Source organism: Natrononativus sp. DTA114, from assembly GCF_059736515.1.
The window spans coordinates 1325999-1437576 of the sequence record NZ_JCASSN010000001.1; the positions used below are offsets into that span (position 1 = coordinate 1325999).

At 66.3% G+C, this 111578-nt stretch carries 108 protein-coding genes, 3 tRNA genes and 1 other RNA gene (2 of these 112 running past the window's edge); 65 read left to right on the plus strand and 47 right to left on the minus strand.

From position 1 onward, the window contains the following. The 3 genes from AC6I6S_RS06825 to AC6I6S_RS06835 all read left to right on the plus strand — a co-directional run. Positions 1 to 353: the 3' portion of an SOS response-associated peptidase gene (locus AC6I6S_RS06825; RefSeq protein ID WP_497948984.1), read on the plus strand. The gene continues 340 nt to the left of window position 1, outside the view; the window shows 353 of its 693 coding nt (coding positions 341-693); its start codon lies off the left edge, out of view; its stop codon occupies positions 351 to 353. A 219-nt stretch (positions 354 to 572) separates the two neighbouring features. After that, positions 573 to 2225, plus strand: a complete 1653-nt coding sequence (thsB, locus tag AC6I6S_RS06830; RefSeq protein WP_497949306.1) for a thermosome subunit beta — start codon at positions 573 to 575, stop codon at positions 2223 to 2225. Positions 2226 to 2771: 546 nt separating this feature from the next. Then, a complete protein-coding gene (locus AC6I6S_RS06835) occupies positions 2772 to 4712 on the plus strand; it encodes an ABC transporter ATP-binding protein (RefSeq protein WP_497948985.1) in 1941 nt (646 codons plus the stop codon). 15 nt (positions 4713 to 4727) lie between these two features. On the opposite strand, the gene lrp is transcribed toward AC6I6S_RS06835, so the two are convergent. Then, positions 4728 to 5186, minus strand: coding sequence for an HTH-type transcriptional regulator Lrp (gene lrp, locus AC6I6S_RS06840; RefSeq protein WP_497948986.1), 459 nt, complete (start codon positions 5184 to 5186; stop codon positions 4728 to 4730). Positions 5187 to 5311: 125 nt separating this feature from the next. Here lrp and glnA point away from each other — a divergent pair, with 125 nt between their 5' ends. Then, positions 5312 to 6667, plus strand: a complete 1356-nt coding sequence (glnA, locus tag AC6I6S_RS06845) for a type I glutamate--ammonia ligase (RefSeq protein WP_497948987.1) — start codon at positions 5312 to 5314, stop codon at positions 6665 to 6667. Positions 6668 to 6796: 129 nt separating this feature from the next. On the opposite strand, the gene AC6I6S_RS06850 is transcribed toward glnA, so the two are convergent. Together AC6I6S_RS06850 and AC6I6S_RS06855 are read right to left on the minus strand one after the other, a co-directional pair. Next, positions 6797 to 7687: a phosphatase PAP2 family protein gene (locus AC6I6S_RS06850; protein WP_497948988.1), complete on the minus strand. Its 891-nt coding sequence runs from the start codon at positions 7685 to 7687 to the stop codon at positions 6797 to 6799. A 55-nt stretch (positions 7688 to 7742) separates the two neighbouring features. Next, a complete protein-coding gene (locus tag AC6I6S_RS06855) occupies positions 7743 to 9050 on the minus strand; it encodes a YihY/virulence factor BrkB family protein (RefSeq protein WP_497948989.1) in 1308 nt (435 codons plus the stop codon). Positions 9051 to 9138: 88 nt separating this feature from the next. On the opposite strand from AC6I6S_RS06855, the gene AC6I6S_RS06860 reads away from it, so the two are divergent. Then, a complete protein-coding gene (locus AC6I6S_RS06860; RefSeq protein ID WP_497948990.1) occupies positions 9139 to 9351 on the plus strand; it encodes a hypothetical protein in 213 nt (70 codons plus the stop codon). 20 nt (positions 9352 to 9371) lie between these two features. Here the strand turns inward: AC6I6S_RS06860 and AC6I6S_RS06865 are convergent, their stop codons facing one another. Next, positions 9372 to 10490, minus strand: coding sequence for a tRNA (guanine(26)-N(2))-dimethyltransferase (locus AC6I6S_RS06865; protein ID WP_497948991.1), 1119 nt, complete (start codon positions 10488 to 10490; stop codon positions 9372 to 9374). An 85-nt stretch (positions 10491 to 10575) separates the two neighbouring features. Here AC6I6S_RS06865 and AC6I6S_RS06870 point away from each other — a divergent pair, with 85 nt between their 5' ends. Further along, entirely contained in the window at positions 10576 to 10932 is a 357-nt protein-coding gene (locus tag AC6I6S_RS06870; protein WP_497948992.1) for a hypothetical protein, read from the plus strand. A gap of 204 nt (positions 10933 to 11136) precedes the next feature. Then, positions 11137 to 12261, plus strand: a complete 1125-nt coding sequence (locus AC6I6S_RS06875; protein WP_497948993.1) for a succinylglutamate desuccinylase/aspartoacylase family protein — start codon at positions 11137 to 11139, stop codon at positions 12259 to 12261. Between the two features lie 214 nt (positions 12262 to 12475). On the opposite strand, the gene AC6I6S_RS06880 is transcribed toward AC6I6S_RS06875, so the two are convergent. Both AC6I6S_RS06880 and hisH read right to left on the minus strand, forming a co-directional pair. Beyond that, complete coding sequence (locus AC6I6S_RS06880) at positions 12476 to 12625, minus strand: hypothetical protein (protein WP_497948994.1); 150 nt, start codon at positions 12623 to 12625, stop codon at positions 12476 to 12478. Between the two features lie 131 nt (positions 12626 to 12756). Beyond that, positions 12757 to 13467, minus strand: coding sequence for an imidazole glycerol phosphate synthase subunit HisH (gene hisH / locus AC6I6S_RS06885; RefSeq protein WP_497948995.1), 711 nt, complete (start codon positions 13465 to 13467; stop codon positions 12757 to 12759). 251 nt (positions 13468 to 13718) lie between these two features. On the opposite strand from hisH, the gene phnD reads away from it, so the two are divergent. The 3 genes from phnD (at position 13719) to AC6I6S_RS06900 (ending at position 16604) form a co-directional block, all read left to right on the plus strand. Then, the gene (gene phnD / locus AC6I6S_RS06890) at positions 13719 to 14759 is read left to right on the plus strand and encodes a phosphate/phosphite/phosphonate ABC transporter substrate-binding protein (RefSeq protein WP_497948996.1); all 1041 of its coding nucleotides are present in this window, start codon (positions 13719 to 13721) and stop codon (positions 14757 to 14759) included. 64 nt (positions 14760 to 14823) lie between these two features. Further along, positions 14824 to 15627: a phosphonate ABC transporter ATP-binding protein gene (gene phnC, locus AC6I6S_RS06895; protein WP_497948997.1), complete on the plus strand. Its 804-nt coding sequence runs from the start codon at positions 14824 to 14826 to the stop codon at positions 15625 to 15627. Then, positions 15624 to 16604: a PhnE/PtxC family ABC transporter permease gene (locus AC6I6S_RS06900; protein WP_497948998.1), complete on the plus strand. Its 981-nt coding sequence runs from the start codon at positions 15624 to 15626 to the stop codon at positions 16602 to 16604. The genes phnC and AC6I6S_RS06900 overlap by 4 nt, the downstream gene beginning before the upstream one ends. Here the strand turns inward: AC6I6S_RS06900 and AC6I6S_RS06905 are convergent. The 3 genes from AC6I6S_RS06905 to AC6I6S_RS06915 are packed head-to-tail and all read right to left on the minus strand — an operon-like array spanning position 16601 to position 18040. Beyond that, a complete protein-coding gene (locus AC6I6S_RS06905) occupies positions 16601 to 17227 on the minus strand; it encodes a uracil-DNA glycosylase (protein ID WP_497948999.1) in 627 nt (208 codons plus the stop codon). The two genes, AC6I6S_RS06900 and AC6I6S_RS06905, sit on opposite strands and share 4 nt — an antisense overlap. Before the next feature lie 59 nt (positions 17228 to 17286). Further along, complete coding sequence (locus tag AC6I6S_RS06910) at positions 17287 to 17856, minus strand: endonuclease dU (RefSeq protein ID WP_497949000.1); 570 nt, start codon at positions 17854 to 17856, stop codon at positions 17287 to 17289. 4 nt (positions 17857 to 17860) lie between these two features. Next, the gene (locus AC6I6S_RS06915) at positions 17861 to 18040 is read right to left on the minus strand and encodes a DUF5786 family protein (RefSeq protein ID WP_497949001.1); all 180 of its coding nucleotides are present in this window, start codon (positions 18038 to 18040) and stop codon (positions 17861 to 17863) included. Between the two features lie 109 nt (positions 18041 to 18149). On the opposite strand from AC6I6S_RS06915, the gene AC6I6S_RS06920 reads away from it, so the two are divergent. Beyond that, positions 18150 to 18764: an MBL fold metallo-hydrolase gene (locus AC6I6S_RS06920; RefSeq protein WP_497949002.1), complete on the plus strand. Its 615-nt coding sequence runs from the start codon at positions 18150 to 18152 to the stop codon at positions 18762 to 18764. A gap of 59 nt (positions 18765 to 18823) precedes the next feature. Here AC6I6S_RS06920 and AC6I6S_RS06925 read toward each other — a convergent pair whose 3' ends face one another. Beyond that, positions 18824 to 18973 (minus strand): 50S ribosomal protein L40e, encoded by a 150-nt coding sequence (locus AC6I6S_RS06925; RefSeq protein WP_497949003.1) that lies wholly within the window; start codon positions 18971 to 18973, stop codon positions 18824 to 18826. A gap of 197 nt (positions 18974 to 19170) precedes the next feature. On the opposite strand from AC6I6S_RS06925, the gene AC6I6S_RS06930 reads away from it, so the two are divergent. Next, the gene (locus AC6I6S_RS06930) at positions 19171 to 19494 is read left to right on the plus strand and encodes a hypothetical protein (RefSeq protein WP_497949004.1); all 324 of its coding nucleotides are present in this window, start codon (positions 19171 to 19173) and stop codon (positions 19492 to 19494) included. 64 nt (positions 19495 to 19558) lie between these two features. On the opposite strand, the gene AC6I6S_RS06935 is transcribed toward AC6I6S_RS06930, so the two are convergent. The 3 genes from AC6I6S_RS06935 to AC6I6S_RS06945 all read right to left on the minus strand — a co-directional run bounded on the left by AC6I6S_RS06935 (position 19559) and on the right by AC6I6S_RS06945 (position 23376). Then, positions 19559 to 20059, minus strand: a complete 501-nt coding sequence (locus AC6I6S_RS06935; protein ID WP_497949005.1) for a DUF367 family protein — start codon at positions 20057 to 20059, stop codon at positions 19559 to 19561. A gap of 336 nt (positions 20060 to 20395) precedes the next feature. After that, a complete protein-coding gene (locus AC6I6S_RS06940; protein WP_497949006.1) occupies positions 20396 to 21352 on the minus strand; it encodes a DsbA family protein in 957 nt (318 codons plus the stop codon). A gap of 239 nt (positions 21353 to 21591) precedes the next feature. After that, positions 21592 to 23376, minus strand: a complete 1785-nt coding sequence (locus AC6I6S_RS06945; RefSeq protein ID WP_497949007.1) for a Rieske 2Fe-2S domain-containing protein — start codon at positions 23374 to 23376, stop codon at positions 21592 to 21594. 118 nt (positions 23377 to 23494) lie between these two features. Here AC6I6S_RS06945 and AC6I6S_RS06950 point away from each other — a divergent pair, with 118 nt between their 5' ends. Then, positions 23495 to 23854 (plus strand): nuclear transport factor 2 family protein, encoded by a 360-nt coding sequence (locus AC6I6S_RS06950; protein WP_497949008.1) that lies wholly within the window; start codon positions 23495 to 23497, stop codon positions 23852 to 23854. A gap of 33 nt (positions 23855 to 23887) precedes the next feature. Here the strand turns inward: AC6I6S_RS06950 and AC6I6S_RS06955 are convergent, their stop codons facing one another. From AC6I6S_RS06955 to AC6I6S_RS06980, 6 genes are all read right to left on the minus strand, one after another. Further along, positions 23888 to 25036: an MBL fold metallo-hydrolase gene (locus AC6I6S_RS06955; RefSeq protein WP_497949009.1), complete on the minus strand. Its 1149-nt coding sequence runs from the start codon at positions 25034 to 25036 to the stop codon at positions 23888 to 23890. Positions 25037 to 25117: 81 nt separating this feature from the next. Beyond that, positions 25118 to 25834 carry an Ig-like domain-containing protein gene (locus AC6I6S_RS06960; protein ID WP_497949010.1) on the minus strand — a complete coding sequence of 239 codons (717 nt, stop codon included), beginning with the start codon at positions 25832 to 25834 and terminating at the stop codon, positions 25118 to 25120. 66 nt (positions 25835 to 25900) lie between these two features. Beyond that, entirely contained in the window at positions 25901 to 27280 is a 1380-nt protein-coding gene (serS, locus tag AC6I6S_RS06965; protein ID WP_497949011.1) for a serine--tRNA ligase, read from the minus strand. 74 nt (positions 27281 to 27354) lie between these two features. After that, on the minus strand, positions 27355 to 28359 hold the full coding sequence (locus tag AC6I6S_RS06970; protein ID WP_497949012.1) for an ion channel: 1005 nt from the start codon (positions 28357 to 28359) through the stop codon (positions 27355 to 27357). Between the two features lie 323 nt (positions 28360 to 28682). Further along, on the minus strand, positions 28683 to 29048 hold the full coding sequence (locus AC6I6S_RS06975) for a fluoride efflux transporter FluC (protein WP_497949013.1): 366 nt from the start codon (positions 29046 to 29048) through the stop codon (positions 28683 to 28685). Continuing rightward, positions 29045 to 29434, minus strand: a complete 390-nt coding sequence (locus AC6I6S_RS06980) for a fluoride efflux transporter FluC (protein ID WP_497949014.1) — start codon at positions 29432 to 29434, stop codon at positions 29045 to 29047. The genes AC6I6S_RS06975 and AC6I6S_RS06980 overlap by 4 nt, the downstream gene beginning before the upstream one ends. A gap of 245 nt (positions 29435 to 29679) precedes the next feature. Between AC6I6S_RS06980 and AC6I6S_RS06985 the strand changes: the two genes are divergently transcribed. Further along, positions 29680 to 30582 (plus strand): cation diffusion facilitator family transporter, encoded by a 903-nt coding sequence (locus AC6I6S_RS06985; RefSeq protein ID WP_497949015.1) that lies wholly within the window; start codon positions 29680 to 29682, stop codon positions 30580 to 30582. A gap of 33 nt (positions 30583 to 30615) precedes the next feature. Further along, complete coding sequence (locus AC6I6S_RS06990; protein WP_497949016.1) at positions 30616 to 31029, plus strand: hypothetical protein; 414 nt, start codon at positions 30616 to 30618, stop codon at positions 31027 to 31029. 9 nt (positions 31030 to 31038) lie between these two features. On the opposite strand, the gene AC6I6S_RS06995 is transcribed toward AC6I6S_RS06990, so the two are convergent. Further along, positions 31039 to 31698: a helix-turn-helix domain-containing protein gene (locus AC6I6S_RS06995; RefSeq protein WP_497949017.1), complete on the minus strand. Its 660-nt coding sequence runs from the start codon at positions 31696 to 31698 to the stop codon at positions 31039 to 31041. 143 nt (positions 31699 to 31841) lie between these two features. Here AC6I6S_RS06995 and AC6I6S_RS07000 point away from each other — a divergent pair, with 143 nt between their 5' ends. Then, on the plus strand, positions 31842 to 32771 hold the full coding sequence (locus tag AC6I6S_RS07000; RefSeq protein WP_497949018.1) for an MBL fold metallo-hydrolase: 930 nt from the start codon (positions 31842 to 31844) through the stop codon (positions 32769 to 32771). A gap of 9 nt (positions 32772 to 32780) precedes the next feature. Here the strand turns inward: AC6I6S_RS07000 and AC6I6S_RS07005 are convergent, their stop codons facing one another. Beyond that, complete coding sequence (locus tag AC6I6S_RS07005) at positions 32781 to 33254, minus strand: hypothetical protein (RefSeq protein ID WP_497949019.1); 474 nt, start codon at positions 33252 to 33254, stop codon at positions 32781 to 32783. Between the two features lie 135 nt (positions 33255 to 33389). On the opposite strand from AC6I6S_RS07005, the gene AC6I6S_RS07010 reads away from it, so the two are divergent. The 5 genes from AC6I6S_RS07010 (at position 33390) to AC6I6S_RS07030 (ending at position 41382) form a co-directional block, all read left to right on the plus strand. Next, the gene (locus AC6I6S_RS07010) at positions 33390 to 34169 is read left to right on the plus strand and encodes an SDR family oxidoreductase (protein ID WP_497949020.1); all 780 of its coding nucleotides are present in this window, start codon (positions 33390 to 33392) and stop codon (positions 34167 to 34169) included. A 120-nt stretch (positions 34170 to 34289) separates the two neighbouring features. Continuing rightward, a complete protein-coding gene (locus AC6I6S_RS07015; RefSeq protein ID WP_497949021.1) occupies positions 34290 to 36236 on the plus strand; it encodes an AMP-dependent synthetase/ligase in 1947 nt (648 codons plus the stop codon). A 144-nt stretch (positions 36237 to 36380) separates the two neighbouring features. Next, a complete protein-coding gene (locus AC6I6S_RS07020) occupies positions 36381 to 38342 on the plus strand; it encodes an AMP-dependent synthetase/ligase (protein WP_497949022.1) in 1962 nt (653 codons plus the stop codon). Between the two features lie 81 nt (positions 38343 to 38423). Then, positions 38424 to 40187, plus strand: a complete 1764-nt coding sequence (locus AC6I6S_RS07025; protein ID WP_497949023.1) for an asparagine synthase-related protein — start codon at positions 38424 to 38426, stop codon at positions 40185 to 40187. Positions 40188 to 40242: 55 nt separating this feature from the next. Then, the gene (locus tag AC6I6S_RS07030; protein ID WP_497949024.1) at positions 40243 to 41382 is read left to right on the plus strand and encodes a thiamine ABC transporter substrate-binding protein; all 1140 of its coding nucleotides are present in this window, start codon (positions 40243 to 40245) and stop codon (positions 41380 to 41382) included. Positions 41383 to 41454: 72 nt separating this feature from the next. On the opposite strand, the gene AC6I6S_RS07035 is transcribed toward AC6I6S_RS07030, so the two are convergent. Continuing rightward, a complete protein-coding gene (locus tag AC6I6S_RS07035) occupies positions 41455 to 41769 on the minus strand; it encodes a thiamine-binding protein (protein WP_497949025.1) in 315 nt (104 codons plus the stop codon). 105 nt (positions 41770 to 41874) lie between these two features. Here AC6I6S_RS07035 and AC6I6S_RS07040 point away from each other — a divergent pair, with 105 nt between their 5' ends. The 4 genes from AC6I6S_RS07040 to AC6I6S_RS07055 all read left to right on the plus strand — a co-directional run bounded on the left by AC6I6S_RS07040 (position 41875) and on the right by AC6I6S_RS07055 (position 47087). Further along, entirely contained in the window at positions 41875 to 43734 is a 1860-nt protein-coding gene (locus AC6I6S_RS07040; RefSeq protein WP_497949026.1) for an ABC transporter permease, read from the plus strand. Positions 43735 to 43801: 67 nt separating this feature from the next. Beyond that, positions 43802 to 44881, plus strand: coding sequence for an ABC transporter ATP-binding protein (locus AC6I6S_RS07045; RefSeq protein ID WP_497949307.1), 1080 nt, complete (start codon positions 43802 to 43804; stop codon positions 44879 to 44881). 73 nt (positions 44882 to 44954) lie between these two features. Then, positions 44955 to 45983: a hypothetical protein gene (locus tag AC6I6S_RS07050; RefSeq protein WP_497949027.1), complete on the plus strand. Its 1029-nt coding sequence runs from the start codon at positions 44955 to 44957 to the stop codon at positions 45981 to 45983. Between the two features lie 75 nt (positions 45984 to 46058). After that, a complete protein-coding gene (locus AC6I6S_RS07055) occupies positions 46059 to 47087 on the plus strand; it encodes a hypothetical protein (RefSeq protein ID WP_497949028.1) in 1029 nt (342 codons plus the stop codon). Positions 47088 to 47153: 66 nt separating this feature from the next. Here AC6I6S_RS07055 and AC6I6S_RS07060 read toward each other — a convergent pair whose 3' ends face one another. The 3 genes from AC6I6S_RS07060 to AC6I6S_RS07070 form a co-directional block, all read right to left on the minus strand. Continuing rightward, a complete protein-coding gene (locus tag AC6I6S_RS07060) occupies positions 47154 to 47726 on the minus strand; it encodes a magnesium transporter (RefSeq protein ID WP_497949308.1) in 573 nt (190 codons plus the stop codon). 38 nt (positions 47727 to 47764) lie between these two features. Next, positions 47765 to 48337: a magnesium transporter gene (locus tag AC6I6S_RS07065; protein WP_497949029.1), complete on the minus strand. Its 573-nt coding sequence runs from the start codon at positions 48335 to 48337 to the stop codon at positions 47765 to 47767. A 191-nt stretch (positions 48338 to 48528) separates the two neighbouring features. Next, positions 48529 to 49113 carry a DUF2391 family protein gene (locus AC6I6S_RS07070; protein WP_497949030.1) on the minus strand — a complete coding sequence of 195 codons (585 nt, stop codon included), beginning with the start codon at positions 49111 to 49113 and terminating at the stop codon, positions 48529 to 48531. Positions 49114 to 49232: 119 nt separating this feature from the next. Between AC6I6S_RS07070 and AC6I6S_RS07075 the strand changes: the two genes are divergently transcribed. Further along, a complete protein-coding gene (locus tag AC6I6S_RS07075) occupies positions 49233 to 50924 on the plus strand; it encodes an aldehyde ferredoxin oxidoreductase family protein (RefSeq protein ID WP_497949031.1) in 1692 nt (563 codons plus the stop codon). A gap of 142 nt (positions 50925 to 51066) precedes the next feature. Here AC6I6S_RS07075 and AC6I6S_RS07080 read toward each other — a convergent pair whose 3' ends face one another. The 4 genes from AC6I6S_RS07080 to AC6I6S_RS07095 all read right to left on the minus strand — a co-directional run bounded on the left by AC6I6S_RS07080 (position 51067) and on the right by AC6I6S_RS07095 (position 54267). Continuing rightward, the gene (locus tag AC6I6S_RS07080; RefSeq protein ID WP_497949032.1) at positions 51067 to 51456 is read right to left on the minus strand and encodes a hypothetical protein; all 390 of its coding nucleotides are present in this window, start codon (positions 51454 to 51456) and stop codon (positions 51067 to 51069) included. A gap of 58 nt (positions 51457 to 51514) precedes the next feature. Continuing rightward, a complete protein-coding gene (locus tag AC6I6S_RS07085) occupies positions 51515 to 53122 on the minus strand; it encodes a hypothetical protein (protein ID WP_497949033.1) in 1608 nt (535 codons plus the stop codon). Further along, entirely contained in the window at positions 53119 to 53892 is a 774-nt protein-coding gene (locus AC6I6S_RS07090; RefSeq protein WP_497949034.1) for an ABC transporter ATP-binding protein, read from the minus strand. The genes AC6I6S_RS07085 and AC6I6S_RS07090 overlap by 4 nt, the downstream gene beginning before the upstream one ends. 90 nt (positions 53893 to 53982) lie before the next feature. Further along, complete coding sequence (locus tag AC6I6S_RS07095) at positions 53983 to 54267, minus strand: hypothetical protein (RefSeq protein WP_497949035.1); 285 nt, start codon at positions 54265 to 54267, stop codon at positions 53983 to 53985. Between the two features lie 117 nt (positions 54268 to 54384). Here AC6I6S_RS07095 and AC6I6S_RS07100 point away from each other — a divergent pair, with 117 nt between their 5' ends. Beyond that, complete coding sequence (locus tag AC6I6S_RS07100) at positions 54385 to 55548, plus strand: ComEC/Rec2 family competence protein (RefSeq protein ID WP_497949309.1); 1164 nt, start codon at positions 54385 to 54387, stop codon at positions 55546 to 55548. Then, entirely contained in the window at positions 55548 to 55823 is a 276-nt protein-coding gene (locus tag AC6I6S_RS07105) for a DUF3006 family protein (RefSeq protein WP_497949036.1), read from the plus strand. Before AC6I6S_RS07100 ends, AC6I6S_RS07105 begins: the two co-directional genes overlap by 1 nt. A gap of 120 nt (positions 55824 to 55943) precedes the next feature. Here AC6I6S_RS07105 and AC6I6S_RS07110 read toward each other — a convergent pair whose 3' ends face one another. Continuing rightward, positions 55944 to 60068 carry a S8 family serine peptidase gene (locus AC6I6S_RS07110; RefSeq protein ID WP_497949037.1) on the minus strand — a complete coding sequence of 1375 codons (4125 nt, stop codon included), beginning with the start codon at positions 60066 to 60068 and terminating at the stop codon, positions 55944 to 55946. A 718-nt stretch (positions 60069 to 60786) separates the two neighbouring features. Then, on the minus strand, positions 60787 to 61923 hold the full coding sequence (locus tag AC6I6S_RS07115; protein ID WP_497949038.1) for a thiolase family protein: 1137 nt from the start codon (positions 61921 to 61923) through the stop codon (positions 60787 to 60789). Between the two features lie 113 nt (positions 61924 to 62036). Between AC6I6S_RS07115 and AC6I6S_RS07120 the strand changes: the two genes are divergently transcribed. Both AC6I6S_RS07120 and AC6I6S_RS07125 read left to right on the plus strand, forming a co-directional pair. Beyond that, the gene (locus AC6I6S_RS07120; protein ID WP_497949039.1) at positions 62037 to 62741 is read left to right on the plus strand and encodes a DUF5806 family protein; all 705 of its coding nucleotides are present in this window, start codon (positions 62037 to 62039) and stop codon (positions 62739 to 62741) included. Between the two features lie 103 nt (positions 62742 to 62844). Further along, on the plus strand, positions 62845 to 63759 hold the full coding sequence (locus tag AC6I6S_RS07125) for an FkbM family methyltransferase (RefSeq protein WP_497949040.1): 915 nt from the start codon (positions 62845 to 62847) through the stop codon (positions 63757 to 63759). An 84-nt stretch (positions 63760 to 63843) separates the two neighbouring features. On the opposite strand, the gene AC6I6S_RS07130 is transcribed toward AC6I6S_RS07125, so the two are convergent. Next, positions 63844 to 64395: a DUF7529 family protein gene (locus tag AC6I6S_RS07130; protein WP_497949041.1), complete on the minus strand. Its 552-nt coding sequence runs from the start codon at positions 64393 to 64395 to the stop codon at positions 63844 to 63846. 112 nt (positions 64396 to 64507) lie between these two features. Then, entirely contained in the window at positions 64508 to 65206 is a 699-nt protein-coding gene (locus AC6I6S_RS07135; RefSeq protein ID WP_497949042.1) for a lipoate--protein ligase family protein, read from the minus strand. Between the two features lie 616 nt (positions 65207 to 65822). Here AC6I6S_RS07135 and AC6I6S_RS07140 point away from each other — a divergent pair. From AC6I6S_RS07140 to AC6I6S_RS07150, 3 genes are all read left to right on the plus strand, one after another. Next, positions 65823 to 66680 carry a DUF8155 domain-containing protein gene (locus tag AC6I6S_RS07140; RefSeq protein WP_497949043.1) on the plus strand — a complete coding sequence of 286 codons (858 nt, stop codon included), beginning with the start codon at positions 65823 to 65825 and terminating at the stop codon, positions 66678 to 66680. Between the two features lie 103 nt (positions 66681 to 66783). Beyond that, positions 66784 to 67446, plus strand: coding sequence for a helix-turn-helix domain-containing protein (locus tag AC6I6S_RS07145; RefSeq protein WP_497949044.1), 663 nt, complete (start codon positions 66784 to 66786; stop codon positions 67444 to 67446). Positions 67447 to 67522: 76 nt separating this feature from the next. Beyond that, positions 67523 to 67690, plus strand: a complete 168-nt coding sequence (locus tag AC6I6S_RS07150; protein WP_497949045.1) for a hypothetical protein — start codon at positions 67523 to 67525, stop codon at positions 67688 to 67690. A gap of 159 nt (positions 67691 to 67849) precedes the next feature. Here AC6I6S_RS07150 and AC6I6S_RS07155 read toward each other — a convergent pair whose 3' ends face one another. From AC6I6S_RS07155 to AC6I6S_RS07165, 3 genes are all read right to left on the minus strand, one after another. After that, a complete protein-coding gene (locus AC6I6S_RS07155; RefSeq protein WP_497949046.1) occupies positions 67850 to 68104 on the minus strand; it encodes a Sec-independent protein translocase subunit TatA/TatB in 255 nt (84 codons plus the stop codon). 130 nt (positions 68105 to 68234) lie between these two features. Next, complete coding sequence (locus AC6I6S_RS07160) at positions 68235 to 70121, minus strand: S9 family peptidase (protein ID WP_497949047.1); 1887 nt, start codon at positions 70119 to 70121, stop codon at positions 68235 to 68237. A gap of 95 nt (positions 70122 to 70216) precedes the next feature. After that, the gene (locus AC6I6S_RS07165) at positions 70217 to 70660 is read right to left on the minus strand and encodes a DUF4385 domain-containing protein (protein ID WP_497949310.1); all 444 of its coding nucleotides are present in this window, start codon (positions 70658 to 70660) and stop codon (positions 70217 to 70219) included. A 132-nt stretch (positions 70661 to 70792) separates the two neighbouring features. Between AC6I6S_RS07165 and AC6I6S_RS07170 the strand changes: the two genes are divergently transcribed. The 3 genes from AC6I6S_RS07170 (at position 70793) to AC6I6S_RS07180 (ending at position 72280) form a co-directional block, all read left to right on the plus strand. Then, entirely contained in the window at positions 70793 to 71260 is a 468-nt protein-coding gene (locus AC6I6S_RS07170; protein ID WP_497949048.1) for a PaaI family thioesterase, read from the plus strand. Between the two features lie 67 nt (positions 71261 to 71327). Next, positions 71328 to 71828: a VOC family protein gene (locus AC6I6S_RS07175; RefSeq protein ID WP_497949049.1), complete on the plus strand. Its 501-nt coding sequence runs from the start codon at positions 71328 to 71330 to the stop codon at positions 71826 to 71828. Between the two features lie 107 nt (positions 71829 to 71935). Then, the gene (locus AC6I6S_RS07180; RefSeq protein ID WP_497949050.1) at positions 71936 to 72280 is read left to right on the plus strand and encodes a cupin domain-containing protein; all 345 of its coding nucleotides are present in this window, start codon (positions 71936 to 71938) and stop codon (positions 72278 to 72280) included. A 142-nt stretch (positions 72281 to 72422) separates the two neighbouring features. Here the strand turns inward: AC6I6S_RS07180 and AC6I6S_RS07185 are convergent, their stop codons facing one another. Together AC6I6S_RS07185 and AC6I6S_RS07190 are read right to left on the minus strand one after the other, a co-directional pair. After that, positions 72423 to 73127, minus strand: a complete 705-nt coding sequence (locus tag AC6I6S_RS07185; RefSeq protein WP_497949051.1) for an SDR family oxidoreductase — start codon at positions 73125 to 73127, stop codon at positions 72423 to 72425. 220 nt (positions 73128 to 73347) lie between these two features. Beyond that, on the minus strand, positions 73348 to 73929 hold the full coding sequence (locus tag AC6I6S_RS07190; RefSeq protein WP_497949052.1) for a cysteine hydrolase family protein: 582 nt from the start codon (positions 73927 to 73929) through the stop codon (positions 73348 to 73350). A 140-nt stretch (positions 73930 to 74069) separates the two neighbouring features. Here AC6I6S_RS07190 and AC6I6S_RS07195 point away from each other — a divergent pair, with 140 nt between their 5' ends. The 4 genes from AC6I6S_RS07195 to AC6I6S_RS07210 are packed head-to-tail and all read left to right on the plus strand — an operon-like array spanning position 74070 to position 80123. Next, the gene (locus AC6I6S_RS07195) at positions 74070 to 75710 is read left to right on the plus strand and encodes an Hvo_1808 family surface protein (protein WP_497949053.1); all 1641 of its coding nucleotides are present in this window, start codon (positions 74070 to 74072) and stop codon (positions 75708 to 75710) included. 57 nt (positions 75711 to 75767) lie between these two features. After that, the gene (locus AC6I6S_RS07200; protein WP_497949054.1) at positions 75768 to 77408 is read left to right on the plus strand and encodes an Hvo_1808 family surface protein; all 1641 of its coding nucleotides are present in this window, start codon (positions 75768 to 75770) and stop codon (positions 77406 to 77408) included. Between the two features lie 39 nt (positions 77409 to 77447). Further along, the gene (locus AC6I6S_RS07205; protein ID WP_497949055.1) at positions 77448 to 78914 is read left to right on the plus strand and encodes an Hvo_1808 family surface protein; all 1467 of its coding nucleotides are present in this window, start codon (positions 77448 to 77450) and stop codon (positions 78912 to 78914) included. Positions 78915 to 78962: 48 nt separating this feature from the next. Further along, the gene (locus tag AC6I6S_RS07210) at positions 78963 to 80123 is read left to right on the plus strand and encodes a nicotinate phosphoribosyltransferase (RefSeq protein WP_497949056.1); all 1161 of its coding nucleotides are present in this window, start codon (positions 78963 to 78965) and stop codon (positions 80121 to 80123) included. A 332-nt stretch (positions 80124 to 80455) separates the two neighbouring features. Here AC6I6S_RS07210 and AC6I6S_RS07215 read toward each other — a convergent pair whose 3' ends face one another. Continuing rightward, positions 80456 to 81058 carry a TIGR00296 family protein gene (locus AC6I6S_RS07215; RefSeq protein ID WP_497949057.1) on the minus strand — a complete coding sequence of 201 codons (603 nt, stop codon included), beginning with the start codon at positions 81056 to 81058 and terminating at the stop codon, positions 80456 to 80458. 92 nt (positions 81059 to 81150) lie between these two features. On the opposite strand from AC6I6S_RS07215, the gene rnpB reads away from it, so the two are divergent. Beyond that, positions 81151 to 81621, plus strand: an RNA gene (gene rnpB, locus AC6I6S_RS07220) — RNase P RNA component. A 214-nt stretch (positions 81622 to 81835) separates the two neighbouring features. Further along, positions 81836 to 82102 (plus strand): helix-turn-helix transcriptional regulator, encoded by a 267-nt coding sequence (locus tag AC6I6S_RS07225; RefSeq protein WP_497949058.1) that lies wholly within the window; start codon positions 81836 to 81838, stop codon positions 82100 to 82102. A 102-nt stretch (positions 82103 to 82204) separates the two neighbouring features. Here AC6I6S_RS07225 and AC6I6S_RS07230 read toward each other — a convergent pair. Continuing rightward, positions 82205 to 82277 (minus strand) — tRNA-Arg (locus AC6I6S_RS07230). A 167-nt stretch (positions 82278 to 82444) separates the two neighbouring features. Here AC6I6S_RS07230 and AC6I6S_RS07235 point away from each other — a divergent pair. The 4 genes from AC6I6S_RS07235 to AC6I6S_RS07250 all read left to right on the plus strand — a co-directional run bounded on the left by AC6I6S_RS07235 (position 82445) and on the right by AC6I6S_RS07250 (position 86224). Continuing rightward, positions 82445 to 83077, plus strand: a complete 633-nt coding sequence (locus AC6I6S_RS07235; RefSeq protein WP_497949059.1) for a hypothetical protein — start codon at positions 82445 to 82447, stop codon at positions 83075 to 83077. Positions 83078 to 83269: 192 nt separating this feature from the next. Next, positions 83270 to 84712: a single-stranded DNA binding protein gene (locus tag AC6I6S_RS07240; RefSeq protein WP_497949061.1), complete on the plus strand. Its 1443-nt coding sequence runs from the start codon at positions 83270 to 83272 to the stop codon at positions 84710 to 84712. Positions 84713 to 84777: 65 nt separating this feature from the next. Next, a complete protein-coding gene (locus AC6I6S_RS07245) occupies positions 84778 to 85209 on the plus strand; it encodes a histone (protein WP_497949062.1) in 432 nt (143 codons plus the stop codon). Positions 85210 to 85213: 4 nt separating this feature from the next. Continuing rightward, on the plus strand, positions 85214 to 86224 hold the full coding sequence (locus tag AC6I6S_RS07250) for a histone deacetylase family protein (protein WP_497949064.1): 1011 nt from the start codon (positions 85214 to 85216) through the stop codon (positions 86222 to 86224). Positions 86225 to 86268: 44 nt separating this feature from the next. On the opposite strand, the gene cca is transcribed toward AC6I6S_RS07250, so the two are convergent. Next, positions 86269 to 87645, minus strand: a complete 1377-nt coding sequence (cca, locus tag AC6I6S_RS07255) for a CCA tRNA nucleotidyltransferase (RefSeq protein ID WP_497949065.1) — start codon at positions 87643 to 87645, stop codon at positions 86269 to 86271. Between the two features lie 127 nt (positions 87646 to 87772). Between cca and AC6I6S_RS07260 the strand changes: the two genes are divergently transcribed. The 3 genes from AC6I6S_RS07260 (at position 87773) to AC6I6S_RS07270 (ending at position 90198) form a co-directional block, all read left to right on the plus strand. After that, positions 87773 to 87845 (plus strand) — tRNA-Asn (locus AC6I6S_RS07260). 188 nt (positions 87846 to 88033) lie between these two features. Continuing rightward, a complete protein-coding gene (locus AC6I6S_RS07265; RefSeq protein WP_497949066.1) occupies positions 88034 to 88960 on the plus strand; it encodes a hypothetical protein in 927 nt (308 codons plus the stop codon). A 62-nt stretch (positions 88961 to 89022) separates the two neighbouring features. Then, positions 89023 to 90198 carry a Gfo/Idh/MocA family protein gene (locus AC6I6S_RS07270; RefSeq protein WP_497949068.1) on the plus strand — a complete coding sequence of 392 codons (1176 nt, stop codon included), beginning with the start codon at positions 89023 to 89025 and terminating at the stop codon, positions 90196 to 90198. 1 nt (position 90199) lies between these two features. Here AC6I6S_RS07270 and AC6I6S_RS07275 read toward each other — a convergent pair whose 3' ends face one another. Continuing rightward, positions 90200 to 91039, minus strand: a complete 840-nt coding sequence (locus AC6I6S_RS07275; RefSeq protein ID WP_497949069.1) for a hypothetical protein — start codon at positions 91037 to 91039, stop codon at positions 90200 to 90202. A gap of 208 nt (positions 91040 to 91247) precedes the next feature. Here AC6I6S_RS07275 and AC6I6S_RS07280 point away from each other — a divergent pair, with 208 nt between their 5' ends. Continuing rightward, entirely contained in the window at positions 91248 to 92663 is a 1416-nt protein-coding gene (locus tag AC6I6S_RS07280; RefSeq protein ID WP_497949070.1) for a hypothetical protein, read from the plus strand. Here AC6I6S_RS07280 and AC6I6S_RS07285 read toward each other — a convergent pair. Beyond that, the gene (locus AC6I6S_RS07285) at positions 92660 to 93898 is read right to left on the minus strand and encodes a glycosyltransferase family 61 protein (protein ID WP_497949072.1); all 1239 of its coding nucleotides are present in this window, start codon (positions 93896 to 93898) and stop codon (positions 92660 to 92662) included. The two genes, AC6I6S_RS07280 and AC6I6S_RS07285, sit on opposite strands and share 4 nt — an antisense overlap. A gap of 43 nt (positions 93899 to 93941) precedes the next feature. Continuing rightward, positions 93942 to 94937 carry a glycosyltransferase gene (locus AC6I6S_RS07290; RefSeq protein WP_497949074.1) on the minus strand — a complete coding sequence of 332 codons (996 nt, stop codon included), beginning with the start codon at positions 94935 to 94937 and terminating at the stop codon, positions 93942 to 93944. A 97-nt stretch (positions 94938 to 95034) separates the two neighbouring features. Between AC6I6S_RS07290 and AC6I6S_RS07295 the strand changes: the two genes are divergently transcribed. From AC6I6S_RS07295 to AC6I6S_RS07320, 6 genes are all read left to right on the plus strand, one after another. Next, complete coding sequence (locus tag AC6I6S_RS07295) at positions 95035 to 96000, plus strand: glycosyltransferase family 2 protein (RefSeq protein WP_497949075.1); 966 nt, start codon at positions 95035 to 95037, stop codon at positions 95998 to 96000. Continuing rightward, complete coding sequence (locus AC6I6S_RS07300) at positions 95997 to 96752, plus strand: polysaccharide deacetylase family protein (RefSeq protein WP_497949076.1); 756 nt, start codon at positions 95997 to 95999, stop codon at positions 96750 to 96752. The genes AC6I6S_RS07295 and AC6I6S_RS07300 overlap by 4 nt, the downstream gene beginning before the upstream one ends. A 72-nt stretch (positions 96753 to 96824) precedes the next feature. Beyond that, positions 96825 to 97586, plus strand: coding sequence for a phosphocholine cytidylyltransferase family protein (locus tag AC6I6S_RS07305; protein WP_497949078.1), 762 nt, complete (start codon positions 96825 to 96827; stop codon positions 97584 to 97586). Beyond that, a complete protein-coding gene (locus AC6I6S_RS07310) occupies positions 97583 to 98788 on the plus strand; it encodes a CDP-glycerol glycerophosphotransferase family protein (RefSeq protein ID WP_497949079.1) in 1206 nt (401 codons plus the stop codon). Before AC6I6S_RS07305 ends, AC6I6S_RS07310 begins: the two co-directional genes overlap by 4 nt. A 113-nt stretch (positions 98789 to 98901) precedes the next feature. After that, positions 98902 to 100851: a copper resistance CopC/CopD family protein gene (locus AC6I6S_RS07315; RefSeq protein ID WP_497949080.1), complete on the plus strand. Its 1950-nt coding sequence runs from the start codon at positions 98902 to 98904 to the stop codon at positions 100849 to 100851. A 96-nt stretch (positions 100852 to 100947) separates the two neighbouring features. Then, the gene (locus AC6I6S_RS07320; protein ID WP_497949082.1) at positions 100948 to 102183 is read left to right on the plus strand and encodes a YncE family protein; all 1236 of its coding nucleotides are present in this window, start codon (positions 100948 to 100950) and stop codon (positions 102181 to 102183) included. Here the strand turns inward: AC6I6S_RS07320 and AC6I6S_RS07325 are convergent. Further along, the gene (locus AC6I6S_RS07325) at positions 102168 to 102617 is read right to left on the minus strand and encodes a CopG family ribbon-helix-helix protein (protein ID WP_497949083.1); all 450 of its coding nucleotides are present in this window, start codon (positions 102615 to 102617) and stop codon (positions 102168 to 102170) included. The two genes, AC6I6S_RS07320 and AC6I6S_RS07325, sit on opposite strands and share 16 nt — an antisense overlap. A gap of 103 nt (positions 102618 to 102720) precedes the next feature. Between AC6I6S_RS07325 and AC6I6S_RS07330 the strand changes: the two genes are divergently transcribed. The 5 genes from AC6I6S_RS07330 to AC6I6S_RS07350 all read left to right on the plus strand — a co-directional run bounded on the left by AC6I6S_RS07330 (position 102721) and on the right by AC6I6S_RS07350 (position 106344). Continuing rightward, positions 102721 to 103929: a CobW family GTP-binding protein gene (locus tag AC6I6S_RS07330; RefSeq protein WP_497949084.1), complete on the plus strand. Its 1209-nt coding sequence runs from the start codon at positions 102721 to 102723 to the stop codon at positions 103927 to 103929. A 3-nt stretch (positions 103930 to 103932) separates the two neighbouring features. Continuing rightward, positions 103933 to 105243 carry a CobW family GTP-binding protein gene (locus tag AC6I6S_RS07335; protein WP_497949085.1) on the plus strand — a complete coding sequence of 437 codons (1311 nt, stop codon included), beginning with the start codon at positions 103933 to 103935 and terminating at the stop codon, positions 105241 to 105243. Positions 105244 to 105331: 88 nt separating this feature from the next. Next, a complete protein-coding gene (locus AC6I6S_RS07340) occupies positions 105332 to 105922 on the plus strand; it encodes a MogA/MoaB family molybdenum cofactor biosynthesis protein (RefSeq protein ID WP_497949087.1) in 591 nt (196 codons plus the stop codon). 142 nt (positions 105923 to 106064) lie between these two features. Further along, complete coding sequence (locus AC6I6S_RS07345; RefSeq protein ID WP_497949088.1) at positions 106065 to 106193, plus strand: hypothetical protein; 129 nt, start codon at positions 106065 to 106067, stop codon at positions 106191 to 106193. Between the two features lie 76 nt (positions 106194 to 106269). Further along, positions 106270 to 106344 (plus strand) — tRNA-Ile (locus AC6I6S_RS07350). A 480-nt stretch (positions 106345 to 106824) separates the two neighbouring features. Here AC6I6S_RS07350 and AC6I6S_RS07355 read toward each other — a convergent pair. Together AC6I6S_RS07355 and AC6I6S_RS07360 are read right to left on the minus strand one after the other, a co-directional pair. Further along, on the minus strand, positions 106825 to 107412 hold the full coding sequence (locus tag AC6I6S_RS07355) for a DsrE/DsrF/DrsH-like family protein (RefSeq protein ID WP_497949090.1): 588 nt from the start codon (positions 107410 to 107412) through the stop codon (positions 106825 to 106827). A 6-nt stretch (positions 107413 to 107418) separates the two neighbouring features. Further along, a complete protein-coding gene (locus AC6I6S_RS07360) occupies positions 107419 to 107664 on the minus strand; it encodes a sulfurtransferase TusA family protein (RefSeq protein WP_497949091.1) in 246 nt (81 codons plus the stop codon). A 241-nt stretch (positions 107665 to 107905) separates the two neighbouring features. Here AC6I6S_RS07360 and AC6I6S_RS07365 point away from each other — a divergent pair, with 241 nt between their 5' ends. From AC6I6S_RS07365 to AC6I6S_RS07380, 4 genes are all read left to right on the plus strand, one after another. Beyond that, on the plus strand, positions 107906 to 109099 hold the full coding sequence (locus AC6I6S_RS07365; protein WP_497949311.1) for an MBL fold metallo-hydrolase: 1194 nt from the start codon (positions 107906 to 107908) through the stop codon (positions 109097 to 109099). 17 nt (positions 109100 to 109116) lie between these two features. After that, positions 109117 to 109674 carry a YeeE/YedE family protein gene (locus tag AC6I6S_RS07370; protein ID WP_497949093.1) on the plus strand — a complete coding sequence of 186 codons (558 nt, stop codon included), beginning with the start codon at positions 109117 to 109119 and terminating at the stop codon, positions 109672 to 109674. Position 109675: 1 nt separating this feature from the next. Continuing rightward, positions 109676 to 110137: a YeeE/YedE family protein gene (locus AC6I6S_RS07375; protein WP_497949094.1), complete on the plus strand. Its 462-nt coding sequence runs from the start codon at positions 109676 to 109678 to the stop codon at positions 110135 to 110137. Positions 110138 to 111224: 1087 nt separating this feature from the next. Further along, positions 111225 to 111578 carry the 5' portion of a DUF1428 domain-containing protein gene (locus AC6I6S_RS07380; RefSeq protein WP_497949095.1) on the plus strand. 27 nt of this gene lie beyond the right edge of the window, so 354 of the gene's 381 nt are visible here — the first part of the coding sequence; its start codon is at positions 111225 to 111227; its stop codon lies beyond the right edge, outside the window.

Consider the following 111578-nt stretch of genomic DNA (forward strand, 5'->3'; position numbering starts at 1 on the left):
CCTTCGAGGACGACCGGCCGTACGCGATGGCCGGACTCTGGGAGCGGTGGGAACGGGAGACGACCCAGACGGGCCTCGACGCGTTCGGTGCTGGCGGGGAAGGGGGTGAGAACACCGTCCTCGAGACCGTAACGGTCGTTACGACCGAGCCGAACGAACTGGTCGCCGACCTCCACGACCGGATGGCGGTGATCCTCGACCCCAAGCGCGAACGGGAGTGGCTCGAGGGAAGCGAGGCGAGCGACCTGCTCGAGCCGTACTCGGCCGACGAGATGCGAGCGTATCCGGTGTCGACGGCTGTCAACGGTCCGGCACGGGACGGCCCGTCGCTGATCGAACCGATCGAATCGTGAGAGTTAGCAGTCGGGAGGCGTATATAAATGCTGGCGATGCGACCGGTAACGACTCGAGCGGGCAGTACGGTAACGAGCCGCACGCGTAACGGCGTACCCGCATCCCTTCATGCGGTTTCTCGAGCTTGTCTGGAGCGAATCTCGGAGTATGCGAGAATCGAATACCACCACACTTATGTAGAAGGACAATCATAGAATCGGCTGACTATGAGTCAGCGAATGCAACAGGGGCAGCCGATGATCGTTATGAGCGAGGACTCCCAGCGCGTCAAGGACCGCGACGCGCAGGACTACAACATCAGCGCCGCTCGCGCGGTCGCTGAGGCCGTTCGCTCGACGCTCGGTCCGAAGGGGATGGACAAGATGCTCGTCGACTCGATGGGATCGGTCACCATCACCAACGACGGCGTAACCATCCTCAAGGAGATGGACATCGACAACCCGACGGCCGAGATGATCATCGAGGTCGCCGAGACCCAGGAGGACGAGGCCGGCGACGGCACCACGACCGCCGTCGCCATCGCGGGCGAACTCCTCAAGAACGCCGAGGACCTCCTCGAGCAGGACATTCACCCGACGGCCATCATCAAGGGCTTCCACATGGCCGCAGAGCAGGCCCGCGAGGAGATCGACGACATCGCGACCGAGATCGACACCACGGACGAGGACCTGCTGAAGAAGACCGCCGAGACATCGATGACCGGCAAGGGCGCCGAGGTCAACAAGGAGCACCTCGCCCAGCTCATCGTCGACGCGGTCTCCGGCGTCACCGTCGAGACCGACGAGGGCGAGAACGTCGTCGACCTCGAGTTCCTCAACATCGAGACCCAGACCGGCCGCGCCGTCGGCGAGTCCGAACTGCTCGAGGGTGGTATCATCGACAAGGACCCGGTCCACGACGACATGCCCACCGAGGCCGAGGACGCCTCCATCCTGCTGCTGAACGACCCGATCGAGGTCGAGGAGACCGACGTCGACACCGAGGTCTCCGTCACGGACCCCGACCAGCTCCAGAAGTTCCTCGACCGCGAGGAACAACAGCTCAAGGAGAAGGTCCAGCGCATCGCCGACCTCGACGTCGACGTCGTCTTCTGCCAGAAGGGTATCGACGACCTCGCCCAGCACTACCTCGCCAAGGAGGGCATTCTGGCGACCCGTCGCTCGAAGAAGTCCGACCTCGAGTTCCTCTCGGAGGTCGTCGGCGCCTCGATCGTCTCCGACCTCGAGAGCGCGACCGAGGACGACCTCGGCTTCGGCACGATCACCCGCGACGAGGAGGACGGTCACTTCTACGTCGAGGGCGAGGACGCCCACGGCGTCACGCTCCTGCTCCGCGGCTCGACCGAGCACGTCGTCGACGAACTCGAACGTGGCGTCAACGACGCGCTCGACGTCGTCGCCCAGACCGTCTCCGACGGCCGCGTGCTGGCCGGCGGCGGCGCGATCGAGGTCGAACTCGCCTCGCGCCTGCGTGACTACGCCGACAGCGTCTCCGGCCGCGAACAGCTGGCCGTCGAGGCCTTCGCGGACTCCCTCGAGCTCGTCCCGCGCGTGCTCGCCGAGAACGCCGGTCTCGACTCCATCGACACGCTGGTCGACCTGCGGGCGGCCCACGAGGACGGCCAGGTCCGAGCCGGCCTGAACGTCTTCTCGAACGACATCGAGGACACCTTCGAAGCGGGCGTCGTCGAGCCGGCTCACGCCAAAGAACAGGCCGTGACCAGTGCGTCGGAAGCCGCGAACCTCGTGCTCAAGATCGACGACATCATCTCCGCCGGCGATCTGTCGACTGACAAAGGCGACGACGAGGGCGGTGCACCCGGTGCCGGCGGCATGGGCGGCGGCATGGGTGGCATGGGCGGCATGATGTAAAGCTAAATTTTGCTCTGCGGGCGCGGCGAAGCCGCGCCCTCGGCAAAATTTAGTACAAAAACCTCCTCCTTCCGTTCGGCGTGCTACGCACGCCTTACATCAGTCGTCGGTCCGAGCGCGGCGCACGCGCCGCGCTCGGTGAACTACATTCACACAAACCGGTACGCCGTCGCGCGATTTTCGTACCCCGAGTTCTAAAATCGTCTCTCGGAGTAAACGGTGTCACGCAGGTTTTCTGTCACTATTGAGATCGGGGACGCGGAAATCAAATTTCGTCCTTATCCATTTGAGGATTGGATAGTACACGAATCAGTCCTAAATAGTCCGACTTCAGCGGTCTATACACACTAAATCCCTTGTACTGAGAATGAGTTTCACAATTAAGATAAAATAAACAAATGAAGTCACTGTTTACTGGTGCGGACTCAAGACGCTCGTTGCACGCACGGCGTTCGATAGCGGTGCCGTTGACAGCGGCCGCTACTAGCCATCCGGCTCCGTGAAAATCGGACAGCATTTACGTTCCGAAACAGTAGCGACCTGCCAGTGAGTGCCACAGACGACGAAACGCCGTTCGATGCCTATCGAGAGCACGTCGACCGCCCGCTAACGAGGCTGTTCCGCGAGTACGGTCCCGGCAGGCTGCACTGGTTTTCGATCGCCATGGCCGCGAACTTCATCGCCCAGATGTCCTCGCTCGTGCCGCCGCTGATCCTCGGGGCGGCTATCGACGCCATCTTCACCGAGGGCGGTGATGGGTATAGCCTCCCGGTGGTTCCCGACGCCTGGCTGCCGGCGACGGAGATGGCCCAGTTCTGGTTCTCCGTGAGCGCCATCGCGGGGGCGTTCGTTCTCGTCGGTGTCTTCACCTGGATCTACGGCGTCTCGGGCAACCTGTTCGCCCACGACGTGATGCACACCGTCCGCGTCGACTGCTTCCGGAAGATGCAGGACCTCGACATGACGTTCTTCGACGACAAGCAGACCGGCGAGGTCATGGCGGTGCTGAACAACGACACCCAGAACCTCGAGATGTTCCTGGACAACGCGCTCATCAATTCGGTTCGGCTGCTCGTGATGGTCGGCGGGATCACGGCGATCCTGTTTCTCATCAACTGGCAGCTCGCGTTCGTCACGCTCGTCGCGGTCCCGGTCATGTTCGCCTTCACCTACTGGTTCATGGTCACCGTCGAGCCCCGCTACGTCCGCCAGCGGTCCGCAGTGGGTTGGCTCAACACCCGCCTCGAGAACAGCCTCTCGGGGATGAACCTGACGAAGACGACCAGCAGCGAGGAGTACGAGGTCGGCCGAGTGCGCAAGGCCTCCAAGCGGCTGTTCGACGACACGATGGCCGTGCTCAAGCTCTCCTACATCTACCGGCCAGGGATGGAACTACTGGCGGGGATCGCCTTCGCGGCGACGTTCCTCGTCGGCGGCTGGTGGATCGCCACCGGCACCGCGCCGGGACCGATGACTGGCACGCTGCAGGTCGGCGAGTTCGTCACCTTCCTCTTTCTGACCCAGTTCATCGTCTCGCCGCTCGCGGAGGTGTCGAACATCGTCGACCAGTACGAGAACGCCAAGGCCTCGAGCGAGCGCGTCTTCGGGCTGATGGACATTCCGATCTACGTCACCGACCCCGAGGAACCGGGGGAACTCGAGCCCGTGACCGGCCGGGTCGAGTACAACGACGTCTCCTTCAGCTACACCGCAGACGAGCGCCGGGCGGTCGGCGACGAAGCGGACGGTCAGGAGGAAGTCGTCGTCGAAGAGCTCTCGTTCGTCGCCGAACCCGGAGATACCGTCGCACTGGTCGGTCCGACGGGCGCCGGCAAGTCGACGGTGCTCAAACTCCTGTTGCGGCTGTACGACGTCAGCGACGGGGAGATACGGGTCGACGGCCACGACATCCGTGACGTGCGCCTCGCCGACCTCCGCGACGCGGTCGGCTACGTGAGCCAGGAGACGTTCCTCTTCGACGGAACGATCGCCGACAACATCCGCTACGGTCACTTCGAGGCGAGCGACGAGGCCGTTCGCGAGGCCGCCGAGGCCGCCCAGGCCCACGAGTTCATCGAAGACCTCGAGAGCGGGTACGAAACCCGCGTCGGCGAGCGCGGCGTCAAACTCTCGGGCGGCCAGCGCCAGCGGATTGCCCTCGCCCGGACCGTCCTCCAGGACCCCGAGATCCTGATTCTGGACGAGGCGACCAGCGCCGTCGATACGAAAACCGAACTGCTGATCCAGCGGTCGATCGACCGCCTCACCGAGGATCGGACGACGCTCGCGATCGCCCACCGGCTCTCGACGGTGAAGGACGCCGACACCATCCTCGTCCTCGAGGGCGGCCGGATCGTCGAGCGCGGCAGCCACGAGGAGCTACTCGAGCGCGGCGGTCGCTACGCGACGCTGTGGGGGGTCCAGGCCGGCGACGTCGACGAGGCGCTCGACGCGCTCGCGGATGGCGGCGGCGAGTACACCTCGTAGAGAGGTCGAAAAGGGTTAGTCTTCGATCTCGAGTTCGAACTGTTCGTTCTCGGTAACCGAATTCAACACGACGCTCGTATTCGACTCCTTGATGTCCGGATCGGTGAGTAGCGCCTTGATCTGGTCGTTCATCCCGTCGGTGTCTTCGAACTTCCCGATGGCGATGACGTCGTAATCGCCGGTGACCTCGTAGACGCTCGTCATCTGACGGTGATCGCGCAGCGTGTCCGTGATCTCGGGGAGGGCGTTTCCTTCGACTTTGAGCTGGATGACCGCGGTCACGTCGTAGCCGAGGGCGTCGTAGTCGACCCGCGGCGTGTAGCCGTTGATAACGCCCTCCTCCTCGAGGTCCGAGAGGTGGTTCGAAATGGTCGTCACGGAGACGTCGAGTTCCTCCGCCAGACTTCGCAGACTCGCCCGGCCGTCGCCGAGGAGTGCATTCACCAACTTTGCATCAAGATTTTCGTACGTCATCACGTTCACCCACTCACCCCACCCATTAGAACTTTACGAATATCCACTTTCAGACGAGGAGCGAAAGGTTTGCTCAGAACAGCAGGATTTTAGTAGTAGAGGTAGTTGGGTAGACCGACCAGAAGATGACAAGCGGAAATCTGACTGCGGTCGAACAATCGGTGCTGGACGAGATCGACGAGAAGGGAGTGGACTTCCTCCGACTTCAGTTTACGGACATCCTGGGGACGGTAAAGAACGTCTCGGTTCCCGCTCGGCAGGCCGAGAAGGCCTTCACCGAAGGGATCTACTTCGACGGCTCCTCGATCGAGGGCTTCGTCCGGATCCAGGAGTCGGACATGCGTCTCAAACCCGATCCCGACACGTTCGCGGTGTTGCCGTGGCGGGACAACGAGGAGAGTGCCGCCGCCCGGATGATCTGTGACGTGATCAACACCTCGACCGGCGAGCCGTTCGAGGGCGACCCCCGGTACGTCCTCAAGCAGGCCTTAGAGCGCGCTAACGAGATGGGATACACCATCAACGCCGCGCCGGAACCCGAGTTCTTCCTGTTCGAGGAGGACGAGGAGGGTCGCGCGACGACCGAAACTAACGACGCCGGCGGCTACTTCGACCTCGCGCCGAAGGACCTCGCACAGGACGTCCGCCGGGACATCATCTACGGGCTCGAGGACATGGGCTTCGAGGTCGAGGCCAGCCACCACGAGGTCGCCGAGGGCCAACACGAGATCAACTTCGAGTACGACGACGCGCTCACGACGGCGGACAACGTCGGCACGTTCCGCACGGTCGTCCGCGCCATCGCCGCCCAGCACGGCTATCACGCGACGTTCATGCCCAAGCCGATCGCTCGCATCAACGGCTCCGGAATGCACACCCACATCTCGCTGTTCACCGAGGACGGCGAGAACGCCTTCCACGACGGCGACGACGAGTTCAATCTGAGCGGCGAGGCGAAGTCGTTCCTCGCGGGGATTCTGGAACACGCCCCCGCGATCACGGCCATCGCGAACCCGACCGTCAACAGCTACAAGCGTCTCGTCCCCGGCTACGAGGCGCCCGTCTACGTGGCGTGGTCCGACCGCAACCGGTCGGCGCTGATCCGCCGGCCCGCCGCCCGCGTCCCCGCGGCCTCCCGGATCGAACTGCGCTCGCCCGATCCCTCCTGTAACCCCTACCTCGCGCTCGCGGTGATGATCCACGCCGGCCTCGATGGCATGGAGGAGGGGCTCGAGGCACCGGACCCCGTCCGGGAGAACATCTACGAGTTCGACGGGGAGAAACGCGAGGAGTACGGCATCGAAACCCTGCCCGCGAACCTGGGCGAGGCCGTCGACGCCCTGGAGGAGGACGAGGCGATGTACAGCGCCCTCGGCCCCCACATCGGGCCGAAGTTCGTCGAGGCCAAGCGCCAGGAGTTCGAGGAGTACATCGTCGAAGTCTCCGAGTGGGAGCTCGATCGCTACCTCGAGACGTTCTAACGGCGTCGCAATCCGGTACGCACGTTCTTTCGTCGCGACAGACAGCCGAGAGCGGCGGCTACAGCCACCGGGTCACGGCTGCAGTCACCGGATGACGAAGTGATGACGGATCCCGAAGCGAGGGAGCGGTTACTCCGTGTTCGCACTCGAAGCGAGAGAAACGGTTTCGAACCGCCACGGAACCCCGATGACGAGAACGCCGACGAGGACGCCGGTCGCCAACCAGGGGAGCGCTGTCGGGCCGACGACGGCCAGGGGAGCGGCCAGTGCGAGGAGCCCACCCCCGAGAACCGACCGGTTCACGTTTCCGAACGGTTCTCGAGTCGCCGACGCGTACCGCCAGCCCGCCAGCGCGCCGAGCGAGGCGCCGACGAGGACGGCCGCATCCGGCCGGCCGGCGGTGAGAACCGCGAGGATCGATAATCCTGCCGCGAGTGCGAGCACGGTGGCGGTTTCCGTCTCTCGGCCGCTCGAGGCGACCCGCCGTCGGAGCGCCAGCACGGCTGCGAGGTAGACGATCCCAGCGGCCGCGCCGACGACGACGTCGGCAGCGTAGTGGAGGCCGACGGCGATCCGCGAGAAACTCACGAGGGCGACCATAACGGCGGCGGCGACGAACCGCATCCGGCGGGTTCCGACGTCGGTCTCGAGAGCGACCATCCCCCAGAGGACGACGGCGGCGAGCGCGTGGCCGCTCGGGAAGCTCTCGGTCGTGACCTTCACCGCCGGGGCGTAGACGAGGGCGACGACGGCCGGTAGCTCCGCGGGCGCGATTGCCGGACCGACGCCGGGGCGAGTGACGGCGAACAGCCCCTTCAACCCGGCCATGATAGCGTAACAGCCGATGACGGTTCCGAGCCACGGGCCGAACCGGCGGCGGTCGACGAACCAGTATGCCAGGACGACCGTCGGGAGCACGACCCAGACGCTCCCGAGATACGAGAGAAAGGCGAACACGAACGCCGTCCACTCCGGGAAGCTATCGCGGACGGCTTCGACGTGTGCTGGATCGAACCACATCGACCGGTCGGTACACTGTCAGAGCGGGTAGAACTGTCGGTTCGGCGGGGGGTGATCAGGACCGCCGCTCGCTGATCACGTTTCTGATGCGACCCGGAACCCCAAGCACCGATAGCCCAGCACCGAACAGCACCATCAGCACGTAGACGCCGAGCGTCGAGGTCCAGACGACGAACATCGCGAGAATGGCCCAGCCGCCGCTGAGGAAGTAAAACGCCGCGATGGCCATCGCGGTGCCGTACAGCAAGACGAGATAGGGGCCCCAGCCGTGGGCGTGGCCGGAGCGAGCCCGACTGCGAACGTAGCGCTTGAGTTCGGCCTCGAGCGACTCCTTCTGAACCGTCCGGCGCTCGACGTCGTCCTCGAACTCCTCGAGGCGGTCTCGAAGCCGCTCGATCTCCTCGCGGAGCGCTTCCGGGTCCCGGGCACGGTCGGCGGTCCGGGCGCTCACGCGGCCACCCGTTCCGGAAGCGGTTTCCGTCTCGGTGTCGCGTTCCGTCACCCCGTCGTCAGCCCCCGTGGCGTCGTCGGTCATCGCTTCTGTCGAAAACTGTCGCGGGCCGGGACTTTGTACCTGCCGGTCCGCGTCACGGCCGGCGAGCACCGCGTTGAGGACCGCCCCGAAGACGACGAGGATCGCCGCAATGTAGAGCCAGGCCAGGACGAGCAACACCGCACCCAGCGCGCCGTAAAACGCGTAGTCGCCGGCGACCGTGGCGTAGACGGTGAACAGCCGGGTGAGCGCGAGCCAGCCGATCGCCGATACGACCGTCCCCGGCATCGCCTCCCGGAGGCCGACGTTTGCGTCGGGAAAAATCACGTACAGCGGGAGAAACGCGACGATCAACCCGAGCAAAACTAACAGCGGCCCGACGACGCTGAGGCCGACGACCGGCACGAACACGACCGCGAACTCGAGGACGGCGAGGGCGACCAGTCCGGCCGTGATCGCGAGCGCGACGATCAGCGCGTCCCAGAACGTCCCGACGAGCGACTTCGTCGCGACGGTTCCGTACACCTCCGAGAACGCCCGGTCGAGTCCGCGAAGCACGCGACTGCCACCCCAGAGCAGCCCCAGCGCACCGACGACGGTCGCGCTTCGCTGACCAGTCTCGTCCGCGATGGAGTTTACCAGCAGTTGCTGTGCACTCGGCGTGAGAACGTCGCTGGCGGCCGCAGAGACCCGCAGCGCCAGTGCGTCACCGCCGATCGAGCCGGCGATACCCAGCGCGAGTAACATCAGGGGCACCAGCGAGACGAACGCGTAGTAGGCGACCCCCGCCGCGAGCAGCGTCAGCTGTTCGGTCCGCGCGAGGGTGACCGCGCGCCGGCCGAGTTCGAATCCCTCCGTTCGGTCGATCACACCATCCGCTACGGGACCGGTGCCTAAATATCACAGACGGAACGGGGAGTGACGGGTGTATATGAGGTCCCAGAAAGAACGGTCGTCCATGACAGCGCCACAGTGTCCGGACTGTCGCCTCGAGATGGAGCCGACGACCGTTCGATCGAACGGCGGATTCACGCTCACGGTCGATGCGGGTCCCCGCGAGGGCGTGCTCGGCAAACTCGGCGTCGGCGACACGGTGGAACTCGAGGCCGTTTGCTGTCCAGACTGCGGGCTCGTCCGGCTGTACGCGCCGCTCGAGGACGCCGAAATCTGATCGGAAACAGGAAGGGTGATTCAGTCGGTGAGACTGTCGGCCGTCGCCGCCCGGATTTCGCCGACTGTCGCGTCCGTCTTGAACGTCGTGCCGCTGTAGTGGGCTCGAGAAGCGGCGTAGCCCGCCTCCCGAAGATCCGCGAGAAAGTCGTCCATCGCGTTCGCCGGCAGCCCCCACTCCTTGCACAGCCGGTGCTGGTCGTAGTGGGTCGGCTGCTCGAGTTCGCTCGCGACCGTCTCGAGCAGCGCCCGCCCCTTTTTCGCGGTGCCGAACTCGTCGGGAACCCGGTCGCGAACCGCCTCGACGAACGCGGGCTCGCAGGTCGATCCCAGCCAGACCGGCCCCGCCTCGAGCAGCCGCTCGCCCCCGCAGTTCGGACACGTCTCGAGGGGGTCGGCGATCAGCCCCTCGTGGTGCTCGCGGTAGAGGCAGTCCTCGCAGTGAGAGAGATAGCCGAGTTGCTCGAGGGCGGCGTCGGCGGCCGTCGGCTTGCGCTCGAGTTCGAGGTAGGTCCGGACGTAGTGGCTGCTCGCGTGGGTCAGCAGGGGCGTAACGCCGACGTCGAAGCGGGCACCGCTTCGAGCGAGCGCCGACAGCAGGATTCGGACGCCCATCTCGGGGTGGTAGTCGGTGTTCCGCGGGACGGCACCGTAGGATCGCACCCCGCTGTTGAAGTGCGCCCCGCAGAGGGGGGCGGTGTCCGTCGCGGTGACACAGAGCAGGTTCCGACAGCGAGCGAAGGCGGCGTCGGCAAAGGGCATCGGCGTCCCGAAGGGGTCGAGGTCGACCACGTCGTAGGCACTCCGGTGGAGTTCGACGTTCGCGTCCGCGTGGCGAACGTCGGCCTCGAGGTCGTTTCGCTCGAGGTTCTTGCGGGCGAGGTCGACCGCTGCCTCGTCGCGATCACAGCAGGTCACATCCCAACCGTCCGCGGCTGCGCGGATTCCACGAATCCCGCTCGCGGTCATCGCGTCGAGATACGACTCGGCGTAGGGGTTGCGCTCCTCGTAGGCTCGCAGCGTCACGATCGTCAGATCGCGGTTCAACTCCTGGCGTGGGTTGTAGAACACCGACGCCTCGACGCCCTGGGTCGACTCGGCGGGCACCTCGAGGTTGACGCCGCCCTCCGTAACGCGCATACGATCACTCGCGCGGGAACTGCGAAAAGCGCCACGGTCCGCGGACAACCAAACCGACTTTACAGTTCGGTACAGAGTACGGATCGTGCCCGAAACGAACCCCGTCGAGCGGTGGGAGGCCCGACTCGAGGAGACGGGCGAACTCACGCCCGAGATCGTCGGCCGCATCTCCCGCCTGCACGGCGACCGCGGGGTTCGCGCCATCGAGGCCGTCGCCGAGGGCCGCGTGAAGGTCTACCGCGACTTTACGATCGTCGTCGGCTACGACGACGAGTACGTCGTCGAGGGGCGGGGTTGTACCTGCAAGGACAGCGAGTACAACCTCGATTCGGACGATCCGACGGACCTCTGCTGGCACGCCCTGGCGGTCGCCATCGCCCGCCGGGTCGGCCACGTCGACTACCACGACATGTGGTACTCGGAAGTCCGGGAGTTTCTGTAACGTTCTCTGGACAGCGTTCGTCGATTGGTCGACCTCGAAAGACGCGGCTACCACGCGTTCACGGGATCCTATCGAGTCGGTTCTAGCAGAGACAACGGCTAACAACCAGGTTCACGTGTTTCTCACCACAGTATTAATAAATAGGACAACTCACGTCGGGATTTTGCTATTACTAATCGATGTGACAGTAGCAGAAGAGTATGCATGCCGACTCATCAGACAACTCGACGCGGCTTCATCGAGCTAACGGGCGTCGCGACATTCGCCGGCGTCGTCAGTACCACGACGGCCGCCCAGGACGCGCAACGAGACTCCACCACCATCATGGAGGGAACCGAGTACGAAACGGAGGTGTTCGTGATCGACGCCTCCACGAGCGGGCCGACCGTGATGGTCGTCGGTGGGCTACACGGGGACGAAGCGAGCGGCGCAATCGCCGCGGAGAACCTTCTCGGGTGGACCCCGGACTCCGGTCGCCTCGTCGTGATTCCACGAGCGAACGAACCCGCACTCGCGGACGGAACCCGTGGCGGTCCCGCAGAGTCCGATCTGAACCGGCAGTTCCCCGTCGGAGACGAACCACCCACCGAAATCGCGCGTGCAATCTGGGACGTCGTCGAGGAGCACCAGCCGGATACACTCCTCGATCTGCACAGTTCATGGGGCATCTACGGGGTCGACGAAGGCACCTACGGGCAGATGATCTTCTATTCGACGGAGAACGACGAGGGAACCCGTGCAGACGCGGCCGTGGCACACCTGAACGAGAACTACGTCCCCGATTCGATGCCCGAGCACGACTTCGGCACCCAGGCGCTCCAGTACACGCCCGGAATGCTCGTCACCAAAGCCGCGAGTGAGCTTGGAGCGCACTCGTTCCTGTTCGAAGTCACGCGGCGAGAGCTCGACCTCGAGACCCAGACCACGTGGACGGAGGCGGGCGCACTCCAGCTCGTCGAATCGGCGGAACGCCGCGAGGACGATCCTGACGAAGACGACCCGGATGAGGACGACCGTGACGACGGCGAGGACGGTCCCGACGACAGAGATGAAGACGACGAGGACGCCGTCGTTGCTCGCATCGAGTTCGAACCGAGAGACATCGATCCGAAGAAGGGTGCCTGTCTCCGTTTCGACGGCTCGTCCTCGAGCGCCCCGACCGAAATCGAGTGCTACGAGTGGGACACGACGGGCGACGGAGAGTTCGATACGACCGGCGTGTGTATGCGAACCAGACTGAGCCTCGAGGAGCCAAGCACCGTGGCGCTTCGGATCACCGACCGGAACGGATCCACCGCCACCGAGACCGCCACGTTTCGGCCGGAGTGAGCAAGTAACTCGATCGACACCATTGTTTGCGCGAGAGTAGAGAGGCCACGACCCCCCGTCATCCGCTCGACGGGAGGGCTACGAGAGAACTCATCAGCCGGCGCTGAGTCGAGCCGTCCACACGTATAAAGCGCCGGGTAGCTGTTCGGCTATCGACAGAACCCGATGCACCGAGCGCGAGAGTTATCGCAGCGGCTCGAACTCGAGCCCGGAGTCAGGCCTCGAGTTCGCCCTCGTACTCCCGCGTGCCCCGCGAGCGGTGTCGCCACCAGGTTCGGCTGTAGACGGCGAAACCGATCAGCCCGACGACGACGAAGTAGAGGTAGATGCCGAGTTCGACGTAGATGGGAACCGGATCGAGCATTGCTATGTAATAATCGTTACCCATAATAAAACTGCGCCTACACAATAACATAGTTAATATCCTAATTATGTATACCGTGAGACACGACGGTGCGTGTTAACTGACCGCTAGGAGCTGACTGTCACTCGAGCCTACTCGTCGGCGCAAATTTCGACGAAGTTACGCAGGATCTGCAGGCCGGTCTCCCCGCTCTTCTCGGGGTGGAACTGGGTTCCGAAGACGGTTCCATCGTCGTTCGCGACGATCGACGGGAAGGGGCGGCCGTACTCCGTGCTCGCCACGGTCGCGTTCTCGTCGTCCGGAACGGCGTAGTAAGAGTGGACGAAGTAGGCGTACTGCCCGTCGACGGAGCCGCCGGCCGACTCGTCGCTTCGATCCGTCTCCGAGGCGTCCTCGAGGCCGGTGACGAGGGGGTGGTCCCGTTCGACCGAGAGTTCGTTCCAGCCCATGTGGGGTACCTTCTGGCCTTCCGCAAAGCGGACGTTGGTGCCGGGGATCAGATCCAGCCCCTCGACGGCGGATTCCCCCTCGTTTTCGCCCTCCTCGCTGGTTGTCAGGAGCATCTGCATTCCGAGACAGATGCCGAACAGCGGTTGGCCGCGCTCGGCGACCGCGAGGAGGTCCTCCCGGAGCGGTTCGGCGTTCTCGACCCCCTCGCGGAACGCGCCGACGCCGGGCAGGACGACGCCGTCGGCCGCGGCGAACGCTTCGGGGTCGTCGGTGATCTCGACCGCGGCACCCGCACGCTCGAGACCGCGGGTGACGCTTCTGAGGTTCCCGAGGCCGTAATCGACGACGACCACGGAGGCGAGCGTCGACTCGACAGGAGACAGCTGGCTCATACACGCTCTCGGTGGGCGACCGGCAAGTTCGTTTCCGTTCGTGTCCGTCTCACCGCCACCGGGTACGAACGCCCCGTAATGTATCCCGCCGCACGTATCAGCTCAGGTACCACTCCAGTCTGCGTGGGTTATTTTGTTGCCGTTCGTCGAAAAACAATGTCGAGAAGAGTGCCAACGTATCACAATAGAGAGGACCGTGAACCGATTAGGAAGGTTTATCATGGTCTTCAAGAATTCTAAACTGATTCGCAATGGTGGACCGACGTACGTTTCTACAGTCGACAGGCGCAATCGGTACTGCAACGCTCGCTGGACTCGCTGGCTGTCTCGGCGATGGCGACGACGACGACGATACCGGTGGTAACGGTGACGACGCGGGCAACGGTGACGATGCCGGAAACGGTGACGATGCCGGCAACGGTGAGGAGGAGGGTCGCCAACTCGACGGCGAACTCGAGTTTATCATGTCGCCGAGTGACCCGCAGGAGACGATGGACGCCCAGTACGCACCCGTCGCCGACCACCTCTCCGAGGAACTCGACGTCGACGCCTCGACGACGTACGCACGCGACTACAGCGCTGTGATCTCCGCACTCGGTAGCGGGACCGCAGACGTCGGCGAGATGGGGCCGTTCGCGGCCGCGCTCGGCGTTCGCTCCGAGGAAGTCGAGATCATCCTTCAGCGCTACGCCTTCGGTGGCTGGGACTACCCGTCGGTCATCGTCACCCGTGAAGACACCGACATCGAGTCCATCGAGGACCTCGAAGGGGCGGAGATCGCCTTCGCCGACCGCCTGAGCGCGAGCGGCGCACTGTTCCCGCTGCACATGCTCATGGAGGAGGGACTCGACGTCGGCGATCTGCCGCGCGACGGCAGCGGCGCCGACTTCGAGGCGTCGTTCTCGGATCACGCCGCCGCGATTCAGCAACTCGAGTCCGGCACCGCCGATGCGGCGGCGGTCGGCATGTTCGCAGCCGTCGTCGACGGAGACGAGGAACGCGAGGAGTACCTCGACGGGATCGAACTCGTCGAGAAGGTCGAAGGCATTCCGCGCGCGCCGATCGCAGTCAGCCCCGACCTGGCTCAGGAAGAGAAAGATGCGATCCAGCAGGCGCTCATCGACGCACCCGAAGAGATGTACTGGGGCGAAAGCGGTGAGGAGGGCACCGACGACGACCTCTGGTTCAGCGACGTTCGGGAGGCCAGCGCCGAGGACTACGAGATGGTCGTCGACGTCGCTCGAGATCTCGGCATCGAAGCCGAGTTACTCGACGAAGACCTCGACGACTGAGACAGTCGTCGCTAGCCGAACAAATCGTCAATCGTAAACCACCGCGTTCATAGTTTCACACAGGATGCCGGCAGTTTCACTGAACAACGTAACCAAGATATACGGCGAGGACACCGTCGCTCTCGACGACGTCGATGTGACGATCCCCGCCGGCGAGTTCGTCGTCGTGCTCGGTCCGTCCGGAGCGGGGAAATCGACGCTCCTTCGCGTACTGAACGGGCTGACCGCGCCGACGGAAGGGTCGGTCACGATCGGTGATGAGACCATCACCGGAAAACGCGAAGACGTCGGAATGGTCTTTCAGATGCACTATCTTATCGAGAGCATGAGCGCCTACCGGAACGCGCTGACCGGCTCGCTCTCGCGGGCGAACCTGCTCGAGAGCCTGTTCACGATGTACGACCGCGAGGACAAACGAACCGCACTCGAGGCGCTCCAGACTGTCGGGCTGCTCGAAGAGGCGGATCAGCGCGCCGGCTCGATGAGCGGCGGACAAAAACAGCGCGTCGGCATCGCTCGTGCACTCGTCCAGAACCCGAATCTCCTGCTCGCGGACGAGCCCGTCGCCAGCCTCGATCCGAAGGCGGCCAAAGACGTCATGGGCTACATGAAACAGGCCTCTCGTGAGCGTGAGTTAACGACGATCGCGAGCCTCCACCAGGTGAACATCGCTCGCGAGTTCGGCGACCGATTTATCGGCGTCCGCGACGGTCGCGTCGTCTTCGACGGCACGAGCGAAGAGCTCACGATGGACGTCGTCGACGAACTCTACTACGGGGAAGGGGGGCGAAACGGGACCGAGGCCGGTGGCGAGGCGAACGACTCCCAACCTGGCTCCGCGAGCGTCGACGGGGTGACCGACGCGTGAGCACCGACGTCGACCAAAAACTCGACGAACTCGAACGTCAGCTGGCGATCCGGCGAGCACTGACCGCCGGCGCGCTCGTCCTGGTACTGCTTCTCACCTACGTCGGCGCCCGATTCATCGGCGTCGACGTCGGCGAGCTCAGAGGTCAGTTCGGCATCTGGTGGTCGTACACGAGCGAGTACTTCACGCCGAACTTCGTCGACTTCACCGCCTACTCCAACGACGAGGGTCTCACCGGCTGGGACGGGCTGTTCATGAGCCTGCTGAACCCGGGGTCGATCGTCGAGAGCCTGGTCGAGCAAGACGGGATCGTCGGCATGTCGCTGATGACCGTCGCCATCGGGTTCACCGGGACCGTTATCGGCTTCCCGTTCGCGCTGATGTTCGGAATCCTCGGCTCCGAACGGGTCGTTCCGTTCCCGTTTAACTTCATCTTCCGGGGCGTGATGAGCACGATCCGAGCGATTCCCGCACTCGTCTGGATCCTGATCTACGTCCCGCTGACGGGGATCGCACCGACGGGTGCGCTGCTCGCGGTCGCGACCGACACCGTCGGGAACCTCGGCCGACTGTTTACCGACGAACTCGAGGAGATCAACGACGGCCCGATCGAGGCGATCGGTTCGACGGGGGCGACGAAGCCCCAGGTCGTCACCTTCGGGATGCTGAGCCAGGTGTCGACGTCGTTCGTCGCCTGGACCCTGTACATCCTCGAGATCAACGTTCGAATCGCGATCAGCCTGGGCGTCGTCGGCGCCGGCGGGATCGGAACCTACCTCTACGACCAGACGACGTTCCGGCAGTTCAGCCAGGTCGCCGCGGGAATCATCATGGTGATCTTCATCGTCCTGACGGTGGAGATGGTTTCCTCGCGGATCCGCGCCCGGTTGCGGCCGAGCGAGCACGAGGCGAAGGGCTTTCTCGAGTCGTTGCGGGATCTCGGCGACATGAACAAGTGGGTCGGCGGGAAGAACTAGTCGAACTCCCCGAGCCGCGACTGGCCGGCACCGTTTTCGTCGTCGTTCGTCACGCCCGCGAGCGACGCGGCCTCCCGAAGCGTTTCCTCGAGCGTTTCCTCCTGGCTCCGGTCGTACAGCGTCGCCGCGGGGTGGAGACAGATCAGCACCCGTCGTGACGTGTCGTCGATCCGCACCTCCTCGACGGTGCCCGCTTCTTTCGTCACCGCGACCGACCGCCCCAGCAGGTGTTCGGTCGGCACCTTCCCGAGCGTGACGATCACGTCGGGGTCAACCAGGTCGATTTCGCGTTCGAGCCAGCCCCGGCAGTTCTCGAGTTCCGTCTTGTTCGGATCGCGGTTCTCCGGCGGGCGACACCGTACGCAGTTGGTGATCCGGACCGCCTCGCGCTCGAGACCGACCACCCGGAGGTGGTCGTCGAGCACCGAGCCGCTGCGGCCGACGAACGGCTCACCCTCCCGATCCTCGTTCGCACCCGGCCCCTCGCCGACGAACAGCACGTCGGCGTCCTCGGGACCGGTTCCGTTGACGATCCGACTCCGCGAGTCGACGAGTGCCGGACAGCGGGTACAGGCGGTGACACAGAGCCCGTCCATCTCGTCCTCGGCGTCTGTCTCGTCCATACCCGTGGCTCAGACGGACAGCTACTACCTCTTTCGGGTCTCGGCCGGTCGGGTCGGTCTTACCCGTCGGTTCCGGTGCCGTAGCGGTACTCGTCACCAGCTCGCGCCGCCAGTCGCGCCACCCGAAGCGGTTCCGGTCGCCCGCCCTCCGGCGTGAACGCCCCGATGACCGCTTCGGCCTCCTCGGCCTCGAGGCCGACTGCCCTGACGTACAGCCGTTCGCCGTCGAGCCGTCGCTCGCGGCGCGGCGGCAGCGCCCGGTAGCGCTCGAGACGCTCCTCGAGGGCGGCCCCCGAAAACGCCTCCCGGATCCCGTCCTCGAGACCGTCGCTCGCCTCGAACGTTACTGCAAGTACCGGTCGGTCTGCGGCCTCGTGGATCGCGGTCAGATCGAGGACGTTGTACCACGCCGGGGCGACGGCACCCAGGAGGACGTAGCGGATATCCGGGCGGTCGAGACGGGCGATGAGATCGATAACCGCGGCTGTCGCGTCGGTGCCACCGACCGTACACGAAGAAAACGAGAATCCGTCGACGATGCGGTCTGCACGGACGACGGCCCCCGCGAGGGTGCTCGTGTCCCCGCGGTAGGACTCCGCGATCCCCAGTGCCCTGACGCCGGGTTTCATCCCGTCAGGACTCGGAGTCGTCTTTGATCTCCTGGAGTCGGTTGATCAGTTCGTCGCTCGAGGCGCCGTTCTCGAACTCGACGGAGCCGATGTGTGCGTGCTCTTCGGACTGAACGGCGTCGTCGTCGTCAAAATCGGCGTCGATGTCTTGCTGTTCGGATTCGTCGTAGCTTCCGAATCCCATACGGGACCACGTAGGGGCGTTGGAGGCAAAAAAGTACGGTCTATCAGCTCAGGTGAATTATGCCCGGGTGGGCGCCAGCGTTTTATCGGCGGGCGGTGAGCGAAAAGTCATGAACCCCGTGCACCACGTGACCGAAAACGCGGAGACGTTCACCTGTAACGCCTATCTCGTAGAGGGCGAGCGAACGACGCTCGTCGACGCCGGCTCGATGGAGGGTGTCGTCGACGAGATCCGCAACCACGTCGACGATCTCGACGCGATCGTTCTCACACATCAGCACGGCGATCACGTCGCCCAGCTCGAGGCCGTCTGCGAGGCGTTCGGCCCCGACGTCTACGCCTACGCGGACCATCCGGAGCGAACGCACGCCCTCGAGGACGGTGACACCGTCGAGGTCGGTGACGAGACGTTCGAGGTGGTGTACACGCCCGGCCACGCCGACGACCACGTCTCGTTCGTCTCCGAGTCGGCGCTGTTCAGCGGGGATGTCGTGGTCCACGACGACGGCGCCTTCGAGGGCGGCAGCTTCGGCCGAACGGATATGGCGGGCCAATCGCGCGAAACGCTCATCGAGAGCATCGAACGCCTGCTCGAGCGCTTCCCCGACTCCGTCGAACACATGTACTCCGGTCACGGGGAGGTGTTCCACGGGGACGTCCGTGAGATCGTGGAGACGGCGCTCGAGCGGGCGGAGCGCCGCGAGCCGAAGTATCCGGACGAGTGAGCCGGGCGCTCGAGCGAGCCGGGTGACACGCCGCAGGTCGACAGAAAGAAACCGCGGAATCAGGCCGCGCGGGCTTCCTTCGCCTTGGGGCGAAGCTTCTTGTAGCCGCACTTGCGGCAGCGTTTCGCTTCCTTGGAGTTGCGAGCGTTACAGCGCATGCAGATCATCCGTTCGAGGGTCCGCTTCTCGGCGGCGTCGAAACTGGCCATACCGCTCGTTACGCGCTGGCGCATTTAACCGCTGTGGTCCGTCCGCCCGTCGAAACGGGGGGCGCCGCTACCGGCACCCGGGCCGAGGCGGACGGTCGGACGAAAAATCGCGGATGATGGCCCATCTTGGGCGGTCTCGAGCACGCAGAGCGGTACGGAGACGAAGTCCCTATGTAGCCGAGGTTTGAGACGGAGGTATGGAGTTCGATCGGGAGCAGTACCTGTGGTTTGCCCTAGCCGCGTCCGCGTTCGGGCTCGCTCTTGGGGGATACGTCGTCGCAGGCAGTAACGTCGCCGCGCTGTTCCCGCTCGCCGTCGGGTCGGGACTGCTCGTCGTCGCATTTCGACCGACCGCGTTCGGAGACGTGATGGTCCGGGTGGGCATCCTCTCGCTTCTCATCGCCGGCCTACTGACCCTCGGCGAGGCCAGTCCGCTCGTCGTCGGCGTGCTCGCCCTTGTCGGAATCGGCGGCGTGATCGTTGGCCGCCAATCACAGCGACGACCGACAGCCGAGTTGTAGAGTCCGAGCGACCGACGACGCACCGGTTGAGAACGGTCTTTCGTCGACCGGGAGAAGCGGCAGCTCACTCGTCGGCCAGGTAGTCCTCCTGGACGGCGACGACCTCGCTCGAGTCCGCACACGCCGCGTAGCGACGGAGCGGTTCCTCGTTGAGGGTGAGAAAGGTGTCGCCCCAGCGGAACGGCTCGAGCAGGCTTTCCGCCCGCTCCTGTTCGTCGAAAATACACAGCGCCGCCGCGAGCGCTTCGACGGTGGTCAACCGGAACGGCCGGCCGTAGTTGACCGGGTTCGCGGCGACCAGGAAGGGGAGCGCCCGGTGCTCGCCCGGCATGGAGAAGGCGGCCTCCTCGGCGGACTCCCACGAGCAGTCGAGGGCGACGAGCGTTCCGAGGGCGGCCTCGGTATCGGCGGGCGACAGCGCCCGGTCGGCGTGGGGGTTGAGCACGACCCCGTACGGAACCTGACGCATCGATCGGTGGAGGATCGCCTTGTCGAAGCGTTCGAGACGGCGAGCCGTGCACTTGTCGGGGTCGTCGTCGCCTTCGTAGTAGACGTGACACTCCACAGCGGAGGGTAGCTATCGGGTACGAAAAGCGCCGCGGTTTCCGGGTCGCGCTGCTCACGCGACGGGCTCTCCAGAATGCGAGCGACCGTTCGACGGTATCGATCCCGGTGAACGACGCCTCGAGGGACCTCGAACACTGGGACTCCGGGACATTCGCCGCCGCTCCAGAGGCGTCACTCGAGGAACGTGATCGCGCAAGAATCGAAACGGCGGTATTCCCCTTCGCCGTCGTCGACACTCCAGTGAACGATCGTGCTATCGGCGACGAGTGTTTTCGACACCCGTCAACGGTAGCTGCTGTACTACGAGACGAGTCGGTACGGCGGTCGTGGCGGGTTAGACCGGGCAGTTCGGAGCGCCGTCGTCCTCGTCTTCTTCCTCCGAGTCGTCCTCTTCCGGCTCCTCGGGTTCCGGTTCCGGCTCGGGCTCCGGTTCAGGCTCTTCGGATTCCTCCTCTTCCTCGGAGTCATCCTCTTCCGGTTCCTCGGGCTCCGGTTCTGGCTCGGGCTCGTCGGATTCTTCCTCTTCCTCGGAGTCGTCCTCTTCCGGCTCCTCGGGTTCCGGTTCCGGCTCTGGTTCTGGTTCCGGCTCTGGTTCTGGTTCCGGCTCCGGCGCGTCGTCGACCTGGTCGTCGAGCCAGGTGCGCGTCGTCTGGATGTTCCAGTGGGGTGCGATCAGGTCGCCACCTAGCGCGAGTCGGGGTATCTGGGAGACGCCGACGTCGAGTGCGGTTCCGGCGGCGCGATCGACCGTACTGTCGTACTGGCCGTTGCTGGCGCGGTCGGCGGCCGTTCCGACGTTCGAGACGCCGACATTTCTCGCGATTCCCGCCATCTCGTCGTACGTCACGTAACCGCCCGGGGCGACGTCGAACGCCGCACCGAAGTACTCCCAGTAGCTCTGTGGATCGACGTCCCAGACACCGAGTCCGAACGCGGCCATTCGCGGGTCGCTGCCCGAGATGTAGTACGTCGAGGTACTCCCTGGCTGGTACGCGAGGTTCGCGAACTCGATGTTGAGCTGCCCCGTCCTGACGTACTCGTCGACGATCGTCTCGAGTTCTCCGAACACGAACGCTTGCGTGATCGGACACTTGATGTTGCCGTAGACGGTCGCGGTCGGGTTGTCGCTGTCGGTCCCCATGGTCGGCCGGTTCCGTGCCCCTGCGTCGTCGGGAACCGGTACGTTCGCAAACGTCGACTGGCCCTGTCCCTGTGCAATCCCTGCAAGACCCAGAAGCGAAGCGCTTCCGGCTGCCGTGAGCCACTCACGGCGCGTCAGATTTGTTCGCATGCAATTCCGCCTGATCAGGGGGTAGACATAAAGCGAGCGACCGTCCACGAAATTTGACCGGTTTCATCGCCTCGAGAGCCCCTACTGCTCGTTTTAGGGCGATTTAGACGAAGATAAAGAGTCGTTAATTCGGCTGAAATTCAGGAAAGCATTACTGTCGTGATAGAAAACAGTCGCCGCTGACTCCAGCCGCGACGGCGTGTAATAAAGCGTGGACATGTGCACTGCTCGCCCGCGATTCAGTCGTCGGCTTCGTGAATCGACTCACCCCGGTTGAGACGGGCCGCGATCGTGAACGTCTGTTCAGCTTCCCGACGGGTTGGGAAGTGAGCCGCCATGTAGCGGGCCGTGGCGATCATCGGTATCCGACGGTCGCTCGAGCGGTCACCGTTGGTTGCGAGATCGAACTGACGGAACGCCGCCTCGACGTTCTGGAGGGTGTGGAAGCCGGCATCTTCGCGAAGCAGGCCACGACCGAGGGTCCGCTTGAGCGCGGCCGGATCGCCGTCGCAGTCGAAGAACTCGGCGACGAGGCGCCCCGCCTCGTTGACCGCGCCCTCCTCGTCGAACGTCCCGAACAGGTTCTCGAGGATCGCGTCAGGGTCGCGACCGGTGTCGTTGTCGCCCGCTTCGGGGATCGGCGTTGGCGGCGTGTTGAGGAACCGATCGAGGTAGACGCTCATCGCGCCGTCGAAGACGCCACGGTAGAGCGCCACCGCGTCGGTCCGCCGCGTCGCCTGGTGGACCGCGTTAGCGTAGGTGAACGTGTGGTGGACCGTGTTCCAGTCGGAGAACTCGTTTGCCGTCCCGAACTGGGCGACCCGCCTCGCTGCCGCCTGGACGACTTCGGCGGCTAGCTGTTCGGTCGTCGCGCCCTCTCGAACGGCGTCGGCGAGTCCGTCGACGATCGCTTCCGGATCGTCCGAGAGCAACAGCCCCTGAAACTCCTCGGGAGCGGTCCACTGCTCGCCCGCCCCCTCGGCCGCGAGCTCCTCGAGCCCGCTCGTCTCGCCGACGTCCCCGCCGTAGACGTCCTCGAGCAGCGCCACGAGGTCGACCGGCTGGCGCCACGAGGAGAGTTCGTCGCTGCGGGTCGCGTCGGTCAGTTGATCGACCAGACTCCCAAGCGCGTCCCCCGCGAACTCCCAGCCGATGTGCTCGAGGCACTCGAAGGCCTTGTTGGCGAAGTCGAGGGTGTGGCCCGCCGAGAGGTACGGGTGGTCGGTCGCGGCCGCGAAGACAATTCCGGCGACCTCGCGCTCGTCGTAGCCGGCCGCGATAGCGGTGCGGAGACAGCGTTCGGCGCCGTCGCTGTCTCGAACCTCGATGCAGTCCCGGAACCAGCGCTCGAGGCGCTCGTACGCGACTTCCTCCGTCGAGAACGAGGGCTGGTCGAAGTTCGGCGGTTCGCCCGCGCAGTCGCTGGCGACGTGACGGACGCCGGTGTACAGCGCCCGTTTTCGGTCCTCGGGCTCGAGGTCGTCCATCAGGTTCGCCATACAACCCAGAATCGTCAGCCCCGAGGACCAGCCCATCTCCCGGTAGCGGGTGCCGAACTCCAGCGTCGTCGCCACCGGCTCCTCGTAGTCGACGCCGGCGTCGAGCAGCCCGATCGTGGACTTGGCGACGACGAGTCGCAGGTTCTCCTCGAGGCCCGTTTCCAGTCTCTCGGCCCAGTGCTCGGCTGGCGGCTTCTCGCGTTCGGGCGTCGGATTCACGTACACCGTGTCGTCCCGAACCTCGACCGGGTAGGTCTGGACGTCGTCGGCCCAGGGGTCGAACGTATCCCCGCAGGAGAGTTCGAACCGGGCGTGGTGCCAGTGGCAGGTCAGGATGCCGTCGTCGACGGTGCCCTCCGAGAGGGGAAAACCCATGTGCGGACACCGGTTGTCGACCGCCCGCACCTCGCCCTCGTGGTGAAAGAGCGCGATCGCGGTGCCGTTCACCGACAGGAGTTTGCGGCCCTCATCTGTGAGTTTCTCGAGGGTCGCCGCCTCGACGAAGTCCGCGTCAGTCGTTACCATACACACGGGTTCGGCAACCGGAACCAAAACCGTTCGCTGAAACGAGTTTTTGAAATGCATTTTACACGACCCTCGAGAGACCGGAGCGTTTCTGTCACCCGGCGCCGAACGGCCGCCCATGACAGGGGCCGGCGGATCGGACGACCGCGCCGACGGAGGAGCCGAATTCGTTGTACACGCGTACTACGACGCCCTCGACGAGCACGCCTACGAGGACCTCGAGTCGCTGCTCGCGCCCGACTTCCGCCAGCGCCGCCCCGACCGGACGTTCGAGGGACGCGAAGCGTTCGTCCGGTTCATGCGCGAGGAGCGGCCCAACACGGAGACGACACACGAACTCGAGGACGTGGTCGTCGACGGCGACTGCGCCGTCGTCCGAGGGCTGCTGCTCGACGGCGACGAAGCGCTGTTCGCGTTTTCCGACCACTTCGCGCTCGAGGGCGGTCGAATCAGCCGCCTCGAGACGTACACGCGCTAACCCCGCGGACCGACGCGAGTCGAAACCACCGGACTACGCCGAGCAGTTGTTCGGCCCCAGCTCGAGTTCTACCCGGTCCTCCGGCGGCTCCTCGCGGGCGCCGCGGTTGATCTCGAGGATTGCCGCGTAGTTGGCCGGCTCCTCGCCCGCGTCGGCCATCCGGTCGACGAACGCCTCCTCCTCGAGCGAGAGCAGGTCGATTCCCGTGCGCGCGTCGCGAACCGTCGTCGCGATCGGCTCGCCCGGGGCGCCGTGGCCGAACTCGCCTTCGCTCGTGACCTCGACGTGTCCCGGCAGCACGACCAGTCCCTCCGGTTCGGCGAGAATCGTCCGGTGAAGCGTCTCGTAGAGCATTCTGGCGCCTTCCTCGCCCTCGTCTTCGCTGAACTCGAGTTCGGTGCGCCCCGTCGAGCCGACGTGTAAGGTATCCGCGGTGAGCAGCGCCCGGTCGTCGACAAGCAGGGTGATCATCTCGCTCGTATGCCCCGGCGTGTACAGCGCCTTCACCTCGAGGTCGCCCACCTCGAGCACCTCGTTTTTCGCGAGCGGCGTGTACTCGTACTCGAGGCCGCGTTCGGCGGCGTGTTCGCCCATGTAGTAGGGCGCCTCGAGGTCGTCGGCGAGCCGTCGACCCCCCGAGAGGTGGTCCGCGTGGACGTGGGTGTCGATGACGCCCTGGATGGTCAGGTCGTGTTCCGTGGCGGCGGTCTCGAACGCCTCGAGGTCTTCCGTGGGGTCGACGACGACCGCCTCGCCAGTTTCGGCACAGCCGACGACGTAGCCCAGACAGCCCTTCGCCCGGCGCTGGATCTGGACGACCGTCACGCCCTCCCCGAGATCGATGTCGACGTGATCGTAGACGCCGCTCCACGCCTTCATTCCGCCGTCGACCGCCTGCACCTCGAACTCGTCGGTGGCCGAGGCAAGTTGCGTCGCGAGGTTCCCCGAGGAGAGCCCCTTCGCGCAGATGGTGACGACCCGGTCGTGGTCGCCGACGAGTTCACGGAGGTCCTCGAGTTGGCCGTCGTCCTCGAACTCCTCGTTCGGGCCGAACGGGAAGTTGCGTGCACCTGCGACGTGCCAGGCTTCGTAGCTGTCCTCGGGACGCGTGTCGACCAGCGCGAACGCCTCGCCCTCGTCCTGCAGTTCGGCGAGTCGCTCGGCGGTGAGTGTGGTGACCATGTAGAACCGTAGGGTCCGACAATCCGTAAAGGCGGCCGCTGAACTGCCAGCGCTCTCAGTTGGCAGTCGCATACGCACCCGTCACTCCCACTGACAGGGCATGACGTCGGCCGTCGACTCGAGGAGTCGGATCTCGTCCTCGCGAACGGACAGATCGAACCGGAAGTACTCTCCGAGGTGGGACTCGAACGTCTCAGTCCCCCAGCTATCGGTTTCGACGGCGATCTCGTAGTCGTCGAGCGCGTCCGAGACCTCGAGTGACTCCCGATCGCCGCCGGGAACCGTAACCGACCGGTCGACGACCGCCTCACCCTCGCGGGTGATCGAGACGGCCACCGTTCGCTCCTCCGGCGTGTCGTTCCAGATCGACATCTCGTAGGGCTCGCGGAGGGTCAGTTCCTCGGCCTCGGCGAACCGAAGCGTTACGATTTCCCCGTCGTTGTCGATTTCCGGTTCGTACTCGAGGCCGTCCCGGCGAACGTAGGCGTTCTCGACGTCCATCGCCCGCTCGAGCAGCAGTTCTCCCGCCTCGTAGGCGCCGTCCTCGAACGCGGCGTCGATCTCACACCGGACGGCTTCGGGAAAGTCGTCGTCGCTGATGAGGAGACGACCGCACTCTTCGAGCGACTCCTGGCGGTCGCAGTCGGCTCCGTTCTCGACGGGCGGTTCGCCGTCGTCGGTCGGAGCGCTATCGTCTCCGGACTCGGTTTCGGAGCCGCCGGACGGCGAGTCGGCCAGACAACCGGCGAGCGTGGCCGAACTCGAGCCCACCGCCGCGAGGAGGGTCCGTCTGTGCATACCGGCAGGTCAGCACCGCGTGACAAGTGTCTTCAGGAAGGTGAAACGACGGTGTGAGCTAGATCGCTACTCGCGGTCGCCTGCGCCCAGTGCACTCTCGCCGACCTTCTCGTGGCCCTCGATGGTCTCCTGGCCGCCCATGTACGGCCGCAGCGGTTCGGGGATCGTCACGGTTCCGTCGGGGTTCTGGTAGTACTCGAGGATCGCGACCATCACCCGCGGCAGCGCCAGCCCCGAGGCGTTCAGGGTGTGCAGATACTCCGCGCTCTCGTGGCGCTCCGGTCGGTAGCGAAGCCCGGCGCGCCGGGACTGGAACGCCTCGAAGTTCGAGGCGCTCGAAACCTCGAGCCACCGCCCCCCTTCCTCGGGACCGTCCTCCATGTCGTCGCCGGGCGCCCAGACCTCGATGTCGTAGGTCTTCGCGCTGGCGAAGCCGAGGTCGCCGGTGCAGAGTTCGAGGATGCGGTACGGCAGGTCGAGCCGGCGAAGGACCTCCTCGGCTTCGCCGACGAGGCTCTCGAGGCGATCCGCGCTCTCCTCGGGGCGGACGAAATTCACTAACTCGACCTTGTTGAACTGGTGGACGCGAACGATGCCCCGGGTCTCGGTGCCGTGCTCGCCGGCCTCCCGGCGGAAGTTCGGGCTGTAGGCCTGGTGTTTCAGCGGGAGGTCGTCGTCGAGCAGGATCTCGTCGGCGTACATATTCGTCACTGACACCTCCGCGGTCGGACAGAGCCAGAGATCCTCGTCGTCGTACGCCTCCTCGTTGCTCCCGCCCAGCCGGTAGGCGTCGTCGACGAACTTGGGGAACTGGCCGGTCCCGCGCATCGCGGCGCTCTTGACCGGCACCGGCGGCAGCACGTCGACGTACCCCTGCTCACGGTGGATCTCGAGCATGAACTGGATCAGCGCGTGCTCGAGGCGGGCGCCGTCGCCCTTGAGGAAGTAGAAGCCGGCGCCGGTCGTCTTCGCACCGCGGGCCTCGTCGATGACGTCCAGTTCCTCCCCGAGATCGTAGTGGGGCGTTACTTCGTCGGGAAGCTCCCGCAGGGCGTCGAACCCCCAGCGACGGCGCTCGACGTTGTCGGTCTCGTCGGCGCCGACGGGGACGCTCTCGTCGGGGAGCTGTGGGAACTCGAGCAACGCTTCCTCGAGTTCGGCCTCGAACCGTGCGGCCTCCTCCTCGACGTTCTCGATCTCGGCTTTCAGCGACTGGGACTCCTCGATGGCCTCCTGGGCGGCCTCCTCGTCGCCCGCCTGTTTCAGCTCGCCGATCTGCGAGCTGATCTCGTTTCGCTCGTGGCGGAGACTGTCGCCGCGTTTCTTGCGATTTCGCCACTTCTCGTCGAGTGTGAGCACCGCCTCGAGGTCGACGTCGGCGCCCCGCTCCTCGAGGGCCGCGCCGACCGCCTCGGGGTTCTCGCGCAGGTAGGTCCGGTCGAGCATTGGCCGTCGATTCCCGCCGCCCGGCCAAAACCGTGTCGGAAGTCTGCAACCGATGCACACGGCGGCAGGCTCCGTCACTCCCCCTCCTCGAGCGGGGGCCAGTGACGCGCGTCGGACTCGATCATTCCGAGCAGTTTCCGGCGGCGCTCGCTCAGTTCCTCGAGGTCGTCCGCGAACGCCGCTTCCCCGACGGTCGGAATTCCCTCCTCGCGCAGGCCCTCGAGGTCCGGCTGCGGCGGGGCGTCGTCGGCGGATTCGATGAACGCGCCGCCGAGGGTGTCGAGGTAGCTGTCGACGCTCGAGCGGGCGGCCTCGACCAGCGGCGCCGGCGGCTGGCGCTCTTCGGGGACGCCGTGGCGGTAGAGCGTCAGCGCCTCGTCGAAGATCGGGACGGCCATCGCCGACGCTTGCTGGCCGCTCTCGCTGTGGTAGTAGTGCAAAATCGGGTAGGACTTGTGCTGTTCGGCGAGCAGGTCGAGCTGTGAGGCGAGGCTCTCGAGGGGGAGATCGATTCCCTCGAAGTCTCCGCGCGACCAGCTCGCCCGGACGAACGCCTCGCCCCGGTCGCCGAGGCCGGTGACGCCGTTGGCGAACGCCCGTTTCTCCGACACCGCCCCGAGCACCGAGAGCACGTAGGAGACGCCGAGCGTGACGAACAGCATCCCAGTCGCGGTCGTAAACGAGCTGGCGAGTTCCCAGGTGGAGCCGTTGGGCGTGTAGTCGCCGTTGCCGTTCGTGAACATCGTGTAGGCGACGTAGTAGAGCCGGCCGACCCACGAGGCCGGCTCGCCGGTCCGGGTGTCGAGTAAGGCGTTCTGACCGCCGGCGAAGAGAAACGTCCAGCCGAGCCAGATGAGCGCGATCCACATCGCGAGCGTCGCGGTGAGTATCGTCGGCCCAGCGAGGCTACGCACTCGAGGGCGGTGCTGACTCAGTCGTCGCAAACCGGCCCAGATGCCGGAGGCGAGCCGGGCGGAGAGCGGGCCGGAGCCGCCGTCGACCCAGAGCGTCGTCCAGAGTATGTCGACGATCGCCGACAGCAACACGATGAGTCCGACCGCCAGAAAAGCTCGGCTCATACTGTTCGAAGAGGGGGGGAGGTACGGCCGCCACGCGGAACGCCAGAGGTGGACCGATACAGGGTGTTCGTCCGGATCGCGGCGCTCCAGTCTCGCGCTCTCGCCTGCCGACGGAGAGTCGGCACGAGCGAGGTTGGTCGTCGGTGTGCTCGTGTCATACCAGCATGACACCATCGACCCACTTTGCCGTTGTGCGCGCTATCGACCTCCGAAGACCGCACCACCGATTCGATACGGGTGAGACGCCCCCTCGCCGTGCTCCCGATCTATTGCGGAGTCGCGGCGGTTTTGCTGGCAGAACTGATATGAGTTCGCCCACAGGGTTAGACGTGACTCACGAACAACCAGGCGAGACCGATCGCCGCGAGCGAAACGAGCAGGTTCGCCCCCGCGTTGACCACTGCGAGCCGACGGTCACCGCGCTCCCATAGCTGTACGGTTTCGACCGAAAAGGACGAGAACGTCGTAAAGGAGCCACAGATCCCGATCCCCAGGAACTGGATCGTCGTTTCGCCCGCGCCCGCGAACACCGCCGCGCCGAAGAGGAAGCTCCCGACGACGTTGACGGCGAGCGTCGCGGCCGGAAAGTCCGCCCAGGTGACGCGGAGGTAGACCCAGTGGCGCAACAGCGCGCCGATCGCGCCGCCGGTGCCAACGACGTGCGCCGGTTCCGGATCGAACGGGATCACCGCCGATCACCCCGGAATCGCCGGGCGAGGCCGCGGCCAGCGAGGACGCCCGTGAAACCGATGCCGTAGTTCGCGGCGACGATCCCGATGACCAGGAGCGGACCGCCCGCGGTCGCCGTCTGCACCGCGAACGTGCTGTAGGTCGTCAGCGAGGAGAGAAAGCCGGTGGTGAAGACGAGCCGCGCCTTCCGGTCGACGATCCCCGAGTACTGGGCTTCGTACACCAGAAATCCGAGCGCGAGGCTCCCGAGGACGTTGACGAGCAGTACCGCATAGACCTCCGGAAGCTGTCCCAGCGCGAAAAACCGTAGGTTAGAGCCGGCGAAACCGCCGATGCCGACGAGCGCGAGCGTCTCGAGTCGAACGAGGGGGTGGTCGTCTGCCATGGCTGGTCGGTGCAGGGACCGTCATACGGTCTACTGTAAGTCATTTCCGCTGCAACTGCGAGTCGTCCTGCGGTTACAGCGGTAAACAGTTACAGCAGACCGTATCAGCCGAGCACCGGCGGTTGGATCAGGCGGGTCCCATCGCCCGGTTGTGCCGGAGTACTCGAGAGACTTTCAAGAGCGTTGCGGAAGTCGGTTCGTCCCTGAAGGAAAAGACACAAGTTTAGACTCCATCTAAACCAGCCATGGACGGAGCCGAGGACCGCCACCGATTCGCTCGCGCCTCGTGGGCGAACATCCTCGGAAACGCGGCGAAGATCGTCGTCGAGGGAGCGGTCGGCATCGCCTTCGGCAGCGTCGCGCTGATCGCCGACGCGGCCCACTCGATCGCGGACCTCGTCGCCAGCGTCGTCGTCCTCGTCTGGGGCCGAAGCACGTTTGAGGAACCCGACGATACCCACCCCCACGGCCACGACCGGATCGAACCGCTGACCGCGCTGTTCGTCGGCGCGGTGATCGCGCTGCTGGGACTCAACCTGCTGTACGAATCGGTGCAGGGAATCGTCTTCGGGGTCGATGTCGAGCCGAGTTACCTCCTGCTCGTCGCGCTCGCGTTCGCGATCGCCACGATGTACCTCGTCTACCGCTACACCGAAGCGGTCAACGAGGAGGTCGGCTCGACGGCGCTCGCCGCGCTCGCGAAGGACTGCCTGAACGACATCTACACCTCCTGTGCCGCCGTCGTCGGCGTCCTCGGCGTGCTGCTGGGAGTCCCGCTGCTCGACCCCATCGCGGGCGGACTCGTCAGCGTTCTCGTTATTTACCAGGGCGTCGAGATCGGGCGCGAGAACGTCGACTACCTCATCGGGGCCGCCCCCTCGAGCGAGAAGCGCGGCCAGATCACCGAGATTCTCCGCTCGCACCCCGACGTCGAGGGCGTCCACGATCTGGCGGTGTACTACGACGGGACGGTGCTCGAGGTCGAGGTCCACGTCGAGGTCGACGGCGACATGCCGTTCCGGCAGGCCCACGACATCGAGACCGACCTCGTGGATTCGCTTCGCGACCTCGAGGACGTCGGCGACGCCCACGTCCACCTCGATCCGTCCGGGATCGGCGAGTGGAAGGACGTCTCCGACCGCAGGTAAGCGCTTTTCACCCTTGCAGGCGTCGAGTTCGGTATGCGACGGCTCCTGACCCTGCTCGCGATCCTCGAGTTCCTGTTCCCGAGACGGATCATCGCGGCCGGCGAACGGCTCGCATTCGAGAACCCCGACGCCGGCGACCTTCGAACGACGACCGTTCCGATCGCGCGTCTCGAGGGACTGGCTGCGCTCGCGCTCGTTCGGCGAGGGAGACGGTCGTCGACGCTCGAGAAACTGATCGGCCCGCTCGGCGTCGCCGCTGTCGTGGCCCCGCGGCGATTCCTGAACGGCGCACTCTGGCTCGCCTACCGGAACCCGGAGGAGATTGCGGTGCGGTCGTGGGTCAGGCCGGTTACGCGCCTGCTGGGGCTGTGCTACGTGGTGATCGGCGTCTCGGCGCTCAGGCGCGAGCGAACGTCGGATCGAGCGGACGCGCCGAGAGCGGGTTGATCGCGCTGATCAGTCCATCTCGGGCGGATCGAGGTCGGGTGCCGTGGTGAGTTCGGCGTTCGCGAGCGTGCCGTAGGCCCGGCGGAGGCGTTCGGAGAGCGCCTGGTGGGAGATGCCGAGTTCGGTCGCGAGATCCTGCATCGAGACCCGCCGCGGAATCTCGAAGTAGCCGTGTTCGACCGCCGCCGCGAGCGATTCGTACTGTTCGGGCGTGAGGCCGATCTCGAGCGACGACTCCTCGGTTAGATCGTAGATTCGACCGATGTCGACGGAGACGTCGGTTTCCCGGAGGTCGTCGTAAGTGAGTCGCAGGTGATCTCGGTCGGGGTATCGCACCCGCAGGACCCAGCCGTCGGAACGCCCCTTCGCACTGAGCAGCGTTCCCCGGTGGGAGAGGAAGAGTTCGCCGAGGTCCCAGTACTCCGCCGCGACCTCGATTTCGTACAGCCACCGCCCGTCGTCGCCGGCGACCCGCTCGAATCGCCGGACTGAAGGGTCGTCCTCGAGGGCAGTCTCGAGGGTGTCGCGGGTGGTGTTGGTGAACCAGATCGCCGGTTCGTCGGATTCGACGACGCGTTCGAACTCACAGTCGACCGAGGGGTACTGAGCGAGCGTCGAGCCGAGAGCGGTGTCGGCGGTCCCCAGCCGAAACTCTGCGATCGTTGCCATGATGAGCCAGATACGCTGTCAGTGAGCATAACCGCTACCCTATCGCTGTGGGTTACGACACCGAACGAGACGGTTGTAACCGTGTTCGGCTCCCAGCTCGCTGCGAGCCCAGCTTTTATCGGCTCCCCCGACGCCGTGTGCGTATGGAGATCGGAGACGTTCAGGAAGTCACCGCGGGCGACTGTTCTGACCTCTACTACGTCGACACGGGAATGTACGAGACGAGCGAGTACGGCGCGGTCTACGTCCTCGATGACGAGCGCCCCGCCGTCGTCGACACCGGGATCGGCACCCACTACGACCGAATCCTCGAGGCGCTCGAGACGGTCGGCATCGACCGGGAGGAGCTCGCGGTGATCGCGGTGACGCACATCCACCTGGATCACGCCGGCGGCGCGGGCTACCTGGCCGAAGCCTGCCCGAACGCCGAGGTGTACGTCACCTCGGTCGGTGCACCCCACCTCGTCGACCCCGAACGACTCGTCGAGGGAACCAAAGCGGCGGTTGGCGACCAGTGGGAGTTCTACGCCGAGCCGAAGCCGGTGCCCGAAGAACGGATCGTCGAGATCGGCGACGGCGATACGTTCGACCTCGGAACCCACGAACTCCGGGTCCACGAGGCCCCGGGTCACGCCCCCCACCAGGTCGTCTTCGAGGATCCCGAAAACGACGCGGTGTTCACCGCCGACGCCGCCGGCATCTGGATTCCCTCCCTCGAGCGGATCAGGGAAACCTCCCCGCCCTCGCAGTTCGATCTGGAGGGCTGTCTCGAGGACGTGGAGACGATCACGGAACTCGACCCCGAGGTCTTGCTCTATCCCCACTTCGGTCCACGGGAGGCCGGCGACCAGGTTGCGGACGCCCTCGACGAGTACAAGCGGGTCCTCACCCAGTGGGTCGACGAGGTCGAGGCGATGCGCGACGACCTCGAGGACGACGATGCGGTGATCGAAACACTCTCGAGCGAGACGGAGACGGACGCGGTTTGGGGCGAGCGCAAGGCCCGCGCCGAGACGGCGATGAACGTCCGGGGCGTCCTCGGCTATCTCGACTACCGCGACCGAGAGGAGTAGCGAACCGGGTCAGGTTTCGTTCGAGCGATAGCCGGCGAGAAACGCCGTTCCCCCGCGGTAGAGCGCGACCCCAACGGCCAGAAGGATTGCGACGCCGATGACGAGCGTCGGCGCGTCGGCTCGCTCGAGCGCCCACCCCGTCGCGCCGAGACCGAACCAGGCGCCGACCCCGAGAAACGCCAGCGTGACGGTGCCGAACAGCACGTATCGGAGCACCGTCGTCAGGCGACCACCGCGCCTGAGGGCGGCGGTACCGTGCAGTCGAACCGCTGCCGCCTCGACGGCGAGCTGGAGCGCACACAGGAACGCCGCGGCGACGACGAGGAGACCGGCGGCTCCGTCGGCGACCGCACCGAGACCGACGGCCTCGAGACCGCCGATAAAAACGCCGGTGAGAACCAGAAACGCGGGCACGCCGACCAGGATGACCGAACCGAGGTAGACGGCGGTCGGGACGGCGTACGTTCTGAGCGAGTGAGTCATCGTCTCAGAGTACGTGTCTGCCAGTAAGTACGTTTCTATCGCGTGAAACAGGGTCGGACTACCAATCAGTTACCGCGACCGACTGATCAGGAGACGGCGTACAACTATCTTGGGGCGACGTCCCGTACAGCGGCTATGCCAGAACTGCTCTCCGGCAAAACCGCCGTCATCACCGGCGCAGCCAGCGGTATCGGCCGCGAAATCGCCCACACCTACGCCCGCCACGGGGCGAGCGTCGTCGTCGCCGACGTCCAGGAGGCTCCTCGAGAGGAGGGCACACCGACCCACGAGTGGGTCGCGGCGGAGACCGGCGCCGACACGCGGTTCGTCGAGTGCGACGTGACCGAGCGAGGGGACCTCGAGTCGGCCGTCGACGCCGCCGAGGAGTTCGGCGGGCTGGACGTGATGGTGAACAACGCGGGCATCGTTGGCCCCGTCGCGCCGATCCAGAACGTCGACCTCGAGGAGTACGAACGACTCCGTTCGATAAACCTCGATGGAGTGTATACGGGGTGCCAGGTCGCCGCCGAGCGGCTGATAGATCGTGGCGAGGGCGGCAGCATCGTCAACATGTCGAGCGTCGCCGGGATGGTCGGCTACGCGAACATCACTCCGTACAACGCGGCGAAAGGCGGCATTCGCCTGCTCACTTACGGCCTGGCGGCCGAACTTGGTCCGCACGGCATCCGGGCGAACGTGATCCATCCGGGCGTCATCGAAACCGAGATGACGCGCAGCGACTTCCCCATCGTCGGCACCGAGGAGGGCGAGGAGACGAGAGAGGCGATCCCGCTCCGGCGGTTCGGGACTCCCGAGGACGTCGCCAACGTCGCGACGTTTCTGGCGAGCGATCTGGCGAGCTACGTCACCGCCGAATCGATCGTCGTCGACGGCGGGCAGCTGAATACGGCCTGAAATCGGGCCCCTCCCGGCCAGCAGTTCTCACCGGATCGCGAGCGGCAAGCGAATAAACCCCACCCCGCGGGCGAGGCGTTCCCTCACGTTTTATCGCACGGGAGGTACTGTCACGGGAATATGAACTGGCGGGACGCCGAACGGGAGTACACGGACGCGGTTATCGGGGAGACGACGCTGGGACGGCTGTTCGAGGACGCCGCAGAGCGGTACGCGAACCGGCCGGCCCAGCGATACAAGGGCGGGATCTACGACCGCTCGCTCACCGATACGGCGCTCGCCGCCGCCGCTCCCGATACGTTTCGAGCGATCTCCTACGCGGAGATGCGCGAGATCGTCCGCACGCTCTCCGCGGGCTTTCGTGACCTCGGCGTGAACACCGGCGACCGCGTCGCCATGTTCGCCGACACCCGCATGGAGTGGGCCCAGTCCGACTTCGCGCTGCTCGCCGCCGGCGCGGTCGTCACCACCGTCTACGAGAGTTCCTCGCCCGAGCAGGTCCGCTACCTGCTCTCCGATCCGAACGCGACCGGCGTCGTCGTCGAGAACGCCAACCTCGTCGAGCGGGTACTCGAGGTGTCGGACGGTCTGGACCTCGAGTTCGTCGTCTCGATGGACCGCCTCGACGGCGCCTACGACGACCGCGAGGACGTGCTGACGCTCGCGGACGTCTACGCGCGCGGTGAAGAGACGTTCGACCTCGAGGCCTACGAGCAGCGCGTCGACGCCCCCGCGATGGACGATCTCGCGAGTCTGATCTACACGAGCGGCACCACGGGCCAGCCCAAGGGCGTCGAACTCACCCACCGCAATTTCCGGTCGAACGTCAACGGCATTCGCAAGCGCTGTGGCCCCCGACCCGACAAGGCCGAGGACGTCCCCGTGATCGACGAATCGACACAAACCGTCTCCTTTCTGCCGCTGGCGCACGTCTTCGAGCGCACCGCCGGTCACTTCCTGATGTTCGCCTCCGGCGCCTGCGTCGCCTACGCCGAGAGTTCGGATACCCTCAAAGACGATTTCGGGGCGGTCGGGCCGACGGCCGCGACGAGCGTTCCCCGCGTCTACGAGAAGATCTACGACGCCATCCGCGAGCAGGCCAGCGAATCCGGGGCCAAGGAGCGCATCTTCGAGTGGGCCACCGACGTCGGCCGCACCTACCAGGAGGCCGACGATCCGGGACCGATCCTCTCGGGGAAACACGCGCTCGCGGACAAACTGGTGTTCTCGCAGGTCAAAGACGCCCTCGGCGGTAACGTCGAGATGCTGATCAGCGGCGGCGGCAGCCTCTCGCCGGAGCTGTGTACCCTCTATCACGGGATGGGACTGCCCATCTTCGAGGGGTACGGCCTCACCGAGACCGCCCCCGTCGTCACCGTCAACCCGCCGGAGGAGCCCAAGATCGGCACCATCGGCCCCGCGCTCGTCGACGTCGACCTCGAGGTAGACGAATCGGTCGTCGACCAGTCGGTGTTCGAGGGTGATCCGGGCGAGGTCGGCGAACTCCTCGTCCAGGGACCGAACGTGACGCCGGGCTACTGGGACAAGCCCGACGAGACCGAGCGGGCGTTCACCGAGGACGGATGGTTCCGAACCGGTGACATCGTCCACCTCCGACCCGACGGCTACGTCGAGTTCCGGGAACGGGCCAAACAGATCATGGTGCTCTCGACGGGGAAGAACGTCGCCCCCGCACCCATCGAGGACGCCTTCGCCGCAAGCGAGGTCGTCGAGCAGTGTATGGTGATCGGCGACGGCGAGAAGTTCGTCGGCGCACTGATCGTGCCGAACGTCGAGCGCGTCCGCGAGTGGGCCGCCGAGGAGGGGATCGACTTGCCCGACGACGAGGAGGCGGTCTGTGTCGACGACCGCGTCCACTCGTACGTGAGTAGAGAGGTCGAGCGGATAAACGAGGGCTTCGAGCGCCACGAACAGATTAAGGAGTTCCGACTCGTCCCGGAAGAGTTCACCGAGGAAAACGAGATGCTCACCCCCACGATGAAGAAGAAACGCCGCGTGATCCGTCGGGCGTTCGACGAGCGCGTCGCGGACATCTACGCGGACTGAGGCCGAAACCGGCCTCGTACACCCCGACAGCGGCGGTCACCTCGCAGCCGGGGTGACAGAGCGACCTCGAGCGCCACGAACCCCGCGAGCAAGGGGAAATAGCCGAATAATTCATGAGAGATCGCGGCATTGGTACGACAAACCATGGACTGGAGGGACGCAGAGCGGGAGTTCGACAGCGACGTACTCGAGACCGACACGCTCGCGCAGATGTTCGAGAAGACCGTCGACCGCAACGCCGACCGGCCAGCCCAGCGGTACAAGGGCGGGATCTACGACCGCTCGCTCGCCGGGATGGCGTTCGATCCGGCGCTCGAGGGCGAGTTCGTGGTCCTCTCCTACGCCGAGATGCGCGAGATCGTTCGCCACCTCGCCGCCGGCTTTCGTGACCTGGGCGTCGGAGCAGGCGACCGCGTCGCCATGTTCGCCGACACCCGCATGGAGTGGGCCCAGTCCGACTTCGCGCTACTCGCCGCCGGCGCGGTCGTGACGACGATTTACCGGAGCTCTTCGCCGAATCAGGTCCGGTATCTGCTCTCCGATCCGAACGCGACCGGCGTCGTCGTCGAGAACGCCGAACTCGCCGAACGGGTGCTGTCCGTCGAGAGCGACCTCGAGTTCGTCGTCTCGATGGACGATCTCGACGGACGATACGACGACCGGGAGGACGTGCTGACGCTCGCGGACGTCTACGAACGCGGGCGCGAAACGTTCGACGAGGAGCGCTACCGGGGCTGGCTCGACGAACCGGAGCCGGACGATCTCGCGAGCCTGATCTACACGAGCGGCACCACGGGCCAACCCAAGGGGGTCGAACTCACTCACCGGAACTTCCGCGTGAACGTCAACCAGGTGTATCGACGCTACGGCCCGCGGCCGGACAAGCCCGACGATATGCCGGCGATCGACACCGACACGCAGACGGTGTCGTTCCTGCCGCTGGCGCACGTCTTCGAGCGCACCGCCGGTCACTTCCTGATGTTCGCCTCCGGCGCCTGCGTCGCCTACGCCGAGAGTTCGGACACGCTCAAGGAGGACTTCCAGCTCGTCGGACCGACGACGGCGACGAGCGTCCCCCGCGTCTACGAGAAGATCTACGACGCCATCCGCGAGCAGGCCAGCGAGTCGGCGATCAAAGAGCGCATCTTCGAGTGGGCGACCGAGGTGAGTCGGGAGTACTATCGCGCCGACGATCCCGGAACGGCCCTCGAGACGAAGATGCGCATCGCCGACAAACTCGTCTTCTCGCAGGTCAAGGAGGCCCTCGGCGGCAACGTCGAGTTCCTCGTCAGCGGCGGCGGGACGCTCTCCTCGGAACTCTGTACGCTGTACCACGGGATGGGGCTCCCCATCCTCGAGGGCTACGGCCTCACCGAAACCTCGCCGGTCGTCACGACCAACCCGCCCGAGGCGCCCAAGATCGGCACCATCGGCCTCCCGGTGCCCGACTGCGAGGTGAAAGTCGATCCGAGCGTGAGCGGAGACGCGAGTCTCGACGCCAACGGCGAGACCGGCGAACTGCTCGTCAAAGGGCCGAACGTCGCCCGGGGGTACTGGAACAAACCCGAGAAGACCGCCGAGGCGTTCCTCGAAGAGGACGGCGAACGGTGGTTCCGCACGGGCGACGTCGTCACGATCCGCCCGGACGACTACATCGAGTTCCGCGAGCGAGCCAAACAGATCATGGTGCTCTCGACGGGGAAGAACGTCGCCCCTGCGCCCATCGAGGACGCCTTCGCCGACAGCCAGGTCGTCGAGCAGTGTATGGTGATCGGCGACGGCGAGAAGTTCGTCGGCGCACTGATCGTGCCGAACTTCGAGTATCTCAGGGAGGCCGTCGACGCCGACGATGGCGAACCCATCGTCGACCACCCCGAGGTCGAGGCGCTGGTTCAGACGGAGGTCGACCGCATCAACGAGAGCTTCGAGTCCTACGAGCAGATCAAACAGTTCCAGCTGGTGCCAGAGGAGTTCACCGAGGAAAACGAGATGCTCACCCCCACGATGAAGAAGAAACGCCGCGTGATCCTCGAGAAGTTCGCCGAAGAGGTGGCGGACATTTACGATGAGCCGGTTGCCGGCGATACCGCCGAGGCGACCGGTTGAGCCGGTCGAGACGGATGGCGAGGCCCGCCGCCGCCTCGAGCCAGCGGGGAGTATAAGTACTCGCTCCGGCCACGGACGTGTATGCAACTGGCCCTCCGCGCCGACGGCTGGACCCGCGTGTCGGCGGCCGCGGTCCGCGGCCGGGCGTTCGACGGCGATCGACTTCTCGAGGGCCCAACGCTCGCCGGTCGGTTCGCGAGTGCGCTCGAGGCGGGTGGAATCGAGCGCGTCGCCGCCATCGCCAGCGACCTCGAGGGGTTTTACGGAGCCGTTCTCGACGCCGACGGAACGCGGTACCTGATCGCGGACGCCACGCGGTCGGTCCCGCTCTACTACGACGCGGCCGGCTCCGTGGTCAGCGATCGCGGGCGCGTTGTCCGCAACGCGATCGGAGCCGAGCGCGACCCGATCACGGAGAGCGAGTTCGTCCTCACGCGCTACGTGACCGGCTCGGAGACGATCTGGCGGGGCGTGTACGCGACTCATCCGGGCGAGGTCGTGGCGCTCGAGTCGGGGTCCGAACCGGTCCGGAGGACGTACCGGGAGTACTGGCCGACCGGCCCCCGTGAGGGGGGCGAGCGGCCGTCTCTCGAGGCCGCGTTCGAAACCGCTCTCGACCGTCTCGAGGCCGTCGCCGGCGGCCGACCGGTGGTCGTCCCACTCTCGGGCGGCTACGACTCGCGCCTGCTCGCGGCCGCGCTGGTCGCCCGCGGGCGCGAGGTGATCGCCTACACGTTCGGCCGGTCGGGCCACCCCGACGTGGAGGTGAGCCGCGAGGTCGCCGCCCGTCTCGGCATCCGCTGGGAGTTCTACGAGTACGACCGAGAGCTGTGGCGGGAACTGTATCACGGCTCTCCGGGAAAACGGTACCGCCACCGGGCGTTCGGCGGCGACGCCCTCCCGTTTCTCGCCGAGTGGCCCGCGCTCCGGCGGCTGCTCGAGGCCGGGCGGCTCCCTCGAGACGCCCTCTACTGTCCCGGTCACACCGTCGCAACGCCGAGTGAGCGACTGCCGCCCTTCGCCAGCGAACTCGAGGCGCGTTCCACCGGAAGTCGGGGGGATGTCGGCTGCGGACAGGCCGTCGACGCAGACGTGGTGGCGGCGGAGTCGGGCGAATTGGTCGAGCCGTCGCTCGAGGGGCTCGTGGAGTACGTCCTCGAGAACCACTACGTACTCTGGGATCGGGAGGAAGGGGACGAGGCGTTCGACGCCGCGGTTCGCGACCGAATTCGCAGGGGGTTGCTCGGGGGTCGCGATCCGGCCGCGATCGTAGATCCCGCTACCGCCGCGGCGGCCTACGAACGCTGGGAGTGGCGCGGCCGGATGGCGACGTTCACCGCCGGCGACCTGCGGGTGTACGAGGACTGCGGCGTCGACTGGTGGCTGCCGCTCTGGGACCCTGTCTACGTCCGCGCGTGGGAGCGCGTCGGCCTCGAGTCCCGCCGCGGGAAGGGAGCTCACGCCGATCTCGCACGCGAGTACTACGGACGAGCGGCGGACGTGCCGGCCGGCAGGAGCGGACTCACCGATCGGAGCCTGCCGCCCACCGACCGGCTGCTCTCGCTCTGTCGACATACCCCCGCGAGGCAGTTCACCGAGCGCGGCGGCGACTGGGCGCCGCCGTTTCAGGTTCCCCGCGCGGGGTGGACCGAACGCGGGAACCACCCGCTGGCCTGGGACGCCATCGTGAGCGACGACGCCTGGAGACAGCTACCGGCGTTTCGAAACCTGTACGCGCTTCGGGTCCTCGAGGCGACGGGGCGACTCGAACTCATGGAGGCGAACCCGACGCCGGACCTCGAGGGAGTCGCCGCTTCGCTGTCGGCGAAAAGTACAGAGAAATGACCGCTTTCGAAGCGGATCGCGGCCCTTACGTATCACCGGGTACGACCACGGAGTAATGAACCGACGGACGTTTCTCGCGAGTGGTGTGACGACGACCGCGCTCGGCCTTGCCGGCTGTATCAGCGAGGTCGACGACGAGGGTGGAAACGACGACGACGGCAGCGACAACGATAGCGCCGATAGCGACAGCGCCGACGACGGTGCAACCGGAGACGACGGCGGCGACACGCTCACCGTCGCGACCTACGGCTCGTTCATCGACGCGCCCAGCGACAGCGCGGGCGAGTGGGTCAAAGAGCAGTTCGACGACCGCTTCGACGCGACTCTCGAATGGAGCGCCCCCGAACAGGAGGTTAACTACTTCATCGAGCGACACAACGCGGATGCGGGGATCGACGCCGACGTCTACCTCGGCGTTCGGCCCCACGACCTGGTCCGGATCGACGAGAGCACCGACGGCGGCCTGCTCGCCGAAACCGACGAGGATCGCCTCGAGAACGCCGAAGACATCGGCGAGGAGTACTACTTCGACCCCGAGGGGCGGGCGATCCCCTGCTATCGGAGCTTCTGTAGCATCGTCTACAACGGCCACGAGGCCGAGAACCCCGACTCGTTCGAGGCGCTGCTCGACGAGCAGTACAAGGGTCGGTTCGGCGTTCCGAACCCCCAGGAGGGGACGACCGGCCTGCTGTTCTTGCTGTGGACGATCAACGAGTTCGGCGAGGACGGCTACCTCGAGTACTGGAACGACCTCCTCGAGAACGACGTGCGGATCACCAACTCCTGGAGCGACCTCTACCCGCAGTTCCAGAACGACGAGATCCCGGTCGTCGTCTCCTACTCGAACGACCGGGTGTACGCGAAGCGGGCGGGCAACGACCTCGACAAACACCAGGTCGGCTTCCTCAACGGTGAGGCCTACGCCAACATGCTCGGAATGGCTCCCTTCGCCGGCCCGTCGAACGAGGAGCTCGCCTACGAGTTCATGGACTTCATCCTCGAGCCCGACATCCAGGCCGGCATCGCCGAGCGGAACGTCACCGGCCCCGTCAACCAGGAGGCGACCCCGCCGGAGGTCTACCGGGAGTACGCCGAAGAGCCCGAGGAGATCGTTTTCTTCGACTACGAAGAGCTCTCGGGGAATCTCGACGACTGGGTCGACGAGTGGGGCCGGGAGATCGCCGGTGGCCGCTGACGAGACGAGGAGAGCGAGCGGGCAGCCGCCTCGAGCGAGCGGCGGCGCTCGACGCCGGCCTCGAGCGGCGAGCTATTCGCGGTCGCTTTTCGCCTCGCGGCCGAGTTCGGCCTCGACGGAGTCGACCTTCTCGCTCGCGGCCATCGTCTTCTCGCGCTTGTCGTCGACCTGGACGAGCGTCTGGACCTCGGCGGCGTCGACGGCCTCGTGGGCCGACGCGCAGGCGGCGAACAGCTCTCTGACGTCTTCGGCCTCGATCGTCGTCGCCATCGGCGTCGTCTCGTACGAGACGTCGTGGTCCTCCAGGGCGTCGATCGCGGCCGCGACGTCTTCGGTAACGTCGTCGTCGGTGATCGGCGTCACGCGCAGCAGGGCAAAGACGGTCATGGGCGGCGGTTCGGCTGAATCCCGGATAGGGGTTTCGCTCTCGAGGGGACGGACGCGAACCGACTGCGGGCGGAGACCAGGTGAACCGTTCCGGAGGGTGGCCGCGTGACCGCCGATCCGCGGCCGGTTCCCTCGGAGGCCGAGCCGTCGAACGAACCGGCTGCGAGCGACGACGGCGGGGACGAAGCGGGCGGCTACCGCGTTCGCGACCGACTCGAGCGCCGGGCGATCGCCGTCGCCGCCGTCGTCACCGCGGCCGTGCTCTGCCTCCTGTTTTACTACCCCGTGGCGACCGTGTTCGTCGAGTCGGTGCTGGTCGAGGGAACGGTGACGCTCGCGATCTTTCTCGAGATCCTGCGCGACCCGTTTTATTTCGGCGACCTCGCCCGGTTGTTCGCCGGCGAGTCGCCGATCGCGGTCGCGAGCGACTGGCTGGCCGGCGAGCGCCGCATCGGGATCATCGGCTTTACGGCCTACCAGGCCTTCCTCTCGACGCTGCTGAGCGTCGCCCTCGGCGTGCCCGCCGCCTACCTGCTCGCGCGCTACGAGTTCCGCGGGCGGCGGCTGCTTCGGTCGCTGACGATCCTGCCGTTCGTGCTGCCGTCGATCATGGTCGCGGTGGGGTTCGTCGCCACCTTCGGCCGCACCGGCACGTTAAACGGCGTCCTCGGCGTCGTCGGCCTGGGGCCGGTCGAGTTGCTGTTCACGCTCGAGGCGATCCTGATCGCCCACGCCTTCTACAACGCCCCCCTCGTGGCGCGGGTGACGACCGCCGCCTGGGAGTCAGTCGACGCGAGCGCCGTCGAAACCGCCCGCAGTCTGGGGGCGAGTCCGATGGGCGCGTTCCGGGACGTGATCGCCCCGCAGCTCTACCCCGCGGTGATGATGGGGGCGGCGCTCACCTTCGTGTTCACCTTCGGGACGTTCCCGATCGTGCTCGCGCTCGGGGGCTTCCAGCTGGCGACCGTCGAGGTGTTCGTCTACCGCCTGGTTCGGGACCTGAACTACGCCGAGGCGGCCGCGCTTGCGATCATCGAACTCGTGATCACGCTCGGCATCCTCTACGCCTACCTCCGGTACGAGGCCAGCCACGCCGTCCGCTCGCGGGGCATCCGCCCGCTCCCACGGCGGTCGCTCGCGCCGCCGACGCTCTCGGTCCGAGAGCTCCTTCCCCGCGCGGGACTGGCCGTCTACGCGGTGATCGCGCTGTTCGTCTTCGTCTTCCCCATCGCGAGCATGCTCTACGCGAGCGTCTCAACGCCCGGCGGGTTCACGCTGGATCACTACCGCTTCCTCGCCGAGCGCCAGGCGACCGGCGCTGCGTTTCAGGTGCGTCCCTGGCCCGCGATCAGGAACTCGCTGCTGTTCGCCGCCGGCTCCCTCGCCATCGCGCTCCCGATGGGCGTCGTCGTCTCGGTGCTGACGACCCGTCGCTACCGCGGCCGAAAGCTGATCGACGCGGTGGCGATGGCTCCCCTCGCGGTGTCCGGGATCATCGTCGGACTGGGCCTCCTTCGTGGCCCCGTCTTCGGCATCGAGGTCGCCGGCTGGCGCTTCGCCGTCGGCGGCGCGGTCGCCATCGTCGCCGCCCACGCGGTGTCGGGCTACCCGTTCGTCGTCCGGACCGTGGCGCCGGGGCTCGAGGGAATCGACCGCTCGCTCATCGAGTCCGCGCGGGCGCTGGGCGCCTCGCGCTGGCGGGCGCTCGTCGACGTCGAACTACCGCTGGTGTGGCCGGGGGTCGTCGCCGGCGCCGCCTTCGCCTTCGCTATCTCGATGGGCGAGTTCTCCTCGACGGTCGTCCTCGCGACGGGCACCGACCAGTATACGATGCCGGTCGCGATCGAACGGTTCATCGGGCGTCGGCTCGGACCCGCAACTGCAATGGGCGCCGTCCTCCTCGTGATCACGAGCATCAGTTTCGTCGTCCTCGACCGGCTCGGAGGTGAGAGCTTTGGGATCTGACGAGCGGGGAAGCGATCGCTCGGGTGGCGTTTCCACTCCCACACCTGCATCTACGGAGGGCGACCGGATCGCCGACGCACCCGGTCCCGATGCGCCGATCGCCCTCGAGCTCGAGGGCGTCACCAAACGGTACGCGGAAACGACCGCCGTCGACGACGTCTCCCTGGCGGTGCGCGAGGGCGAGTTCTTCACCCTCGTCGGCCCCTCCGGCTGCGGGAAAACGACCACCCTGCGGCTGATCGCCGGCTTCGAGGCGCCCACCGAGGGCATCGTTCGCTTTCGTGGAACGGACGTCACCGGCGTCCCGCCCGAGGACCGCGACGTCGGCGTCGTCTTCCAGAACTACGCGCTGTTTCCCCACATGAGCGTCGGCGAGAACGTCGCCTACGGACTCAAATTCGCCGACCCGCCGGACGGGGTGTCGAACGACCAGCGAGTGCGCGAACTGCTCGAGTTAGTCGACCTCGAGGGGATGCAAGACCGCGAGCCGGACCAGCTCTCGGGGGGCCAACAGCAGCGCGTCGCCATCGCCCGCGCGCTGGCGCCCGGCCCCGACGTCTTGCTGCTCGACGAGCCGATGAGCGCCTTAGACGCACAGCTTCGCGAGCGCCTCCGCGTACAGGTGAAAGAAATTCAGCGCGAACTCGGGATCACGACCGTCTACGTTACCCACGACCAGGAGGAGGCGCTCGCTATCTCCGATCGCGTCGCGGTGATGCGAGAGGGACGGCCGGATCAGGTCGCCCCGCCACAGGAGATCTACCGACGGCCCGAGACGCCCTTTGTCGCCTCGTTCATCGGCGACAACAACGTGTTCGACGGCGAGGTAGTCGACACGTGGGCGGCGGGCAACGGGGAGCGAGCGACCGTCCGGGTCCGTGGCGAGACACTCGAGATCGCCACCGATCGGACGCTCTCGGCGGGCGACCGGGTCACGTTCTGTGTCCGCCCCGAGAACTTCGTCATCGGCGCGGCCGAGAACGAACTCCTCGCGACGGTCGCCAGCGCGGAGTTCCTGGGCGAGACGAGTCGGGTTCACCTCGAGTGGCAGGACCGCGAACTTCTGGTGCGCACGCGAGACCCGCTCTCGGGGGAGATCACGGTGGGGTTCGACCCCGCGGACGCCCACCTCGTCGACGACTTCTGAGGCCGGTCCCGGACGAGACGGCCAACGGGAGCGGACCTGAAGACATATATCAGTGGAGTTACCGATAATCCGCATGAACCGGCGTGCCCTCCTCGCAACGCTGGCCGCCAGCGCCGCCTCGAGCGTCGCCGGCTGTGCGGACGGTTTCGACACCCTCGAGTCCGGCCGCTCGGATCGAGAACCGTACGACGTCGACGACGACGGGTACGTCGATCCGGACGACGCGGGTGAGGAACGAGACGACGAGGATCGCCAGCTACACGTCGAGGTGTTCGTTGGCTCCCTCTTAGGGGACGTCCAGGAGTTTCAGTTCGAGGCGGATCACATTCCCGAGGAGGACGACGAACTCGTCCTCGAGTTCGATATCGGCATGCTCACCCATCTCCACGGCGTCGAGGTCGATAGCCCGGAACTCGACGTCGGGTTCGTCCGGGGGCGAGCGGGGTCGGACGACCTCGATGCCGAGTTGACGGGGTACGAGGAGAGCGTTCTCGAGGTGACCGTCACGACGGGCGACGAAAGGGGCGTCCGGGGCGCCTTCTCACTGACGGGACTCGACGCGAGCGAGGCCGACGACGCGACGCGCCTCGAGTACGAACTCGCGGTGCCCGACCGCGAGGCCGACGCGGCGATACTGAACTCGTTCGAAATCGTCGACCTCGACGAACGACAGCCGAGGCTCGGGCCGGAGTCGATGTGGGCGGATCATCGTCGGCAGGCGGTGCGGATGGGCTGGATCCAGCCCGACGCTGACACCCTCCACCTCGAGATCAACGTTTCGGCGCTCGAAGAACACGCTTCGCTCGCGGAAGCCACCGTCGACCGCACACGATTGCGGGGTGGGGCTATCGAGGAGGCGACCCTCGAGCAGAGCGTCGTCTCGCTCGAACTGGTTCCCGACCCGGATACCAGGATCGTGAGCGGTGAGTTTTGGCTCGTCGGGATCGACGTGACGGCCGAGGAGTCGGTCGAGGACATCGTTTACGAGGCCAGCCTCGAGGGAGCGGTCCTGACCGAGGTCGACGTCGATCCGTTCGACATCAGAGACGGCGAGGGTGTCGGCGTCGACGACGAAGACGCAGAAGACGACGAGGACGAGTAGGCGTCGAAACCGGCCGGCGGCGACCCACGGGTGCGCACCTGAAGATATATATCAGTGGAGAGACGGATCGCTCGTATGCAGCGGCGCGCCCTCCTCGCGACACTCGCGACAACCACCGTTGCCGGCTGTGGTGACGGCCTCGGGTCCCTCGACGGTAATCGGGCTGACCGGGAGCCCTACGGCGTCGACGACGACGAGTTCGTCGACCCCGAACCCGACGACGAGCCGTCGGACGAGCCAGAGGGCGGACTTCGTGCGACTCTGTTCCCCCGATCCCACCTGGTCGGCAACCGGCACGACCTCGCACTCGAGGTGCTGTCGGTTCCGTCCGAAACCGACGAACTCGTCTTCGAGATCGATGTCGAACTCCTCGTGTCGTACGGCGTCACCCTCGAGGAGCCCGAAATCGACCTCGAGTACGCCGAGCGTGGAATGACGACTTCGGCGGATGGGCTCGACCTCGCGGTGACGGGCCACGACGCGGAGCGACTCGAGCTAACTCTGACGACCCCCGAGGCCGAGCGCGTCGTCGCCGTCTTCTCGCTGATCGGACTCGACACGAGCAACGCGGAGCCGGCGACCGACCTCGAGTACGAGTTCACGGTTCGGAATCACGACGCGGAGACGCGGTCGGCGGGACCGTTCGATATCATCGACCTCGAGAACCAGTCGCCGACGGTTTCTCCGAGAGACCTACGTACCGGCTGGGAGACGCAACGACAACGGATCGACGTCGAGTGGCTCCGCCCCGCAGAGGAGGAGATCACGATCGACATCGACGTGACCGCCCTCGAGGAGTACGGCTCGCTCGAGGAGACGATCGTCGATCGAGCCGCGTTCGCGGGCGGAACGGTCGAGCACGCCGCGGTCGACGACGGCGTGGTTTCCGTCGAACTCGCCGTTCCGCCGGACAGCGAGTACGCGACCGGTCAGGTGACGATCGCGGAGATGGGCGTCTCGATCGACGAGCCGGTCGAGGAGGTCACCTACGAGGCGTCACTCGAGGGGGTCGTCGACGACGACGTCGAACTCGAGCCGTTCGGGATCGACCGCTGGGTTCTCAGGGGGGACGCCGAAGCAGCCGAAGACGACGGCGAGGAGTAACGACGAGGCCGGATCGGTCGACGGCCGCGTCCGATACGCGCCATTTGGACGGGCCCGCGGTATCGGCTACAGGACGAGCCAGACCACGCTGAAGAGGATGAGCACGCCGGTGATATCACAGACGTTCGTGACGACCGGGATCGTCGTGTCGTCGGGGTCGTAGCCCAGTCGGAACGAGGCGTAGACGGAGACGGAGCTGACGACGACGACCCATGCCGCCAGCAGCATTCCGCTGACCATCGTGATAAACAGGAGCATGCCGAGCCCCAGGGTGCCCCCGAGGGCGCGGCCGATCGCCCACGAGGCGATCCCGAGGAGGACGAAAACGGTCGCCGCCAGCCCGAACACCGCGCCGACGTTCGCCCGAACGTTCGGATTGCGCGGCGAGAACTCGAGGGTGCCCAGGTGCAACTGCGTCGACAGCCGCGAGCACATAATCGAGCCGAGGTTGCCGGCGGTGCCGATCATCACCGGCACGAGCACGAGCAGCGACGGGTTCTCGAGCAGTTGATCCTCGAACGTCTCGAGGACCGCCCCGGAGCCCATCTGGAGCGCCGAGAGGACGGCGAGCAGCGGCACGAGCGTCGTGACGATCCCCGCGACGGTCCACTCGTCGATAAACTCCTCGACGCCCAGCAACTCGAGGCCGGAGTCGGCATCCGGCTCGTCGTCGGCGCTCACAGTACCACCCCCGCAACGTAGACGCCGACGAGCAGGAACGCGACGCCGAAGACGTCGCCGACGGTCGTGACGACCGGGCCGATGACGTTGTCCGGGTCGAGCCCGCGCTGGTAGCCCTTGAACACCACCGTCAGGAGCACCCCCAGCATCGCGACCGCGCTCAACAGCGCGGCGACCAGCAGAATCACCACGAGTTCGAGCAGGCTCCCGCTTCGACCCAGCGCGAGCAGGACGGCCCAGGCGAGGACGGCGATGAACACCGAGACGATGATCCCGTTGAGAAACGAGGCGATCACGGCGTTTCGCAGGCGGTCGTTCCACTCGAAACGCGGCTCGATCAGCCCCTTGTGGAGACCGCTCGAGAGCCGAGCGCCGAGCGAGCCGTAGACGCCGCCGCGGGTCGCGAGAAACGCCGGCAACAACAGGAGCAGTCCGGGAACGCTCTCGATACCGTTTCGCATCGTCTCGGTACCGAGAACCGTTCCGGCGAAGAGGCCGGCGACCAGGCTCACGAGGATCACCGGCAGCGCCTGGCGGTAGACGTCGAAGGCGGAGTCGTAGCCTAGCATCTAGTGAGACGTGTTTCTCGAGGAGCTTTACAGATGTATCGACGACAGAGCCGCACCGGACGATCGACCTTACGTCGGTGTGACGTACCGACCGAAGGACGGGCGCCGAAATCGATCATGGACCGGCAAAACGGGAGCCGAAACCGACCGGTCGACACCGCCAACGGCACACATCCGTCGCCGAAGCGGCGTCAGTCCTCGCCGGGGAGGATGTCACCGAGCGCACCGCCGACGGCCATCGCCGTGAAGACGACCGACACCTGACAGAGGTGGAGCCAGGGCTCCGCCCAGGTGACCCGGCCCCAGAGCGTCATCATCATCGCTGCCGTGAAAAAGGCGATCGCGAGCACCCACACCGGCCGGCGCGGGACGACGCCGAAGTACGGATCGTGGATCTGAACCTCCTGGAAGCCGGCGACGTAAAGGATTCCGACGACCAGCGCCGTCGCCAACAGGAGGTTGCCCACGAAGAACGCGGGCGTCGCCGCGAGGAACGCGCCGATCTCGTGGACGCCGTCCTCGACGAGCAGCGGGAGGCCGAAGACGACGCTGCCGACGCCCGCCTCGGCTTTGTCCTTGCGGGTGAACTGCGTGATCACCGAGTCGAAGAGGCCGTTGCCTGGAACGCGGCGGACGAGCTTCATCGTCTCCCGGACCTCGCGTTGCTCCTCCGGGGCGTCGACGGTCTCCTCGAGACTCTCGAGTTGGGCCAACACGTCGTCGATCGTCGGCTCCGCCGGCGACGACTCGGGCGGCCGATCCAACTGGCGTGACATACGAGGGGACTCGTGCCGGCGTCCGAAAAGCCGTCGACTCGCAATGGGGCTCGATATCGGCGGGCGTCAAGCGCAAAAAACCGGCACTGTTTTGCGCAATCGTGCGCCAGTGTGTGTATATGAAACACGCAAAGGGGCCGCTCCTCTCGATCGACCTCACCAGTCAGGAGACGACCACCGAGGACATCGACGAGGTCCTCGAGTCGTACGTCGGCGGGCGCGCCGTCGGCACGAAACTCGCCCACGAGCGGATTCCGTTCGACGCCGATCCGCTGGGGCCGGAGAACAGCCTCTATCTGGCGACGGGGCCGTTCCAGCACTCCCAGATGAGCTTCACCGGACGGATGTCGGCGACGGCGGTGTCGCCGCTGACGAACGGGCTGCTGTCGTCGAACGCCGGGGGCTTCCTCTCGCGGAACTTCACGGCGGCGGGCTACGGCGCCGTCGAAATCACGGGCGAAAGCGACGACCTCGTCATCGTCCACGTCACCGACGACGGTGTCGAGTTCGAGGCCGTTCCCGATCTAGCTGGCGCCGAAACCTCCGAGATCTGTGACTACATCGAAGACGAACACGGCCTCGCGGAGGACCACACCGCCACCGTCGGCCCCGCCGGCGAGAACGAGGTCCGCTTCGCCTCGCTGATGACCTCCCGCGAGCGAGCGTTCGGCCGCGGCGGCCTCGGCGCGGTGCTCGGCGCGAAGAACGTGAAGGCGATCACGTTCGACGGCGACTCGACCCGCGAAATCGAGATTCCACCGCTCCAGATGGACGTTCACAGCGAGGCCGCCCAGTCCGACCACATCATGAAACGTCAGGGCACCTCCTCGATGACGGAGTTCGCGAACACCGTCAACGCGCTTCCAACCCACTACTTCTCCGAACTCTCCTTCGAGGGCGCCCAGGGGATCAGCGGCGACCGCGTCGAGGAGAAGAAGTACAAGAAGGGGACCTGTTCGGCGTGTGCGTTCGCGTGCAAACTGCCGACGAGAGACGAGGAGAGCGGCCTCGAGACCGAGGGTCCCGAGTACGAGACCGTGATGGCCTTTGGCTCGAACTCCGGGGTGGACGACATCGTCGACGTGATGAAGTCGAACAAACTCTGTGACGAGCTCGGGATGGACACCATCTCAGCGGGGGACGTCGTCGCCGCCTACCTCGCGAGCGAGGACGAGTTCGGTAACGTCGAGTTAATCCACGAAATCGTCGAGAAGATCGCCCACCGGGAGGGGATCGGGGACACGCTCGCGGAGGGCGTCGAGCGCTGCCACGACGAACTGGGCGTCGACAACTGGACCGCGAAGGGAATGGAGTTTCCCGCCCACGACGGACGCACCCTGAACGGCCAGGGGCTCGCCTTCGCCACCTCGAACCGCGGCGCCGACCACATGTACGCGGAGTTCTACGCCCTCGAGTACCCCCTCGTCGACGAGGACCAGGCGCTCGACAAGGAGGGCCTCGAGGGCAAACCGCCGAAGGTGATCGAGAAGGAGAACCTGAACGCGATCAAGGACAGCGCCGTCCTCTGTAAGTTCTCCCGTGACTTCGTCACCCCGGACCGACTCGAGACCTTGCTCGACGCCGACTACGAGGAACTGCTCGAGATCGGTGGCGAAGTCGTGAGCCTCGAGCGCCACTTCAACAACCAGCGCGGCATGGATCGGGCCGACGACACGGTGCCGTACGCCGACGACCTGGAGGGGTTCGACGAGGCCCTCGAGAGCTACTACGACGAGCGCGGTTGGAACGACGACGGAACGGTGCCGGACGGCACCGTCGGCAGCGCGGAAACCGCACCGGCCGACGACTGAGACGGTCTGCTGGGCAGGTTTACCGGTGCAACCGCAGACGGTTCGCGGTTACAGCGGAAACGAGTCGCGGTTGCAGCGAAAATGACGGACAGCGGATCGGACGAACGGGAGCCCCGACAGCCGATTTTTCGACCGCCTCGGGTTACGTCGACCGCGACGCGCGGTAGCCCTCGAGCGACTCGACGATGAGATAGCCGGCCACCGTGATCACGACGACGGCGATGCCGAGCGTCTCGAGGGCGACCGGACCGACGGCTCTCCCCCCACCGTAGAAGATCGCGGCGCCGGCGACGAGCAACACGGCGAGGGTCCCGACGTAGCGCCAGCGCGCTTCGACGGGGACCAGTCCGTCCTCGCCGCGGAGGGCCAGATAGAGGTGGGCACCGCCGAGGATCAGCCCGTAGTACAGGAGAAACACCCACATCGGCGCGGGGCCGGACTCCGGCCAGAGGCCGAGTTGTCGCGTGGTAGTGAGGATCACGACCGCCGCGATTACGGCGGCCACGTGAACGGCAGTGTCCCGGGAAACCATACAAATAATTGACTATTTCATATAATAACTCTTCCGGGTCTCGTCGGCGAGGGGACCGCTACGCGGTGTCTGCGATGGCGTCACCCGTCTCGTAGCGCTCGAGCGCGCCCCGGGCGTATCGGTAGCCGAGCAGACCGGCGACGGCCGCCCCGAGCGCGGTCAGAGCGGTCCCGGCGAGGGGTCCGAGGCCGGCAGTGCCGCCGACCCCGAAGCCGACGAGGGCGGGGAGCGCGAGGAGGAGGATCGCCAGGAGGTAGGCCACCATCGCCGACAGCTCCGGCGGCGTCAGCGAGGCGGCCATCGGTCCCTCGAGCGTGGGTAAAAACGAACCGAGGCCCAGTGAGACGCCGACGCCGGCGACAGCGAGCGAGACGCCGACGGTCACGAGCGCAGCGAGCGGAATCGGAGCGTATCCCCAGGCGAGCCCCATCAGGACGGCGACGGCGACGACCAGCGGAACTCCCGGCACGAGCGCCGCGAGGGCGTGACCGCGGAGGACCGCCCCGCGCCCGCCCGGCGTCGTGAGCACCACCGGCAGCGCGATCCGCTCGTTGCCGATCGGGTTCAGCGTCGTTCCGAGCCCCACCGCGGCGGCGGCGTACGTCGCCGCCAGCACCGGAACGAGCGCCGGGCGCGCGCTCGAGATCTCGGCCGTGAGCGGCCCGATCAGCGCGAACGGCAACACGACGTAGATCATCGCCCGCGGCGATCGGCGAATCCGCCGCCAGGTCGCCCGGACGACGGCCGTCGTCCGCCGGTTCGTTGCCCCCTCGAGGGGCGCGACGAGCGAGTCCGCGATGCCTGCGTCGTCGTCGACGGTGCCGTCGTCGAGAACGGTTTCGGCGAACCAGAGCGAGCGTGCGGCCACGAAGACGACACCGGCCGCAGCCGTCGTAACCGCGAGACTCGCCGCGAGCGCCGCGAGGGCGAGCGCGGGATCGACTCCGCTACGGGGCGTCGTGAGCAAAAAGAGGTCGCCGTACCACCCCAGTGGCGTTGCCGCCAGCGCGCCGCCGGCGGTTCGGCTGAGTGCGAGCCCCATGAACGTCGCGAAGACGACGGCGATCCCGATGACGTAGCGGGCGGCGTACAGCCGCGGCGACCGGCGGATCGCCGCCCGAACGCCGAGCCCCGCGGCGGTGCCGGTGAGCAGGCCGGTCAGAACCACCGTGAGGCCGCCGAACAGCGTCCCGACGGCCGTCACCGGCGTCCCCGTCCCTGCGGCGAACGCCAGCGGGCCGGCGACCGCGACCGGCCCGACGAACCACGCGTTCTCGAGCAGTTCGTCCACGAGCACCCCCGAAATCGCCGTTGGCAGCGAGAGCGCCGTGACGAGTTCGACCGGCGGCTCCTCCCAGTCCTCGCTCGTGGTCGCGCCCAGCGAGGCGAGCACCGTGACGACGACGACGCCGATGGCGGCGATCTCGCGAGTGAGCGCGTAGACGGCCGCGGGCTCCTCGCTCACGAGCGTCCCGTAGTGGTAGGCGCCGGGTTCGGGCCAGAACGACTCGTACAGCGGCAGCGGCAGCGAGCCGACGATCACCAGCACGCCGACGGTCGCCCCGAGGAGGACCGCGAGCCCCAGCTGGGGGTGTTTCCGGCGGCGGCGCAGTTCGACGCGGTGGCGAACGGCAGCGACGAACGCGACCGTCCGGGAGCGGTTCATGAGGACTGGGCGGGGTAGGCGTCGTCGTCCGCGCCCGTCACCTCGAGGAAGACGTCTTCCAGACTGCCCGCGCCGGCGTCGGCGCCGCGTTCGGCCTGCCGTTTGAGTTCGTCCGGCGTCCCCTCGGCGACCAGCCGACCGTCGTGGAGGACGCCGATCGTGTCTGCGAGATCGTCGACGACCGAGAGGATGTGCGTCGACAGAAAGATGGTCATCTCCCGGTCCGCGAGGTCGGCGATCGTCTCGCGCATGGTGCGGGCAGCCCGCGGGTCGAGGCCGCTCGTGGGTTCGTCGAGGAAGGCGACCGTCGGCTCGTGGAGCACCGCCTGGATGACGCCGACCTTCTGGCGCATCCCCTTCGAGTAGGCGTCGATGCGCTTGTCGGCGTCCTCGAGCAGATCGAAGCGCTCGAGCAGGCCCTCGATGCGCTCGTCGGCCGCTGCTGCGGGGAGATCCCGGAGGCCGGCGACGTACTCGAGCTGTTCGCGGCCCGTGAGTTCGTCGTAGATGGGCGGCTCCTCGGGGAGATAGCCGATGTGGGGCGTGACGGCGTCGCGGTCGGTGACGTCGTGGCCGGCGACGCGGGCGACCCCGGCGGTGGGGCGGGTGAGCGTCGTCAGCATGCGCATCGTCGTCGTCTTGCCCGCACCGTTGGGGCCGAGAAAGCCGTAGACGCGACCTCGAGGGATTTCGATCGAGAGCCCGTCGACGGCGGTTTCCTCGCCGTACCGTTTGGTGAGCTCTCTGGTTTCGATAGCGAGGTCAGACATTCGTTGCGTGGTTTTCTCTCGGGATAGTAATAACGGTGTCTGTCGCGACACCGTCGCCGGATTCGCCGTCCGCTTCGGGGAACGGTCCCGTCACTCGTCGTCTTCGGTCGGCCGGTTCGGGCGAACGTCGTCCTTCCGGGAGGGGTGGACGTTGATCTCGTGACCCCGGTAGGGGTCCTCCTCGGGATCGTAGAACAGTTCGCTGCGCTCGAAGAGGTACATGAAAAAGCCGAACAGCGGGATCGCACCGACGATGAGCGTCCACTTTCGCTGGTTCATCCCGACCCGGCCGGCGTCCCAGCGAGCGAACGCCGTCAGCCCGAGGTGCCAGACGAGCGGAATGCCGACGATGATCGCCAGGAGGACGAGATCCATACTCGAGTCACGGCCTCGAGCGACCTAAACGACCCGCCTGCTCGCGTCGGTTTCGAGGGAGTTCGTTCCACCAGCGGAGAACAAGTGGCATACGACGCGGACCCGTTGGTGGAGACGATGCGACGCGCGTTACTGATCGCCTTCGTTGCCGCAATGGTGGTACTTGCCGGTTGTGGCGGCGAAACTGGCGCCGACGACGGGCCGTCCCCGCCCGAAGACGGTGACGACCTCGAGGGGACCCAGGCGGCGTCCGACGACGATGACGAAGGCGGCAAGAGCGATGGCAACGGCGAGTCGGAGAGCGACGACGATGGAACAGCTGCGACCGATGGAGCCGAGGGTGAGGAAACCGACGACAGCACCGATGAAACACAGGAAACCACCGTCGAGGGCGACCTCGAGATCCACCACATCGACGTCGGGCAGGCCGACGCCACGCTGCTGATCGCACCCTCCGGCGAGACGATGCTGATCGACACGGGCGACTGGCGACAGGACGGCTCCGGCGTAATTTCCTCCCTCGAGACCCACGACGTCGACCGAATCGACCACCTGGTGGCGACCCACGCTCACGCGGATCACATCGGCGGCCACGCCGCGGTGATCGAACACCTCGAGACCGAGGGCGACGGCGTCGGCGCGGCCTACGACTCCGGAGTCGTCCACACCTCACAGACGTACGAGAACTACCTCGATGCGATCGAGGCCCACGACGTACCGCTCTACGAAGTCGAAGAGGGCGACAGCCTCGAGTTCGGGGACGCCCACGTCGAGTTCTACAATCCACCGACAGGGGAATCGGGCACCGACCTCCACTACAACAGCGTCGCACTGACGGTCGAGTTCGGTGAGGTGACCTACCTCACGACCGGCGACGCCGAAGACGGTGCAGAGAGCCGCATGGTCGACGCACACGGCGACGACCTCGACGCCGACGTCTACCAGGCGGGCCACCACGGCTCCTCGACGAGTTCGACCGATCCGTTCCTCGACGTGGTGAACCCCGAGGTGGCGGTGATCTCGAGCGCGTACGACAGCCAGTACGGTCACCCCCACGACGAGGTGCTCGCCGCCTTCGGCGACCGCGGGATCGAAACCTACTGGACCGCCGTTCACGGCGACGTGGTGGTGACGACCGACGGCGAAACGGTGACGGTTGAACCCGCCAGCGAGGGGCCGACCGACGGCTACGATCTCATCGACGAGAAGCCTGCCGACGACGACGCGGCTTCCCTGGTTCACCCGGCCGTTGATGTGACTGGCGCGCCTACGGTCGGGTAATGGGAGACGCCGAACCCGAACCCGCCGTCGCCGTTCTCGACCGGATCGTCGACGGGAGCGCGGTGTTGTTGCTCGAGGCCGACGGCAAAGTCGTCGACGAGCGCACCGTCGAGGTGACGGACCTGCCCGAAGAGGGACGCCACGAGGGAGCCGTTTTCGACGTCGATCTCGAAGACGGACTCGAGGCGACCTACCGGCCGGACGAGGAACGGGAGCGACGGGAGCGGGCACAGGAGCGGTTCGACCGGCTCTCGAAGCGCCTGGGCGAGGAGTAACCGGCGAGCCGAGCCCGCGGCGTTCACCCGTACCGCTGTGTTCGGCCCAAATGCACGCGACTCGCCGTCCTCCGAACGAAAAATCGCGCCCGAAAAGAATCGGTGTCTCGAGCGCGGCCGTTAGCCCCAGAGCGCCGCTGCGAGCGAGGCGACAACGCCAGTTCCGGAGCCGTCGTCGTCGGCCGCTATTTGGGTCGTTCGCGCGTCGTGGTCCTCGTCGGGGAGCGCGACCGCACCGAACTGCGAGACGAACAGCAGCGCGATCGCTCGCTCGAGGCCCGCCTCGACGATTTCGTCCTCGCCGGCGGGTGCCTCCTCGGCGAGCGCCGTCGCAGTCGCCTGGATCGAATCGACGACCTCGTCGGAGTCGTCGTCGGGGTCGATCGCCTCGTGGAACCGGCGGCCGGCGACGCCTGCCACGCCCGAAACCGCCCGTCGCTCGTCCGCGGCGGCCTCGAGGACGTCTTCGATCGTCGCCTCCGCATCAGTCGCCGTTCCCGCGGCACCGGGCTCGTCGTGGATTTCGGGCTCGAGGCCCAGTCCCTCGTAGAGTTCGGTCATCGTCGGCGCGTAGTCGTCGAGGCCGGCCTCGAGCCAGCCGTCCGCGTCAGCAGAGGCCTTGTACCCCGTAAAGGCGTTCTTCTCGGCCTCGCCGATCTGGCCGGCGGGCGCGTGGAGATCGTCGTCGATCTCTTCGATCGCGTCGGCGTCGAACGCCTCGCTTTCGCTGCCGTAGACCGGCGCGGCGACGGCGTTCCAGCCGGGCTCGAGGGCGGTGCCGTCGGGGTCGTCGCGCAGTCCCGGCGGAAGGTCGTCGTCGTACTGGAAGTCGACGACGGCTCTGACGCCCTCCTCGGGCCCGATCCTGAACGCCGACAGCGTGTCGACGTGCTGGAGCGCACCCGATCCGGTGACGGCCTGCCACACCTGGTCGTCCCGGTTCCAGGTTTCGACGGTTCCCTCGAACTCGTCGGGACCGGACACGCCCAGCAGCTCCCAGATCGTTCGATCCGTGGGACCGGGGATTCCGAGCCCGTACTCGCCGCCGGGCTCGAGGGTCAGATCGACCGCGAGAGCCGTCGGGTCGGGTCGGTCGACCGCCGCGGGCGGAGCCGTCAGGAACGGCGAGTACGCGGCGTCGCCGTCGGCGATCGTGTCGTCGTAGTCACGTTCGCCGAGGTAGTTCTGGCGAACGTCGAAGGGCCCATCCGGGGCGGCGAACCCGTCGCTGGGTTCGCCGACGAACGGGACGTCGGTCGCCGACAGGTCGTTGAACCTGGCCAGGACGGCGTCGGCGTCGAGGCCGAGGAAGCCGCCCTCGAACTCCATCCCGACCGCGGCGTCGACGACGTTGTCCTCGAACGTTACCAGTTCACCCGTCTGCAGGAATCCGGCCGTCGCGACGTCGAGGTCGTTGTTCGCGACGAGGAGTTCGCCGTCACCGAGGCCGAAGTCGCCAGCCCGAACGCCGACGTCGGCCTCGGTAACTCGGTTGCCTGCGATCGTTCCGTCGATGTCGTCGACGAAGATGCCGTTATCCCGGTCACTGAGCGGCTCGTCGTCGCCGGGACCCGTGATCTCGTTGTTCTCGATGGTGTTCTCGCCGCTCCCGCTGAAGTCGCCCTCGACGACGATTCCGCCGTTGAAGTTCTCGCCGTAGGTGACGTCGCAGTCGGTGACGGTCACGTCGGCGGCGTTCTGGAGGTAGATCCCGCCCCAGCCGATGAGGTCGGTCGGGTTCTCGACGGTAACTCCGGTGATCGTCACGTCCGCGACCGGGCCGCCGGAGAGGTCGGTTCCGACGCCGATGCCGGCGTCGAGCATTCGACCACCCTCGACGGTCACGTCGGAGACGTCCGCGTCGAGGAAGACGCCGCTGGTCCCCGCTGCAGTCACGTTTCTGACCGTCGCACCGCTGACGCCGTCGTCGATTCGAACGCCGTTACCGATCGAATTCTTCGGATCGGCCGCGTCGTCGACGACGTTCGCCGCGAGGTTCTCGAGCGTGACGCCGTCGGCGTCGACGTTGATCACGTTCGGTGCCGGAACGTCGCGTTCGTGGAGGATCACCGGCTCCGCTCCGTCCTCGCCACGGATCGTGATCTCCGGCGTGCCGACGTAGAGACCCGCCTGGAAGCCGCGGTCGGGTTCGTCGACCTCGTAGGTGCCGTCGGCGACGACGACCTCGTCGCCGGGGTTGACGAAGTCGACGGCCGTCTGGAGGTCGTCGATCGCTCCCGGTACCTGGATCGGCGACGCGTAGACGGTCGTGGGTCGGAACGTGACCGACGTCTCGTCGTCCGCGGTCGCGAACGTCGTCTCGATCGCGAACTCGCCGATGCCGTCGCCGAGGGTGTCGACCGCGATCGTCAGTTCGCCGTCGTACGGCTCGTCGAACTCGACGGGGTCGCCGAAGTCGGTTTCCTCGCCGTTGACGGACAGCTCGAGGTCGCCGCGGTCGATGAACTGGAGACCGGAAACGTCGACGGTAAGCTCCTCAACGCCCTCGGCGTCGACCGTGAGCGACGTCGACTCGCCGGGTTCGATCCGTTCGGCGGGCGCCTCGAGCACCTCGATCGGCGGGGCCTCGACGACGTGTTCGACCGCGTTCGCCAGAATCTGGCGGCCGGTGGCGGTGACGTCGTCTCGGTCGACGAACGTCCCGACGCCGAGCGAGGCGGCGAGAACGGTTCGCGTCAGGTCGTCGACGGCGAGCCCGTCGCCCGTCTCCGTGAACATGACCGCCGTCTCCGCGAGCGTGACACCCGCGACCTGGCCGGTGTACTCCTCGAAGAAGGTGTGGAACCCGCCGACGAACATGCCCATACCGATCTCGACGGGGTCGGGCTGCGTGACGGGGGCGCTCTCGCCCTCGTCGATCACACCCTCGAGGATCGGGTGGCCCTGCCCGACGGCGTACTCGACGTCAGGGGCCTGGTTCTCGACGATCATGTCGACCGTCTCGGCCGGATCGCCGGTCGCGGCCGACAGCTGCGAGATCGCGTCGCTCGCCGCCTCGAACTGATCCAGGTAGACGACGCCGACCGCGGGGTCGCTCGCGACCTCGGCGAAGTCGGCCGCTTCGTCGCCGAGGTTCTGGGCGACGTACGCCTCGTGCTCGCCGTCGGCTGCGGCGTCGATCGCCTCCACCGCCTCGAGGAGTTCGAACTGGTAGCGGGGCGGCAGTGCCTCCCCGAGCAGCGCCTCGAGATCGGCGCCATAGGCGCCCTGGTCGTCGACGATCCCGATCGGGACCGGCGAGTCGAACACCGACGTGGGGCCGGTGGTCACGGTCGTTTCCTCGCCCGCACCCGTAAGCGTGTGCTCGAGTTCGAGATCGCCGGTTCCGTCCTCGCCGGTTTCGACTGCGACCTCGACCGTGCCGGTAACCCGCGAATCGAACTCGACGGGCTCGCCGAAGGCGGCCTCCTCGCCGTCGACCAGCAGGTCGGCCCCGCCGGCGTAGTCGCCGACCCGCTCGACGGTGAGCGTCTCGAGGTTCGCTGCGTGAAGCTCGAGCGACAGCGTCTCGCCCGCCTCGAGGCCGTCGGGCTGGTCGTCGGTGATCGAGACCGCGAGCGCGTCGCCGAGCACGAACTCGCGGGTGACGAACTCGTCGTCGACCTCGACGGTGGTCGTCTCCGTCGCGTAGCCGAACGCCTCGGCCGTGACCTCGTACGTTCCGGGGCCCGCCCGGAGCGTGTACGCGCCGTCGTCGTCGGTTTGGGTGGGGAAGCCGTCGAGATCCACCGTCGCCTCCGCGATCGGGTCGCCGTCGGTGTCGGTGACGGTGCCGGTAACGCCGCTTTCGGCGGCGACGCGGCCGATCGCCGCCACCGCGTCGACGATCCCGTCGCCGTAGCGGATATCCGTCTCGCCGTCGGGGTTCCGTGCCGTCGACGAGAGTGCCGCTTTGATCTGCTCGTTCGTGGGCGACTCCACCGCGACTCCCTCGATCAACCCGACGAGGCCGGCAACGTGCGGGGCCGCCATCGACGTCCCCGAAATCGCCTCGTAGGGGCCGTCGTTGTGATCGAGTGGGAACGCACTCAACACGTCGACACCGGGTGCAGAGACGTCCGGGACGACGTACTCTTCGGGCCACTCCTCGGGCGCCAGGCGGCCCCAGGCACCGTCGGTGTTGATCGTCTCGCCGCTCGAGAAGGTCGCCACCTCCTCGTCCTCGTCGGTCGCGCCGATCGCGACCGAGTCGTAGACGTTGGCGGGCGATCCCGACGTCCCCACGCCACCTCGAGCAGGATCGCGTTCGCGAGCCAGAACCGGTTTTTGACCGTGAGCCCCTCGGCTTCTTCGACGTAATCGACGATCGGTTCCTGGGCCTCCCTCGCCTCGGCCTGGAGTTCGTCGACGACCGACGCGCCCGCGATCAGCGGAACGTCGACCTCGTCCGCCCGAACGATGACCTCGCTCGAGCCCTCGGCCATCGCGAGACCGGCCCCCGTCGGCAGAACGTTGACCGCCCCGGCGATTCCAAGCCCCTGTAACACCCGCCTCCTCGATACGCCGCGTCTGATGTGTTCGTCTGTCATGAGTGTTTGTGGCACGGTTGCCAGTGGCGATTCACGTGGGCCACAGCTATTAATTACTTTTTAATTATGAGTTTGCATTTACTTAGTTTGTATACTGTCAGTGTGAATTAATTGTATGACAGGCAGTATTCTCGGCAAGAAATTCCGTTACCGGTGTTATCGGTAGTCAGCGAGCGGGCCGACATTCCCAGTGCGCGCACAGCGTCGTCCGAGCGGAACGAGGTCACTCCGACTAGCTGAGACCCCGAGATCCGACCTCGATCGCCGCACTCTGGCGCGACCGCCTTTTGTCTCGCTCGTCGGTACCGCTCACGGATCGCTCCACTCTCCGTTCGCGTTCTCACTCGCTTCGTTCGCTCCGAGCCGCGCTCTCCTCGCTCGCAAAATCTGGACCACAAGCCACAGAATTCGCCTCAGTCGACCGTGAACTCGATCGCCGCACCCTGGCCGAAGCCGACACAGAGCGTGGCGAGGCCGCGACCGCCGCCGCGCTCGAGCAACTCGTGGATCAGCGTCACCGGCAAGCGGGCGCCGGAGGCGCCGAGCGGGTGGCCGACGGCGATGGCGCCGCCGTTGACGTTGAACTTCTCGGGGTCGATACCGAGTTCGTCCCGGCTGTAGACCGCCTGGCTGGCGAAGGCCTCGTTGAGTTCCACGAGATCGTAGGCGTCGATGTCGCGGCCGGTGCGCTCGAGCAGTCCCTCGGTCGCGGGCACCGGTCCGATTCCCATCACGGTCGGGTCGACGCCGGCGACGTTGTTACTCCCGACTTCGGCCATGATTTCGAGGCCGTGCTCCTCGGCGAAGGCCTCGCTCGTGACGAGGACGCCCGCCGCCCCGTCGGAGATCTGGGAGGCGTTACCGGGCGTGACCGTCCCGTCGCTCTTGAAGACGGTCGGGAGGCCGGCCAGGGTCTCGAGGTCGGTGTCGCGGCGGATACCCTCGTCCTCGGTAATGGTGCCGTCTTCGGTTTCGATCGGAACGATCTGGTCCTCGAGGCGGCCCTCGTCGGTGGCGGCGGCGGCGCGCTCGTGGCTCCGAAGGGCGAACTCGTCCTGGGTCTCCCGGGAGACGTCGTACACCTCGGCGACCTTCTCGGCGGTCATCCCCATCTGGAGTTCGCCGACGTTGTACTCGGTGGCGAGCGTGGGGTGGAGGTGGGCGTGGCCTTCGCCCATCGGGTTCCGGGACATGTTCTCGACGCCGCCGGCGATGATACAGTCGCGCTGGCCCGCCCGAATCGCGTCGGAGGCGGAGATGATCGTCTGCATCGAGGAGGCACACCAGCGGTTGATCGTCGTCGCCGGGACGGACTCGCCGAGATCCGAGAGCAGCGCGATCACGCGCGCCATGTTGTTGTCCTGCTCGCCGCGCTGCTGGGCACAGCCCCACATCAGGTCGTCGACGTCCTCGCCGGAGAGGCCGGTTTCGGCGAGGATTTCGTTTACGAGCGGAATCGAGAGGTCCTCGCTCCGGACGTCGGCGAAGACGCCGTCTTCTTTCCCCTGGGGCGTGCGGACGGCCTGCGCGATCACTGGCGTCTGTGTCATATTCGCAGGGAGGTCCCTCACGGACTTAAATGGCCGTCAAACTGCGGGTGACGCGGGTGGAGTTTACGCATTCGAGAACAATTCTTATCCCGGCCGTCTGGGAATAGGGGGCCATGAACGAGGACGGAGCGGGTGATGGACTCGAAAAGGCGGTGGACGAGACGGAAGAGGAACGATCACGGTCGCCCGCGGGCGGGTCGTCACCCGGGAAACCGAAGGACGACGAGGAACCGACCACCGCCGACGGGGCCGCTGGCCCCAAGACGGAAGGAGCGGCGGCGGAGAGCCCGATGCCCGGCGTCCCCGACCCGGATTCGGACGCGGAAGACGAGATACCTGAAGACGTCCAGAAGTACGCCCGCTTCCAGAAGATGGACGGTGCCCAGTACGACCGGGTCAACGAGTTCCTGCGCGATCGGACCTACATCACGGCCCGCGAGTGGGCCATCGCGCGGCTCTGTTCGGACTTCCGGACCGAAACCGGCGTCGAGATGACCAAGATCGGCGAGAACCTCCCCGAGCTCGTCCCCTTCATGACCGACACCTACACCCCGCAGGCGGTCAACCAGGCGCGCTCTTCTTTCGAGGAGAAGGTGCGGATGTCCGGCGCCACCTTCCTCTACGGCGCGATGTGTGACTTCTTTACCGCCGAGGAACTCGACGACGTGATGTACGAGGCCACCGAGGTCGCGAAGTTCCTGCTCGAGGTCGAGGGCGTCGACCTCTCCGTGGAGGACGAACTCGAGGCCGAAGAGCGGATCTCGACGGTGATGCGGGAGGTTCGCGAGGCGAGCAAGGAGTTACGAGCCGACGAGTGACGGACGGACACGGCGAACGCCAGGCTGGTTTACCGAGCTCTTAATCGCCTGCTGAGCAGCTTATCACGTTCATTGTATTATACACATATCAACAGCTATGTCTATGGGAATTGACCATTCATCCAGACTATCGCAGTCGGTTCGGTCGCTCGCAACGAACGGGCTCAGGGCCGCTCGCCGACGACTCGCAACCGGACGAACGAACGCTCTCATTCGCCGTCTCGGTCTGCAGCCGACGCTCGTAACCACCTACTGGACGCTGCGTACCGTCACGTCGCGTGGCGTCTGTACGAGAGAGGTCGGTCCGGCGAGTGTCACCGTTCGTGCCGCCTCGAGCGCCGAATACCGTCATTACCGAACGCTGGTCGACGAGGGGCGGGTTCTCGAGGATCTGCTCTCCCGACTCCAGCCGGAGGACGTGTTCTGGGACGTCGGCGGCTACGTCGGTTCCTACGCCTGTCTGAGTTCGGACGTACTCCCGCCGAATCACGTCGCGAGCTTCGAACCACGCGAGGAGAAAGCCGACCGGATCGAGGCAAATCTGGCGTACAACGGCCTCGAGGCGACCGTTCGACGACAGGCACTTTCCGATCACGCGACCGACGCGACGGTCGGCGGGGCGGGTCGAATGGATGACGAACCGACCGCGGGCGAGCGAGTGTCGACCGTGACCGGCGATTCACTCGTCGCGTCCGGCGATCTGCCGGCGCCGTCAGTGCTCAAAATCGACGTCGAGGGTCACGAAGCGGAAGTCCTCCGAGGGTTAGAAGAGACGATCGAGACGCACACCCGACTCGTCTACTGTGAGGTGCATCCGACGCTGCGACCGAACGTCGGCGAAACCGTCCGCGAACTGCTCGAGGAGCGCGGATTCGACGTCGAGCGCATCCACGAGCGGAACGCGGATTACTTCCTGGTGGCAGAACGCGACACCGAGCGAGTCGAGTCGGTCACGGTCGACGGCCAGCAGCGAGCCGTCGCGACCGACGGGAGCGGAGAACGACGCACCGGCGACTGAGACGTCCACAGCAGCCATCCGAGGTTCCCGGCACGGATCCCGAGCAGCAGCCATCCACCGTATCGTGGTCCGCCAGCGAGGTCGTTACTCCTCGTCGCCGTCGTTCTCGAGCAGTTCGGCAAAGCGTCTTTCGGGGGCGTTCGCCGACACCTCGGCCAGCCGCTCCTCGTCGACGAACAGCGACGGGTCGTCGTGGGCGAACGACACCCAGTTTTCGATCGACAGCGGCCGGACGTGGATTCGGAGTTCCCCCTCCTCGAGCGCCGTCTCGAGTACCGACTTCATTTCCGACAGTCCGTACGCGAGCGGGACGAGGACCGCCACCTCGGAGTCGGTGTCGAGTTCGACCGCCAGCGCGAACGTCGTCTCTCCCATCGGTCGGTGGTAGACCTCGGCCGCGTCGAAGGAGACGTCTCCGCGTTCGACGATCTCCTCGACGGCGTCGTACTCGCTGTCGGGGACCAGGACGCTGAAGCCGAACCGCTCGTCCTTCTCGGCCGGCGAGACGTCACCGGGCTGGACCGCGAACACCTCCCAGCCGGCCTCACGGTACTCCTCGGCGATCGCCTCGGTGTCGGCCAGCAGGTCCTCCCAGAGTTTCGCGCCGGGACTGCTCGGCGACTCGTCGTCGCTCATCGGCTCCCCCCGGCTCGCGGCTCCGCGCCCGGCGCACCGTCCCGTTCCGATCTCGAGTGCATGCCCCAGACCGGGACCGTCAGGGCCAAAAGCGTTGTCCTCCGGGGGCGGCTCAGCGTTCGACGGGAACGATCGAGGGGGTTGCGTCGCCGACGAGCGCGGCCTCGAGCGCCTCCCGGACCCGGTCGGGCTCCCCGGGACCGCCGGCTGCGGCGACGCTGCCGACGGCGTCGGGGTCGAACGGCACGTCGAGGGCGTCGTAGACGGATTCGAGAACCCCCGTGAGCCCCGTTCGATCGTCGACGATGAGAATCCCCGACACGAGCGCGGCGTCGGTCGTCACGCGCTGGGCGATACCGACGAGCTTCGCGGGGACGCCGTCGACTATCGCGGACAGCGAGTGTGCGCCGGGACAGAACGAGTCGGCGGGTTCGCCGCGGTCGGGGTCGACCCCAAGCTCTCGGAGCGCGGCGGCGACGTCGGCGGTGAGCCGGTCGTAGCGTTCGTCGGTTCCCCGACGGAAGTCCGCGACGGGTTCTGTTCGGGCGAACGCGAGCGTCGTCTCCCCGTCGTAGGCGACCGCTCGCCCGCCGACGCTGCGCTCGACGGGCGGAAAATTCGCCTCGCGGGCGGCAGCACGGGCGTGGTCGTACCCGTCCTGGCGAGCGTCCCGTCGACCGAACGCGACCTGGCGGTGGGGCGCCCAGACGCGGACTGCGGGCTCGCCGGTTTCCGTCGTCGTCTCGAGCAGCCGTCCACTGGCCTCGCGGTCGGCCTCGATCGTGGCCGCCCGACCCCGGAACACGCGCATACCTCACGGTTCGAGCCGACGCACCTAACCGCTTCCGTCACGACCACGAAACTCGCGCCGGCGATGGTCGAGAAAACGTGTTGCTCTCGAATACCGTAGCCTGAGCAACAGTACCAACTGAAACGGGTTACACACTGCTCACGGCGAAGAGCCATAACAGGCGAGTTCTTTCGGTTCTGGCCGCTAGTTCGCGAGCAGGTGTACACCGGCTTCTGGTGGCCACTATAGATCATCCTCACTCGTCCGAGCCACCGATTTTCCTGTAATCACATACGGATTTATACACAACACTTTTCAACGTTTGTGTCAGTTGCTCCATTGGAGCTAGCTAACAATGATGACCGTAACGAAGGCACGAATTGCGCTGCTCGTAACGCTCGCACTGATCGCTTTCGCAGTCGATCCCGCCGCAGCCAACTGCGGCGCTGACGGGGAGTGCTTCTATCCGTAACCGGGTATCGCTGTAGCTGATACTCTCGCAGCCATTTTTGTGTGACCCGGTGAACAGCGGAACGCGAACGGGAGCAGAGAAACGATACGTGACCATCGAAACACCCCGCATTCGTCAGGGTTCGAGCCGACGCACCTAACCGCCTCCGTCACCGACTGGCGAGCGATGGCCGTCACGCTCGGTGCGGGGGTGCTGGAACGGTACCAACGGTTTTCGCTGTACAACTCGCCGTATCCCGCCCACGACGCGGGCTGTGCGATCGACCTCTATCCGGGCACGCTTCGCGACGGACGGACCACCGCCGCCCCGAGTCCGGTCGCCGGAACGGTTCTCGAGACGAAGACCGTCCGTGCGCCGCCGAAGCCGTACGCCCCCGAACACGACCACCTGATCCTCCTCGAGTGCTCCTCGCCGGAGCCGCTCGCGGGACTCGTCGCCAGGGTGCTCCACGTCGAGCCGGTCGTCTCGGCGGGCGACCACGTCGGGATCGGCGACTCTCTCGGTCGGCTCGTCCGGGCGGGCTTTTTCGCCCCCTGGGTCGACAACCACCTTCACGTCGGCTTTCGCCGACCGGAGCAGAACCTCCACCGGGCCTCGGGCTCGCTTCCGATCGAACTCGATGTCGAAGTGCGCCCCCTCAGGTGGGACGGCAGCGGCACGGTCGTCGAGACGGGCGAGACGTACGCAGTGCTCGACGCGCCCCGACACCCGACCCCCGGTTCCGGGTTTGTCGGCGTCAGCGCCGACGGAGGCGGCGTTCTCGACGGCGGACTCCCTCACTACGACGGCGGCGGCCTTCTCTGCGGTTCGGACGGCGTAGTTCGGCTCAACGGCGACGCGCTCGGGGCCGCCAACGGACGGACCGTCTCGTGGGACGAGGTGACCGTGACGGCCGACGGCGAGCCGATCACCGGCCTCTCGTTTTTCTGCGCTCGAGACGGCAATTTCGGCGCGAAGCTCATCTGTCCCGACCACGACCTGCGCGTCGGCGAGACGGTTTCGGTCCGCGTGCGGCCGTCGTAGCCGGCCGGCCACGCAGGCGGGACGGATACGACCTCGAGACTGCAATCGGAGCTATCACGATGATACCATTTTGTTGCCGGGTCGCGTAGGACTCCCTTCGACGATGGTCGTCATCCTCAGGTTCCACGTCCCGATCACGGAGTCGGCGTTAGGACGGGCGCTGCAGTCGCACACCGGCACGAGCGTCGAACTCGAGTCGCTGGTTCCCAGCGGAACGGCGTCGGTGCCGTTCTTCTGGGTGTACGCGCGCGACCCCGACGCGGTCGTGGGATCGCTTCGAGAGCTGCCGTCGATCAGGGCCGCGAGCGTCGTCGAGACGGTCGGCGACGCGACCCTGCTCGCCCTCGAGTGGGACGTCGACGGCGATCGGTTGTTTCGCGCGATCACCGACTGCGACGGCTCGGTTCTGCGGGCGATCTGCCAGGACGACCGCTGGGAGATTACTATCAGATTCGCCGAACACGACCAGCTTGGGGCGTTCAAACGCAGCTGTGAGGAGGCCGGCCTGAGCCTCGTCGTCGACCAGCTCTACCACCACTCCGACCGCGCGGCCGACCCGCGGTTCGGACTGACCGACCACCAGCGCGAGGCGCTGGTGCTCGCCGTCGAGCGCGGCTACTACGACATTCCGCGGGGCTGTACGACGATGGACCTGGCCGACGAACTCGGCATCTCGGCCCAGGCAGTAACCGAGCGCCTTCGACGAGCGATCGCCAACATCACCGAACACACGTTGCTGGCCTCGAGACCCTCCGTGAGGCTGTAAGCTCTGGCCGACCCTTATCCGTCAGGCCACCGTGTTAACCCGTTCGCGGGCGTATTCTCCGTCGGAGGTTACAGGAATGGGTGACTCGAGCATCGACGATGCCCCCGACGGTCAGGAACGGTCCCCGCCCGAGAACGAACTCTACATGATGGAGGGGCGTACGTACGTCCTCTGTAGCGTCGAGTTCCCGTCTACCCGCTGGATCGAAACCGACGAGATCGCCGATCTGGACGAGTGGCGGTAAGACAGCGGCTGTAGTGCACGAATCCTCCTTCTCGGTCGCACACCTGTTCTGCGAGTCACTCTACACTCTCGGCCACCCACCGGTGTGAGCGGCCACCCAGCGGTGTGAGTGGTGAGCGAGTGCCGGCGACGAACGGCGGTCGGGCGGAAGCCGAAGCAGCTAGACGACCTCCGGTTCCGTCTCGGGGTCACTCTCTGATTCGTCGATGTGGTCGATCTTCCGCGTCGACTCGCGCAACTCGCGTAGTTCCCGCTCGACGCTCTCGCGTCCCTTCTGGAACTCGCCCATCGACTCGCCGGCGGCTCGAGCGAGCCCCGGGAGCTTCGCCGAGCCGAATAGCAACACGGCGAGGAAGAAGATGATCAGCAGTTCGGGGCCACCTGGCATCATAAATAACGGTACGACGGTCATCATCTCGTATGGAGAGACGCCTCGTGCGAATTTAAACGAGGAACCTGATAGCCGAACGCCGTCCCGAAGGCGGATTGAGCGCGAGGGACTCAGAGCGGACGGACCACCGGCGTACCGACGCGGGCAGTGATCGCTACAGTCGCCGCTCGAGGAAGTCGTCCACCAGCCGCAGCGACCGGATCTTCTGGTCGACGTCGGTCGAGCCGTGGCCTTCTGCACCCAGTTCTTCGTACTCGTAGTCTCCCTCTTCACCCTCTTCGTAGCCGAGTTCCTCGAGTCGATCCCGGAAGATTTCGGCCTGCGAGAGCGGCACCCGCGAGTCGTTGACGCCGTGGACCATCAGCAGCGGGGCGTCGAGGTTCTCGGCGTGGGTGACCGGGCTCCGCTCGCGGTAGAGGTCGGGGTTCTCCTCGGGGGTGCCGAGGTACTTCTCCATGAGGCCGACGCGGTAGTGGGGCATCGACTCCTCGTACATCGCCTCGAGGTCGGTGACGCCGATCCAGGCGATGCCCGCGGCGTACAGTTCGGGGTAGGCGACCATCTGCCAGTAGGCGCTGTACCCCCCGTAGGAGCCGCCAAAGACGGCGATCCGGTCCTCGTCGATCCACTCCCGGTCTGCGAGCCAACGGGTGCCCGCGGCGATGTCGTCCTGCTCGCCGCCGCCCCAGTCCTCGATCAGCAGGTTCTTGAACTCCCGGCCGCGGCCGACGGAGCCGCGGTAGTTCACCTGCAACACGGAGTATCCCTTCGAGAGGAGGTACTGCAGGCGGTAGCTAAAGCCCAGCAGGTCGAGCGCCGCCGGCCCCCCGTGAGGGTTGACGATCGCCGGCGAGGGCCGCTCGCCGGAGTCGTAGAGGATGCCGCCGATCTCCATCCCGTCGTGACTCTCGAAACGGAAGTACTCGCCGTCGACGAACGTCTCGGGATCGATATCGCCGTACTCGGGCTCGAGCAGGGGTTTCGAGTCGCCGGACTCACGGGTCGTTTCACTCCCCGTTCGACGTTCCGAGACGCGATGTGCCTCGCTCTCCAGTTCGTAGTGCAGCAACGTCGACCGCTGGGTCGGCGTCTCCTGGGAAATGATAACTGCGCGCTCCTCCCCGACGATCGTGCCGTGGCCGGGGAAGTTCGCGACCCCCTCCGGAAGATCGAACTCGCGGGCCGCCCACTCGCTGCCGTCCGCACCGTCGCCGTCCGCGCGGCCGTAGACGAGCGGAACAACGGCGGCGTTTCGGACGCGCCGCACGAGAATCTCGTTCCCGTCCGGGAGGAACGCGACCGGGCTCTCGACGTACTCACCGGAACTCACCCACTCGAGGTCCTCACGCTCGAGGTCGTAGATCCCGACGCGGCTCCTGTCCCCGGTGTTGTCTCCCACCAGGAGTGCGTCGCCGTCGGGCGACCAGTCCGCAGCGGTGACCTCTGCGCCGACGTCACCGATCTCGAGATTGCGTTTGTTCGAGCCGTCGGCGTCCATCACGTAGACGTCCGTGTTCTCGAGGTCCTCGGTTTCGTTGGCCGTGTAGGCGACCTGTGTCCCGTCGGGGCTGAACGTACCACCCCCGGCTGGCTTCTCGTACGCCGTCAGTTGCTCGACCGTGTCCTCGTAGCGATCGTAGCGATAGACGTTCATCTGCTCGCCGCTGTCGCTGCCGAACAGCAGCCAGCGGCCGTCCTCGCTGACGTCCTGCAGGATCGTCTGGCCCTCGCGTTCGATCACCGGTTCGACGTCGCCCTCGAGGTCGATGGCGTAGACGTCGTTCTGCTCGTCGCCGCCGTCGTCGTCGTGGAAGTAAATCGTCTCGCCGTCGGGACCCCATCGGAAGGGCCAGCGGGCGTTTCGAGGCACCTCGCCGTCCGATAGTTGGTGCATCTCGCCCGTCTCGACGTCGATCAGGTGGAGTTCGTTGCGGCCGGTGCCGTCGTAGTAGACGGCAACGTATTCCCCGGTCGGGGAGGCAGCGGGGTGGTAAAAGCTCGGTAAGCTGGCGAGTTCCTCGAGCGGCACGTCCGTTGACATTAGCGAGTGGTTCACACTCGGAGGGTATCAGCCTGCGGGAAGGCGGAGCGGTATGCCGGTTGTTCGTTCTGCGTGATAGATCGATCCGGACCCGGCTACCCGTGGCGCTCGCGGTGTCGCTCTTTGGCTCGCCGGTAGGCGTCGTCCTCCCGGACGCGCTCCCAGTATTCTTCGAACACGAGTGCCGCCTCGCGCTTGTCCTGGTCGGCCCACTGCTCCGGGTCGCGTTCGTTCCCGTCGTCGTCGTATTTCTTTCCACCCGGATACTTCGCGTAGCGCATCGCCCGCGTGTACCCCATCTGGAGGTACTTGCGGGCCATGTCCATCCCCGGAAACTCGTCGTCGTCCCGGTACTGTTCGTAGCGGTCGTAGATCGCTTCGGCGGCCTCCCGGGCCGCCGCCTCGTCTTTGTACGACCAGAGGGGCAGCAGTTCGCTCTTGTACGGCTCGACTTTAAATACACCTTCTTCACCGCGGCCGATCTCGTAGGCTCCGGGATGCTCGCGGAAGTCCGTCTCGTACTCCGGATCGTCGCTCATTGCGGTGACGTGCATACGGCCTCGAGTCGGATGAACGCCCGCCAGGCAGCCGCCACGGGCGAATAAACGGCCGACAACGGGCCGTATCCGACAAACGGCACACACAAACCCCTGGCTCGCACACTCGAGGACATGACTGCGGAAGACGAGTTCGAAGCCCACCGCACCCTCCTGCAGGGGTACATCGACGAGAACCACGAGTTTCTCTCCTGGCTCGGGACCACCGTCGACCACGTGGGGCGGGGAACGATGACGATGTCGATCCCCTACGACGACAAGCTGACGAACACCCGCCCGAACGGGGACGGGCGGCGACCGGACATCCACGGCGGCGTCGCCGCCACGCTCGTCGACACCGTCGGCGGCCTCGCGCTGCGAACCGAGTTCGACGAGCCGACGAACGGCGGGGTCGCCACGATCAACCTCAACGTGAACTACCTCCGGCCGGCGACCGGCGACCTCGCGGCGACCGCCGACGTCGTCCGCGCGGGCTCGAGCGTCGGCGTCAGCGAGATCACCGTCGAGACGACGACCCCCGACGGCGAGACGGTGGAGGTAGCGACGGGACAGGGAGCCTACCGCCTGTTTCGCACCGAGTGAAACGGACGCGGGCCGAACGACCCCAGCCCGGAACGTTTTGGCGGTCGAGGTGGTGCCCTCGAGTGACATGACCGACACCGACGAGGCGACGGAGACGGGCGAGGGACCGGCTATCGAGAGCGGCGACGACCGACCGCGGCTGGTCGGGATCAACCACGTCGCCCTCGAGGTCGGCGACATCGACGCGGCCCTCGAATTCTACGAGTCGCTGTTCGCCTTCGAGCTTCGCGGGCGCGGGGAGTCGATGGCGTTTCTCGACATGGGCGATCAGTTCATCGCGCTCTCGGCGGTCGAGGACCACGATAGCGCCGACGAGAAGCGCCACTTCGGGCTGGTCGTCGACGACCTCGAGGCCGCAACACGGCGAATCGAGGAGCAGGGCGTCGACCGCCTCGACACCGGCGGCGTCGACGTCCGCGATCCGTGGGGGAACCGCCTCCAGCTGGTCGAGTACGGCGAGGTTCAGTTCACGAAAGCGGAGCACGTCCTCGAGGGGATGGGGCTCGATCTCGATAAGAGCGACAGGGCGCTCGAGGAACTCGCGGAGAAGGGAATGAAACCAGAGTAACGCCCCTCTCGAGGTTGTGTACTTTGATACCGCGGAATACGGAGTGCCAGTCTCGCGTCCGTTCTACAGGCACACTTATCCCCTGGTGTGCTGTGTTATAGCATATCATGGATGACGAGTTGATAGTGAAATCGTTCGAGTCACCCGATGAAACGATGGCGTTTGACGCCGGAAAGGGCGAATGTGTGCAGCTGGGAGAGAGGAAGTTCTGGCTGTCAACTGTCGAACCGGGATGGAAGTTCTCTAAAGATAACGGTCCTGCTCTGGGAACCGAGATGTGTCCATTTCCACACCGTCTGTTCATGCTCTCTGGACAGATGACTGTCGAGATGGAAGACGGTACCCGTGAGACACTCGAGGATGGCGATGTTGCATCGATTCCGCCGGAACACGACGCGTGGGTGGAAGGTGACGAACGGGTCGTCTGGTTCGAAGAAGAACTCGATGTGTGAAAGCTACAGCAAACCGTTCGCTCTGACCGCACTTTATATTCAGCGGGTAAACTGAACTGCCCGGTGGCTGTCACGACTGGCGTGGTGAGAACAGTGGGCGTAGTCAAACGCAGTGCCCAAGTCAGTAGAAGAGCCTGTGCGGCTACATAGACGCCGTCAGACCGCCGTCGACGCGGATGTTCTGTCCGGTGATGTAACTCGAGGCGGGTGAGAGCAGGTACGCGACGGCGTCCGCGATCTCTGCGGTTCGCGCCGGCCGGCCCATCGGAATGTGCGCTCTCGTTTCCTCGTCGACGTCGTAACTATCGACGAACCCTGGTTGCACGGTGTTCATCCGGATCCCGGTCGCCGCGTATCGATCGGCGTAGAGTTTAGTGAAACTCCCGAGTCCAGCACGGAGCACCGAGGAGACGGGAAACTCGCTCGAGGGTTCGAACGCCGAGAACGTGGAGATGTTGACGATCGACCCGTGACCCTGATCTTCCATGAAGGGGGTGACGAGTCGCGACATTCGGACGGTGTTCAACAGCACGAGGTCCAGTCCCTCGTACCACTCCTCGTCTGAAATCTCGAGGAGGTCGCCCGAGGGCGGGTGACCCGTGTTGTTCACCACCGCGTCGATGCGCCCATAGCGTTCGTCGGTCGTCTCGACGAGGGCTGCCAGGTCATCGGGATCAGTCACCGAGCCCTCGAACCCGTCCCCGCCGAGTTCGTTCGCGACCTCGACGGCGCCCCCCGACCGGGACAACAGCACCGGCGTGTATCCGTCCTTGGCCAACCGCCGGGCACAGGCCGCTCCGATACCGCTTCCAGCCGCCGTCACGAGCGCTACTTTCGGTTCAGTCATGCAACGAACTACCGCGACCGCGATCGTAAAAACACCTGCGCGCACACCAATCGAAAGCCGCGTACACCTGCACGATCGTCTCCGCGTTCCGCTCCGTACGCCGCCCGCGCCTGTATCGGGTCGGGCGGAGACGGCGGCCGTGTCGAGACGCGCGCCCATCGAGCAAACGCACCCGCACACGAGCGCCTCGACGCAGTCGGCGCGACGGACGGGCCCAGAGTCAGGCGAACTCGAGCCCCCCGCTCTTGACGACCTCGCCGAACAGCCAGCCGGCGTGCTCTAAGGCGTACTCGTGGTGGTCATCCTCGATCGCCCCGATACAGTCTTCGACCAGCAGCGGCCGGAAATCCCGCAGCCCCGCGCTGCCGCCCGTGTGGAGCACGCAGACGTTCGCGAGCGTGCCACAGAGCACCAGGTTCCTGATGCCGCGGGCTTGCAGCCAGCCCTCGAGTTCGGTGTTGTAGAAGGCGTCGTAGGTGTGCTTCTCGACGACGAGGTCCTCGTCGCGCACGTCGAGGTCCTCGACGAGGTCGGCCTCCCAGGAGCCCTCGAGGACGTGCTCGCCCCAGCGGTCGAACTCGTCGTAGTAGTGGGCGTCCTCGAACTGCTCGGGCGGGTGGACGTCGCGGGTGTAGACGATCCGCACCCCGGCGTCTCGAGCGCGGTCGACGAGGTCGACGATCGGGTCGATGACGGCCTCGCTGCCGGGGGCGTACAGCGAGCCGTCGGGGTGACAGAAGCCGTTTTGCATGTCGACGACGACGACCGCGGTGGTCTCCGGATCGAGCGGTGTCGCTCCCATACGTGACTGGAAGCACGGGCTACCGATAGTTCTTGTCCGGGAGGCGCGCGCGTTCATAGTTCTTGTCCGGGAGGCGCGCGCGTGCCCCGCCTGGTGACTGAACACCTAGTTTTATACTTCAGTTCTCCTGACTATATGTGATGAAAACCCGTTCGGCCCGTGTCCTGTTTCTTCTGTTATGTTTCTGTCTCGTCGGAACGGCACTGCTCGCGACCCCGGTCGCCGCCGACGACGATACGGAACTCGTCGAAGAGTGTGCAGCGACGCCACACGACGACCACGCTGCGCCCGACGAAGGTAACGACACGATCGGCTGGTTCGACGGCTACTGGTACGACGAACCGCTCGAGATCGACGCGAACGACGGGATCACGGAGGAAGAACTCGAGGCGCTGAGCGCTCGCACCGCCGCTCGGTTCGAGGCGATGCGCTGTCTGACCTTCGAGGAACTACCGCCGGTCGAGATCGTCGATCGAAACGCGTTCGCCGAGGAGAACGAGGCGCAGTACGGGGCGGTCGACGACCGGACGCGGCTGTACGACAACGCCCAGTTCGAGGCGCTGTTGTTGATCGGCAGCGAGGAAGACGCCGTCGAAGTCCGCCAGGAGGACCGCAGCGCGACCGTCGGGGGCTACTACGACTTTCGGGACGAGCGAATCGTGGTCGTCTCCGACGATCCGGAGACGCTGCTGATCGACGAGGCGATACTGGCACACGAACTCGGGCACGCCCTGCAGGACCAGCACTTCGACCTGGCGGGCTACCAGCGGGACACACAGGACCTCGACAACGGCAAACTCGGTGTCATCGAGGGCGACGTCCACCGGGTCGAACACCAGTACCTCGAGTACTGCGCGGAGGATCGCTGGAGCGAGCCGTGTATCACCGAGGGCGATCCCGACGAGGACGAGGCGGCCGAGGGCGGCGGCGAGCCGCCGAGTTGGGGACTGTACTTCATGCAGTTCCAGCCCTACAGCGACGGCCCGTCGTTCGTCGACCACGTCTACGAGGAGGGTGGCTGGGAGGCCGTCAACGCGCTGTACGACGACATGCCGACCTCGTCGCTGCACACCATCTACCCCGAGACCTACGGCGAGATCGAGCCCGAGGAACTCTCCGTCGACGACGAGAGCGGCGACGGCTGGGAGCGGCTCAACGCCGGCGGCCCCGGCCACCAGGTGATCGGTCAGGCCGGCCTCTCGGCGATCCTCATGGACCCCGCCTACGACGGCAACCCGATCGTCGACCCACAGCGGTTCCTGAACACCGATCCAGCCGGTAACATCGACGAGACGAACCCGCTCAACTACGACCTCGAGGAGACCGAGGGCTGGCGCGGCGACAGGCTCTACGTCTACCACGACGAGGAGGACCGAACCGCTTCGGTCTGGAAGATTGCCTGGACAGACGGCGAGGAGGCGGAACGCTTCGCCGACGCCTACGAGCAGCTGATCGACCACCGCGGCGGCGAGGCGGTCGACGCGACGAACCGAACCTACGAGTTCGGCGACGACAGCGAGTTCGACATGGCCGTCACGCTGACCGTCTCCGACGACCGGCTGTGGATCGTCACCGCACCGACCGTCGAGGAACTCGAGGACGTCCACGGATCCGCGTCGATCGAGGAACCCGAAACCGACGACGAGGAGACGGCGGCGGGCGACGACGGTGGCACCGCCGGCGAGGCGGACGAAACGCCCGGCTTCGGGCTCGTTAGTGCGCTGCTGGTGCTCGCGCTGGTCGTGATCCGCATCGGTGTCGGGCGGCGAAACCGGCGGTAGCGCTCCGTGAGGATCCGCGGCGGGTTTTTCTGGTAGCGGTTCGAATCGACCGGTATCGTGACCGAAGTACGGACGGCCCTCCTCACTGTGATCGTCGTAACCGCGCTGTTTGCGGTTCCACTCGCCGGAGGCAGCGCAGCGGTGACGGCCCACGATGGCGGAGCAGCGAGCCACCACGAGTCCGTCTCCGCCGCGCCGACCACGCTCGAGGCGGCGGCCCAGGCCGAGCTAACGACGAACGGAACCGTCGGCTACGTCGAGGGCTACCGGTCCGACGACGAACTCGCGGTCGACGAGCGCGAGGACGCCACCCTCTCGGATGCGGAACTCGAGGCGGTCGTCTACCGCTCGATGGCCCGCGTCGAGGAGCTCCGCGGGCTCACCTTCGAGGACGAGGTTGACGTCGAGGTCATCTCCAGGGAGACGTTCGACGAACAGCGCAGTGGCCTGTTCGTCGACGCCGGCGAAACGGATCGCCTCACCCGAAACGTCCAGTACGAGGCGCTGTTCATGATCGACCGGGACACCGACGCGCTCGAGGAGTACGAAACCCTCTACAGCGGCGCCGTCGCGGGCTACTACGACCCGAGGACCGACCAGGTCGTGCTCGTTTCCGACTCGCCCGACTCGCCCGAAGTCGACGAGGTGATCCTCGGCCACGAACTGCTCCACGCCCTGCAGGACCAGCAGTTCGATCTCGGGAGCTACGAGAAGACGACCCGGGACCAGGCTCACGCGACCGACGGGCTGATCGAGGGTGACGCCGTCGTCCTCGAACGGACGTACGCCGAACGCTGTGAGGGCGAGTGGAGCTGTGTCCTCCCCGGTGACGACGGAACGGCCGACCGACCCTCGTTCAACACCGGGCTGTTTCTCACCCTCTATCACCCCTACAACGACGGCCCGGGATACGTCGAGCATCTCCGGGAAAGCGGCGGCTGGGACGCCGTCGACGCCGCCTACGACGAGCCGCCGGCGAGCAGCGCCGAGGTGATCCGCCCCGGCGAGGACCGCGAGCCGGCCGACATCGACCACGAGGACCGCTCGAGCGACCGCTGGGAACCCCTGCCTCGCGACGATCACGAGCGCGTCGGCGAGGCCGGAATGGCTGCGATGTTCATGCACCAGGCGCTCGAGGCCGACGGGGAAACTGCCGTGGAGGCCGGAGACGTCTACGACGGCGGGAGCACCTCGCCGTACGTCTACGATCACGAGGTGACCGACGGCTGGGCCGGCGACGAACTCGTCGTCTACACGACGGCGGCAGGCGATCTCGAGGAGAGCGCCTACGTCTGGGAAACCGAGTGGCTCGACGAGGACCACGCCGAGCAGTTCCTCGCGGGCTACCTCGCGCTCCTCGAGTCCCACGGCGCCGAACCGGTCGACGACCGCGCGGATACCTACGTGATCGACGACGAGGCGTTCCCCGGTGTGTACGCCCTCGATGCCGACGGCGACTCGGTGACGATCGTTCGCGCCCCTACCGTCGACGACCTGTCGGAGGTTCGGGCTGGAACCGGGGAGGAGGGCGAGGACACACTCGAGGTCGGCGAGGGAAGCGACGACGGCGACGAAGGCGGCCAGGACGACGAGACGGACGAAAACGAGGGCATGACTGACCGCCTGTCCGGTTTCGGCCCCGGCGTTGCCGTCGTCGCCGCCCTCGGACTGGCCCTGCTGGCGACTCGACGCGCCTAAGCGGAAACGCTTTGCCGCCGCCCTCCCTTTCTCCGCCGAATGCGAGTGAGGGTGGCTGCTGCCGTCGTGTTCGTTCTGATCCTCTCGGGCTGTGCCGCCCCGACCGCCGTCCCCGATGCCGACGTGGGTGCCGACCGGGAGCCGGGAACGATCGGCGAGTTCTCGGCGAACGACAGCCTCGAGGTCGACACGAACGACCTCTCGCGGGCCGACCTCGAGGCGGTGAAGTACCGCTCGATGGCCCGGATCGAACTCATTCGCGGCGAGCAGTTCACCGAGGACGTCGAGTTCGAGGTGATCACCAGGAAGGAGTACCGCGAGCGGACGGACCGGGCGGCGGAGCCCGCCCACCCGTTCACGAACGAGCTGTGGCGCGGCGCGTTCGTCGTCGACGGCGACACGGACGTCAACGAGGCGTTCGACGAACTGTACGGCGGGGCGGTCCAGGGCTACTACAGTTCGGGAACCGTCGTGATCGTGACCGACGGCGAGGGGACGCGAATCGACCGGGACACGCTCGTCCACGAACTCGTCCACGCGTTACAGGACCAGCACGACCGACTCGACCGGCAGGCGGTGACCCTCGACGAGCAGCGGGCCGAGACGGGGCTGTTCGAGGGGGAGGCGAACTACGTCCCGCTGCTGTACGCCGAGCGCTGCGGAGAGGAGTGGGAGTGCCTACCCGCTCGCGGCGAGGCGACCGCAGTGGATGGCGAAGCCGCCGAAGGCGCGGATGGAAACGAAACCCAGGACACCGCGAACGGGAGCGACCTCGAGGCCAGACCGTTCAACCCCGGATTGTTCCTCTCGGTGTACGCGCCCTACGCGGAGGGGCTGGCGTTCGTCGAACACCGCCACGAGAGCGGCGGCTGGGCGGCCGTCGACGAAGCCTTCGCGGAGCGACCGCAGAGCACCGCGGAGCTGATCCACCCCGAGCGCTACCCCACGGAGCCGGTCGACGTCGACCTCAAGGACCGCTCGAGCGACGACTGGGAGCCGTTCACTCGAGGCGACGGCGACGAACTGCGGACCGAAACCGTCGGTGAGGCGACGCTGTTCGCCGCCCTCTGGGCGAACGGCGCCGTCAACAGACCGCTCACCGAGGGGGCGAGGGGCTCCTCGCCGTACAACTACTCACACCCCGTGACGAACGGCTGGACCGGGGACAGCTTCGTCGCCTACCAGGACGCGGACAACCGGAGCGCCCACGTCTGGCGACTCGCCTGGGAGTCCGAGGCTGACGCCGACGAGTTCGCCGACGCCTACCGCGACGTCCTCGAGTACCGGAACGCGACGCAGGTCGAGACGGACACCTACCGGATCGAGGACGGCCCGTTCGCGGGTGCCCATCGCGTTACCGTCGACGGCGACACCGTGGAACTCGTCGGCGCGCCGACGGTCGACGATCTCGAGGCGGTGCGACCGACCGAAACGACGGCCGCGACATTACGCCTCGCGGTCGGTTCTGGACCCCCCGGAGGCGCAGGCCTCGCTATCGCGGGGTGACTTCCCGGAATCGAGCAGTTTTAACGCCTGCCGCGGGAATCCACCGGTATGTCGAACCCGTTCGGAACCGTCTCCGCCGAGGCGATTCTCGACGCTACCGCGACCGACGCCTACTTCGAGCGCACCCGGACCACCCTCGAGCACGCGGGAAAGAACCCCCACGTCGTCGCCGAAGTGACCGCCGACCAGTTCTCGACCGGCGCCTTCGAGGTGTTCACCGGCATCCGTGACGTCGCCACGCTGTTCGAAGGCCGCGACGTCGACGTCGACGCGCTGGCCGACGGCCGACTGTTCGACGGCGGCCCCGTCCTGCGGATCGAGGGCGACTACCTCGCGTTCGCAGAACTCGAAACCTCTCTCCTGGGCTTTCTCTCCCAGGCGAGCGGGTTCGCGACGGCCGCACTCGAGGCCCGCCGGGCGGCTCCCGACTCGCAGGTGCTCTCCTTCGGCGCGCGCCACGTCCACCCGTCGATCGCGTCGGTCGTCGAGCGGGCGGCGCTCCTGGCAGGGCTAGACGGCTTCTCGCACGTCGCAGCGGGAGAGATCCTCGGCCGTGAGGCGGGCGGCACGATGCCCCACGCGCTCATGTTCTGTTTCGGCGAGGGGGAGCAGGCGGCGGCCTGGGAAGCGTTCGACGAGGCGGTTCCAGAAGACGTGCCGCGGATCGCGCTGACGGACACGTTCTGGGACGAGAAGGCGGAGAGCCTGCTCGCCGCGGAGACGCTGGGAGACCGACTCGACGGCGTCCGCCTCGACACGACCGGCTCCCGGCGCGGCGATTTCCGCCACATCGTCCGCGAGGTGCGCTGGGAACTCGACGCCCGCGGGTTCGAGGACGTCGAAATCTTCTGCAGCGGCGGGCTCGACGCCGCCGCCCTCCGGGAGCTCCGGGACGTCGCCGACGGCTTCGGCGTCGGCAGCCACATCACGGGCGCGCCCGCAGTGGACTTCAGCCTCGACATCGTCGAACTCGAGGGCGAACCCGTCTCCAAGCGGGGGAAACTGGCGGGCGTCAAGGAGGTCTACCGCACCGCCGACGGCGGCCACCACGTCGGCCTCGTGGGTCGGGAGGGGCCGGCCGACGCCGAGCCGCTGCTCGAGCCGCTGCTCCGTGACGGCGAGGTAGTGCGGGAGGACGACCTCGAGGCGGCGACCGAGCGCTGTCTCGCCGACGCCGAGGCGGTCGGGTTCGGGCGAGTCGACGGCTGACAGCCAGACTGTAATAGTCACCCGGCAGCCGTTTCGCATGGGTGCGTTTCATCCCGGGCCGACGGAATGCCCGGCCGCGGTCGCGAACCGCTGTTCTTCTGACTCGGCGCCATCGCAGTAGTCGCGGTTTTCGCCGGATACGTCGCCAGCACGATGGTCAGTCCCGTCTCTCCGTGGGTACCGTCACGACAGTCGCGCTCCGGCTCGCGGCGGGCTGGCTCGCGCTCCAGTTGCTGCTCGCGGCGATCGACGGCTATCTCGAGGCCCACGGCTCGCTCGAGGGGTGAGTCCGGGAGGAGGTCGGCGGCGGGTCGCTCTCGGTGTCCGGGGACTCAGACCTCTTCGACGCTACCGTCGGCCTTGCGCTCGCGGAACACCTGGCCCTCGAACAGGGTCACGACGACGTCGTCGTCCTGCCAGGCCGTCGGCGGCAGTTTGGCCTTGCGACAGGTTCGATCGAGGTACTCGCGCTCGCTCCAGCCGTTTTCGACGGGAACGGTCGGGTAGAGCCAGCCGCCCTCGCCGCCGCCGTCGACGGCGACGCCGTGGGTGCCGAGCTCGAGGTCGGCAAGCGGATCGTCGGTCAAAATGACGTTTCGCACCGTACAGACGGAGACGGTGAGGTTGGGAAGCTCTGAGGGCGTGACTTCCGAGCCACAGGAATCCTCGCTTGCGGCCTCGATCGCCGCGTCGACGATCACGTGACCGAGCTGCTCGCCCGAGCGGTAGCCGCCGGCACAGCCCCGAAGGCTGCCCCGACCGCGGGTGGACTCAAGACGAACGAACGCGCCGGTGCGTTCGTAGAACGTTTCTCGCATGCTACCGGGGTGCTCACGCTGTCCGTGCTGGACGAACGACTCGACGGACTCACGCGCGAGTTCGACCGCACGTGCCCCGTCTTCGTAGGAGAGGTCAACGCCCTGTCGCTGGGACATACAGACAGTCATGAGATAATCAACCTAAAGCGCTTCCCTTCGGCCGCGGATCCGACCGCGGCACTTATTCGGCCGTGGTTCGTACCGAACACCGGAGAGAGAGCCCGGCTGCCGCGGCGGGGATGCCGGTGACGGTACCCCTGTTCAACGTGGTTCGTCCCCCGCGGATGGGCCACGCTCGCGAGGAAAGTCCCCCCACCGTTCGGGCGGGTGACCGGACGCAAGTCCGGAGCGGAAGACCGCTGGCTCTGGAACAGAAACGACACGTCTTGGCCCGATCGATGAGGCGCGCGAACCCGACCGCGAGGAAGGGGAGTGAACCCGCCGAGAGTACTGACGTCCGCTCGCGGTTCAACGCCGCAGGTTGCGCGTGTGGTTCCGAATCGGAACCACGAAACGCGGCGCAATCAGTCGGACGTCGACGGCCGAGGATCGATGGAACGGCGAACCCTCACCGGTGCAAGTCCGCCCCGTTGGTAGCCCGAACACGCCGCGATTCGCGGGCGGGTCGGACGCTCAGCCGAATGCCGGGATGAACAGAAGGGGGCTTACTCCTCTCACCAACTTTCGTGACGGCGACAGCCGTGTTATCCGGTCACAGATAGAGTTATAAGCCGTGAGTTACAACCATCATGACATACGATAACATAACACATGATTGGTGGCAGGGGGATTTTCACGTGCGTTCGTGACCGTCTCGGTTCCGGGGGGCCATCGGTCGAGCGGGAACAGGACAGTATCGACGATAACGAGGTGTCGACGACCCACTCGACGGCGATGCAGGTACGGCTTGAAACCGGATTAACGCTTACCGCGTACGTTCGGTGGCTTCTCAGGCACACCGGCGGACGGATGCGCCAACAGGAGATCGTCGAACAGACGGGATGGTCCGAGTACTCCGTTAGCCGAGTGTTGACGCGGATGGAAGCCGACGGCGCCGTCGAACGAACTCGAGTGGGTAACGAGAAACTCGTGATGCTTCCGGAGGCGACAGACGACCGTGTACCCGCCGAGGAGGACCGCGGAGGGAAGTCTAGTCAGTAGGCGACTCGAGGGAGAGGTAAAAGACGAGAGACGATCCCGTAGTTAGCTCCATCGTGGCTTTCGTCTCCGACTCCTCGCTCGTCGTTGTTGTGTTCGGAAAAGCGTCCTGACGGAGATTTGAACTCCGGTCCCTGGCTCCGCAAGCCAAGAGGATAGTCCACTACCCTACCAGGACTCATCTTGTCGTAGCGTGGTTCCGGTTAAAGCACTTTCGAAACCACCGCAACCGTTTCGGGCGATCGATGGCTCGAGGCGCCCCGAAGAGACGTGATAACGATCCGAAGTGAAAGAGGAATTTCACCGTGGATTATTACTTTTACCCACGGGGACGATACAGCGCCCATGCAACGACGAACCCTGCTTCAGCGACTAACGGCGATCACGGCGGCCGGGGCGCTCGCGGGCTGTCTCGATGAGGGGAGTCCCGACGGAGGAACTCCCGGAAGTGACGACAACGGCAGTAATGGGGAGGAGAACGAAACCGACGACGGAGACACGGACGGGGGTGACGACGGAGATACAGGCGAGGCTGACGACGGAGACGCCGATGGGGCTGACGACGGAGACGCTGACGAATCCAACGATACGGACGGTGACGACGACAGCGAGAACGGCGTCGACAACGGCGCGAGCGAGGAAGAGATCGAAACGACCGACGCCGAGTGCGCCGACGGCGAGAGCGCGGCGAGCAGCGCCAGCGTCTCGTTTGACGGCGACAGCGTCGAAATCACGGGCTCCATCGGCGCCTCCGACCCCTGCCACGAGGCCGTCATCGAGGAGGTGACGGTCGAGGACGGCGAGCTGACCGTCGAGATCGGCGTCGAAAGCGATGATGCAGAGGCCTGCCAGCAGTGTCTGGGGCGCCTCGAGTACGAGGCGACGCTCACGTTCGACAAGCCGCCCGAGCACGTGACGGTCGTCCACGCGGACGGCGAGGAGACGACGACCGTCGCCGAGGCCGACCGCGACGAGTAAGCCGGGCAACGTTTATATCGGATCGCGGAGCCACAGGCCGCTATGAGCGCCGATGTACGTCCACGCCCGTTTTTCAGAGAACGACCGCGACAGGCGACCAGGAAGGTAAGATTCGACGGGTCAGCGAATCGCGGCTCGGCGGCGAATGGACAACGCTTATGCGCGGGCTACTCATGAACGAGGCTAGATAGTATGAGCGATATCGAGGGGATCTACGAGGACCTCGAGGCCGACGTCTCTCTCGAGGAGTTTCGCGAGGCCGTCGAGGAGAAAGTCGAGCAGATGGGGGGGCTCGCGGACGAGGAGACGGCGGCGATGCTCATCGCCCACGAGATCGGCGAGAGCGAGGTCAACGGCGTCGCCGACATCGAGCCTGGGATGGAGGAAGTGAAGTTCCTCGCAAAAGTCGTCAGCATCGGCGAGGTTCGCACGTTCGAACGCGACGGCGAGGACGAGGACGGCCGCGTGGTCAACGTCGAGGTCGCAGACGAAACCGGCGCGGTCCGGGCGGCGTTCTGGGACGAACACGCCGAGGCCGCGGCGAACGAACTCGAGGAGGGCCAGGTGCTCCGGATCAAGGGCCGGCCGAAGGAGGGGTTCAGCGGCATCGAGGTGAGCGTCGACGACGTCGAACCGGACGACGACGTCGAGATCGACGTGCAGATCACGGACACCTACACCGTCGAGGCGCTCTCGCTCGGCCTCTCGGACGTGAGCCTCGTCGGCCTCGTGCTGGACACCGGCAGCGTCCGCACCTTCGATCGCGACGACGGCTCGGAGGGGAAAGTCGCGAACGTCACCCTCGGCGATCCGACGGGTCGAGTGCGGGTGACCCTCTGGGACGAGCAGGCGGACCGCGCGACCGAACTTGAGCCCGGCACCTCCGTCGAGGTGATCGACGGCTACGTCCGCGAGCGCGACGGCAACCTCGAACTCCACGTCGGCAACCGCGGCGCCGTCGAGGCGGTCGACGAGGCGGTCGACTACGTCCCCGAGAGCACGTCGATCGAGTCCCTCGAGATCGACCAGACGGTCGACATCGCGGGCGTCGTTCGTTCTGCGGACCCGAAACGCACCTTCGACCGCGACGACGGCTCGGAGGGGCAGGTCCGAAATATTCGAGTACAAGACGCCACCGGCGACATTCGGGTTGCGATGTGGGGCGAGAAGGCCGACATCGACGTCGGCCCCGGCGACGAGGTCGCCCTCGCGGACGTCGAGATCCAGGACGGCTGGCAGGACGACCTCGAGGCCTCCGCCGGCTGGCGGTCGACGGTGACGGTGCTCGAGTCGGGAGCGGACGCGGGAGGAAACGCCGCATCCGAGGAATCCTCGGACTCCGCGAATCTCGCATCGTTCGCGGGTGACGACGCCGAAGAGGCGAGCGACTCCGCGGGAACCGGCGCGGCGACGGACGCAGGGTCGGCCGGCGCGGGGACCGACGACGAACCCGCAGCCGACGGCGAGGAGATCGAGTTCACGGGTGTCGTCGTCCAGGCCGGCGACCCCGTCGTTCTCGACGATGGCGAAGCGACCATGAGCGTCGACACCACCGCCGACGTCGGTCTCGGTGAGGAAGTGACCGCACGCGGCGTCGTTCGGGACGGCCGCCTCGAGGCCACGGACGTCTTCTAACGTCCCGAGAGGGGCGTCCCGCCGCTAGGAAAAGCGTTAAGGGTGCTAGCTTCCGGTATGAAGATATGAACGTCGAACTCCCGTTCGCCCCGGTGGACACCATCATCCGGCGGAACGCGGGCGAACTTCGGGTGAGTGCCGGCGCGTCGGAGGAACTCGCGAAACGGATTCAGGAACACGGCGCGGTGCTCGCGGCGGATGCCGCCGAACGGGCGACTGCAGACGGTCGAAAGACGTTGATGGCTGCGGATTTCGACGTCGGGACAGTCGTCGATAAGGCCGACCTCGAGCTACCGGTCGCGCCGGTCGACCGGATCGCCCGGATCCGGATCGACGACCGCTATCGCGTCTCGATGGACGCCCGCATCGCGCTCGCGGACATCCTCGAGGACTACGCCGACAACGTGGCGCGGGCGGCGGCGATTCTCGCCCACCACGCCGATAGACGGACGATCATCGCCGAGGACATCGAGACCTACTTCTCGCTGTTCGAGTGAGCCCATGCGCTTTGGCTACAGCGATATCTGTCTCGAACACGACCCCGGTGCCCGTCACCCCGAAACGCCGGACCGACTGCGGGCGATTCGCGAGGGACTGAAGCGAAAACACGGCGTCGAGTACGTCGAGGCTGACCCCGCGACGGTCGAGACGATCGCCGCCGTTCACGACCGGGAGTACGTCGAGCACGTCCGGGAGTTCTGTGCCGACGGTGGGGGGAACTGGGATCCGGATACGACCGCCGTCGAGGAAACCTGGGACGCCGCCACGCGGAGTGCGGGGCTGGCCTGCTGGGCCGCCGAGGCGGCGCTCGAGGGGGCCGACGGCCGGGAGACGCCGTTTTCGATCGGGCGACCGCCGGGCCACCACGCCGTCACCGACGACGCGATGGGCTTCTGTTTCGTCAACAACGTCGCCGTCGCGGCCCAGCACGCGATCGACGATCACGGGGCCGACCGCGTCGCGATCATCGACTGGGACGTCCACCACGGCAACGGCACGCAGGACATCTTCATCGACCGCGGCGACGTCTTCACCTGCTCGATCCACGAGCAGGGGCTGTACCCTGGAACCGGCGAGGCTGACGAAACCGGTGAGGGAGACGGTCAGGGAGCAACGATGAACGTCCCGATGCCCGCCGGTGCCGAGGACGTCGACTACCTCGCGGCCCTCGATGACGTCGTCCGTCCGGCCCTCGAGTCGTTCGACCCCGACCTGCTCCTCGTCAGCGCCGGGTTCGACGCCCACCGCCACGATCCGATCTCGCGGGTGCGGCTGACGACGGAGGCCTACGCGGTGATGACCGACCGCCTGCGGAGCCTCGCCGAGGGGACGGACGCCGCGCTCGCGTTCGTCCTCGAGGGCGGCTACGGCCTCGAAGTGCTCGCCGACAGCGTGGCGCTGGTCCACGAGACGTTCGACGGTCGCGAGCCGATCGAGCCCGAGGGCGAGGTGGGAGACGACGTCGAGGCGGTGCTGGCCGAGGTGGCCGAAGCGCACGGACTCGAGTCCTGACCTCGGCCGACTGGCACTGCGGCCGATCCAGCGCACCGGCCGCCTCAGGGCGTCGGCTCGAAGTACCGCGCCAGGTCGACGCCGAACTCCCCACAGAGCGCCGTCAGCTCCTCGCCGACCAGCACCTCGTAGCCCTCGGCGAGCGTCGTCTGGACGTGCGCGCCCAGCGCCACGTCGAACAGCGACTCGCTCTCGAGGAACTCGAGCGCGGTCGTGAACTCGCGTTCGCGCTCGACGACGTAGCGGTTGCCGTCGATGAACGGGCCGTAGACGTCGGGGTCGTCGGCGTAGGCCGCGTAGAACCCCTCGGCGTGCGGGCGGACGTGGATCGGCGGGCCGTCGTGGCGTTCGACCGCCGGTCGCTCGGTGACGGCGAGTTCGGCGAGGACGACGGCAGTTTCGTTGGCGAACGCCGCCGAGCGGAGGACGTCGAACTCGTGGGCCGCCAGTCCCGCGGTGATCCCCTCGAGCGATTTCTCGAGCTGTGGGTAGAGCTGGTCGTCGACGAGGTCGGGGGCGGAAAAGCGCACCGCGACGGGGGTCGTCTCGCGGCCCTCGAGGTGCTCGCGGAGAGCGTCTTCGGTGAGCGGGGCGGGGTCGTCGGGTTCGAACAGTTCGAGTCGTGGCTCGGCGAGCAGGTCGCGGGCGTAGTGCTGGAGGCGGGCGACGTTCTCGGGCGAACAGACGGCGGCGACGTTGCGCTCGGGGTCGGTTGGGTCGATGACGACCAGTGGATCGGAAAAGCTCGCGGTACCGTGGTCCTCGGGATCGATCTCGACCGGCGGCGACCAGTCGGCGGCGGCCTCGAGCAACGCCCGAAACCCGCCGTACTCGACGACCAGCAACTCGGTGAGGTAGCCGCTGAATCCCCGCGTGCGGAGGTTCGAGCCGTAGACGCCAATCCCCTTCAGGAACTGCTTGGTGACCCGGATCTCCCCCGCGAGGTCGTCGTCGAGTCGGGCCTCGAGGTAGCTGTTGTGAAACGGGGTCCGGTCGACTGCCGACCGAATTTCGGTGGCGTCCTCGAGGCGAAAGCAGGGGACGACGTCGACGTCGAACCCGTCGTGGCTCCCCTTCACGTAGGGGTGTTCGGCGTACTCCTCGTGGCCCTGCGGGAGCGTCTCGTGGCCGACCGCGAGCCCGTAGCGCTCGAGCGTCTCGCGGTCGAGTTCCGGGGGAAAGCGGACGAAAACGTCGATATCGCGGTCGCCGCTTATCCAGGTCCCCCGATCCGTCGAGCCGACCTGCACGACGTCGGCACCCTCACACAGGTCGGTCGCGGCGGCCGTCGCGCGCTCGCGAAGCGCTCGAGCGGCCGCATCGAGGCGGGCGCGCTCGTCGGCGTCGGGATCGATCCGATCGTGAACGCGAGCGACGACGGCCTCGAGGTCGGTGGAGTCGGCGGCGTCCTCGTCGGTCATTGCGGACGTCTACTCGAGGCGTGCGGGAAAGCGTATCGAAGCGACGGCCCACCGGGTGTGCGAAGGCGGCGCGCCGCCGGTGGAAAAACGAAAGCCCTATCAAATCCTCCCGACAACCTGAAGATAAGCCGAAGTAGCTCAGTTGGTAGAGCACCTCGCTGTTAACGAGGCGGTCCCAGGTTCGAGTCCTGGCTTCGGCGCTTCTGCTCGGAATACGTTCTCGCGAGGAGTGCCAACGCCGAGCGAATCTGCACCGAACGAACCTCGAGTCGAGCAAGCGAAAACGAGCGGGATCGGACGTGCGAGTGGGGTGCCAGAAACGATGGAATCGGGTGCGGTCATGGTGGAGCAAGCGTATTTTTAACCACAGTCCGAGACTGGGACGAATATGGACAAACCGAACCGGCTGGGACGACTCAGTCGGAAGGCCGCCGAATTCGTTGGCAGCGGGGTGAGGGGACGAGTCAGCGCACTCCCGCGACGAGCGGTCAGGGTTTCTCGCGAGAAGGGGGTCGGGTACGCCGGCAAGCGGCTGGTCGAGGAGGGACCGCTGTCGGGGCTCCGGACGGTGGCTCCGGATCTCTACTGGCGTCTCGCGCCAACCTACTACCGCCGCGCGTACACTCGAGATATCGACCGCTACGACGCGCCGCTCGATCCGTTCAAAGTCGAGTACGTCGATCCGGCGCGAATCACGCGGTCGTCGCTGCGGCCGTATCCGGCCTGGGAGGGGAAGTCGCGGCTGTTCGGAACCGTGACGGGGGGCGACTGGGACCGCCCTCGTCCCGACCACCAGGGGATCGCCGACGCACCCAACGCGTCGTGGGGAGAGGACGCGCTGTTCGAGAACAAACGCACCTACCGGATGTTCGAGGAGCGCTTCGTCGACGGCGCCGACTGGACGGAGATCGATCTCATCCGGGAGCGACTCGAGGCGGCCCGACGGGGCGAGGAGGCCTGGCAGGGGTGTTCGTCGCCCGAGGAGATCCTCGAGCAGTGTCGCTTCTTCGACGAGTTGTACGAGGAGTTTCAGAACTCCGGATTCAACAGTCAGCGGGAGCTACGCGAACGCGGAAACGAGCACCACGAGAGCGTTCTCCACCTGACGGCGGGCGAGGTGTTAGTCGACGTCGGCCGCACGGGGGAGTTGCTTCACGTCGCCGGCGATCACCGGACCTCGCTCGCGAAGCTCGTCGGACTCGACTCGATGCCGGTCGCCTTCCTCGTCAGACACCCCGAGTGGATGGCGTACCGTGACCGCCTCTACGCGAACGGGACGATTCCCGACCATCCGGACCTCCGCGACCTCGAGTAGCGGGGTCGCGGCGGTCCGTAACGGCGGAGTATATACGCCGGGCTGGAAAAGAGGGCGGTAGCATGACACTCGACGTCGCCGTCATCGGCACCGGCCCCGACCCCGAGACAGCCGGTGACACCGGATACGCGATGGGGTACCGACATGCCTCCGCTTACCGAGAGATAGACGACTGCAGGCTCGTCGCCTGCGTCGACATCGTCGAGGAGAACGCGAGGGCGTTCGCCGATCAGTACGGTCTCGGAGCCGGAAGCGTGTACACGGATCACGAGGCGATGCTCGAGTCCGCTTCGCCGGACCTCGTCAGCGTCTGCACGCCGGCGAACACCCACGCCGACCTCGTCGCCGATTGCGCCGCCGCCGGCGTCGACGCGATCCACTGCGAGAAGCCGATAGCGTCGACCTGGGGCGACTGCAAGCGGATGGTCGCGGACTGCGAGAACGAGGGGGTCGCGCTCACGATCAACCACCAGCGCCGGTTCGCCGGGCCGTTCCGGCAGGCGAAGGCGCTGCTCGACGACGGGCGCATCGGCGACGTAGAGCGGATCGAACTCGGCGGGAAGAACCTCTACGATTTCGGCACCCACCTCTTCGATCTGTGCCAGTACTACACCGAGAACGCGACGCCCGAGTGGGTCCGCGCGATTCTCGTCTACGACGACGAGGACGTCCGCTACGGCGTTCACAACGAGAACCGGGCGATGAGCGAGTGGCAGTACGACAGCGGCGTCACCGGGTTCGCCGAGACCGGCGTGAGCGATCGGCGCTCGCTGATGACGCTCGTCGGCTCGAGGGGGCGGATCGAGATCGGTCGCGACGGCGGCCCGTCGCTCCGCGTGCGCGGCCCCGACGAGGACGGCTGGACGGCGGTCGACACCGGACTAGAGCGGGTGTCACACGTCGCGACCGACCCGGGGCTCGCGGTCGCCGCGATGCGGACCGCCGACGACACGCTGCCCGGCCCGCAACTGCTGCGGCCCATCGCCGACGAGATCGCAGAGTACGGCCGGGATCCGTTCCTCGAGCCGTACATCCACCGGGCGCTGCAAGAGGTCGTCGACGCCGCACTCGAGGGACGGGAGTCGGTGCTCGGAGCCGAGACGGCGCTGACGGCGACCGAACTGATCTTCGGAAGCTGGGAGTCCGCGCGGCGACGGGAGCGCGTCGACCTCCCCCTCGAGATCGAGGACAACCCGCTCGAGGCGATGGTCGGCGAGGGTCGGTTCACGCCGAACTAGCTCACCGGCCGAGCAGGGCTCGAGCGGAGCCGAGGGCAGCGTCGATCGGTCCCGCCTCCCGGTCGAACCCGTGAAGCGGCCGAACGTCGGGATGGGCGAGGTGACGACGCGCGCGCTCGCTCAGTTCGTCGACAGAGCCCGCGGCGGCGACTTCCTCGCGAACCGCCTCCCACGCCGTGTGGCGCGCGACGACGACCACGGGGATCCGATCGACCTCGAGGAACTTCGCCAGCGCCAGCCGGTGGTGGCCGTTCTCGTTGTTGAAGAGCAGGTCGCCGTCCCGACCGACGTTGACGGCGACGTTGCGGTTTTCGATCGCGTCCGCCCTGTAGCCGTCGGTCGCGATAGCTCGACGAAGGGTTTCACAGCGCTCGGTTCGGCGCTCGAAAAAGGCGTGGCCGTACAGTTCGTCGAGCACCAGCATGTGCTGGCCGTACTCCGTCTCCTCCCAGGGCGTTCCGTCCACGAATCGTTCCCTGATGCCGACGTAGACGCGGTCGAAGCGGTGGGGTTTGCCGTAGCGATCCCACTCGCCGGGAACGACGGCGCCCTTGAGCCGGTCGATCGGGAACAGCGCCTTGTCGAGTTCGTGTTTGGTCGCGAGCCCCTTTTCCTCCCGGTAGCTGGTGGCCGGATGGGGGCCCTCGATCAGGAACCGGTTGATCTCGGTGGGATCGACCTCGATCACGGTCGGTCCCCTCGAGGTATACTCGTACGTTCGACGAACCCGGTAGCGCTCGAGCCGGTCGGATACGCGCTCGCGGGCCGCCGAGAGCGTCGTCCGCACCCCATCTCGGCGCAACCTCGAGACGGCCTTCGACGCGAGGGCGAGAGCAGTCATGATCCGATCATTTCCGTCTGCGTAAATAAGGGCCGGGATTCGGCGACCATCGGTCCGCTCTGACCGGTTCCTCACCACGGACAACGCGCCATCGCAGCCGCCGCACTCGAGTCCGCGGGCTCGGGCTGACGGGGTGTTCTTCCGGACATCGATCCCGTTGCCGTATCGTAACCGTTTACATGTCGCTGAGTGGTACCGGGCAGGTGTCTTGATTCGTACGCGTCCGTCCGTTTCGGTAGACGATATCTCGGTCCACGACGGCTGTGAGGTGCGATACGAACTCTCGTACTCGCGTCGGTTCGGACGGTTTCTGACCGGCGTCGACCCGTACGTTCGGTACTCGAGGGACGTCTCGGACGTCCCCGACTCGATCCTGGTCGTCCCGCTGTTGACCACGCTCTGTCCGCTCGCGTGGATCGCCGGAACCGAGGTGTCGGTCGACCGGATCGACTTTCAGTTCCTGCACTCGCTTTCGGCGCTCCAGAACGCCTACGCGGAGCAGTACCCCGACGCGCCGTTCGAGGGGGTCGCCCCCGTCCGGTACGAGACGAGCGTCGACGCCCGACCGGCCGGCAGCTACGAAACCGAGGCGGCCGGCGTGCTGTTCACCGGGGGCGTCGACTCGACGGCGACGTACCTCAACCATCGCGAGGAGGAGCCCCACCTCATCTGTGTCAGAAAGGAACGCGAGACGCGCGGAAACCTCTGGGAGAAGCGTCCGCGGATGATGGACGCCTTCGCGGCCGAGAACGGGCTGAGTGCCCACTACGTCGAAACGAACGTCAAGTCGATCGTCGACAAGTTCGCCGTGAACCTCGCCTTCAGACACTGGCTCAACGACTCCTGGGATCGGGCGATGTTCTTCGGCATCGGCTACCCGGGATTCACGGCGCCGATCGCACACGCCGAGGGGATCACGACCGTCTATCAATCCGCGGATTACATGCCCCACGAGCGGTTCCCCAACTCCGCACAGCCGCGACTCGTTGACGCCCTGCGCTGGTCGGGAACCGCCGTCGAGTCCGACGCCGTCGGGACGACGCGCCAGGAGAAGATCGAACTGATCGGCGAGCACTTCGCGGGGCGGGAAACCGCCTGGGAGCTCAGTAGCTGCGATTACGGCGGGGAGGCCTCGCTGTCCTGCAACCGGTGTGGCACCTGTCTCCACACGACCACCGGACTCCTCGTTGCGGGCTACGATCCGGCGGACTACGGCTTCTCAGTCGACGAGGAGACCTTCGACCGGATCCGCACGCACCTCGAGGACGCGACGTTCGATTCGGGCAGCGTCAAGGCGCGGTTCTGGTTCGAACTCCAGGATCGAGCCGACCCTCACGGCGCCGACCTGCCGTACGGCGGGGCGAGTGAGTTCCTCGCCTGGCTCGAGGACGCCACGATCTCCGAGGAGTTGAGCCGACCGCTGCCGGTCCACGAACCCGACTACACCGCCAGCCTGAAGCGTCGGCTCTGTACGAAACTGCCCTACCCGCTCGACAGCCTCGCGGCCGAACTCTACCTCGAGTACGTCCTCGAGGGAACGGTCGCCGAGCGGGCGTCGATGGAGCGAGGGGACGAAGACGAGCGTGCGATAACGGCTGCCAGCGACGGTCGTTCGGCGAGTTAGGTCGACCCGCCGAGGCGGTCCTCGAGCGTAGCGGCCAGCCGGTCCGGATCGACGCGCAGGTCGTCGTGTGGGTCGTGGGCGGCCGCGTCGACGATCATCGGTTCGTACTCGAAACCCAACAGCTGCGAGAGGAGGTAGTACGAGGGGCGAACGAGGGTGTCGGGGAACAGCTCGACGATCAGCGGGTCCGTCGCGAAGAGCATGTTCGCGAGGCCGGCGCCGTGTGGCGAGAGGAGGACCTCGGCGTTCGAGACCAGCCGGAACTGCTCGGCGACCGAGAGCGACTCGAAGACGTAGGACTCGAAGCCGTAGTCGGCGAGAACGGGTTCGATCTCGTCGTAATTCGCGATCCGGCGGCCCCGGTCCGTCTCCTGACGGGAGATGTACAGCCGCGAGCCGTCGTTCGCCTGGGGAGGATCGACGCCGGCCCGGAGCGTCTCGCGAATCCACCGACAGTCCTCGACCGAGAGATCGAAGCCGTACCTCGGCCCCGCCCACGACGTCATCAGCCGGTGGTCCGTGACCAGAAGCTCGTCGACCCGACACGCGCGCCCGTCCCACTCGAGGCATCGATCGCCGTAGCCGAGCAGTGCCAGCGTCTCGCCGACGAACGACGGGGCGTCCGCGTCGACCAGCACCACCGGCTCGCGTCCCGTCTCCGCCTCGTAGCGCTCGGCCATCCGGAGTTTGGGGAGATACTCGACCAGCCAGGGGTAGTAGTAGTTGTCGTAGAACGGGACGAGCGCCAGGACCGGCGACCGGATCTCTCGATGACCCGCCGGCGAGCGCGAGAGGAGATTTCTGGCAGCCAGTGTCAGCGCGGTGTTCGATCCGAGGAGATCCGTGTGCTCGGCGAAGAAGTGCTCGGCATCCGAGCCGGCGGTGTCGAGGACGAAACGGCCGCCCTCGAGCTGGGCGACCGCACTCCGGCCGACGAGGCGGCAGTCGGAAAGCGTAGACAGGAACCGCGGCTCCGGTTCGTAAACACCGGCGAACTGCCCGAGCGCCGGGGGAACGTCGCGCTCCGGAATCCGACACGCAGACGCCGGCTCTTCCAGCCAGAGCCGCCCGCGATCGTCTGCGAGGGCTTCCAGTTCGTCGCGGGAGACGAGCTCGAGGCCCCGGTGGAGTACGACCGACTTCGGGAACCCGAGGGCCTTCCGGGCCAGCACGTCGAGGCCGTGCTCCCGGTAGATCTCGAGCGCCCGGCCTGGAAGCTTGCTTGGGGGGTTCATCGGGATCCGTCGTCAATTCGAACCGGGTTGCCAGACGCCCGCATCAGATGCGGAAGTGTCGACGGATCAGCTCCGGGTTGACGATACTGACCAGCCGCGCGACGAACTCGAGGAGGTAGTACGACGCGCCGAGGACGAGCGCGAGCGCCACCGTCGTCGGCTCGTTCGAAACCGACTCCCGGCGCGAGAGGACGTTGTACCCCACCTGCTTCGCGCGGTGTTTGAGCTTCGAAACCGCCGCTTTCGCGCGGTCTTTCGTGCTTCGTTCCTCGCCGTAGCAGTACCAGAAGTCCGAGTCGTAGCCGCTACAGACCGCGCGGTTGACGAAGTGGCCGATCCCGTTCATCGCCGGGTGTGACACCGTCGCGTTCGGCGCGTTGGAGAGCCCGCGGTCGTCAACCTCGAGTCGGCGCTGTAGCTCGACGCACTGACCGCGGTAGGCGGCTTCTTCCGGGTACCGGTACGCCATGAACGCCTCGCGCGAGAACGCGACGTTACAGGCCATGTACCCCTCGTACTCCTCTTCCTCGGTCGGGAAGAACCAGAACATCGCGACGGCGGCTTTGTACCTGGTGTCGGTTTCGACGTACGGGTGACCGAGCACCATGTCGGTTCCCTCCTCGAGAAACGGCGAGACGATGCCCTCGAGCCAGCCCTCCTGCGGGACGACGTCGCTGTCGATGTAGACGAGGACGTCGCCGGTTGCGCGCTCCGCGCCGACGTTTTTCAGCTCGTAGAAGTGCGATCCGGGCGAGGCGACGAACTGTGGCTCGTGGCGGTCGTCGAGGTGGAGCGACGCGAGGTGTCGGATCTGCGTCTCCTCGACGTCCTCGGGGTTGTAGACGAAGATGATCTCCGGCGTCTCGGGGAACCGATCCGAGAGCGCCGCCAGCTGGGCGTTCAGTTCCCGAAGCATCCGCTCGGAGCGGCGCTCGTCGGCGTGGATGACGTTCTCCCACTCGATGACGATCGACGTCGAGGGGAACTGACTCTCGTCGGCGGACTCGCGCCGCCGGATCGTGTCCACAACGCTGCTCATGCCCTCGGGTCCACACCGGCGACCATGAATGTGTTGAACCGCCGCGTTATCTGGCCGTATCGACGGTTTTAGAACGGGTGCCGTGGTGCGAGGAGACGTGACCACTGCAAGCGAGTCGGGGCCCGCGCTCTCGGTCGTCGTCCCGGTCTACAACGACCCGAGGGGGATCAGGCTGACCCTCGAGTCGGTGACCGACCAGACGTATCCGACCGAGGAGTACGAGGTGCTCGCCGTCGACAACGGGAGCACCGACGGTACTCGAGAGGTGATCCGGGCCGTCTCGTCGTTCTGTGAGAACGTCACGCTGCTCGTACAGGACGAGGTCCAGGGCTCGTACGCCGCGAGAAACGAGGGGATCGAACACGCCCGGGGGGAGCTCGTTTCGTTCATCGACGCCGACATGACCGTCGAGGACGACTGGGCGGAGTCGATCGTCGCCTCCCATGAAGCCCACGGCTGGGATTACATGGGCTGTCCGGTCGAACTGTACGTCGAGGGCGAGGAGACGCTGACGGCGACCTACGACCGCACGCTCGGCGGCTTTCCAGTCGAGCAGTACATGCGAGAGCGGAACTTCACCGGCACCGGCAGCCTCTCGCTCCGACGCGAGGTGTTCGAGGCGGTCGGGCGATTCGACGAGCGGATCGTCTCGCAGGGCGACGGCGAGTTCGGCAAGCGCGTCGCCGCGGCCGGCTTCGACCAGCACTTCGAGCCGGAGATCACGATGTACCACGCAGCGCGCTCGGACCTCCGGGCGTGGCTGAAAAAACAGGTCCGGATCGGCCGCGGTGCGATCCAGAAGCAGGTGTACTACCCCGACCGAACCGAGGACGCCGAGCGCGACCACCCGCTTCACCCCCGGAAGTTCCTGCCGCCGAATCCACGGGGTTTCTACGAGCGACTCACCGCTCGCGAGGCCCGGCCGAGCGGCCGCGAGATCGCCGGGCTGTACGCGATCGACTCCCTGAGTAAGCTCGCGCGGACCGGCGGCGGGATCCTCGAGTGGGCCGACCAGTCCCGGAGAGAGGGGGCCAGGTCGCACGGAAAGGGGGGACGCGCATGATACGCGGCGGCGCGAGACGGGCGCTTCGGACACTGGGTCGAACCGGGATCTACCAGCGGCTTCCGGACAGCCACAACGACGTGCTGGTGTATCACTCCGTCGGCGGTGGCGGCTACGACGACATCCCGCCGGCGCAGTTTCGACGCCAGCTCGAGTGGCTCACCGATGCCTACGAGATCGTCGACCTCCCGGCGGTCCGCGAGCCGAGCGAGCGAAAACGGATCGCGCTGACCTTCGACGACGCCCTCGAGTCGTTTTACGAGACGGTCCGACCGTTGCTCCGGGAGTACTCGGTCCCGGCGACGGTGTTCGTCATCGCGGACACGCTCGGTGAGGACCCCGCGTTAACGGAGCTGCGTGGGGAATCGTTCATGACGGCCGACCAGCTTCGGGCGGTTGCCGACGACCCCCTCGTGACGATCGGCTCGCACACGGCGAGCCACGTCTCGCTCGCAGAGATCGACGACGAGGCGGCGTTGCGCGAGGAGATCACCGGCGGGGCGGAACGGATCGAGTCCGAACTCGGAGTCTCGATCGATCGGTTCTCGTACCCGTTTTACGACTGGACGCCGGCAGCACGCGAGGTCGTCAGCGAGAGCCACGAGTACGCCGTCAGGGGAGGAGGATCGGAGACGTTCATCACCCCGGACACCGATCCGTCCCTTATTCCCCGAATAAACGGTGCAGCACCGCTCTCGACGCTCAAGTATACCGTCTCCGATTCCAACAAACACCTCACGCGGCTCTCGTAGCGACCGATAGCAAGAGCCCAAGCGCGACTAACTGCTTCATATATAAATAGGAGGTCGAGGACTGCACCACACATGGAGACGGAACGACGAGCGATCGTCCTCGCCGCCGGCCAGGGGAAACGGCTGCAGCCGCTCACGGACGATACCCCCAAGACGCTTCTCGACGTCGGCGGACAGCCCATCCTCGAGCACATCTTCGACGCGCTCGAGGCCACCGGCTACGACGAGGCGGTCGTCGTCACGGGGTACGAGCGCGAGCAGATCGAGGCCCACTGTCGGTCGCGGGAGGGACTCGCCGTCGAGTTCGTTCACAACGAGCGGTACGCGTCGACGAACAACATCTACTCGCTCTGGCTCGCCCGCGAGTACGCAGCGGGTGGGTTCACCCTGGTCAACGCGGACACGCTGTTCGGGGCGACGAGCCTCGGGCGCTTACACGAGGCCGACGGGAGCGCGCTGCTCGTCGACCCCGGGAAGGCCCTCGAGGACGAGGAGATGCAGGTCGCCCTCGACGCCGGCCAGGTCGAAACCATCGGGAAGGACCTCGACGGCGAGGACCGGGCGACCGGCGTCTACCTCGACGACGGCGACGGGGAGTACATCGGCGTCTCGCGGTTCACCGCTCCGGACGCGGCGCTGCTGTTCGAACATCTCGAGGCGTTCGTCGAGGAGGGAGCGGTTACCGACTGGTACGAGGCGGCGTTCGACCGGCTCTTCGACGACCGCGAGATCGGCTACGTCGAGATCCGCGAACCCTGGATGGAGATCGACACCGCCGAAGACCTCGAGCGCGCGCGGCTCCGGTGGCAGGCGCATCCCGAACAGTCGCTGTGATCCGACGCGGCCTTTACGGCCTCCTCTCGGCCTGTCTGTTCGTTCTCTCGCTCGTGAGCCCGCGGGACGACTCCCTGTGGCTGTTCGGCTCGAGCGGCGGCGACGCCTTCCGGGATAACGCGAAGTATCTCTACGTGCACACGGCCGACCGGCGGGAGCACGTCAGAGCGGTGTGGCTGTCGAGAAACGACGAGGTGGTCGCCGCCCTCGAGCGGCGAGGGTACGAGGCGTACCACGCCGACTCGATCCGGGGCCGGTGGCTCTCGCTCCGGGCGGGCTACGTCTTCGTGACCCACGGAATGCCCGACGTGAACCGCTGGTGTGCGGGCGGCGCGACGAAGGTGTTGCTCTGGCACGGGGTCGCGCTGAAGCGGATCGGCTGGGACGCCCCGAAACTCAGGGATCGCCGGGAGCGACTGAAGCGACTGCTGAAGGATCGCCTCTCCGACGATTACGACTGGATCACGGTCCCGAGCGAGGCGATGGTCGAGCCGTTCGCCGCCGCCTTCCGGATCGAGGCCGATAGGGTGCTCGCGGCGGGCTACCCGCGGAACGACGTTCCGGCGGGGGTCTGGCGAGGCGAGGACCCGACGCGAGATGAGGCGCTCGAGGAGCGCTACCGCCGGTACCACGAGGACGGACCGGCGATCCTCTACATGCCGACGATCCACCGCGAAACGGGGCAGGCGGTCGTCGATCACCTCGACCTCGAGGCGCTCGACGAGTGGCTGGCCGAGCGGGGCGCCCGACTCCTGTTCAAGCCCCACCCCGCGGAGTCGATCGACCTCGGCGGGGAGTTCTCCCGCATCGTCGAGGTTCCCGGGGATGTCGACGTCTATCCGCTGCTCGAGTACGCTGACGTGTTGCTCACCGACTACTCGTCGATCTACTTCGATTACCTCCACCTCGACCGGCCGGTGGCCTTCTACCCCTTCGATCTCGACGCCTACCTGGCCGAACGCGGCTTCTACCTCGACTACGAGGCGGTAACGCCGGGCCCCGTCGCGACCGAGTTCGACGAGGTCCTCGAGCGACTCGGCGAGGTCCTCGAGGCCGACGAGTACGCCGAGGCGCGCGAGCGAGTCCGGGAGACGTTCCTGAACACGGAGACGGACAGCCGGTGTCGGTCGGTCGGGGACCGGTTCGATCCGAGGGTCGGCTGTGCCAACCGCGAACGGGGGCGCGCTCGATTCGAGAACTGAACCAGAACGGACAGAGTGACGGCCCGCCAAGCACCGACAGTGCAGCCACGAGTCAGCAACCTCCGAGAGCGAGTCGTTATCGTCGATCAGCCCCGAACGAACGTATCGACACGATGAGCCAGCGACACGCAACCGGATGGAGGACGAGGCGCGCTGGCGCCGTATTCCTCCTCGTCTGTCTGCTGTTCGCCGCACCCGTCGGCGCCCACGCCTACCTCCACGACGCCTCCCCCGGAGAGGGCGAAACCGTCGACGAACTCCCCGAGGAGGTCGTCCTCGAGTTCACCGGCGACGGCGTCGAACTCGCGGACGTCGCTGTCACCGGACCAGACGGCGAGGACGTGAGCGGTGAGGCGACGATCGACCCCGAGAATCGCCAGGTCGTCACCGCGCCGCTCGAGGCGGATGCGGACGCCGAAGGGGTCTACGTCGTCGAGTGGGAGGTGCTTGCCGACGACGGCCACACGACGAGCGGAACGTACCTCTTCGTCGTCGGCGAGGGCGAACTCGACCGCGACCAGCTGCTGGCGGTCCACGACGAGAGCGACGACGAGGAGGTGGCGTGGCTCGAGGCGGCCGCGAAAGGGCTCGTCCTGCTGTCGGTCGTCGGCCTCGTCGGCGTCCCGGTGACGCTCTGGGTTGCGATCTATCCGGTGTTCGGTCCGACCGAACACGGCGAGGACGGCCTGGCAGCGGTCGACCGGCGGGCGCTCTCGCTGCTTTCGGCGTGCGGAGTCGCCCTGCTCGTCGGCGTCGCAACGCTCGGAGTCGTCCAGGCGACCGCCGTCGGTGGCTCGTCGGCGCGGGCCGCCCTGGAGACGTACCTCGGAACCGGGCTCGGTCGGGCATGGCTGATTCAGTTGTTCACCGCCGCGGCCACCGTCGGCGTGCTGATCGCGGCGACACGACGGCCCGTTCCGCGTTGGCACTGGCTGGCCGCGGCCGTCGGCGGCGGCCTCGCGGTCCAGCTCGCGATCGGCTGGACGAGCCACTCGGCGAACGCGGTCGCCCGACTCGAGGGAACGGCGGTCGACGTCGCACACATCGGGGGCGCGGCGCTCTGGCTCGGCGGGCTGGCCGCGCTCGCGCTCGCCGTTCCGCCGCTGCTCAGGCGGGCGCCCGCGACGCGGCGAGTCGCCCTGGCCGGCGACGTGATCCGGCGCTTCTCGATCGTCGCGCTGACGGCCGTCACGGTCGGACTCACGACCGGGTTGCTCCTCGCGGCGTGGCACGTCCCCGACCTCGAGGCGCTCGGGGCGACGCTGTACGGGACCGCTCTCTCGGCGAAAACGGCCCTCGTCGCCCTCGCGCTCGGTCTCGGCGGGTTCACCCGGTTCGTCCTCCTGCGCCGGTTGCGAACCGCTGGCGAGGCGAGCGACGGGGCCGCGACGGAAGGCCGGGTCAGCGGCGACGGCGGGCGGGCGAGCGGGGACGATCCGACCGTTCGCTCCGTCGTCCGCGCGATCCGCCTCGAGGTCGCCGTCCTCGTCCTCGTCGTCGTCCTCTCCGGCGTAATCACGTCGGTGCCGACGGCGGCGATGACGGGTGGAGGCGACGTCACCGAGCCGGCCGTTCTCGAGCGAGGTGACGGCGAGATCGAAATGACCGTCACCGTGGTTCCCTCCTTCGAGGCGTACGACCGCGCTCACGTCGAGGAAGGCGAGCCGGTCGTCGTCGACGTGGCTCTCGAGCGCGACGGCGAGCCCGTCACGGCCGACGGCGGCGAGGTGGACCTGTTCTTGCGAAACGAGCGCCACGGAACGGACTTCCAGGTGGGCCTCGAGGAGACCGACGACGGGACCTACTCGACGGTGCAGACGCTGCCCGAGCCGGAGTGGTGGGACGTGCGCGTCACCGCCTGGATCGACGGTGAGCACGCCAGCGAGTGGGTCGAGGTGTACGCGATTCCGGCGGACCACGCCCACGATCACGACCACCAGAGCGTCCCCGACGGCCCCTTCGCGGCCTGGCTCCAGCTCGGCGCCGTCGGCGTCGGTCTCCTCGGGACCCTCGCGGTGCTCTTCGAAACGATCCGCTTCGACCGGCGGATGCGAGAGGAGTGACCGCCGCGAGGGCGCACAGCACCAGCGTGACAGTCGCTCACTCGAATTCGAGGATCGCACCAGAACCGGAAAGAGGCGTCGATGCCGACTGCCGGTATGCACGCGCCGATCAATCGACGCCGGTTCGTCGCGGGAGCCGGCGGCGCACTCGCTGTCGGGATGGCCGGCTGTCTCGGAGACGACGGAGATGAACCCACAGGGGACGAATATGGCGGAAGCGACGAGGGCGACGATCGGGCCGACGACGGACCCGGCGACGAGCCGGCGGACGAGGGGAGCGAGGGGCTCGTCTACGCGTTCGCCCCCGATTCGATCGCGCTCCTCGATCCCGAACGAGGGGAAGTCGTCGAGGAACTCGAGGCGGATCTCGACGGCGCAGAGTGGGGTGATCCGCGGATCACCCACGACCTCGAGCGGATCTTCGTCGCCGAGGGAAGCCGCGCCCGGCTTGCGGTCATCGATACGGGCGCCCGCGAACTCGAGGGATGGGTCGACGTCGGCCCCGATCCGGTCCACGTCTACAACCCTGTCGAGGGCGAAATCTGGGCGCACTCCGACGCCGAGGGGGCGTTCTACGTCGTCGACACCGAGACGCTCGAGGTGCTCGACACCGTCGAGTCTGGCCTCGAGGACGGCGGCCACGGCAAACTGCTCTCCCACCCCGATCTCGGCGACCGAGCCTACGGGGCGAACGTGACCGCGCCGGCGGCGACGACGATCGATCTGGCCGACAGGGAGCAGACGGGGTACGTCGACCTCGGCGAGACGGGCGGCACCCACTACAAGGCGTACGCACCGGAGACGGGGCTGGCGTACTTCCAGCGGTCGGGCGTCGGCGAAACCGCCGTCGTCGACACCGAAAGTGACGAACTCGTCGACGAACTCCCGTTCGACGGCGGGATGTACCTCTCGCCCGACGGGGCGCTACTGGCGGTCCTCGACGGGGAGACGGTGCGGTTCATCGACGCGACGAGCGAGGACAGCGAGATCGTGGGCGAGATCGACGTCGACGGCGAGCCGGGCGCGCTGCGCTACCACGAGGGCGACGACGCGCTGTACGCCTTCGCGGCGAACACCGAGACGCCGGACGTCGCGGTGCTCGACGTCGACGAACGCGAGGAGGTCGACCGCCTCGAGGTCGGCGGGATAGACGGCCGGTACCGGACGGGTGTCGCCGGCGGCGACTACTTCGTCACGCCGTCGGACGCCGACGGCACGGTCGCGGTGATCGATATGGCGACGCGAGAGTTGGTCGACCGGGTGTCCGTCGCGCCGGGCGTCGACACGGTCCAGTACGTCGGCGAGTCGGGGACCGGTTACTCGAGTCGCTGAGCGGACTCCACGTCGGAGGGTGCCAGTTTTGCAGGGACGTCGAGCGCCAGCAGCGAGTAGTCGACCGTTTCGACCGCCTCTATCGAGCGGACCCGGCCGACGAACGACGAAATCGCCTCGAGATCACCTTCGAGGACGAACAGCTCCAGACAGTAGTCGTCGACGTGGCTGTGAACGTTCGTGGCAACGTCGGCTTCGTACTCGCGACGGAGGTGCGTGATCCGACGTTCGACGCTCCGAGTGCCGAAATCATAGAGGACGGCGACGGTTGCAGCGAGCGGCCGGCTCGCGAGTTGTTCGTTCTCGAACTCCGAGAGAAGCGTTCGTGCGCTCTCACGGACGACTTCGCTTCGGCCGGTGTACTCGTGTTCGTCGGCGAACGTATCGAGTCGCTCGAGGAGTTCGGCCGGCATCGAGACGCTAACCACAGGCATATAATAACATACTCGAATGAGGTAGTAGTTGTTGTTATTTATTTCCCTAGAAATAATAATAACTAGTATTAAGTTCACTTATCTTCATAACAACACGCACCGTATGAGCGACGACCCCATCCCAGTAACAGTACTGAGCGGAAGCCTCGGCGCGGGGAAGACGACCGTCCTCAACCACGTCCTGACGGCCGACCACGGCCTCGAGGTCGCCGTCGTCGTCAACGACATGGGCGAGGTGAACGTCGACGCCGAGCACGTCACCCAGCAGTCGGACCTCGGCGGCGAGGAGGAGATCATCGAACTCTCGAACGGCTGCATCTGCTGTCGGCTGCGCGGCGACATGCTCGACGAGGTCGGCCGCCTCGCCGAGCGACGGGACTTCGACTACCTGCTCGTCGAGTCCTCGGGGATTTCAGAGCCGGTGCCGGTCGCCCAGACGTTCGCGCTTGGTTTCGAGGACGCGAGCTTCGATCCCACGGGTACGTACGAACTCGACACGATGGTCACCGTCGTCGACGCCTACAGCTTCTGGAACGCGTTCGACAGCGGCGGCGACCTCACGAACGGCGAGCTCTCGGCCCAGCCCGGGCGGGTCCCCGAATCGGTCCTGCTCGACCAGATCGAGTTCTGTGACGTCCTGCTCGTAAACAAGTGCGACCTCGTCCCAGACGACGCCCTCGAGGAGATCGAGGCCGTCCTCGGGCGTCTGCAGCCGCGCGCGAAACGCATCCGGACCGAACACGGGGACGTCGACCCCGACGAGATTCTGGGAACGGGTCGCTTCGACTTCGCCGCAGCCCAGAACTCGGCGGGGTGGAAACACGAACTCCAGCACGACCACCACCACGACCCCCAGGAGGAACACGGCGTCACCTCCTTCGTCTACGAGCGAAAGCGGCCGTTCCACCCCGAGCGTATCGCCCGATTCCTGCCGGAACTGCCCGACGAGATCGTCCGCGCGAAGGGCTTCTTCTGGAGCGCCGGCCGCGAGGACGTCGCAATGGGTATCGACAAGGCGGGAAGCTCGATCCGAGCCGGAGCCACCGGTCAGTGGCTCGCGACGGTCTCCGAGGCCGAGCACCAGCAGTTCTTCGCCGCCCGCCCCGAACTCGAGGAGGACTGGGACGAGGAGTGGGGCGACCGGATGACCCGGCTCGTCTTCATCGGCCGTGAGTTCGACGAACCCGGCTTCGTCGACGACTTGGACGACTGCCTGCTCACCGACGAGGAGTGGGAGCGCGGGGAGTGGTCCGACTACTCCGACCCGTTCGAACCGAAAGAGCAACGAGAGCTCGCGCTCGCAGACGACTAACGAATGTCCGTCCCGGTTACGATCCTCTGTGGCGGCCTCGGCGCCGGAAAGACGACCCTGCTCTCGCGGCTCCTCGAGAGCGACGACCGCGAGATCGCCCTCGTCGTCAACGACGTCGGGGACGTGAACGTCGACGCCGACCTCGTCGAAGCGCGCACCGACCTCGAGACGGGCGCGGAGGTGACCGCCCTCGAGAACGGCTGTATCTGCTGTAGTCTGGGGACCGAACTCTCGCGCTCGGTGATCGAACTCTGGAAGCGCTACGAGTTCGACGCGCTCGTGGTCGAGGCCTCCGGCGTCGGCGAACCCGAGCCGATCGCCCACCAGTTCGTTCGGGGCCCCGCCGGCGGCCCCTACGATCTCGATCAACTCGTGACGGTCGTCGACGCCCGCGCGTTCCACGACGCGTTCGCCGACGGTGACGAGGTTCCGGAGCGACACGGCCCAGACGAGAGCGGGGCGCGCCCGATCGCGGATCTGCTGCTCGAGCAGGTCGAGTTCTGCGACCTGCTCGTGGTCAACAAGTGCGACCTCGTGAGCGACGACGAGCGCGACCGGGTGGTGACACTGCTCGAAACGCTCCAGCCCCGCGCGGAGGTTCTGACGACCGAGTACGGAGCGATCGCCCCCGAGGAACTGCTCGACACCGGCCGGTTCGACCTCACCGCGGCTCGAGAGTCGGCCGGCTGGAAGCGGGTGATCGAAGCCGACGCGGATGCCGCCGCCGGCCCCGAAGACGACGAAATCGACTCCGAGCACCCGAAAGACGGCGACAGAGAGCGCGGGCACGGCCACGATGGCGACCATCACGACGACAGCCACCACCACGATCACGACCACACGCATCCGCCCGAGCGCTACGGCATCGAGGTCGACACCTACCAGCGGACCCGCCCGCTCCACCCCGAGCGGTTCGCCGCCCTTCTCCGGGAGCTACCCAACGGTCTCGTCCGCGCGAAGGGGCTGTGCTGGCTCGCCGGCCGCGAACGCGCGGCGATCACGATGAGCTACGCCGGAACGGAGACGAGCCTCGAGGTCACCGGGCGCTGGATCGCGAGCTTTTCGGAACAACAGCAGGAGACCTACCGGGAGAGCCAGCCGGACCTCGTCTGGGACGAGGAGTGGGGCGACCGCGAGTGTCGGCTGGCGCTGATCGGCCGAAACGTCTCGATGGACGCTCTCCACGATCGGCTGGACGACTGCCTGCTCACTGACGCCGAACTCGAGGCGGACTGGTCGCGCTACGACAACCCCGCACCGACCTCGATGGGCGAGATGGTGACGATCCCTCAGGACGACCAGCGAACCGGTTGAGAAGCGCGGGAGTCCCTCGGTCGGCCCCTGTCGCCGCACTGTGGGCATGGGCAGCGATTATGCTCCCGCGCCCACCATATCACGACAGATGACGACAGACGATGCGACCGACCGACGAAGCACCGACCACCACGGACACGATATCATCGACCCGCTGTACGTCGCGATCGTGACCGTCTCGAGTTCGAAGGCGGCCGAAGCCGACCCCGACGACCCCGGCGGGGACACCGTCGCCGACTGTTTCGAGGCGGAGGGCCACGAGATCCGCGAGCGGGTGCTCGTCCGCGACGACTACGCGACGATCCGGACCGCCGTGCGGAGTCTCGTCGCCCGCCGCGAGATCGACGTGGTGATCACGACCGGGGGAACGGGCGTCACCGCCGACGACGTCTCCCCAGAAGCGGCGGCGGGGCTGTTCGAGCGCGACCTGCCGGGCTTCGGCGAACTGTTCCGCTCGCTCTCCTGGGACGAGGTCGGCACGCGGGCGATGGCCTCGCGGGCGACTGCCGGCATCGCGAGCGATACGCCGGTGTTCTGTCTCCCGGGAAGCAAGAACGCCTGCCGGACCGCCTGCGAGAAGCTCATCGTCCCCGAAGCCCCCCACCTGGCCGGTCTGGCGACGCGCCACCGGGTCGACGGCACCGACCAGACGCTGGCAGAGTACCAGGACGAAACCTGACGGCGATAGCGGGTTCGAAACCACGCCCTAGTAAATCGGTGGTTCTCGATGGTAAGCATTCGCAGGTTTCGCGGTGTATTACACAACAGGACGCGGGGTGCTAACAGCCTTTATGCGGCTCGACGCCGTCGGTTCGGATGCTATGTGCCACTGCTTCGACGACGTCGACGAGCTGAGTGCCAGCGAGCGCGAAGAGATTCTCGAGTCCCACACTCATGAGGAACTCGAGGCCGAACTGAGCGACGACGAACTCGCGACGCTCACCGCGTAACCGCCGCGGGTCGGACGGTTTTTTCTCGAACCCGGAGAGTAAGCGTTAACTATCGCGCACGGGTCGTGGAGTTTGAGGGCCCTTAGCTCAGTCTGGTTAGAGCGCTCGGCTCATAACCGAGTGGTCGTTGGTTCAAATCCGGCAGGGCCCACTCGAACGCCGTGAGCGATGCGAACGGCGTGAAGTGATGAGCTGTCGATTTGAACCAGGGAGGAGCGTTGCTCCGACCGGGGTTCGAATCCGTCAGGCCCATGAATTCTGCGACGAGTGGACGCGAGGAGCAAATTCACGACGCACTGACGGTTCGAATTAGGCGACGGCGAGTCAAGCGAGCCGTCGACGTGGTTCAAATCCGGCAGGGCCCAGGAAAGCTGCGACCAGCAGACGAGCAGCACGGGGTGGACTGCCGGCGTATTCGAAGGAGACGCGGCGAGCGAAGCGAACCGCCGGTGCGGTTCAAGGCCCAGAGCCGGGAACGGGCCGGCCCATCGGAGCCAACGGTACAGAGGCGTGTTCACGTGGGGAAGAACCGACGACGGGCGCTGTGAACGACTGGTTCAGCGTGGTCGGATCGACAGCGTCGGAGGGTACTGGATCGAAGGCGTGGATCGAGGTCCGCGCATTGGCGGTATTATACGAGCAGCTGAACGTCGGATTCGGCCATGTGCTGAATGGCGGTGGCTGCGCCGACGCCGGTAGTGACTCCGTCGTAGAAGTCCTCCTCGTCGTACTCCATCAGTTCGACGGTCATCTGACACGCCTGCAGGTCGACGCCGCTCTCGAGCGAGAGGTCGATCAGCTCCTCGATGGTGGCGGTGCCGTTCTCGTCGATTTTCTTCCGCATCATCCTCGTCGTCATCCGATCCATTCCGGGGAGGGCGGCGAGAGCGTTTGGCATCGGCATGTTCGGGTTGCCGACCGCACTCAACGTGAGGTTCTTCGATTTCTCCTCGTGGAGGATGTCGAGCCCCCAGAAGGTGTGGAAGACGATAACCTCCCAGCCGAAGGCGGCGGCCGTGCTCGCCAAGATCAGCGGCGGGTACGCCATATCCAAACTCCCCTGGGTCGCGACGATCGTCATCTTCTTCTGACCGTCGTCGGTTTCGGCCTCGAGCGTGGCGATTTTCTCCTCTAACTCTTCGATACGTGCCTCGAGTTCGGCGTCGCTCGTCGGCTCGCCGTCGTCAGTATCGGCCGCCGAGGGTGTGTCAGTGCTCATCGTACCTTATGCCGTTTTCTGCACGTAGTGGGTGTAGACGTCGTCGCCTTCCACCTGCTCGAGGAGGTCGACCCCGTCGGTTCCGGCGGCCCAGCCCTGGATGTCGCTCATGCTGCCCGAATCCGTGGCGACGACCTCGAGGACGTCGCCGGCCGCGAGGTCGTCGATCGCCTGTTTGGTCTTCACGATGGGCATCGGGCAGGACTGTCCTTTCACGTCGAGCGTCTCTGTGGTGTCGTGTTCCGAACTCATAATCTCGTGCTCTGTATTGGAGCTACCACACAATATCGGTTGCACCCATAAAAGGATGTTGGTTATTGCACGATATTCGAACAACTACTTCGCCCCGGATGCGGACAACCTCGAGCTATACCATCGTTTACCCCCGTCAAAGTGGTGTCAGCACCTATTAACCTGGCTACTGTATTGTGTGTTTGGGGACATACTATGCAAATTCTTAAGTGCTCGCGGCCGGTACTGGTTCGTGTACGACATGGACGACATGGACTTCCCAACGCCGGACGTCGAGATCGGATCGGTGACGCCGGCTGAACTGAAAGGACGCATCGACGCGGGTGAAAACGTCGTGCTGCTCGACGCCCGAATGGAGGCGGACTACGAGGAGTGGCGGATCGACGGCGAGAACGTCGAGTCGATCAACGTTCCGTACTTCGAGTTCCTCGACGAGGAGATCGACGACGACGTCCTTGCACGGATTCCGGACGACCGCGAGATCGTCGTCCTCTGTGCGAAGGGCGGCTCGAGCGAGTACGTCGCCGGCGCGCTGAAAGAGCGCGGCTACGACGCGGTCCACCTCGAGGAGGGAATGAACGGCTGGGCGCGCATCTACGAGGCCGTCGAGGTCGAGCGCTACGGCGGTGCCGGGACGCTCCTGCAGTACCAGCGCCCCTCCTCGGGCTGTCTGGGCTACCTCGTCTACGACGGCAACGAGGCCGCCGTGATCGATCCTCTGCGCGCGTTCACGGATCGCTACCTCGAGGACGCCGCGGAACTCGGCGTCGAGTTGACGTACGCGATCGACACACACGTCCACGCCGACCACGTCTCGGGCGTTCGCAACCTCGTCGAGGAAGGCGTCGAGGGCGTCATCCCGGAAGCAGCGGTCGACCGCGGGGTTACCTACGCCGACGAGATGGGTCTGGCCGCCGACGGCGACGAGTTTCAGGTCGGCGACGCCACGATCGAAGCCGTCTACACGCCCGGCCACACCTCCGGGATGACCTCCTACCTGATCGACGGCGAACTGCTCGCCACCGGCGACGGGCTGTTCGTCGAGAGCGTCGCCCGGCCCGACCTGGAGGAGGGCGACGAGGGTGCAGCGGACGCCGCCAGCCAGCTCTACGAGTCGCTCCAGGAGCGCGTGCTGACGCTGCCCGACGACACTCTGATCGGTGGGGCACACTTCAGCGACGCGGCCGCGCCGGCCGCGGACGGCACCTACACCGAATCGATCGGCCAGCTCGTCGAAGAGATGGCCGCGCTGACGATGGCCGAAGACGAGTTCGTCGAACTGATCCTCTCCGACATGCCGCCTCGGCCGGCCAACTACGCGGAGATCATCGCGACGAACCTCGACCAGCAGGAAACCGCCGACGAGGAGGCGTTCGAACTCGAACTCGGCCCGAACAACTGCGCCGCCAGCCAGGACTCGCTGGCCGGTGACTGAGCCCACCCACCAGTCGAATGGTCACTGAACTCATCACCCCGGCGCTGATCGAGACGCTCTTCCCCGAAGGGATCAGCCGCTACGCCGTCGGGGGGCTGCTCGTCGGCCTCGGCGCGGTCGTCATCTACCTGGGCACCGGCATCCCGGCGGGCGCGAGCACGTTCCTCGAGTCGACGCTGTCGTACGTCTCCGACCAGTCCCGGTTCCAGCGCTACCGCAGTTCGCGGGACTGGCGAGTCGTCTTCACGCTCGGGATCGTCGCCGGCGCGTTCGTCTACGCCCTGACGTTCCAGTCCGGGCTCGTCTCGAGCGGTCTCTACCAGGCCGGTTCGACCGGTAAGCTCCGGGAGGTCGGCGGCGTCACGATCTGGCTCACCGACGTCCAGCCCTGGCGGCTGTTCCTGGGCGGCATCCTCGTCGGGATCGGCACCCGGATCGGCAAGGGCTGTACCTCCGGCCACGGCGTCTGTGGCGTCGGCTCAGCCTCGAAGACCTCGATCGTCGGTGTGCTCACGTTCCTGGCGGTTGCGATCGGCACGGCCCAGGTCGTCATGGCCCTGGGGGTGACACCGTAATATGAGCCGGAATCGACACCCCCTGTTCATGCCGCTGATCTTCGTCGGCGGGTTGCTCTTCGGCTTCGGTCTCGGGTTCAGCCACATGGCCCGCCCCGAGGTCGTCCTGAACTTCCTGCAATTCGAGGACTTCGGGCTGCTATTCGTCATGGGCGGCGCGGCGGTCGTCTCCGGCCTGGCGTTCGCGCTGGTGCCGAGACTCTTCTACCGCGCGCCGCTGACCGGCGACGTCTACGGCCGGCGGCTGAAATCCTTCGACCGCAACGTCTTGATCGGCGGGGCGGTCTTCGGCGTCGGCTGGGGGCTGTCGGGAATCTGTCCCGGCGCGGCCTACGCCAGCCTCGGGGTCGGCAACGTCACCATCCTCTGGGCGCTCGCCGGCATGTTCGTCGGCGCCTACGCCCAGGGCGTCTGGCGCAGCCAGCGCGCAGGCGCCGAAACCACGCCCACGGGTGCTGACTGACGTCGTTTTTCGCTCTTACATCCTGGGATTGAGAAAACTATCTGATAAAGTGAAATTGGTGTGACCGAGCCGACCGGGAACGAAGTCGACGGGCCCTAGCTACTCAAATCAGCGTACAGTCCGTACACGTCAAATTCGTACGGTGTATCCCCGATCGCAGACTGTATCCGATCCAGTGCTATTTGTCGGGAGGTCGGGTCACTGTTCTGATCAAGCTCGTCAAATATGCTTCGCAATAGCGACCGAAAGCCCTGCAGCGCATCTTCGTATGATACATCGAGTTCTCGACCTCGGGAGTAGATCTTTAGCCGCTCGGTCTCGGGAATATATTTAACGGTTATATTCGTCCCAAAGCTATGGTTTGTGAGGACTTCATTCAGGATGTGTCCATAAACGATGAGGATATCTCGAAGAGATATGTAGGCATCAAACGTCACACCCACGTTTGACATTCGTACAGTCAGATCGTCAGGAACACTTTCCCCTTCCCAACCGGCTGTTGACTCGATCAAATCAAACATAGTTATTGCGGATCGGGCCTCGGTTCTCCCTCGTTAACGTCAGGTATAATCCGTGTTGCCGGTCCCCTTCTGATCGTTGATATGATATTCGATACGCCCCTGGAAGCAACCAGCAGGTCGGTCCGGCATATGGCCGGTTCCCGCGTCGCTCGAGGAAGCTACAAACGTCTTCACCTCTCTGTCGACGGTGAAACAACGCAGTATATCACATACAGTCCAGCTATCATCGAAATCACAACGGAAATCGTCTCATCAACTGTCCCTGCTGCGAACCAATTGTGATATATTACTGACGCACTTAGAACAGTCATACCGTTCAATAGTCACACCTCCATTGACAATTCCATTACCGTGGCTGTTGCGTACCAGAATTAAAATATTAGGGCTTACTGTTTGCAAGATCCCCCTAGTGTCAAGTTCAGCGACACACTGATATTCTCGGTTTATCCGTAATGCTGCTGTTTGCTGCTGAAAATAGGAACAGTGAGTTCGCGGTATCGACGGAGAAGATACTCCGATGGGGGTGAAAAAGCTTCAATTCCCGTCGCGTCCTCCGTACGATTGTTATGGAACGATACGTCGATGGATACGTCCTTCCGATCCCGAACGAGCAGATCGATGCGTATCGCGAAATGGCCGACGAGGCTGGGAAGCTTTGGATAGAGCATGGCGCGCTCGAGTACTTCGAAGGGGTCGGAGACGATATGGAACCCGACATGGACGGCATGCCGATGGTGACCTTCCCACAGCTCGCAGAAACAGGAGACGACGAGACGGTCGTGTTCTCGTTTATCGTCTTCGAATCGCGGGACCACCGCGACGAGGTGAACACGAGGGTGGCGGAAGACCCCGCGATGGATTCGGACAACTTCGATGAGGAGATGCCATTCGATATGGAGCGCATGTCGTACGGCGGCTTC

Coding starts and splice junctions, on each gene's coding strand:
- thsB (WP_497949306.1), top strand. CDS start 573: ATGCAACAGGGGCAGCCGATGATCGTTATGAGCGAGGACTCCCAGCGC.
- lrp (WP_497948986.1), bottom strand. CDS start 5,186: ATGACGTACGAAAATCTTGATGCAAAGTTGGTGAATGCACTCCTCGGC.
- glnA (WP_497948987.1), top strand. CDS start 5,312: ATGACAAGCGGAAATCTGACTGCGGTCGAACAATCGGTGCTGGACGAG.
- AC6I6S_RS06850 (WP_497948988.1), bottom strand. CDS start 7,687: ATGTGGTTCGATCCAGCACACGTCGAAGCCGTCCGCGATAGCTTCCCG.
- AC6I6S_RS06860 (WP_497948990.1), top strand. CDS start 9,139: ATGACAGCGCCACAGTGTCCGGACTGTCGCCTCGAGATGGAGCCGACG.
- AC6I6S_RS06865 (WP_497948991.1), bottom strand. CDS start 10,490: ATGCGCGTTACGGAGGGCGGCGTCAACCTCGAGGTGCCCGCCGAGTCG.
- AC6I6S_RS06875 (WP_497948993.1), top strand. CDS start 11,137: ATGCCGACTCATCAGACAACTCGACGCGGCTTCATCGAGCTAACGGGC.
- AC6I6S_RS06880 (WP_497948994.1), bottom strand. CDS start 12,625: ATGCTCGATCCGGTTCCCATCTACGTCGAACTCGGCATCTACCTCTAC.
- hisH (WP_497948995.1), bottom strand. CDS start 13,467: ATGAGCCAGCTGTCTCCTGTCGAGTCGACGCTCGCCTCCGTGGTCGTC.
- phnD (WP_497948996.1), top strand. CDS start 13,719: ATGGTGGACCGACGTACGTTTCTACAGTCGACAGGCGCAATCGGTACT.
- phnC (WP_497948997.1), top strand. CDS start 14,824: ATGCCGGCAGTTTCACTGAACAACGTAACCAAGATATACGGCGAGGAC.
- AC6I6S_RS06905 (WP_497948999.1), bottom strand. CDS start 17,227: ATGGACGAGACAGACGCCGAGGACGAGATGGACGGGCTCTGTGTCACC.
- AC6I6S_RS06910 (WP_497949000.1), bottom strand. CDS start 17,856: ATGAAACCCGGCGTCAGGGCACTGGGGATCGCGGAGTCCTACCGCGGG.
- AC6I6S_RS06915 (WP_497949001.1), bottom strand. CDS start 18,040: ATGGGATTCGGAAGCTACGACGAATCCGAACAGCAAGACATCGACGCC.
- AC6I6S_RS06920 (WP_497949002.1), top strand. CDS start 18,150: ATGAACCCCGTGCACCACGTGACCGAAAACGCGGAGACGTTCACCTGT.
- AC6I6S_RS06925 (WP_497949003.1), bottom strand. CDS start 18,973: ATGGCCAGTTTCGACGCCGCCGAGAAGCGGACCCTCGAACGGATGATC.
- AC6I6S_RS06930 (WP_497949004.1), top strand. CDS start 19,171: ATGGAGTTCGATCGGGAGCAGTACCTGTGGTTTGCCCTAGCCGCGTCC.
- AC6I6S_RS06940 (WP_497949006.1), bottom strand. CDS start 21,352: ATGCGAACAAATCTGACGCGCCGTGAGTGGCTCACGGCAGCCGGAAGC.
- AC6I6S_RS06945 (WP_497949007.1), bottom strand. CDS start 23,376: ATGGTAACGACTGACGCGGACTTCGTCGAGGCGGCGACCCTCGAGAAA.
- AC6I6S_RS06950 (WP_497949008.1), top strand. CDS start 23,495: ATGACAGGGGCCGGCGGATCGGACGACCGCGCCGACGGAGGAGCCGAA.
- AC6I6S_RS06955 (WP_497949009.1), bottom strand. CDS start 25,036: ATGGTCACCACACTCACCGCCGAGCGACTCGCCGAACTGCAGGACGAG.
- AC6I6S_RS06960 (WP_497949010.1), bottom strand. CDS start 25,834: ATGCACAGACGGACCCTCCTCGCGGCGGTGGGCTCGAGTTCGGCCACG.
- serS (WP_497949011.1), bottom strand. CDS start 27,280: ATGCTCGACCGGACCTACCTGCGCGAGAACCCCGAGGCGGTCGGCGCG.
- AC6I6S_RS06970 (WP_497949012.1), bottom strand. CDS start 28,359: ATGAGCCGAGCTTTTCTGGCGGTCGGACTCATCGTGTTGCTGTCGGCG.
- AC6I6S_RS06980 (WP_497949014.1), bottom strand. CDS start 29,434: ATGGCAGACGACCACCCCCTCGTTCGACTCGAGACGCTCGCGCTCGTC.
- AC6I6S_RS06985 (WP_497949015.1), top strand. CDS start 29,680: ATGGACGGAGCCGAGGACCGCCACCGATTCGCTCGCGCCTCGTGGGCG.
- AC6I6S_RS06990 (WP_497949016.1), top strand. CDS start 30,616: ATGCGACGGCTCCTGACCCTGCTCGCGATCCTCGAGTTCCTGTTCCCG.
- AC6I6S_RS06995 (WP_497949017.1), bottom strand. CDS start 31,698: ATGGCAACGATCGCAGAGTTTCGGCTGGGGACCGCCGACACCGCTCTC.
- AC6I6S_RS07000 (WP_497949018.1), top strand. CDS start 31,842: ATGGAGATCGGAGACGTTCAGGAAGTCACCGCGGGCGACTGTTCTGAC.
- AC6I6S_RS07005 (WP_497949019.1), bottom strand. CDS start 33,254: ATGACTCACTCGCTCAGAACGTACGCCGTCCCGACCGCCGTCTACCTC.
- AC6I6S_RS07010 (WP_497949020.1), top strand. CDS start 33,390: ATGCCAGAACTGCTCTCCGGCAAAACCGCCGTCATCACCGGCGCAGCC.
- AC6I6S_RS07015 (WP_497949021.1), top strand. CDS start 34,290: ATGAACTGGCGGGACGCCGAACGGGAGTACACGGACGCGGTTATCGGG.
- AC6I6S_RS07020 (WP_497949022.1), top strand. CDS start 36,381: ATGGACTGGAGGGACGCAGAGCGGGAGTTCGACAGCGACGTACTCGAG.
- AC6I6S_RS07025 (WP_497949023.1), top strand. CDS start 38,424: ATGCAACTGGCCCTCCGCGCCGACGGCTGGACCCGCGTGTCGGCGGCC.
- AC6I6S_RS07030 (WP_497949024.1), top strand. CDS start 40,243: ATGAACCGACGGACGTTTCTCGCGAGTGGTGTGACGACGACCGCGCTC.
- AC6I6S_RS07035 (WP_497949025.1), bottom strand. CDS start 41,769: ATGACCGTCTTTGCCCTGCTGCGCGTGACGCCGATCACCGACGACGAC.
- AC6I6S_RS07050 (WP_497949027.1), top strand. CDS start 44,955: ATGAACCGGCGTGCCCTCCTCGCAACGCTGGCCGCCAGCGCCGCCTCG.
- AC6I6S_RS07055 (WP_497949028.1), top strand. CDS start 46,059: ATGCAGCGGCGCGCCCTCCTCGCGACACTCGCGACAACCACCGTTGCC.
- AC6I6S_RS07065 (WP_497949029.1), bottom strand. CDS start 48,337: ATGCTAGGCTACGACTCCGCCTTCGACGTCTACCGCCAGGCGCTGCCG.
- AC6I6S_RS07070 (WP_497949030.1), bottom strand. CDS start 49,113: ATGTCACGCCAGTTGGATCGGCCGCCCGAGTCGTCGCCGGCGGAGCCG.
- AC6I6S_RS07075 (WP_497949031.1), top strand. CDS start 49,233: ATGAAACACGCAAAGGGGCCGCTCCTCTCGATCGACCTCACCAGTCAG.
- AC6I6S_RS07080 (WP_497949032.1), bottom strand. CDS start 51,456: ATGGTTTCCCGGGACACTGCCGTTCACGTGGCCGCCGTAATCGCGGCG.
- AC6I6S_RS07085 (WP_497949033.1), bottom strand. CDS start 53,122: ATGAACCGCTCCCGGACGGTCGCGTTCGTCGCTGCCGTTCGCCACCGC.
- AC6I6S_RS07090 (WP_497949034.1), bottom strand. CDS start 53,892: ATGTCTGACCTCGCTATCGAAACCAGAGAGCTCACCAAACGGTACGGC.
- AC6I6S_RS07095 (WP_497949035.1), bottom strand. CDS start 54,267: ATGGATCTCGTCCTCCTGGCGATCATCGTCGGCATTCCGCTCGTCTGG.
- AC6I6S_RS07100 (WP_497949309.1), top strand. CDS start 54,385: ATGCGACGCGCGTTACTGATCGCCTTCGTTGCCGCAATGGTGGTACTT.
- AC6I6S_RS07105 (WP_497949036.1), top strand. CDS start 55,548: ATGGGAGACGCCGAACCCGAACCCGCCGTCGCCGTTCTCGACCGGATC.
- AC6I6S_RS07115 (WP_497949038.1), bottom strand. CDS start 61,923: ATGACACAGACGCCAGTGATCGCGCAGGCCGTCCGCACGCCCCAGGGG.
- AC6I6S_RS07120 (WP_497949039.1), top strand. CDS start 62,037: ATGAACGAGGACGGAGCGGGTGATGGACTCGAAAAGGCGGTGGACGAG.
- AC6I6S_RS07125 (WP_497949040.1), top strand. CDS start 62,845: ATGGGAATTGACCATTCATCCAGACTATCGCAGTCGGTTCGGTCGCTC.
- AC6I6S_RS07130 (WP_497949041.1), bottom strand. CDS start 64,395: ATGAGCGACGACGAGTCGCCGAGCAGTCCCGGCGCGAAACTCTGGGAG.
- AC6I6S_RS07135 (WP_497949042.1), bottom strand. CDS start 65,206: ATGCGCGTGTTCCGGGGTCGGGCGGCCACGATCGAGGCCGACCGCGAG.
- AC6I6S_RS07140 (WP_497949043.1), top strand. CDS start 65,823: ATGGCCGTCACGCTCGGTGCGGGGGTGCTGGAACGGTACCAACGGTTT.
- AC6I6S_RS07145 (WP_497949044.1), top strand. CDS start 66,784: ATGGTCGTCATCCTCAGGTTCCACGTCCCGATCACGGAGTCGGCGTTA.
- AC6I6S_RS07150 (WP_497949045.1), top strand. CDS start 67,523: ATGGGTGACTCGAGCATCGACGATGCCCCCGACGGTCAGGAACGGTCC.
- AC6I6S_RS07155 (WP_497949046.1), bottom strand. CDS start 68,104: ATGATGACCGTCGTACCGTTATTTATGATGCCAGGTGGCCCCGAACTG.
- AC6I6S_RS07160 (WP_497949047.1), bottom strand. CDS start 70,121: ATGTCAACGGACGTGCCGCTCGAGGAACTCGCCAGCTTACCGAGCTTT.
- AC6I6S_RS07165 (WP_497949310.1), bottom strand. CDS start 70,660: ATGAGCGACGATCCGGAGTACGAGACGGACTTCCGCGAGCATCCCGGA.
- AC6I6S_RS07170 (WP_497949048.1), top strand. CDS start 70,793: ATGACTGCGGAAGACGAGTTCGAAGCCCACCGCACCCTCCTGCAGGGG.
- AC6I6S_RS07175 (WP_497949049.1), top strand. CDS start 71,328: ATGACCGACACCGACGAGGCGACGGAGACGGGCGAGGGACCGGCTATC.
- AC6I6S_RS07180 (WP_497949050.1), top strand. CDS start 71,936: ATGGATGACGAGTTGATAGTGAAATCGTTCGAGTCACCCGATGAAACG.
- AC6I6S_RS07185 (WP_497949051.1), bottom strand. CDS start 73,127: ATGACTGAACCGAAAGTAGCGCTCGTGACGGCGGCTGGAAGCGGTATC.
- AC6I6S_RS07190 (WP_497949052.1), bottom strand. CDS start 73,929: ATGGGAGCGACACCGCTCGATCCGGAGACCACCGCGGTCGTCGTCGTC.
- AC6I6S_RS07195 (WP_497949053.1), top strand. CDS start 74,070: ATGAAAACCCGTTCGGCCCGTGTCCTGTTTCTTCTGTTATGTTTCTGT.
- AC6I6S_RS07205 (WP_497949055.1), top strand. CDS start 77,448: ATGCGAGTGAGGGTGGCTGCTGCCGTCGTGTTCGTTCTGATCCTCTCG.
- AC6I6S_RS07210 (WP_497949056.1), top strand. CDS start 78,963: ATGTCGAACCCGTTCGGAACCGTCTCCGCCGAGGCGATTCTCGACGCT.
- AC6I6S_RS07215 (WP_497949057.1), bottom strand. CDS start 81,058: ATGTCCCAGCGACAGGGCGTTGACCTCTCCTACGAAGACGGGGCACGT.
- AC6I6S_RS07225 (WP_497949058.1), top strand. CDS start 81,836: ATGCAGGTACGGCTTGAAACCGGATTAACGCTTACCGCGTACGTTCGG.
- AC6I6S_RS07235 (WP_497949059.1), top strand. CDS start 82,445: ATGCAACGACGAACCCTGCTTCAGCGACTAACGGCGATCACGGCGGCC.
- AC6I6S_RS07240 (WP_497949061.1), top strand. CDS start 83,270: ATGAGCGATATCGAGGGGATCTACGAGGACCTCGAGGCCGACGTCTCT.
- AC6I6S_RS07245 (WP_497949062.1), top strand. CDS start 84,778: ATGAACGTCGAACTCCCGTTCGCCCCGGTGGACACCATCATCCGGCGG.
- AC6I6S_RS07250 (WP_497949064.1), top strand. CDS start 85,214: ATGCGCTTTGGCTACAGCGATATCTGTCTCGAACACGACCCCGGTGCC.
- cca (WP_497949065.1), bottom strand. CDS start 87,645: ATGACCGACGAGGACGCCGCCGACTCCACCGACCTCGAGGCCGTCGTC.
- AC6I6S_RS07265 (WP_497949066.1), top strand. CDS start 88,034: ATGGACAAACCGAACCGGCTGGGACGACTCAGTCGGAAGGCCGCCGAA.
- AC6I6S_RS07270 (WP_497949068.1), top strand. CDS start 89,023: ATGACACTCGACGTCGCCGTCATCGGCACCGGCCCCGACCCCGAGACA.
- AC6I6S_RS07275 (WP_497949069.1), bottom strand. CDS start 91,039: ATGACTGCTCTCGCCCTCGCGTCGAAGGCCGTCTCGAGGTTGCGCCGA.
- AC6I6S_RS07285 (WP_497949072.1), bottom strand. CDS start 93,898: ATGAACCCCCCAAGCAAGCTTCCAGGCCGGGCGCTCGAGATCTACCGG.
- AC6I6S_RS07290 (WP_497949074.1), bottom strand. CDS start 94,937: ATGAGCAGCGTTGTGGACACGATCCGGCGGCGCGAGTCCGCCGACGAG.
- AC6I6S_RS07300 (WP_497949076.1), top strand. CDS start 95,997: ATGATACGCGGCGGCGCGAGACGGGCGCTTCGGACACTGGGTCGAACC.
- AC6I6S_RS07305 (WP_497949078.1), top strand. CDS start 96,825: ATGGAGACGGAACGACGAGCGATCGTCCTCGCCGCCGGCCAGGGGAAA.
- AC6I6S_RS07315 (WP_497949080.1), top strand. CDS start 98,902: ATGAGCCAGCGACACGCAACCGGATGGAGGACGAGGCGCGCTGGCGCC.
- AC6I6S_RS07320 (WP_497949082.1), top strand. CDS start 100,948: ATGCACGCGCCGATCAATCGACGCCGGTTCGTCGCGGGAGCCGGCGGC.
- AC6I6S_RS07325 (WP_497949083.1), bottom strand. CDS start 102,617: ATGCCTGTGGTTAGCGTCTCGATGCCGGCCGAACTCCTCGAGCGACTC.
- AC6I6S_RS07330 (WP_497949084.1), top strand. CDS start 102,721: ATGAGCGACGACCCCATCCCAGTAACAGTACTGAGCGGAAGCCTCGGC.
- AC6I6S_RS07335 (WP_497949085.1), top strand. CDS start 103,933: ATGTCCGTCCCGGTTACGATCCTCTGTGGCGGCCTCGGCGCCGGAAAG.
- AC6I6S_RS07340 (WP_497949087.1), top strand. CDS start 105,332: ATGACGACAGACGATGCGACCGACCGACGAAGCACCGACCACCACGGA.
- AC6I6S_RS07345 (WP_497949088.1), top strand. CDS start 106,065: ATGTGCCACTGCTTCGACGACGTCGACGAGCTGAGTGCCAGCGAGCGC.
- AC6I6S_RS07355 (WP_497949090.1), bottom strand. CDS start 107,412: ATGAGCACTGACACACCCTCGGCGGCCGATACTGACGACGGCGAGCCG.
- AC6I6S_RS07360 (WP_497949091.1), bottom strand. CDS start 107,664: ATGAGTTCGGAACACGACACCACAGAGACGCTCGACGTGAAAGGACAG.
- AC6I6S_RS07365 (WP_497949311.1), top strand. CDS start 107,906: ATGGACGACATGGACTTCCCAACGCCGGACGTCGAGATCGGATCGGTG.
- AC6I6S_RS07370 (WP_497949093.1), top strand. CDS start 109,117: ATGGTCACTGAACTCATCACCCCGGCGCTGATCGAGACGCTCTTCCCC.
- AC6I6S_RS07375 (WP_497949094.1), top strand. CDS start 109,676: ATGAGCCGGAATCGACACCCCCTGTTCATGCCGCTGATCTTCGTCGGC.